The organism is Cupriavidus sp. PB-02, assembly GCF_058252315.1.
In genome coordinates this window covers 1014682-1130024 of record NZ_CM177695.1, presented here as the reverse complement: position 1 = coordinate 1130024, position 115343 = coordinate 1014682, and the positions used below count along the sequence as shown (strand labels likewise).

Here is a 115343-nt window from a genome sequence, read left to right as displayed (position 1 = left end):
CGATACGCTGGACCAGTTGCGGGTAGTACACCCGGACCATCAGATTGATCTGGACGTGGTCGGTGACTGCATGGGTGTCTGGGATGGCCCGCGTCTCCAGCAGTTGTTGGGCAATCTGGTACTAAATGCGATCAAGTACGGAGCTTCAGACGCGCCTGTATGTGTGACAGTGACCGACGAGGGCGCGGACGTCCTACTGGAAGTGAGGAATACCGGCACCGCCATTGAGCGGTCGACCCTCGACCTCATTTTTAATCCACTCCAGCGCGGCCCGAACCATCAAGGCACAAATACCGACAACAGTCTGGGGCTCGGACTGTATATCGCGCGCGAGATTGCCAAGGCACACGGGGGCGAAATCGATGCGCGATCCGACGCAACAGAAACGGTGTTCTCTGTAAATCTGCCTCGTGGCAAATAGCGCGCATTGTGTGGTACGCGCAGATCGCTGCCAGTCTGCGGTACGGCTGTCCGCTTCCGCTGGACGCCGTTGGCCGCTTCGGGTCGGTTTGAGACCGTTACCCGCCCCGCTGATCGGCAAAGCCCTGAGTCAATCACAACTCGAGGTCGCCCACGCCCCGACGCAGGTGGCTAAGCCCTGGCGTGCGGAGACGCTCACGGTCGCGGACACGCGAGTGGCTCGAGGGCGAAAGGTGCCCCGCCGAGCGGCAGGGCAAAGCGCGGCATACTGAAGATGAGCGACGCATTCTCAGCGTAGGTCGAGGGGCCATAGCGTGCCGGGCAAGAAAAGCCCTCGGCTAGGGTGGGCGAGGGCATGAAGGGCTCGAAGACGGTGGGCGAGTCGACGAACCGCCCGTAACGACTTTCGCGCAAGCGCCCGGGTCACGCATCTCTCTAAACAGTGGTGCCGCCAAACCAGACGGAGGTGGATCATCGGAAAAGCCCCGCCGCGGAGCTGCGGCGCCGTTGCGGGACTTCAACAGCGGGGCCCCGCCGGTGGTTGCCAGTAGTCGGTACCCGTCTTGATTTCATAGAGCCACCCTGAATCGAGCGGAATCGTCTCTCGCTCCCAAAGCAGCGTTGGGTGCAACTCGGCCAACGTCGGCGCCGGAGACTGACGGCTCGCCATTGCATCAGCCCCGAATGTCGCGGGGATCATTGCCGTACGAGTTTCGCTCGCGGATCCGGCCGTCGCGGCCATGGATCAGCAGCTCGACCTTCTTCTGCTGGGCCCTCTCCGTGCCGGCGGCGACGGCCTCTTCCTGCGTATCGAAGGTGTCGCGGCCGTGGCTGCCCTCCGCCTCAACGGCCCAGCGGTCGCCAGCGGGAACAACATGGATGTTTTGCCCCTGGCATGGCTGTCTCCTGAAGTTATTGGATCCAGTTTCCCGCGCGCCAGGCGGACGCCGGTATCAGGTGTTGTCCGACAGGCCAGCGCACAGGCCTTCACGTCGTCGTGATATGAAAGAAAGGACCACTCGGTCTGGACAAGCGCTTTGCATTGCCGCTTTGCATTGCTTCGCTCGGCGAATGCAGCGTCGCCCACGAATTCTCCAGGGCGTGTGGTCAACTACGGGCGCGTTCTAATGAAACGGCTCATGCTTTCAACCGTCGGCCACCACCGTGTATGTTGTTGGCGGCATCGCCTCCTTCTTCTTCGATGGAGTCTAGGGCAATGCTGATCAAGTCCTCCGAATCGTGATGAGGTGCGTTATTTGAAGAATCACGAGCGCAAAGAGATGAACATGAAGCAGATGACGTTGGCAGCGGGTGCGGATCAATGTGCAGGTTTCGAGCAACACCGCAAGCCAACGCGGCGTGAGGAATTTCTCGCGACGATGGAGCAGATCGTGCCGTGGTCGGCCTTGTGCGCCGTGATTGATCCGCACTACCCAAAGGCAGGCAATGGCCGACCGCCCATTGGTCTGGAGCGGATGCTGCGCATCCACTTTCTGCAGCACTGGTTCAACCTGGCAGATCTGGCGTGCGAGGAGGCCCTGTATGACAGTGCCAGCCTGCGCCGCTTCGTAGGGATTGACCTGGGCCGTGAGCCGGTGCCGGACGCCACTACGCTGCTGAAGTTTCGTCGGCTGCTCGAGAAACATCAGCTTGCCGAACGCCTGTTCGCTGAGGTTGGCCGGGTCCTGCAAGCCAGTGGCGTGAAGCTGAAGACCGGCACCATTGTGGATGCCACGATCATCAGTGCACCCAGTTCGACGAAGAACCGAGAGAAGGCACGCGACCCCGAGATGCATCAGACTCGCAAAGGTCAGCAGTGGCATTTTGGGCTGAAACTACACATCGGCGTGGACAGCCAAAGCGGGTTAGCGCATTCAGCGGTGGTGACGCCGGCCAACATTCACGACAAGCATGCGCTGCCCCAGCTATTGCACGGGCAAGAGCGGCGTGTCTACGGTGACAGTGCGTACGCTAGTCAGCAGGAGCTGATCGCATCGAAGGCACCGCACGCCAAGGACTTCACCAATCAACGGACCCGCAGGAACGGGCTGATTGATGAAGTGCAACGCGGGAAGAACCGTAACAAATCGAAGATCCGCGCCCGGGTTGAACATGTCTTCGCCGTGGTCAAGCGCCTGTGGGGCTTCACGAAAGTCCGCTACCGTGGCCTGAAGAAGAATGGCGGACGGGCCTTCACGGCGCTGGCGCTGGCCAATCTCTACCTGAGTCGAGGGCATCTGATGGGAGCAGTCCGCCCGTAAAGGGTGAATGCGGGGCGGGCGCCCCACCAACACCCCAAAATTGGGGGCGCACGAGGGTGAATTCTCGTCACCAGGGCCATTTTTCCGGCCAAACAAGCTCCTGATCAGTCTGCGTGACTCAATTTACCCCGCTTATTCAGCATAGCCCTAATGCGCGCGGCCCATGGGGAATGATCAATCGACGAGCTTTGCGTCACAACTGAAGTCGATAGCGCTTGGTTCTTCGCTGACGCCATGGATCATCAGGACTGCATCCTCTGCCACCGCCAAATGAACCCCTGCTGCAACGGCAGCGGCTCGTGATGGGTACGTGACAGGCTCGCGTCCGTCGTCTGCCTCTACTGCCCAACGACCTGCGTTGGAAATCGTCACCTGAACTGTTGAAACTGACATTCAAACACCCCTATGTTCGAGAGCGAGTCATGTCTTCCTTTTAGGATTTACGAGACCGACGTTGTGTCGGACGTTTTCCTACTTTCGTGATTTGCGAAGGGTCAAGGTGTTTGAAGAGCATACCGTTCTAAGGCAGCGTGCCGCACAGGCCACGACATCACTCGTTGATTTCGATGGGGGCAGGCCGGCCGCAGCCGATTCGGCAATATTGGTGGTCAGCTGTGGCGTGGAGCGGGTACGGGCCGGCCCAGGAAGGTTCGGTAGCGTCGTCAGGCACCCCTCATATTTCAATCTCCCGCTGCCAGACCGATCGCAGGACGCCTCGGGCCAGGCGTGCCCTCGCCCGCCACCTCAACCGGGCATGAAGGTCTCGGTAACTTGGGCAGTCTTTGTAGAAAGCGGCGTACCGGGGAAGCTAGCTCAGAGTGCGGTCGGAGATGCATGGACGCTGTTGTCGCCCCTTCGCTGGTTCGGACCAAAATCGCCCGCTTCCGCCCCAGTAGCGTCTCACAGCGCGATAAACACGCCTTTGCGCCCCCGTATGAGGTGCCAGTGGTTGCCCTGGTACGACGCTTGCGCAGTGGGGAGGCGGCAATTCAGCCGCGATAGGAGCGAACATGGCACAGCAACCGCAATCAGGACAGGGCCAGCAGCAACAGCCTCAACAGGGCGGCCAGCAGGGGGGCCAACAGGGTGATCAGAGTAGCCGGCAAGGCGGGCAGTCTGGCGACCAGGATCAGCCCGGCGGCCAACGCGAACAGGGTGGCCAGGGTGGCCAACAGCACGGCGATCAAGACAGCCAGAAGGGTGGCCAGCAAGGGGGCAGCCAGCAAGGTCAACAGGGCGGGCAAGGACGCCCGTGATGCCTTGGCGTTAATGGCTTCTATCTGACTTCAAACTGATTTCAATCACCGCCACCACTATCAGTGGCGCGGCGGTTCATGGTTTCATTGAAACGGCATCTCCAAATCCCATGAAAAATCCTTGGAACAAGAAGAACCCATTCATGAGCATGTGGCTCAGTAATGCCCACCGCATGGCCGGAGCAACGCGCGGTCGAATGACGGCGGAAGGCAAGCGTGCGGCCTCCACTGCGATGACGGAAGGCGCGAGGCAGATCATGGCGGCTTGGAGCGACGGGCTGACAGCCACGAAGCCGGCAAAAAGGCGTAAGCGCCGTTGAGTGCGCTACGTGCGGCAATACCCCACTAACAATCCGCAAATTTCCCTACGGAGATCTTCATGGACAAGTCAAAAATACCCGTTGAGCAACGTACAGCGCTCGGCCTCCTGATGGATGACCATCGAGCCGTGAAGAAACTGTTCAAGCAGTTCGAAGTCGCGAAAGCCTCCACAGAAAAACACGCGATCGCAACGGAGACATGTCAGAAGCTGTCAGTCCATGCGCAGATCGAGGAGGAAATCTTCTACCCCGCCCTGCGCGACGCCTCACAAAAGCTTGACGGCATGCTTGATGAAGCCAAGGTCGAGCACGACGTGGCGAAGACGCTGATCTCCAAGATCGAAGCGGGAGATCCGGACACGCTCGAAGCGAACTACAAGGTCCTAGCTGAGTATGTCGGCCACCATGTCGAGGAAGAGGAAGGCGAACTCTTTCCCGCGGTGATCAAGGCGCGGATCGACCTTAGCGAAGTGGCCGCGCAACTCGAAGCACGGAAATCGGAGCGTCTTGGCGAGCCAGCGTGAGCGACACTTGTGGTCCGGCGCGACTTGCCGTATTTCAAGGGGACGTATGGAGCGCGTGACAGAGTATCGGGGATTCGGTATCCATGTCAATCTCAAGACTTCATCCAAGGACATGTTCGACGTTTGGTTCCAGGTCAAAGGCCCCATACCCGCACCAAGTATCGCCGCCATAGGCAAGCGTATAAGGGTTTTTGGCGGCCCATACTCCCGTCGTTGGGCTCACCTCGTGGCGGAGTTGGCGGGACGGGCGGCCGTAGACGTGATACTTGGAGAGGATTCGTGATTGCATTTTCACCCTTGCTGAGGGGGCTTCGAGATGTCCAGCCGCGACGGTCTTGACATCACCATCTGCCGAAGTGGACATCGTGATCTGACCTTGCCCCTGTTTCACGAATCCCATAGCCGAGCCATCAAGCCGCTTGCCCTTGCTGAGCAGCGGCCCAATTCTTCTCAAACTCCATGGGGCTGACGTAGTTCAATGTCGAATGCAGTCGGCGAGCATTGTAGAAGCCGAGCCAGTCGACGATTTCATCCATCACGGCACGCCGCGTCGCGAAGCGCGGACCGTGCAGTCGTGCGACCTTCAGCGAATCCCACAGGCTTTCGGTCGGCGCATTACCCAGCAATCGCCGCGCCGGCTCATCGACGAACGCATGCCATACGCCTTGAGAGTGTCCTGGAAGAGCCCGCTGCAATACTGGCTGCCACGGTCACTGTGGAAGATCACCCCCTGATCCGGGCGGCGCCGGAACCAGGCAGGCGACGCACCCGCTCCTTGCCCACCCTGACGCCGCGCGCGAGCAGCTCCTTATGCATGCGCGGCCAACCGTATTCCTGCTTGACCTCGGCATGGATGGCGCGCAGGTAGGCCAGCACGGCCTCATCGCTCTGCCGTCCACCAGAGCCGGGGCCAGTTGACTGCCGTTGGCGCCACCCTTTTCCGGCGTCTGCACGTCGACGACCCACGAGGTGCTGGGGCTGCTGGCAGAAGACAACCGTACACGAGCCGTATTGCCATGAGCATACCAAGAATTACGCTAGAGCCGCGGCGCATGGTGCATACCTTCGTCATGCATAAGAAGTCTCCAAGGAGCATATGGCGCGCGACACATCTGCATGCTGACAATGCACGGCAAGCACAACGTTACCGTGCCTTATCGCCGCACCCTGGCAACGCCGGCGTCACGAGCATCCTGACCACGCGCGCAGCAACTCCCCCTTGTTTGCGAGTCCGGCGGAACACAACGGCAGTAGCCGGCCACCTCGCGCCATACGACGCAGCTAGGTCGGATGACCGAGTTGGCCGAGAAGCAGCCTTTCAACCGCGTACAGCGCCTGGCCGCTTCCGGCCCGCGTCCGCCGCCGCCGTCGGAGCCGGCGAACAGGTAGTTATAGCGGTGATGCAATATGTGCATGACCGCAATTATGCGTAGCATCCGACAGCGCATTCCACCGATCATGCGTTCCTCAGCCCATTGGCTGGGTCATCGCGCCTTGAGCATAGTTTCGATGAACTCCCGCACTGCACTTCTCGCCTGACCGGATGCTTTTTCATCATAAGCCTCCGTCAAACCATACTGTACGCATGGGCCATCATAAGTGAATGGCTTGTTAGTTTTGGCGTTGACGATGACACCGCGCTTCTGAGCCGTCCCACCGTTACGCTACTTCGCCGCCTAGGCCTCCGGCTGGCTTTTTTCTTCTTCAATCATGTTTTGCATGAGTGTGCTGCCAAATGACGCTCAGGCGTTCAAGCCGGCGACACCTTCGCATACCATCGGCTGACAGCATCATGCACAAACGAAGCCCCGCCATGACGTCCCCACCCGGCCTTCCGTGCCACACCAACCTGCCTCTCGTCGGAATTGTCTGCGACCGTTTTTTTGTCGGTGAACACGATCAACATGGCGTCAAGGAAAGCTATCGCCGTGCATTGAGCGATGTAGCCGGCGTTGCGCCGGTTTTCATTCCAGCGACCGGCGCGATTTCCGATGTCACACCCTATCTCCGGATCATGTCCGGTCTGCTGTTCCCCGGTGGCGCTTCCAATGTCGCTCCGGCCCTCTACGGAGGCAAAGAGCCAGCGGGGTTCGCGCTCGATCCCGCGCGCGACCATGTCGCCTTGCAACTGATTCGCGGCGCCATGTCGCAGCGCCTTCCGATGCTCGCGATCGGCCGTGGCTTCCGGGAGATGAATGTCGCCTTCGGCGGCACACTGCATGCCGATATCTACGCGGCCGGCCACAACGAGCACCATCGGGAAAACCTGTCGGAGCCGCTCGACATGCGTTACCGCTACAAACACAGGGTTTCCCTTGCTCCGGACGGCCTGCTCCATGACTGGCTGCGCGCCGACGTAGCACTCGTGAATTCGCTACACATGCAGGGTATTCGTACGCTGGGCGAAGGCTTGGCGGCGGAAGCTATGCATGCTGACGGATTGATCGAGGCAATCCGGGGCGTGGATGCCGACTTCGCTATCGGCGTTCAGTGGCATCCGGAAGTCAGCGCGAGCACAGATCGGCTCTCGCAATCGCTATTCATGCGCTTTGGCGATGCATGCCGCCGGTATGTGCCAAGCTGGGGAATCGTGGAAAGGACGTCGCCATGAACGACACCAGCTACCCCGTCACAGACCGCTCGCGGGTGCGACTGTTCGGCAGCAGAGGCTCCAACGACAAGCAGGCTATCCGCGAGATCATGGATTCCGCGCTCTATGGCGTAGTGTCGTATCAGATTGGCGACCAGCCGTTTGCGACGCCGACAATGATCTGGAGACATGGCGACTACCAGGCACTGGTTGCATGCTGATGCCGACAGCGACGCCTGGCGTAATCATCATCTGTCTCCGCATGGTCCACGGCAGCCTGCTTGCATTGAGGCTGACAACAATCGGCATGCGCTTCAGTGATGCTTCGGTCGCGGCACGTCTCTCAGGAATGTCGCAGGGTGTCGGCTACGCCATCGCGGCGCTGGGGCCCGCGGCGGCTGGTTTGCTGCATCCAGGCGGCGGCTGGAAGGGAGTCCTGTGGCTGTTCGCTGGCATTGGCGCGGCGTCGGCCATCTGCGGGCTTGGCGCCGGCAGGCGCGGACGATCGGAGCCCCTTTGGGGCCGGAGCCGGGCCGATGCGATGGCTGATGTTTCGTCACGCGACTCACGAGCGCTCGCGACGGATGCGTGCCGGCGTGTTGCCGGCGATGCGGCGAAAGCACCTGGTCATATGCGACCGGTCGGCGAAGCCGCAGTCGTGTGCGATCTTCATCAGCGGCGTGCTGGTTTCCAACAGCAGTCGCGTGGCACGGGTGACGCGTCGCTGCATGATGAACCGCAGCGGCGCCTCACCGGTGGACGTACGAAAGGCGCGCATGAAATGCGGGAGACTGACTTCGGCCATAGCAGCTAACTCCGTGATGGCGATGTTGTCACCAAGATGGTCTTCGATGTAATCGAGGATACGGCGCAGCCGGAAGGGCGCGATCCCTCCCTTGCAGGCCAGGAGCGGCGCAGTGGTGCCAAGCCTGGCAAGCTCCACGGCGAGCAAGCCGACCAGGCTCTCGCAGTAGAGCCGCTGGCCGATGCGGGGCGTGACGCATGCCAGTGCAAGCCGATCGGCCATGGCCCAGATCGGTTTGTTCTCGAACATGAGGCGCGAATGGAAATGGTCCGCGCCGCTGGCGGTGCCGCAGGCCTCACCCAGCAGCGTATCGTCGAAATGGATCGCCACGCAGCGGAAACCGCGAATGAACGGGGTATAGCCGTACGCTTCGCCGCCGCGTTCGATCAGGCTGAGGTGGTCATTGCCGCGATAGCAATCGGCAAGCGGTTTGGACGGCTTGTAGCGTGCCTCGATACGGCCGCCGATTTCACGCAAGGCCGCCCGCAGGCTGACACTTTGGGATCCGATCGGGCGAGCCACATCCTGCAGTTCGCCGTATTCGATGACTTCCACTTCCGTGTTTGCCCAGATGCCGGTGGTACGGCTCTGATGCGCGTTGGTGACGATACGTACCACTTTCAGTCTCCTACCAGATCATAGTCCGGTCGCTCCGTCTTGACCGGTGCAGTTTGAACCTTCGATGGCACAAATATAAGAACCAAGATTCCCCATTTTTGTGTGTACTAAGAATATGGACTCGGGACTGCAGATTCACCTCGACCGGACAGCGAAGCTACCCCTGTCGGAACAAATTCGTATGAGTATTGCCAGGGCAATAGAGTCTGGCCTGCTCGAACCTGGCACCCGATTGCCCTCGTGGCAGGACCTAGCTGCGCACCTTGGTGTGGCGCGCGGTACAGTTCAAGCGGCGTATGAACGGTTATCCGACTCCCAGATGATCGAAACATGCGGAGCAAGGGGCACCCGCGTGGCGCCGCGGCCCCGCGCGCCGGCGGCTCGACCAGAAGCGCCGCAGCCCGGAGCTTTTATGAGAACCTATCAGGAGATGCACGCCGGGGCCGGGCCAGCGATCTTTCAGCTCGGCATTCCGGCGCTGGAAGGCCTACCGGAAAAGCTTTTCGCACGCGCGCGCTCTTCGAATCTATTGAAGACGGGATCTTTCTCGTCATTGGTCTATCCCGATCCTAGAGGGGAGTTCGCACTGCGCCGAGAGCTTGCAGGCTATCTCTCTATCTCTAGAAACCTTCACTGCTTCCCAGAGCAGGTGTTTATCACTTCGGGATACAGCTCCGGCTTAGGTCTTGCACTACGAGTGTTAGGTTTGGACGGTAAGAAGGTTTGGATGGAAGAGCCCGGTTTCATTGTTACCCGGAAGGCGTTAGAGCTCGCTCGTTTGAGTATCGTTCTGGTACCGGTGGATGCCGAAGGCCTCAACGTAGGCTACGGAATCGAGAACGCCGCGGACGCTGCGTTAGCCGTCGTGACGCCCGGTCAACAAGCTCCCTTGGGCTCGACCCTGTCTTTGAGGCGACGGCTTCAGCTGCTTGATTGGGCGGTCTCGAACGACGCCTGGATCATCGAAGATGACTACCTCAGCGAGCTACAACTAGAAGGCAGGGCAGCACCCGCCTTGGCGTCTTTGGGCGAGGGCAACCGGGTTATCCACATAGGTACTTTCAGCAAGACTATAAGCCCGGGGCTGCGACTCGGATTTGTTGTGGCGCCAGCCGAACTGGCCACCCCGTTCTCCGAAGTAGCCGCAACGCTTGCGCCCGCGCCCTCACCAGTAATTCAACTCGCCACGGCTCAATTTATGCGTGATGGCCACTACATCCGGCGCATCCGTCGGCTCAAGCGTCTATATTCTGCCCAGCGTGACGCGCTTTGCGAGCAGTTGCGAATGCGCGACGCAGAGTGGGTTAAGGCCGGCCTGGCAGTACTTCTCAGGCTCCCCGACGGCGCGCCCGACGTGCAGATCGCTCGGGAAGCGATGAACTTTGGCATGGCACCATCGCCATTATCGGCGTGGTTCGCGACTCCATCCTGGGCCTTACCCGGTCTATTACTCGGGGTTGCGACGGCGCCTGAACCCCACCTCGCTACATCATGCTGTCGTCTGTTCGAGATCATTGACCGATATTGCTAGCGCAGTGCCAAGGGCGTCGCACGTTCTTGTTGCCTTTCACAAACGGCCTGACGTACTGCGGTGCGATTAGCTTGGCATCGTGGCCGAGTGCCTGCAGTTCTCGCGCAAGACAAATGGGCGCCAGCGCAGGCCTCCATGACCAGCGTGTCGCTGGCCTGTCGTGCCGTTCATTAAGCTGGTTCGACGGGGTGCTGCTCGTGCACGTCAGCAAGCACCGCCTTGAAGACGATCTCAATAAGCTGCTCCGGAAAGGCCAGCCTCGATACGCCGATCAGATTGCTGGCGCACTGAGGCCGCGCCTTGGCGTAGGCTTCTTTGCGCACCTTGCCCGCTACTGCAAACGCCTCATCGACATCGAGGACATAGAGCGTCTCTTCCACCACGTGGTCGAGGGTGGCTCCGAACTGTGCCAGGATCGTTGCAGCGTTTGCATAGGTCACCCGCATCTGCTCCGCCATCATCGAGAAGTCGGCTGGCTTGCCGGTTCCATCGAGCGCAGCAGGCGCGATCATGACGCCCTTGTCGTCGTGGCTGAGCTGGCCGGACACATAGATCATGTTTCCGATCTTGATTGCCTGTGCATAGCCGTAGTCGTCTTCCGCCGGCACACCGTGATAGGCAGCCTCTTTGCCATTCGCCGCCGTCGTGTTGGTCATATCTGATCTCCTGTTGAATAAGCCGGCCCGGATGTCCGGGCCATTTGTTCTCCTCATGACTTCTGAGCGTTGGACCATGAGCCCTGGACAGATGCCAGAAGGAGAGAAAGCGATGCAGCCAGCAGAACGAGATCCTTAAGAAGGAACTGGCCAGGCATAGCTGAAATGGCCGGAAGTCCACCCGCCGTCGCTTCTGCTACGCCGGGGGTAGTCAAGATAAAGGTGAGCGTGATCAGATAGGTCGCAGCCGACATCGCCGCTCCCAATGCGGAGAAAATGGGCTGGAAGGCTCCGAGAATCAGAGCCGCTGCGGTCGACAGCTCAAGTACACCTATAACGTAACTTGTCCGTTGAACTCCGAATAGGGTGTGCAACCAGCTCATGATGGGACTGCTGGCGATGAATGGAGCGATGCCGTTGGCTTCGTAAGCGGTGAATTTCATTCCACCGAACCAAAGAAAGATGACGACCAGTGCCCATCTGAGTAGGGCCAGAAGAGAGAGCGATCCAACGCTCTTTTCAGCGATTCGTAGACGAAACTGATTTGCACGAGTGGTCATTGGGGTTTCCCATTCAAGTTGTTCATCGGGTGGTTAGTTTAGGAGCCTCCACTGTAGGCCCACCAGATATCGATTTCGAGACTACCTTTGCTCAATCAAATGCCCACAAGGATCAAAATAGCGGGGCAATCCATCCCAAAAACGGCGGCACAGCACGGCACGCCGCAAATCGTCTCGTCGAGATCGAGGTTCAGCTGCTTGCAGATATAGGCAAGCGCGTCGTGGATTGTCTGCCCGAACGAAACGCAACGACAATGACATTCCAGTCCGCCACGGCTCTGGGATAGTCGCTACCGGGCGTGCATGTCGGACCGCGCGTCATTGCTAGAGCCTGACGCGAACGAGCTCCGCTCGAAGGAATGGCCTAACTTGCGCCGGCGCGTATAGCGCCTCATCGAAGCTGCACACGGAAAGCGAAGCGCATTACTCGGCCTCGCGCGCCAGGCGGCGCCATTGCCCCGGCGTCATCTCCATCTTGTCGGTGAACACACGCCGGAATGCCGCTACGGATCGATACCCGACTAAGTCGGCCACGGCCTCAGTGGTCATCGCCGGCTTCTTCAGCTCGTTGGCGGCCAGGCTCATCCGGATATCGGTCAGCAGTTCGTTGGCCGAGCGCCCCAGATTGGCCTGAAAGTGCCGCATGAAGGTGGCGCGTGACATGCTGCACAAGTCGGCCAGATCAGACAGGTTCCAGGGTCGCGCGGGATCGGCGAACATGGCTGAAATGGCCGGGGCCAGTCGTGGATGGCCGGCAAGCGCCAACAAGCCTGCCGGGGCCTGTTCGGATTCGCTCGCCGCGCGCAGTACCAGTGTGAACAGCGCGAAACTAAGCGCGTTGAGCATGGCGTATCCGCCCGGTTTGTCGCCAGTGGACTCCATGCGCATCAGCCCCACGAGACTGGCCAGGTGGTTCGAAGCGGACACGATGCCCTCTTCACCACGGCCGTCCATGGCCCGTACCACGAGAGTCGTGGGTAGATAATCGCGAATCAGCCGATCATGGGGCGGCCCGATGAAAAATCGCCCGCACAACATGTCCAGATGCTCGCCCTGGCCATCATTCTCGCTGAGCGTCCATCCTGCAGAACCTTGACGATTGTAGGTAAGACCCGGCGCATGTCCGCTGCCATCGTGCAGCACGTGCGCCGACCCGTGAGGCAACAGCACGATATCTCCATCCACTAGCTCCCTGGCTGTCCCCGTCTCCGGATCCTCAATAATGGCCCGGCCCTTGAGCACGACGTGGTAGGGAATCTCGTGCGCCGCGGACTGATCCCAGGCCACACGCCATGGCGCACCATAGACGCAGCGGACCTCCAGCTGGCCAGTGATGTTGATCATTTGCAGGAGATGGCTCAGCCAGTCGACTTGGGACATAGGACCTCGGGAACTTGAAACGCTCAAGCGTCTTATTGCGGTTGCACACCGGTTGTACGCACCGCATGGCCCCAGTGCACGAGTTGATCGGACACGTTGCGCACCGGCCGGGCTGCTCGATTGCAACCATCTATCGCGACCTAGCCAGGATCACGGAGGATAGCGGTACGCCGAACGAGTCCTGAGACAGTACCCGCATCAGCGGGTTAGGCCAATAGCTTCCGGTACTGGATGAAACCCGAGCGATCAGCGATGCGGTCGTAAAGCTGCCTGCCGTTATGGTTGGATTCGTGTGTCAGCCAGTGCACACGGGACGCCCCACGACGTCTCGCTTCCGCATAGACATGCTCGACCAGCGAGCGACCGATGCCGCCGCCACGCGCATTGTCAGCAACAAACAGGTCCTGAAGACAGCAGTAGTCGACCGTCGTCCAGGCAGATCGATGGTAGATCGAATGCACCAGCCCCAATGCTTGTTCGCCCACCATGGCAAGCGCTGCATGCATCGGTTCGCCTGGGTCCAAGAAGCGCCTCCAGGTATTCAGCGTCACGGACTCGGGGATATCCACTTCGTAAAATCGCTGATAGCCTTTCCACAGCGGAAGCCACATATCAAAATCGTAGTTATCAATGGATTTTATCTCGACTGATTGCATAGAATATTCCTGAAATAAAAGATGTGCATTCATGCACTGGCCGTCATCTATGGCGGTCAATAGTCGCTGCGTGAATGTTGCGCCCGTTTTTGGCCCGTGAATATTGGTAAGTATCGTTCGCTGCAACGGCGTCTATGCAGCTCGTGGGGCCCGCAGAAGCCTTCCCTCTCCGGGCTTCTGGCTAGGCCGCCGTCACTTCCAGCCCGCGCTGCACCGCCGGACGCGCAAGGCCACGATCGAGCCACATCTGCACATGAAGAAAGCGGTCGAAGCCAACAATCTCGCGCGCTTCGTAAAAGCCGATCAGGTTACGCACCCAACCAAGCAGCGAAATATCGGCGATGCTATAGTCAGCGCCCATCACCCAGTCGCGGCCCGCGAGCCGTTCGTCGAGGACACCGAGCAGCCGCGCTGATTCGGTTGCGTAGCGGTCGCGCGGGCGCTTGTCCTCATAGGCTTTGCCGGCGAATTTGTTGAAGAAGCCAACTTGGCCGAACATCGGTCCGACACCGCCCATCTGCCACATCAGCCACTGGATCGTTTCGTAGCGCGTGCCGGGATCGGTGGAGAGGAACTGCCCCGTCTTGTCGGCGAGATAGATCAGGATCGCTCCCGATTCGAACAAGGCCAGCGGCCGTCCGCTCGGACCGTCAGGATCGTAGATCGCAGGAATCTTGCCATTGGGGTTGAGCGCGAGGAAGGCCGAATCGTGGTTCTCATTCGCCATGATGTCGATGCGGTGCGGCTCATAGGCGAGGCCTGTCTCCTCCAGCATGATGCCGACCTTCACTCCGTTGCGCGTCGGTAAGGAAAAGAGCTGGAGCCGATCGGGGTACTGCACCGGCCAGCGCGTGAAAATTGGATGATTGAGTGTCACTTTCTCCCTCCAAGACTTGTCGGTACATACGAAGAGCCTGGACACGTTCCCAAAACTCTTTCCTGGGTGCATCCAGGCTCTGGCGTTACGCCTGCATCAGATGACACCTTCTAGGACCCTCGGAGAGGGTCGATGCGGCCGGATAAAGTTCAGATCGAGCCAGCCGGCGTGACGGCAGGAAAGTCCCTCTCGGGGTCGAACACGTTGTTGAAAAAATTCGTCAGGGAGTACATGGCCACGAGTGCGACGATCTCCATGACGTTCGCATCCGTGTAGCCGGCATCGCGGATGGCTTTCAGATCGGCATCGCTGACGTTGCCCCGGGCCTCGATGACTTTGCGTGCAAACTGGAGGGCGGCGTCGCGCTTCGGGTCGCTGGCGTGACCCTTCCGAGCGAGAATGATTTCCTCGGCCGACAGCTTGGCCATATGCTCGGCCGTAAAGCTGTGAACTGTCAGGCAGTAGTTGCAGCCATTCACTTCGGAGACAGCGAGGCCGATGCCGTCACGCGTCTTCACGTCGAGCGCCTTGCTCAAGGAGCCCAGCAGAGTGGCCCATGCGTTGAACGCAATCGGGCTCTGCGCGAAGCTCGCCATCATGTTTGGGGTGAACCCGATGTTCTTGGTGAACGCATCGAGAGTCGGTTTCGAATCGGCCGGCACCTGTTCCGGCTTTAGAGCTACAGTTCTTGCCATCATAATCTCCGTGAGTTATGCGATTTGCTAATTGGGGAAAGTCCATGTGGGAACCATCCCTCGGCTTACTTCGTGCCCAAGTCTTGGGTCGAAGCTGGTCATGCCTTCAAGTAGGAGGTACCTTGCGGCCGCCTCCCACTTGAAGGCCGCTTAGTCGTTCGGCGCGATCACTGCCGCCGCGACGCACCTATACCAAATCCAACACATCGTCCACCGGACGGCGCGGCTTCTGCGCCCAGTTTCCCGAGCGCTCTGCCCCGATGGACAACAGCATGACCGGCACTTCGTTTGCAGCCAGTCCGAACTCGCGGTGTACCGCTTCGGCATCGAAACCGATCATCGGCGTCGAACCCAGGCCCAGCGAGCGGGCCGCATAGATCATCGCCGCCGCGCCGAAAGTTCCAGTGCGTACGGCCTCGTCGCGCTGGCGCTGCGGGTAGTCCATGTACAGATCGCGTGCGGGGATTTCCCATTCAGGCACCATCGTTGCCGGCATAACGCCTGCTTCAACCAACGGAGCCAGGCGCTTAGGTATTACGCTGGAATCGGCCAATTGGCCGCAAACGATGAAGGTAACGGCGGCCTCGGTGATCGCAGGTTGATTCCAGGCGATCGGACTCAGCCGAGCCTTGGCTTCACGTGTGCGTACGGCGATGAAGCGCCAGTTCTGCAAGTGGAAGGATGTCGGCGCGGCGGTGCCGATTCGCACCAGCTCGCGGATTTGGTCGTCACTCAAGGTGGCGGCAGGGTCGTAATACTTGGCGGCGCTGCGGCTCAAGATACATTCGATGACAGCATTGGTCTTGATAGTTTCGTTGGTCATGGTTATTCCTATGGGTGAAGCGATAGGCTGTCCGGCAAGGCGGCTCACTCTACGGCCGGAAAGTCGACGTCGGTACCGTTGATACGGTTGAAGGTACTGGTGAAGATGGCGAGCGCGATGGCAAACGAGATCTCAGCCAACTGGGTGTCGGTGTAGCCGGCCTCACGAATGGCAGTGAACTCGTCTTGGCTGATCGTGCCGCTGGTGGTCTGCAGGTGGGACACGAAGTGCACCAAGGCATTACGCTTGACGTCACCCGTGGCCTGCCCCGCGCGAATGCCGCGCAAGGTATCGACCGGCAGGCCCACCATCTTGCCCACAAAGCTGTGGGCGGCCACACAAACGTCGCAACCCGCCTTCACGCTGACCAACAGCTTGATGGTTTGGAGGTCTTGCTGGCTCAGGCTGCCTGAGGCCAGTGCGCCTTGGGCGTTGAGCAGCGCGGCCAAAGAGGCGGGCGCGAGGTGGCCCAGGGCGGCGTACGTGTTCGGGACACGGCCACCGGCAATCTTCTTGACCTGCGCGTAGATATCAGCGGTGGCGCCGGTGGCGGACTCGATGGCGGGAATAGCGATACGGCTCATGGTGCGACCCTTTCATCTGGTGGTTAGGAGCCTCCACTTTAGGCGTACCGGATACCGATTTCGAGACTACCTTTGCTCAATAAAATGCCCAAAAGGATCAAAACAACGAGGTGACCCATCCTCCACCTTCGGCGCGGAAATGAAGAGCGACGTTTGGGGTACGGTTCCCGGATGGGGTCAAAGACCTGGAGTCTTTCACCGTGCCCAAGCTGGGCATCCATGGTGACGACGACCAGAGTGCGCTGGTGGAAGTCACTGGGCGTGAGTCGGCACGCTTCCTTACGCATAGCGCGTTATGTGGAGTACGAAGGCGGCAGCCACTATTTGCTCTTTAGGCGACAGGTGTGCGAGGACTTGGGTAAGCGATGTCTCCGGTCTGCACAAGCGGAAGGGAGCAGAACCGATCGGTGATCAGGCCGCGAGTTGCAGCGCCGCCGCGCCGAAATGCGGATGCCGCGAAAAGATCTCAGCAGCCCAGTTCACGAACACCCGCACCTTCGCCGACAGGTGCCGGTTCTGCGGATACATCGCTGAGATCGGCAGTTCGTCGGTCTGCCACTCCGTCATGATTTCCACCAGCCGGCCACTATTGATATAGGGTTCGGCCATCGCTCGAGAGATGCGCGCAATGCCGTGGCCTTCCAATGCGCAGCCCAGATAGACGTCGGCATCGTTGGTGGAGATCACCGAAGGCAGCAGCACTTCGCTGCGTTCGCCGCCACGGATCAGCGGCCACGGCGTCGCGCGTCCGGTGCGGTTCGACAGGAAATTCACCGCCTTGTGCTGCGCCAGCTCCCTGAGATCGTGAGGCGTGCCGAAGTGGCGTAGATAGATCGGCGACGCATAGAAGGCCAGCCTCAGCCGGCCGATGCGACGCGCCACCATCGATTCCTCGAGCGCACCCACGCGCAGCACCACGTCCACGCCTTCCTTGAGCAGGTCGATCGGCTTGCCGTTGCTGGTCAGTTCGAGCTTTAGTTCCGGATACGCATTGAAGAAGTCATGCAGTTGCGGCATCAACACCATTTTCGCGAGCCCGCTCGTGGTGTCCACCGTCAGCGTGCCGCGCGGCGAGTTGTTATGGTGCATCAGCAACTGCTCCGCTTCCTCGACGTCTGCCAGGATGCGTACGCAGCGTTCGTAATAGGCCGCGCCATCGGTGGTCACGCTGATGCGCCGCGTGGTCCGGTGCAGCAGCTTGACGGCCAGATGGGTCTCCAGCTTCTGGATCAAGCGGGTGAGCGTGGCCTTTGGCAGGTCGAGCGACTCCGCTGCGCCCGCAAAGCTGCCTACATCCACCACCCGAGTGAATGCCTGCATTGAGACTAGACGATCCATGATGAGAGCTTTAGAAAGGAGTAAGACTTAAGCGAAGCCGCTATCCTTCTTCAAATCAACGAAAACATACGGCGAAGGCGATTTGGTCCATGCCGTGAAGACCGGATCCTCAATAATGGCCCGGCCCCTTGAGCACGACGTGGTAGAGAATCTCGTGCGCCGCAGACTGCTCCCAGGCCACATGCCGTGGCGCACCGTAGACCCAGCGGACCTCCAGCTGGCCAGTGATGTTGATCATTTGCAGGAGATGGCTCAGCCAGTCGACTTGGGACATAGGACATCGGGAACTTGAACGCTCAAGCAGCTGATTGCGGTTGCACACTGGTTGTACGCTGCACATAGCCCCGGTGCGCGAGCTGCTTGGACACGTATCGCGCTAACTCGTCCGGGGAACTGGTCGGCACATACGAAAAGCCCGGACACGTTTCCAAGACTCTTTCTTGGGTGCATCCAGGCTCTGGCGTTACGCCTGCATCAGATGACGCCTTCTAGGACCCTCGGAGAGGGTCGATGCGGCCGGATAAAGTTCAGATCGAGCCAGCCGGCGTGACGGCAGGAAAGTCCTTCTCGGGGTCGAACACGTTGTTGAAAAAATTCGTCAGGGAGTACATGGCCACGAGTGCGACGATCTCCATGACGTTCGCATCCGTGTAGCCGGCATCGCGGACGGCTTTCAGATCGGTGTCGCTGACCTGGCCGCGGGTCTCGATGACTTTGCGCGCAAACTGGAGGGCGGCGTCCCGCTTCGGGTCGCTGGCATGGCCCTTCCGAGCGAGAGTGATTTCATCGGCCGGCAGCTTGGCCATATGCTCGGCCGTAAAGCTGTGAACTGTCAGGCAGTAGTTGCAGCCATTCACTTCGGAGACAGCGAGGCCGATGCCGTCACGCGTCTTTACGTCGAGCGCCTTGGTCAAGGAGCCGAGCAGAGTGGCCCATGCGTTGAACGCGATCGGGCTTTGCGCGAAGGTCGCCATCATATTTGGGGTGAACCCGATGTTCTTGGTGAACGTATCGAGAGTAGGTTTCGAATCGGCCGGCACCTGTTCCGGCTTTAGAGCTGCTGTTCTTGCCATCATAATCTCCTTAGATAAATGATTTGACTAATAATTAAACGAGGTCCAGCACATCTGCCACCGGCAGGCGCGGCTTCTGCGCCCAGTTTCCCGGACGCTCCGCCCCTACGGACAGCAGCATGACCGGCACTTCGTTTGCAGCCAGTCCGAACTCGCGGTGTACCGCTTCGGCATCGAAACCGATCATCGGCGTCGAACCCAGGCCCAGCGAGCGGGCCGCGTAGATCATCGCCGCCGCGCCGAAGGTGCCGGTGCGCACTGCCTCGTCGCGCTGGCGCTGCGGGTACTCCATATACAGATCGCGTGCGGGGTTCTCCCACTCCGGCACCATCGCCGCCGGCATGACGCCCGCTTCCACCAACGGTGCCAGGCGTTCTGGTATTACGCTGGAGTCGGCCAACTGACCGCAGACGATGAAGGTAACGGCTGCTTCGGTGATCGCGGGCTGGTTCCAGGCGATCGGACTCAGCCGGGCCTTGGCTTCAGGCGTGCGTACGGCGATGAAGCGCCAGTTCTGCATGTGGAAGGATGTCGGCGCGGAGGTGCCGATTCGCACCAGCTCGCGGATTTGGTCGTCGCTCAAGGTGGCAGCTGGGTCGTAATACTTGGCGGCGCTGCGGCTCAAGATACATTCGATGACGGCGTTGGTCATAGTGTTTCCGTTGCTCATGCTGATTCCTATGGGTGAAGGGATAAGTTGAGGTTCCGTTCGAGGTGTTGGGCGGCGTTCTCTCCTCCGCTTCTGGTGGTTGCTGCACGGATGAGTCTCTCTCAGTCGGCCAGCAGTACTTCAGCAAGCGTGCATCGGTGCATAAGCAGATCGGCCGCCGGCGCCGCGACGTCCGGCCCCTCATCGGCATTCGATTGCGCTGCCGCGCCCCCGGTAGAAACCAAGGCAGGTCGTGCTCAGATCCGGCGCTCGATCCTGGAATGCCTCGAACTCCGCTGACGGCTCGCGCATATAGGTTGTGACTCCGAAGATGATGGCATCGCGCCTTTCGAGCAGATCCTACGGCGCATCCGGACCGTCTACGGCTACGAGATGCCTCGATGCGCCCGATCGCGACAGCACCGCGGTGAACGGCTTCCGCCTGCTTGGCGATGTGGCCATACTGATTGCTCCTGGTCAGTTTTCTGCGATGCGTAGGATGGGCTTGAGTGTGGTGCTTTTGTACTGTCCTCGGCGGCTTGGTTGATCTGTTCGAATGGGTAGAATTTGACCAATCGGTCGAATGGAAACCGTCCCTATGACTTCCTCCTCGGATGGGGGTAGGCAGGTGCTTCACCCTTGATAGTGAGCCATTGCCACTGAGTGAACTCTTCCCAGGCCGGGCCTCCAATGCTTGGACCGTTGCCGGAGGCCCCGACGCCGCCGAACGGATTAATTACTTCGTCTGGTGGTCTGATCGTTGATATGCAGCAGGCCAGTGCGCAGGCGTTGGCTGAGCTTGAGCGCGCGCCCGACGTTGCTGGAGACGGCGGCCCGTATGCGGCTTTCGCGCTCCAAGATGGCGTTTACCTGACCGGCGCGGTCAGTTCTTTGTCGTTGCCATCAACGACGAATACTGCCAAGAGCTTCGCAGGTTCGGTTTTGCTCGCGTTCCGGCCGACGGGATGGCTCGCGCCGGGTGGTTCGGACCAGCTCTCGCCAGCGCGGTACACGCGCACTTCACCATCGTTCACCTTTGATTTGATTGCGCCTGATACCACGTACGCGTAAATGAAAGCGGACTTAGCGTGGAGGTGAGGCACCGAGGCAGCGCCCGGCGGGTACTCGACTTCTAGAGCGACGAGCGGTTTTCCCGGCAGATTGGGAATCGTTTGTTCAAAATTCCGCTTCACGATTTCGGTGGGGCCGTGCGCCGCAGAGCCAGCACTGGCGAAGATCACAGCCGTCACGCAAAATGCAGTCAGAATCGCACGAATGATCATGGTCGGCTCACTCCGTCTTGATGACCGCATTCTGTACCGTCGATGGCACAAACAGAAGAACCAAGATTTCTCTTTCTCGTGTGTACCAAGAATATGGACTCGCAGCTGCAGATTCACCTCTACCGGACAGCGAAGCTGTCGCTGTCAGAAAAAATTCATATGAGTATTGCCAGGGCAATAGAGTCTGGCCTGTTCGCGCCTGGCACCCGACTGCCCTCAGCTTCAACGGCGCGGCGCGCCTGCTACCAGCCGTGCGGCTGGCCTACTCGGGCTATGTAGCGTGGCGCGGCACGGTGCCTGACGCATCGCTGGACCCTGCCATCGCTGCGGTGTTCGCAGAGGCGATCACCTACAACGTCTGTGCGAACAGCCTTATACTCTTGTACCCCCAACCCAGGGCCGGATGGTTCGGTCGAGCCAGGCGGGCGGCAGCTCAAATTCGTCTGGTACCGCAACTACCTCGAGGGCGGCGACCTCTAAGAACTGCTCACCGACACGACTGGTCATCGGCATGACACCTCCTTCCCGCCTGGCAGCGTGAAGGACACTCACATCGCGGAATTGCGTGCGGCTGCAGTGTCGCGGCTGCCTGAACCAATCGGCCGGGTCGTGTGCAGCGCTGCGCAACCGTTTCTGCAGGTCATATACGACGTTGATGCTCCGCGCATGGCCTTCGGGCGCGTCTGCCTGATCGGTGATGCGGCGTTCGCCGTGAGGCCGCATGCGGCAGCGGGATCCGCCAAGGCCGCCGCCGACGCCTGGGCCCTGACAGAGGCAATAAGGCGCCAGCCGAATGTGGTAGCCGCACGTGCCGATTGGGAGCCGGGACAGCTCACGCTAGTGATCTGCGTCATAAATAATGCAACTTAATGGCGATCAGTGAGTCTGCTTTATATGGAGGGCGAACTCATGAGAATCGCGGCACAGGTTGAAGTAAGTGAAGCACAGCGCAAACAGCTAGAAACGTGGGCTACGAGCCGGACGATCGCGGTGAGGCTTGCGGAGCGCGCCAAGATGATCTTGCTCGCAGCGCAGGGCAAAATGGATAAAGAGATCGGCGTAGAGCTAGGTGTCTGGCGCGGCACAGTAGCACGCTGGCGAGCGCGATTTATAGCCAACGGACTCGCGGGGATCGAGCAAGATGAGGCGCGGCCGGGACGAAAGCCGAAGATTTCCGCGCGCAAGGTCAAGGCCATCGTGGCACTGACAACCCAACAGCGTCCGGATAACGCGACGCATTGGAGTACGCGAAGTATGGCAGCGAAGGCCCGCGTCAGTGCGGCGAGCGTGCGGCGCATCTGGCAGGCGCATGGACTCAAGCCGCATCGGGTGGTGAGTTTCAAGGTGTCGAACGATAAACACTTTACCGAGAAGCTGGAAGACATCGTCGGGCTGTATCTCAATCCACCCGAACACGCATTGGTCTTCTCTTGCGACGAGAAGTGCCAGATTCAGGCGCTTGACCGGACCCAGCCAGGCCTGCCGTTGAAGCCAGGTCGCTGTCAAACGATGACTCACGACTACAAGCGTCATGGCGTGACGACCTTGTTCGCGGCGATGAACACCCTCGATGGAAGTGTCATTGGTCAGTGCATGACAAAGCATCGACACCAAGAGTGGCTGCGCTTCTTGCGGCAGATTGATCGAAGTACGCCCAAGGACCGCGAGCTCCATTTGATCGCTGACAACTATGCAACCCACAAGCACCCCAATGTGCAAGCGTGGCTCGCCAAACACCCACGATTTCACATGCATTTCACCCCCACCAGCGCCTCCTGGCTGAACATGGTCGAACGCTTCTTTCGTGACCTCTCAGAGAACCAATTGCGGCGCTCGGCTTTTCACTCGGTACCCGAATTGGTCAGCACCATCGAGCAATACATGGAGAGGCACAATCGTGATCCGAAACCGTTCATCTGGACCGCCAAAGCTTCTGACATCTTGGCGAAAGTCACGCGTGCCCGGGCAAAGCTGAATAAGATGCAATCCGTTTGACGCACACCACTAGGACGGCAACTGCTCGAACGAACGCGGCGCATCGGCCGCGGGTCGCAGTTCGACGGCACCTAGGTTCCGGGCGATCCCGAACTAATCTTCGGTCTGCACGGACCAGGCCCCTGAACTCCCCGCCCGAAGGCACGGCACCAGTGACTTCTAGGGCAGGCCGTGCGTGCACCTCTCAAACTCACCCGCGGGAGCCCAGAATGCGACGATCCTGCTGCCCGTCCTGTGCCCCAGTTCTGGCGCGTGGAGGTCTCCTTCATCTCATCGGAGAACTCGAGGCGGCAAAACGCCTCAACCGCACGCCGGATCGATGAGGCTAGCACAACTATGGGCTGGTAGGCTTCCGCGCTATCCGCTTATGCGCCAGCTGCTCGGGTTCGGTCGCGACTTGTCGGCGTTTGCTTTTGGTCCGCCGGTCTGATCGTCACGGTGCGACCTTAGTAAGACCGCATAGCCACAGGAAGACTTCCGTCAGGGCCTAACGTCGTTGAGCCGTTGGCGAATCTGCCAGGCTAGCATCTCTAGCGAGCGGCTGGCTGGCGCGAAACGAAAGCGACCAGGGGCGACCCACTGCCCCAGGCGCATCCATCCGTCGGGGAATATACAGACGTGCAGGTCATTGTTAATGACTACCACACCTGCCAAACCAGGATGGGTTGTTACTCCTTGGCAACGAATGCCGAGGCGCTCCAGATGACGTCGCACGGCACTTGCTCGCATGGCGGCTTACCCCGGTTGGACCAACATTTTTGGCCAACTCTAGGAACGCGTCAGTTCGCGTGCGCACCGACAAGGCTTGTGCCACGCGCGAAGCGACAAAGCTCACGTCCGCTGATCAGTCCGTGGGCCGACAAGCGGCGGCTCCTCCGTCAACCCCTATTGTGATCTGCGTCGCAGCAGTGACTTACCTCCGATGACGGTCCCGATGCCGTAAGACGGCCAAGGCGCGAACGGCCGTCGAAACAGAGACAGGAAGCCAAGACGGCGGCGCCGTTCGCCGCCGTCCTGACACTTGAGCGGTCAGCCGACCGAGACTTGGATCCGCCGCGGTTGGGCTTCTTCGCGCCGCGGGATGGTCACCTTCAGCACGCCATCCTGCAGGTTAGCTTCGATGCGGGATGCATCCAGATCAGGACTGAGCGCGAAGGTTCGCGCATAACGCGGCTGCCGGATTTCTGCATGTTGTACGCGCAGTCCGGCCGGCGTCGGCACCACGGCTTCGCCTTCGATGCGCAGGTTGGCGTCGTGGACATTGACCTCCAGCTTCTCGCGCGGCACGCCTGGCAGGTCGGCCCACAGCGTAACGCCGGCAGTGGTCTCGTAGATGTCGACCGCCGGCACCAGCGTCGGTGCCTGCAGGTCTTCGCGGCGCTGGGCGACGGAGCCCTGCCTGCCTTGGGGGTTTTGGTCGCGCGAGGCGACCGGGTTCGATTCGCTCATGGTTTGCTCCTGATCTCAGCTGACGGTAATGGCGCGCGGGCGCGACGCTTCCCGCTTGCCCACGCTGATCGACAGGCAACCGTTAACGTAACGCGCTTCCACCTTGTCCGGGTCGGCCGCCTGTGGCAGCTCGATCACGCGGCGGAATTTTCCCGCGAAGCGCTCCTGCGCGTAGGGCCGCGCCTCGGCGTCGCCCTCGGGCTGTACCGGGGCTCTCTCGCCGCTGATGGTCAGTAGCCCCTTGTCGATCGATACATCGAACTGGTCCGCCTTCAGGCCCGGCGCGAATAGCACGATCTCGATCGAGTCGTCGGTGATGCCTAGGTTGAGAGGGGGATACGCCCCCAATCGCCCGGACCGCAAGCTCGAAGGAAATCCGCCGAACAGGTTCGCCATCTCCCGTTGTAGGCGGTCAAACTCACTGAACGGGTCGGTCGTGAAAAAGAAGTCACTCATGGTCAGATCCTCCTTCTGTGCAGCGGGAAAAGTGAAGGCATACGTGCCTGCCACTACCGCTGGCCGATCAATAGGAACACGCCGCGCGCGTTGTCGCGACGACTGGGTAACCTCTAATTAGTGTTGGGCCAGGAAGATTTCAAGGGTCTTGAGCCGCATGCGCACGACTCGTCATCGCCGCACCCCCGCTATCCGGCACTGCCCTCGCGATGTCGAATTCATGAATGAGGCCGCGCAAGCGCGACAGAAGGAAATTGGGGCTGGAAGCCTGGCGCAGAGCAAGGCTGGTCCGGCCCCACGGCGTCGGTTTGTGAATCAGCTCTTCACGGGGGCGCTTGCAGCTCTGCACTGGCATTGCGGCCCACAGGCGCATCCAGCTTGGCACTGGCATTGCGGCCCGCAGGCGCAGCCAGTTCCGCAGGCGCACGCATTTTGCTCAACGGTTGTCTGGCAACCGCAGACGCAGCCGGCGCCGGGGCAAGCAGCGCACTCGCATGTGGATTGGGTAGTGGTATTCATGGCGATGGTCCTTTCTGTTGGAAACGAGACGCCAGTGTGCGACCACTGATTACGGGCAGATTGAACGAAACGGCTAAATTGTGCCTAGACGCGCTGGACGCTGATGCCGCCGGCCGCACGCCGAACATGCGCTTGAACGTACGGGAGAAATGAGCGGAGTCCGCGAAGCCCCCTGCATGTGAAGCTTCGGTCAGGTTGTTGCCGGCAGCATACGACGCGATGACAAGTTCGAGGCGCAGCCAGAGTTCGTAAGGCCGGAACCGGATGCCGGTTTCCTTTAGGAACAAATGGCGGAAACGCTTGGGAGAGAGATGGACGGGATCAGCGATCTCGGTCAACGTGACCGCCTCGCCGACCCGTTCGCGCAGCACTTCAATGGCGCGCTCGATCCGCTTATCGAGCTGCTTGGACGGCAAGGCCTGGGCCAAGGTGAGCCTTGCGATCACTGCGCGGGCGCTGAGTTCTTCGTCAGTGGCGTTTGCGTCATAGGCGGTGGCGATCGCCGCCGCCTGATCGGCGAAGGTATCAAGGGCCAGCGATGCGATCCCTGTACGGAAGCGTTCCCGCAGCATCGGTCCTTCGCGCGATTCGGGTCCGGTGAAAATCAGGGCAACGAGCTCGCCGCGTGCCTCGAAGGCGTGCGGGTGATGGGCGGAGATGCCGCTGCATAGGCTGCCCAGTCTTCTCCGGGAGTCTGCAAACGCACCGTTCCATTGGATAGCTCGTAACCTGGATGGCGTGTGCGCATAGAAACCGGTTTCCTCTTCCGCATGGCCGATCCAAATACTGCCGCCGCGCCAAAATACGATCCGCCCGGTCCCGAAAAGCCTTGCACCGCCTCCGCGTCGTTTGTTGGTCATCGTTCTTCCTGCCAGCAGCATCGCTATGACCTGATTTTGGCAGGATCCTTACCGGATCGGGTCCCTGGCACTCCGAGCATGCTCCCAGAGTGTCCAAGGTGGCTCACACCGCGCCGCCAGGGTGACGCAAGAGCCGGTAGACGTCCACTTGGTGGGTCACGTCGCCGATCCGACGGGCAAGGTGGGATAGACCATGACCTGCGTCCGCCAATTGCATAGGGGGAGCGGCGTCCGGCGGCCGGGCGGTCTCAGTTAAACAGCAACGCGGTAGTTGCGGGCGCTGTGCAGCACGTCGATGCACGCGGGTGGATCGCCCACCACGCGGTGCAAGATCTGGCTTGCCGAGTATGCGGCGCCCGATGCCGCGGTCCTCGTTGCGGGGCAACAGCGGGCAGGCGAGCGGCATGTCTGCGAGCGACAGGCACTGGCAAATGCTGTACGAAGGAAAGCTCGCGGCGCGGGCTTTCGCTGGCAATGTAGTCGGCGATGGCTTCGAGTTCGGCCTCGACCAGCGGCGTCAGGCGAACGAGGATCATGCGCCGCGATCGGATGTGCGGCCTGCCGCGGCGCGGTAAATAAAAGTGGTGTCGCAAACGCCAGACGACAGGTGCCCCCGCTTATTGGTGGCTCCCGTCCGTGCAGATGCCACCAACGCCGCAGCGGCGGGGAGCCACTGTGGCCAACCTTGCCGATAAGGCAACGTTATCGTGCCCTATTGCCGTGGCCCGGAAACGCCAGCGTTACGCTCCCGCTCAACACAGCTGGCGCCCGTGAAGGGGAAGCGTAACGGCATTAGCCGGCCAGTTTGAGTCAAGCCGGTCTCGGATTGTCGATGACCCGAACGACACCGAGCTTGAGACGGTCGTTTCAGGCAGCGCCTACGGCCGTTCCGCAAATCAGTAACGGCCGTTCCAACTGAACAGGGACGCCTACGATTGCGGTTAAGTGCGCTGCCTGATCGGCAACAAGAGCTTGGCTGCTATCCTCGACTCACCCACGCGGCACTTCTTATGCGCCTCGGTAAACGGAATCTTCCAACGACTTCCACAGGTCTTGCATAGTGGGGTTCGTGTTGGATATTGCACGATAGGACCGAATCTCCAGTTGCGCGCTCCACTCGTCGCCGCCGGCGCGGACAAGCCGGCCTGCGTCGATCTCCTCGCTGACGGCACTGAACGGAAGCCAGGCAACCCCGTATCCCTCGACAACCATTTTCATCAGCAGCATCGCCATGTCTGTTTCGTAGCAGGCGCGGAAATGGTAGGAGGTATCCACGCTATTCAGGATCACGTCGACCACCCGTCCCATAAAGGTAGTCGCCGTGTAAGCGAGGTATGGCAGAGGGGCAGTTGCAGAGCCAGGCAGTGCAAACATTGGTGCGCCACGACCGTTCGGCGCAGAAACGGGGATAAACGCTTCCTGTCCCAAGGTCAGGCTCACAAATTTGTCCTCGTCCAGTTGCATGGGGACGAGCGGATGGTGGTACCCAATCATCAGATCGCAACTGCCCTCGGCAAGGGCGATGACGGCGTCGTGAACATTGGCTGCGACGACGCGGGCATTGAAATCCCCGGAACGCTGGTGAAACTGCTTCAGCCATTTCGGCAGGAAGGTCAGTGACAGCGTGTGCCCGGCGGTGATCTGGATCGAGCGTCCAGGCATCCTGGCCTCCTGCCGCAGCGCTGAGCGAACCTCGGTCAGCGCGCCAACCGACTCCTTGCTTTGTTCGCAAAACCGCCGGCCCGCGGCGGTCAGTTCGACCGGATAGGTTCCACGGTCGACCAGTTCGACCCCGACCCAGTCTTCGAGCGATTTGACCCGGCGAGACAGCGCCGACTGGGTGACGAATCGCAATTCGGCCGCGCGGGAAAAGCTTTTGGTCTGCTCGATCGCCAAGAGGTCTTCTATCCACTTCAGTTGCAATTGTGACGCTCCTCGTGCCGCGCAGCACATCCGGTGTTGCCGCGATGGTAAACCCGACCATTGCATGCATTACGCACAAAAAAGTGCCATTCACTCCGCTTTATGGTGGCTTAATAGTATTTCATGCGACGCTTTATAAAAGTATTCCGGTATGGAATAGTTTGAGTGTACATCCTCATCAACTCGGTTTCCTTGCGCTCCTAGAATCCGGTTGCGCCAATCAGGCGCACTGATGAGGAACGCGATGAGCAAGCAAGAGATTTTCAAGGGGACGCGACGCGAGCACGATTTGCTGGGCTACCGCGAGGTGCCGGCAACCGCGTACTACGGCATCCATACCCTGCGGGCGCTGGAGAATTTCCCGATTTCGGGCGACCCGATTTCGAAGTATCCCGAACTGATTGTCGCCCTGGTCGACATCAAGGAGGCAGCCGCACTCACGAACCGGGACCTCGGCCTGCTGGATGACGCGCGCTGCCAGGCCATCGTGGAGGCCTGCAAGGCGATCCGCACAGGCCAGCACGCTGAACAGTTTGCGGTGGATCTCATCCAGGGTGGCGCCGGGACCTCGACGAACATGAACGCCAACGAGGTCGTCTGCAACAAGGCGCTGGAACTGCTCGGTCACCAGCGTGGCGAGTACGAGGTTCTGCACCCCAACGAACACGTCAACATGAGTCAATCGACCAATGACGTCTACCCGACCGCCCTGAAGGTTGCGACTTATCGCAGTGCGCTCCGCCTCCTGGACCAGATGTCGCTCCTGGAAGCGTCGTTCGAACGCAAGGCGACAGAATTCCGCACCATGCTGAAAGTCGGCCGTACGCAGTTGCAGGATGCCGTGCCGATGACGCTTGGCCAGGAATTCGCCACGTACGCAGTCATGCTCAACGAGGATCGCCAACGACTGGCCGAGGCGCTCCCACTGATCAGCGAGATCAACCTCGGCGCGACCGCGATTGGTACCGGCATCAATGCCCACCCGGAGTATGCAGTCCGCGTTTGTCAGCACCTCTGCTCCATCAGCGGTCTGCCGTTGCATACGGCCCCCTACCTGATCGAGGCGACGCAGGACTGTGGCGCGTTCGTGCAATTGTCGGGCGTTCTCAAGCGCATCGCCGTCAAGCTTTCCAAGGTGTGCAACGACTTGCGCCTGCTGTCGAGCGGCCCCCGCTCGGGATTCGGCGAAATCAACCTGCCTCCCGTCCAGGCCGGATCGAGCATCATGCCGGGCAAGGTCAATCCCGTGATTCCGGAAGTCGTGAACCAGGTGGCCTTCGAAGTCATTGGCAACGACATGACCATCACGATGGCCGCCGAGGCCGGCCAGCTGCAGCTCAACGCCTTCGAGCCGGTCATTGCCTATTCGCTGTTCCGCAGCATCAGCCACCTGACTCAGGCATGCGCCACGCTGGATGAAAAGTGCGTGCGTGGCATTACGGCAAATCCCGAGCATATGCGCGAGATGCTGGACCGCTCGATCGTCCTGGTGACCGCGTTGAATCCCTACATCGGCTACGCCAATTCAACGGAAGTTGCACGGGAAGCCCTGGAAACCGGACGCAAGGTGGCTGACATCGTTCTCGAACGCGGACTTCTCTCGGCAGCAGCGCTGGCGGAGATCCTGCGACCCGAGGTCCTGACTGCGCCACGTGCACCGGTTGCACTCAACCAATAAGGCATCAGGAATCGTCAGAATTCCTGGCAACACCATCAGCAGGTGGAGGAAACAGTGAATACAAAAAAATTGACCACGCAAATCGTGGTCGCAATGGTGGCGGGCATCGCCGTCGGCTGGCTATGCCATCACCTGGCGAAAGACGCCCAGGCGGCCAAGGAGATTGCTGGCTACTTCGGTATCGTGACCGACATCTTCCTGCGCATGATCAAGATGATCATTGCCCCCCTGGTTTTCGCTACCCTCGTTGGCGGCCTGGCCAGCATGGCAGATGGCGGCGCAGTAGGCCGGATCGGCCTGAAGGCCATGATCTGGTTTGTCTCGGCCTCGGCCATCTCGCTGGCGCTCGGCATGCTGTTGGTCAATCTGTTCCAGCCCGGTGCCAACCTGAACCTGGCATTGCCTGACGTGGGTGCGGCCACCAACCTGAAGACGGGGGATTTCAGCCTCAAGGGATTCTTCACCCATGTGTTCCCGAAGAGCATCTTCGAGGCCATGGCCAACAACGAGATTCTGCAGATTCTCGTGTTCTCCCTCTTCTTTGGCTCGGCACTTGCGTTTGTGAAAGGCAGCGGCAAGTCCACCATCGCCAGCGGCATCGAAGAACTGACAAAGGTAATGTTCCGCATTACCGACTACGTGATGCGTTTCGCCCCCGTAGGCGTTTTTGCCGCCATGGCAGCATCCATTACGGTAGAGGGCATCGGCGTACTGGCCAGCTACGGCAAGCTGGTGGGCGAGTTCTATCTCGGCCTCGCCATCCTGTGGGCCATCCTGTTTGGCATTGGGTTCCTGTTCCTGGGCCGCAGCACCGGCAAGCTCGCGAGCCTGATCCGTGAGCCGATCCTGCTGGCATTCTCGACGGCCAGCAGCGAGTCCGCCTATCCGAAGACCATCACGGCGCTCGAGCGGTTTGGCGTATCCAAGCGCGTCTCGAGCTTCGTCCTGCCGCTGGGCTATTCGTTCAACCTGGACGGTTCGATGATGTACCAGGCCTTTGCGGTGATGTTCATTGCGCAGGCATACAACATCGAGCTGACGCTGATGCAGCAGTTGACGATTCTGCTGGTCCTGATGGTGACCAGCAAGGGGATGGCCGGGGTCGCACGCGCGTCACTGGTGGTCGTGGCCGCTACGCTTCCCATGTTCAATCTGCCGGAGGCCGGCCTGCTGCTGATTATCGGCATCGACCAATTCTTCGACATGGGCCGCACGGCTACCAACGTCGTCGGTAACAGCGTTGCTACCGCCGTAGTGGCCAAGCTGGAAAACGAGATTTCGCCCGTACCCGATGAGGCAGTGGTGCCAGGTGAAGCGCACGGTACTTACACCGCGCAACGCACCCCTGGTACGTCAGCCGGCTAAACTTTCACAGGGACGCAGAGGAGGCAGAATCGCCTTCTGCCTCCGGCAACCATCGCTATCTCACAAGCATGCAACAGCTCACGTTCGGAATCATTGGCGGGCTCGGCGCACTGGCCGGCGCTGACCTCTTTCTCAAGCTGGTCAAGAGCCGCGCCGTCATGGCCGACCAGGGCCGGTACCACTTCCTGTTCGAGCAGCATCCGTTTCGCGATGTAGCGACGCCACTGACGCGCGATGCGAGCATGACAAGCCGCAAGCTCTACGTCTTCAAGACTTGCCAGTCCTTCGAAAGCAGGAAGGTCGATGCGGTGCTCATGCCTTGCTTTGCGTCCCACACCTTCCGTGAAGAGCTTCAGGCGGAGCTGTCGGTGCGCCTCGTCAATATGCTCGATGCGTTGGTGCCGACGCTGAATGACGCCATACCCCGCGGTGGAAAAATTGGCGTTCTTGCTTCGGACTTCGTACGTCAGTCGCGCCTATTCGATGATAGCTTCGGCCGTGATTTTGAGATTGTGTATCCTTCCGACGCAGCGCAGGCCAGTTTAATGGACGCCATTTATGGTCCTGGGGGTATCAGGTCCGGCAATACGGAAGGTCTCGCTCTGGAGCGGATTTTCCAAGCCTGCCATGAACTGCTCGAACTTGGCGCGGAGTTGATTGTTCCAGGCATGACCGAGCTCTCCCTCGTGGCTGCGGCCTTGCAGCGGCGCGGCATCGCATTCGTCGACGTGAACCAGGTCTATGCAGACTATGCCACCACCCTGGCGGATGGGCAGGTCAATCTCGCGTTCAAGCTGGGCATCGTCGGTGGCGTTGGGCCCGCTGCCACGGTCGACTTCATGGGAAAAGTCGTGAAGAACACCACTGCGGCGAAGGATCAGGACCATATCAAGATGGTCGTTGAGCAAAACCCTCAAATACCGGACCGTACGGCAAACCTCCTGCACCAGGAGGCCGACCCGACGGTTGCGCTCTACGCAACGTGCAAACGGCTGGAGTCCGAAGGCGCGAACGCGATTGCGATTCCCTGCAATACGGCGCATGCATATGTCGAGCGTATCCAGCCTCACCTTTCCATACCGATCGTCAATATGCTGACGGAGACGGTCCTGCATATCGTCGACAAGTACGGCAAAGGCGCGAAGGTTGGCCTGCTTGCGACATCAGGAACCGTGGAAAGTCGCGTCTATCACGAAGCAGCCGCGGGCCACCTGGAACTCATCACGCCAGCGCCAGAGATCCAGCAGATGGTCATGGATGCCATCTACGGCGCTGAAGGCGTCAAGGCTGGGCATACGCAAGGCCATTGCGCTGAGTTGCTACGCGCTGCGATCGCTCACCTGCACGGCAAAGGCGCCAGGGTGCAGATTCTCGGCTGTACCGAGCTCCCGTTGATATTTGCCCAAACGGATCAATTCGAGATTGGAAGCACGCAAACTGTCTCTCTGGTCGACCCTACGGACGTGCTCGCAAAGCGTTGCGTCCAGCTTGCGCGATCTGGCTGATCGTACCTGCCATCGTCACGATGGCAGGTACGTCCTTATTCGTCCATCCTGCAATTGAAGTCTCCTGATGTCCTTTTCACGATTGCTTCGGCGCATCGGCCTGTCGCTCACATTTTTTGGTGTATTCAGTCAGAACCTTAGCGCGGCTGAACCTCCGCGCATTGCCGCTCGCGCCTACATTCTCCTGGACGGAAAATCCCACCGCGTGCTGTTGGAGAAGAATGCGGATGAACGACTGCAGCCGGCATCTCTGACCAAGCTGATGACTGCCTATATCGTGCTGGATGGGCTGAGTAAGCGGTCAATCAGGTGGGAGCAATTGGTGAGCGTACGTAGCGCTGACATTGCGATCGTGGCCGGCGATGAAGCGACCATGCAAGCTGGAAGTGATACCTTGAAGCCCATGATCGACGATGCAAATGCCTTATGCAGCGAACTCGCAGGGTTGGTGATTGCGATGGCAGGAAGCGATGCGAATAGCGTGTCAGGCGTTGCGGAGCCTGCTTTGGAGCATTGACATGAGGAAAACGTGGCTCGCCGCGACGCCGCGACGCACTGAGCGGGACGAAGCCGAAGCGTGCTGGCGAGGCAGTTTCTAGCAGAATTTGCGCATGGTGCCGCCCAATGGGCAGGCTGGACTGGTGGGACGCGCCAAACTGGAAGCACGGTTCGATACCTCGGCATTGAAATAGACGATGCTCTCGAAATGGCGGAGCAAACTGAAGTGTGACAATCCGATAGCCGGCGAGCGGGCCGCTCGTCGGCTAGGCATCTGCCAAGTACGGCTCGTTAATCCGATGACAGAATCGGCCGACGAGCCGCCATTCGCCAGCCAAGGGCGAAAAGCCGCTATCGACTGAGCGGTCATCCATCGCCTGGGAGCAAGGCTGAGATTCCGTTCGCCGCCCCAGACTCCTTGCCTGGATGAGTCTCATGGCGTAAACCCCGAGCCGATTGGTCACCGCGCTGTCATCATTCGCAGTTAGAGTAACTCCTCTAAAAATGATAGCGACAAAGGAGACGCAGATGTTCCTCACGTCTGACCAAATCGCCGCCGCGCATCGTGCCAGCCTGGAAACCCTATACGGTCTAACGCTTAAGGTGTTCGAGAGTCTTGAGCGGCTTGCCGTGCTGAACCTGCAAACGAGTAAGGCCCATATCGCTGACGGCGCCAATGCTTCGTTGAGGGCGCTATCAGCAACGACTATTCAGGATATCCTGGCGCTCCAGGAGGAGACCCTCAAGCCGGCGCACGAGAAATTCGTGAGCTACATCCGCCAACTTTCCGAGATTTCTGGCGGCGCCCAGCTTGATTTCTCTGCGTTCATCGAAGCGGTCCAGGCTGCCAACGCAGAGAAGTTGCAGGCCTTCTTTGCGAAAGTCTCAGAATCCGCCCCGGTTGCTTCGGAGTCGACAATGGCCATCGTGAAGTCGGCCATCCACGCCGCCCAGACCGCTTACATATCAGTTCAGCAAGTCACGCAGGAAACGGCTGAGCTTGCGAATGTCACCCTCGCTGACGTTGATGTGGAATCAGAATCGGCCACTGCCGAAAATTCCGAGACCTGAGGAGCGAGACTTGCGGCCAAGCACTCGCTGGCTAGGGGCGATGGCCGTTCCCGGCCACTTTGAGACATCCGTCTCGAGATACTCGTTGACCGAATTGGCATCAGGAACGGTCGTTCAACTGCAGGAGCTTTGTGCTAAAGCCTAACTCATTGGGATGACAGCAGCGCTCTAGCAACGTGCGTTGACGCTGGCCTCATCTTGCGCACCAACGTGGCGGATGAACGGGAATGCCATCCGAGCGTTGCTCGGATCAATGTCTGCCGCGCGACGACGATACCCAGGCATCTCCAACCAGGCAAATTCGCAGCGAATGCGCTCAAGCCAATAGTCGATCGCCACGGACTATGGGCTACCGTATGGGCTGGCTTTCGGCACCATCCTGGCGGGCTGGACGCTGGCTGAGCAGGGGTCGACCTCATACGACAGGGCCCAGACGCCTACCGAGCCACGGTGCCGAACTCATGCGCACCCGCTTCCTGACACTGTTGGCCGAAGCCTGCGGAAGTGCCGGACAAGCAGCGACGGGACTTGCGTCGCTAGCCGAGGCGCTCGCCGTGACGGAGCAGAGTGGGGAGCGCTTGTACGAAGCCGAGGTGCACCGCGTCAAGGGAAAGCTGACGCATGGAAGCGAACTGGGACGGCGAGGCCAGCGAAGCCACCACGCGGGCGGAAGACTGCTTCCTCCGAGCCATCGAGATTGCGCGCCGGCAGGCGGCTCGCTCGCTCGCTGGAGTTGCGGGCGGTCTCCGGGGCTGGCCTCAGCGTCCAGATCCCACCCCAAGGGTGCACAAACCTCCCCTATAGTCGTCGATACATTCCTGCAAACGGGGGCGGATGTTACCGCAGAGGTTAAACAGCAACTCGGCGCCGACGCCTCTCGCTTGCACCGGGCTGCGCCTATTGGCTCGCAGCTCCGTGTGGAATCTGGCGCTCGGGCCCGGGCCAAGTTCACCGGAAGGAAGAAGGCGGCTTCAACCAGATTCTTGATGTGACCCGCCTGGTCAACGAGGCCGTCAAGCATGTCGTTGGAGGATGGCCGGCACTTGGGCACACGCGCCCAACAGACGGATGGTCGCTGAAGGAATTTTCGTCTTTAACAGGTGACCCTGCTCGTGGTTGCGGCCCATGCGCATCCCTGTCTTCGACGTCCGCGCGCGCCAGTTCCCTTCACCCTCCGGTACGGATCTGCGCGCTGCGCGGGAGTGGATAGTCTCGCGAGATCGTCTCCTGCAAAAATCTTGTAACTGCCTTGATGCGAGGCAAGTACTGCAGGTCTCGATGGACGGTCATCCATATCGTTCTGCTCACCTTTACCTGTCCATCAAGAATCTTCACCAAGCCAAAGCGCTCCGCCTTGGCGAAGGAAGGGAGCATCACGATGCCGGCTCCGGCGACCGCAGCGAACATTTGGGCAATCATGCTTGACGATTGAAAGCCGACTTTGGGCCTGGTGATGGCCTCGTCCAGCCACCTCACAGTGTCGAGCTGAATCAAGTCATCAACGTACGTAGAGAACTGGTGGTCAGGCAAGTCGGCTGGGTTTTCCGGAGTGCCATGTTTGGACAGGTAGTCCGAAGATGCGTAGAGGTGCAGCGGGAAAGCGCCGATGGGAACGACATCCAAGGACTTGCCATCTGGAGGAAAGAAGCTCAGAAACACATCTGCCTCCCGCTGGTTCACATGCATCTGTTGAGTGGTCGTGACCAGCTCCACTGCGATCTTCTGGAATCGACCCGAGAATTTCACGAACTCGCCGGCCAGGTACAGAGAGGCGATCCCTTCCATGGTGCCAACTCTGACCGTTCCGGACGGCTCCTTATGGGAGCCTCCCAAGAATTCTCCAAGCGCCACCACGTTGGATTCCATGGCTTCGACGTACTCGAGCAACGCTTGACCACGAGCTGTAATGTGCAGCCCCTGGTTGTCTCGCTCGAAGACCGGTGCGTTGATCGCCTCCTCCAAGCGACTAATGTGCCGACTAATCGTCGACTGGTCGCACTTGATGCGGCGCGCGGCGCCCCCAAGGGTCCCGGAACGTGCCACCTCAAGGAAGATTTTCAGGTCATTCCAGTTCGGATTGATTTGAGACATAGCGCGAAAGTCACGACAGGGTTTTTGCAAGGATAACTGCGGTTTTAGGGGAAACCCTATAGGCACTTTCCCTGTGCAACCCGCCCCAGATAAGGGCAAACGGCGCCTTGCATATTTGCAAGGCGCCGCGCAGAAGTTCGGCTTTTCACATCATGCGGCCATCTCTAATCTTCGCTTGCAGCAGCCCCCCCAGCCCCTCTCCGCGCCTTGCATCTGTACCCTTGGACTGCGAGGCGCTCATCCCAACCGTTGAGGTTCGTTATGTCCAAACAAACCGATTGCCACATGCTCTTCAACCATCCGGATTTTGGCGCGCTTGTTCGCCAGCGTCGGCGTGTTGTTGTCCGGCTATTTGTCATCAGCATGGCGTTCTTCTTCTCACTGCCGCTGGTGTCGACGTTTGCACCTCAACTCCTTCTTATCAAGGTCACGCCGTCCACCACGCTAGGCCTTTGGTACAACGTGGCGCAGTACTTCATCGGCGGCGCCATTGCATGGCGCTACGCGATTCAACTTCGGCGTCTTGACGCAATGGCTGCGTCTCTCACGACCGACGCCAAGCCAGGCAAGTCGACGGTCAATGCCTCTGTTGCACAACGCACCATTGCCTGAGAGGCTGCCATGACAAAACGAATCTTCTATGCGGTACCGTTTGCCGTTGCCAGTAGTGCCGCGCTAGCGGACAACCCAACGCTGGTGAGCGCCGACAACCGCGGGCTAACCTTCGGCGTCTTCGCCGTGCTGTTCCTGCTCACACTCGGAATTACGTGGATCGCTGCCCGACGTAATTCCACGGCCAGCGACTTCTACACCGCTGGCGGAGGTATCGGTGCGCGAATGAACGGGCTCGCCATTGCAGGCGACTATCTCTCTGCAGCGGCCTTTCTGGGTGTCTCCGGACTTATTGCGCTCTACGGTCTGGATGGCATCAGCTACGTGGTGGGCTTCTTTGTATCGTTCATTCCGGTACTCATCCTTATTGCTGAGCCCTGCCGAAATCTCGGGAAGTTCACCCTTGGGGACGTACTCGCGTTCCGCAACAACTTCCGAGCAACCAAGCTGGTGGTCGCCGTATCCAGCATCCTCGTCGCGCTCTTCTATATGGTGCCGCAAATTGTTGGGGGCGCCGTAATTGTACGTGCGCTAATTGGTATCCCCTATGAGCTCTCGGTGACGGCGGTCGGTACCCTGATGCTGATGTACGTCCTGTTTGGCGGCATGCGGGCAACCACTTCGGTGCAGGTTCTCAAGGCAGTGCTTCTGATCACCTTCTGCCTAATCCTCGTCATCCTCTCCTGGATGCCCTACGGATTTAACATCGAAGCCTTCTTCAGCGGGGTCATCTCTAATGTCTCTATCCAGCAACACGTTCAAGGGCTTGTTGCAGGAACGTCGCCGCTGAGCGTGGCCGATGCCGGTCAGCGCTTGCTCGCGCCCGGCTTGTATCTGAAGAACCCCCTCGAGCAAGTTTCTCTTGGCCTGGCACTCGTGCTCGGGACAGCCGCAATGCCGCACATTCTGATGCGCTTCTTTACGGTACCCAACGCGAAGGCAGCACGGAAATCCGCGCTGTACGCGATGTTCGCCATTGGCCTGTGCCACCTTCTGATTGTTGTCATCGGATTCTCTGCGGCGCTAAACGTGGGGCCGAAAGCCATCTTGGCGATGGACAAGGGAGGCAATCTTGCCGCCCCGATGCTGGCGCAATTCTTGGGCGGTGGCCCCGACAGTCTGCTCGGCAACTTTATGCTGGCCATCGTTGCAGCCGTGTCATTCGCCACCATTGTGGCGGTGGTCGCAGGCTTGACATTGGCGGCCGCCTCGTCGCTCGCACACGACGTCTATGTTGGAGCCATCAAGAATGGCGTTGCAACCGAACGCGAGCAAGTCACGGCTGCCCGCATAGCCACGCTACTGATGGCGGTCATCTCTGTGGGAGCCGGGATCGCTGCCAAGGGCCAGAACGTCGCACAGCTTGTTGGTTTGGGATACGCGGTCGCTGCGTCCGCCAACCTTCCCGCCCTGATCTGCACGCTGTACTGGCCCCGCTGCAGTACCGCGGGCGTCGTAGCCGGAGTGCTGGGTGGCACGATCCTATCTATCGGCCTGGTGTTGATATCACCCAATATGACCTATCCGCTGCTACAGAAGGAGGCGGCCATGAAGACTGTCGCAACGCTCTCGAAGCAAATTTCAGACGCTCAGGATAGCGATGTCCGACAAAAGCTGGAAGCCCAGCGTGTGATTGCGCAATCCACCGCAGCGAGCATTTCGGACGATGCGCGCAGCATTGTGGGTCTGCACAGGCCACTCATCAAACTGCGCAACCCAGGGATCATCTCCATCCCATTTGGCTTCCTTCTTGTCTTCCTGTTTTCCCTGCTTAGCCGCAGCCATTTGTCTGAATCGCGTTGGGCTGAGCTTTCCGTTCGACGTGAAACTGGCATCGGCGCCGCTGAAGCCGTGGCGCATTAATCTTCTTGGAAAGGATCCACCATGACTCTCCCCATTGTCAAAGTCGCTGCTGTGCATGGAGCGCCCGTCTACATGAATGCCGCTGCAACGGTGTCGAAGGCGATATCGTTTATCGACGAGGCGGCTCGCCGCGGAGCAGAACTTGTTGTGTTTCCTGAGTCCTACATCCCGGGATTCCCCGTGTGGGCGGCACTTTGGGCACCCATCTACAACCACGACTGGTTCCGCCTCATGGTGTCAAACAGCATCCTCGCCGATGGCCCGGAAATCGCGCAGATTCAAGCTGCCGCCCGGCGCAACGGCGTGTTTGTATCCATGGGGTTTAGCGAGAGCACTGAGGTCAGCGTGGGTTGCATCTGGAACTCCAACGTCCTCATTGGGGACGACGGCTCAATCCTCAATCACCATCGCAAGCTTGTACCGACCTTCTATGAAAAGATGGTGTGGGCACCTGGCGACGGCCATGGACTTCGGGTGAGCAACACTCGCATTGGACGCATCGGTGCGCTGATCTGCGGTGAAAACACCAACCCCCTCGCACGATACGCTCTTGCAGCACAGGGCGAGCAGATTCATATCTCCGCATGGCCAGCCATCTGGCCGACCCGGATGCCCGGTTCGGGTCAGAACTTTGACAATCTGGCAGCAAATCGCATCCGAGCCGGCGGCCACTCGTTCGAAGCAAAGGCATTTGGCATCCTCAATGCCGGCTTCATGGACAAGACCATGTACGAGGCCCTCGCCACTAGTGGCGATCTCCAGGCCATTGAAGTACTGGAGAACACGCCTCGCGCGGCAACGCAGTTCCTGGACCCAACTGGCGCAGTTATCGGCGACACGTTGCAAACAGAAGAAGGAATCGCCTACGCGACGTTCGACATCAACGCCTGCGTCGAACCCAAACAGTTCCACGACATAGTAGGTTATTACAATCGCTTCGACGTATTCAACGTCGAAATCGACCGTCGGCGCCTCACACCAGCGAAGTTCTTACCCGAGGCAACGGTCACCGGTCAGGCACAACCGAGCGTTGAGCGAGCCGGCACCGAAGAGGCAGCGTCTGCCGATATAGCCTAACTGATTTTCGAGAATCAGCGACCGGCTAACGCCGGTCGCCGTCTTCTTGCTGAGTTTGGCATGGGCAACCAGCTGAGCCTAGGGCGCAACGCCTCCCTACGCGAGGCACGCGACCAGGCCAGCGTGGCTGCCCTCGAACAACGTCGGCTCTATCAGGGCGGACGCGTGCCTTACCTTTCAAGCCTCGACGCCGACCGCACGCTGGCCGATACCGACGCGGCGCTTGCCAGTTCGGACGCACAGGCGGCGTACTACCAGGTGGACCTCTTCCAGTCACCCGGTGGAGGGTGGCAGCGCAGCGAGCAACCAGCTCGCGATTGAGCATGCCCGCTCGCTTGCAAGCTAGACCGGTGCCTGCAAGTCAGCATCCGCTTTCAAGTAGGGTGCTGCAAAGTGGGGGACATCGCCTATGGCCGAAAAGCACCAAGCTTCGGTCGCTCGCAGTGTGCTATGCGAATCTCCGTGAGGGGTCGGCAAGAGACAACCGGGCACCCTTACCGGCGGCGGCACCTCGCTGCTCAGCCTCACCCTGGCCGGTGAAGCGCGTCGTTGGCAGCGGAGGTGGCCGGTACCGGCGGCTAGGTCGTGCGACATAACCGGCAATTATGTCTAGATTTTCGGCTGTACCTTGTATCGCAGGAGATACAACCGATGGCTTCGGCAATGCGGCGTCAATGGGCGATGGCGCAGCCACCACTCGCTCCACTGGTTGATTGACCGCTTCGGCAGTTGGAGCGGCCAGCCGCCCTCTCCCACGGGAGGGCCAATAGCGGCGCTGGACATTCGGTGTGGAGCGGTCGGATGTCCCTTCCTCGGCCGATCCAGAGTGGTCGGGGTCAGCAAGTCAGCGGCCTTATGAGTTGCGCGTCGGTCGATTGCCCTACCCCCTTCGACCACAAAAGCTTTTCGCTTGATGCATTGGGTCTGTCGCCTCACCTAAGCGCGATATTGCCCGTGCATCGCGTCGGATGCCTGCAAGTCAGAATCGGTGCACGATGCCGGTATAGATGCCCTGCTGACTTGCACCCGCCAGAGGCTTGTTGCTGCCGGCCTCGACTGAGAACACCGCATTCCCGCCGTTCAAGACGGTACCAACCGTCCCGTAAAGCAGGGTGCGCTTCGAGAAATAGTAATTTGCGCCCAGTGCCAGCAAGGTTCCATTGCCGGCAGCATGGTTCCGGATTGCCCTGTATGCACCACCAATCAGCGTCAGCGCTGGCGATGCCTGGTAATTCGCGCCAAACCAGAACTGTTGCTGCTTATTGGCGGCCATCGGATTGTCGGCATCTGCCACTGTTGCGCCGCCGGAGCGTGTGAGACTATAGCCCCCGAACAGCTTCAGGCTGCCCACCACATACGCGGCGCCGGCCTCATACAGGCGTGAAGCAGTGTATAGATTGGTAAATTCCCCATCGGCATCTCGAATTTCTTCGTAGATTCCCTTAATCAAAATGGGGCCGTTCTCGAAACTCACACTGCCAGCCAATTGCCTGCCGGCGTTGAAATTGCCTGCCATACCATTGAGGCCTGCCTGCGCCCGGAACGAGAGTCCTCCCCAGTCTGGTGAAGTGTAGGTAATGGCATTACCACGGGACCCCCAGCTTCTGCCATTTTGAAGTGTGCCAATGCTGGTGGCCTGCATGCCCATCGGATCGAGGGTCCAGCCCTCCGAGTCAGGCAGCCCCATGGCGCGACCGAGCCACAGGGTTCCATATGTGTTGCTGGAAAGCCCGACAACAGCGTAGCGGCTGAAGAGGCCTGTACCCGCTCCCAGCCCGTCACCCGATGAAAATGCGCTCTCCAGATTCATCACCGCGCTCAGGCCTCCACCCAAGTCCTCCCTGGCCCGGAGCCCCCACAGGCTTACCCCCCATTGATTGCTGCCGTAACGCAGCAAGCCGCCGGTTTGCCCGTTTCCGGTGGCGATCTTGTTCATATAGTCGACGCCGCCGGCAACTCGCCCATAAAGGGTGATACTGCCCTGCGCATTCGCGACCGCCGCCACAAGCAGCATGATCGCCGCCACAGCGGCCCTGGCACACTGCCGCTTCTTGCCATACCTCAGAAACATCTGTCCCTCCACCACCAGCTTCAATTGCTGACTTAGCTACGAAAATAGTCCCATGCTGCGCGTCGCAGAATCTCGTCAGGTCGGAGGCAATAGCATCCCTGCCCGTTCGTGAAATTCGAACAGACCTCACACCCTGATTTGCCCTTTTATGACTGGCGACTCCGACAGCGCCTCACAGGCCTGTCTATCGAGGCGACTGATCTTGCCCCCGAAGAGTGGAGTTCTTAGCCCTATGTTCAAATACGAGCAAGGAGCTAAGAGATGTCAGGCAAGCAAACGCGAGCGAAATACACGCAGGAATACAAGTTGGAGGCGGTTCGCCAAGTGAGGGCCGGCCAATCGATTGCGGTCACGGCCAAGGTTCTCGGCATTCCCAAGGGTAGCCTTGGGGCTTGGATGCGTCAGAGTGAAAAGGGAGAACTGGCGGCAGGGACGACTGGCAAGCCGGTGACCGTCACGCCTGAGCAGATGGAGCTGGCTCGGCTGCGGGCGGAGAATGCGCGCCTGAGAATGGAGCGCGATATCGCAAAAAAAGCCGCGGCATACTTTGCGCAGGACGTGTTGCAAGGTATGCCTGGATTTACCAAGTGAGAAAGCACTGGCCAGTGAGTATCTCGTGCGAGGTGCTAGGCGTGAGCGCCAGCGGGTATTTCGCTTGGCGCCAACGGCAATCAACCAACCCCGGCTCCGGTGAACGCCAGAGTGACGAGGCCGTGCTGGCCCACCTGCGCGCCATCCATGCCGAGGTCAAGCAGGAATACGGTTGGCCGCGCATGCATAAAGAGCTGCTCGCGCGCGGTGTCAGGGTGGGCAAGGAGCGGGTGCGTCGCCTGATGCAGCGGCATGGCCTACGCGCGCGCACCAAGCATAAGTTTGTTGTCACCACTGACAGCAAACACAACTTGCCGGTGGCCGCCGACCTGGTGCAGCGCAGGTTCACCCCTGAGGCCCCGAATCAGCTCTGGAGTGGAGACATCACCTATAGTACGCCCAGCCAGCGTAGCCCGCCCGTTTGGGGGTGAAGCTGCTTGAGCATGTTTGGAATGCAGACCCGGTGGAGTTGACATTGCAGTACCGGGGCATGCCCTTCCTCTGCTGCGAGGGGAAGTGAGCCGAAGCGGCGGTGACCTGCTGACACTGGCAGGGTGACGTAGTCCGTGGGAAACGGGGCTTGCGGCGAAGCGGTTACGCCAAGATGAGTCTCTAGGCTGAGCATGGGACGGTTGAGGAACACGAACCTGTTGAAACGCATCTGAGGGTTGAAATGTCACCCCTGCCCACACCGCTTTATGGGCAGGACGCGGGCTGCTGCCGGGCATACATATGGCCCGGGGGCACGAGTACTGACTGGACATGTATGCCGGACAGATGGAACCACGGGGAGCGCGCAGCTAGATCGTGGTGTCCGCGACGACTTGCGGCAAGCAAGGATAAAAGACTGCGACAGGCAACCTCGCCCATGCGTTGAGTCCAGCATGTGAACTGGGGAAGGTTTGCACAGATGCCAAGGGAGTGTGCCCCCGATGATGTGCAAACTGGCGGAGCCTCCGTAGTAGTCCGAGGTCGGGAAAGCCGGCCGCATGGCGAAGGGAGGCAGTTGAAGTGGTTTGTTGAGTTGATTAACTGACCGTAGTGAGGTGAAGACCTTTGATAATCAGTGAAATGCAAAGCAAACTGGCGACATGGTCGACGGAGAACAAAGAGCGCAAGTTCGATCGACTCCTGAGGCTGATTGCCAATAGGGATTGGCTGAGTGAAGCGGCTCGTATTACGCTGGCATCCAGCGGAGCGCGCACGCCGGGTGTAGACGGGGTCGACAAGGACATGATGGAAGCGAATCTCCAGCATGAACTGGCGACAATACGCGACGAACTGTTGGAGGGCTCATATTGTCCGCTGCCTGCAAGACGCGTGTACATACCGAAAGCAAACGGAAAACTCAGACCTCTCGGCATACCGAGCCTGCGGGATCGGATCGTGCAACGGGCAATGTTGATGGCGATGGAGCCGATATGGGAGAGCGATTTCCACCCGGCTTCATATGGCTTTAGGCCTGCCCGTAGCGTACATCACGCGATTCGCGCGGTGAAGCTCCAGCTACAAGACAGCGGTGAACAAAGTACTGCGGGACGTTGGGTTATCGAGGGCGACCTCGCCAGCTACTTTGATACGGTTCATCATCGGCTGCTCATGAAGGGGATTCGCAAGCGGATTGCCGATCAGCGCTTTCTTGCCCTGCTCTGGAAGTTCATCAAGGCGGGTTGTGTTGATCGCGAGCTGTTTCGTGCTGCAAGCGAAGGCGTTCCTCAGGGCGGTGTCATCTCGCCTCTCTTATCCAACATCATGTTGCATGAGTTCGATGCGTGGATGGAACGGAACTACCTGAACAAGAAAGTGCGGAAGGATCGGTGGGCGTGGAACTTCGCAATTCTCAAACAGCGACCCATTGCTGTTCGAGAAAGCCGGCAGTGGAAGCCAGCAGTGTCCTACTGTCGATACGCGGACGACTTTGTGATCGTGGTCAAGGGAACCCGTGAACATGCTGAGGCAGTACGCGAAGCGTGCCGTGGGTTCCTTGAAGGCGACCTGAAGCTCACGCTAAATATGGAGAAAACCCATATCACGCATGTGAACGACGGCTTTGTCTTCCTCGGTCACCGGATTATTCGCAAGCGTGGGCCACGCGGCCGCATGCGGCCTGTGACGACCATACCGTGGGAGAAGTATCGAGGCTTTGCCGGGAGGCTCGTAAAGCAATTGTCGGGCAACTACGGCATGAACAGGATGGACCTGATGGAAAGCCTGAATCGGCAGATCGCTGGCTGGGCTGCCTTCTATCAATACACCGACTATACGGCCACCATGTTCAAGAAAATAGACCGAACGGTCTTCTGGAAACTCGGATACTGGCTCGCGCGCAAGTACCGGCGCGGGTTCAGGTCGCTGATGCGCGACTGCATCCGGGCGCCGGAACCGGGACAGGCTACAACATGGGTGTTACAAGGCCAGAACAGTCGGGGGTGGTATGGGGTGGTGGCGCTTCGACGTCTCGTTACCAGTCGCAAAGGTCGTTTTACTTGGCGGACCCTGACAGAAAATCCGTTTATCCTGCGCGATGAGACACGCCGTACCATCGAGTCGCGCTACCCCGATGTCGCCTTTGCTATGAGCAACACTTGAACGGAGAGCCGGATGCGCTGAGAGGCGCAAGTCCGGTTCGGAGAGGAGAGACAGGGAAATAGTCCGACTACGCCCTGTCTCTTACTCTACTCGCCACCGATGAGGGGTGGTTGTACCTGGCCGCCGTCATTGACTTGTTCAGCCGCCAGGTGGTGGGCTGGAGCATGGCGCCACACATGCAGACCAGCCTGGTCCAGGACGCCTTGCGGATGGCCTGGTTCCGGCGCCGCCCGGGTCAGGGGATGATCTTCCACAGTGACCGTGGCAGCCAGTATTGCAGCCACGAGTTCCAGCGCACCATGCGCGACTGGGGCATGCGCTCGTCCATGAGCCGAAAGGGGAATTGCTGGGATAACGCGCCGACCGAGAGCTTCTGGGGACGGCTCAAGACTGCAAGTTTGCACGGAAGAAAGTTCGCCACCCGGCGGGAGGCCATGGACGCGGTGCTCGACTGGATAGCCTTCTATAATCACCGGCGGCTGCATTCTACGCTGGGTTACCTCAGCCCCATGCAGTACGAGCAACGCTGGCACGCGGCACAGCGTAAAAAGGCCGCATAACTCGGGAGCTAAGAGCTACACCAAACAGGGGCAACATCACAAGTGATTCACAGCGTCGCCGTGTGTGGCGCGATACCGGAGGTAGCTACGCAGCGCGCCGGCCAACGTTCCGGCGCTGGCGACACTCCATCGCTGGAGCATCTCGGTGAAGAACTGGCGCAGATGATCTGCGGTAAGCGGTAGCAGATTGGTTCGATCGGCGCTCACGCGCTGCTCAATGAATGGCCGCAAGGTGCGCAGGCGCAAGGTACGCGTGGTCGGAGCGAGCCCTCTTGCCAGGCGCATATAGTCGTCGTAATGCTGCAACTCCTCGTCAACGATGTCATTGCCTCCCTCGGTGATCGGAATGCCTTGCTCGTGAAGTAGCGCCCTCAGATGCGCTAGTGCTGCATGATGATGACCCCGATCGCGAGACACCTCTGGCGGACAACCGCACTTGGCGAGATGTCCATCAAGGAAGAGCTCGGGATGCTCCACTGACGCGATTGCGCCACCGCGACGTCGCTGCGCCCAATGCGCAAAGTGGGCCAGGCAGTACGTATAGGAGCGCACAACCTTGCTGGCATAGCGACGCTCCACCAGTCGTTCCCGGAACGGTTGAACGAGTTCGGCGATGTTGCTGCGGAGCAGCCATGAAGTTGCTGTTGGACGGATTGAAGCGAGTGCATCCATAAGACCTCCTGTGGTTGGGCCACTCTTACGTAATGCGAAGTCCATAGCTGCATCGCTGCCATCGATCGCGTATTGCGCAGGGCTTCACGGGAGCCCCGACTTCCCGACTTCGCATAAGCGGTCACTTCGCATAATTCCTCGATGCGCGGATGGAGAACTTCCTGCGCGGCCACGTCGGCGCCTTCGCTCACTGGGGCGGGCTCGGCAAGGTCATTCTCTACGATAACTTGAAGAGCGCCGTGCTCGAGCGCCAGGGCGATGCGATCCGCTTCCACCCGACGCTGCTCTCGTTTGCCGGGCATTACCGGTTCGAGCCCCGTCCGGTGGCGGTGGCGCGGGGCAACGAGAAGGGCCGCGTGGAACGGGCGATTCGCCATATACGGGAAGCCTTCTTCGCCGCGCGGCACTTTACCGACCTGGACGATCTGAACGCGCAGGCCGAGCACTGGTGCCGCCACCAGGCGGCCGACCGGCCGTGTCCGGAGGATCGCGCCATGACGGTACGCGAGGCCTTCGTCCAGGAGCAACCATTACTGCTGCCGCTGCCGGACAACCCGTACCCGGTGGAAGAGCAGCTCGCGGTCAGGGTCGGCAAGACACCATATGTGCGCTTCGACCTGAACGACTACTCGATCCCGCACAAGCATGTGCGCCGCACGCTGACGGTGCGTGCCGACCCGGAGCAGGTCCGTGTGCTCGACGGCGTTGAGGTGCTCGCCAGCCATCGCCGCAGCTATGACCGCGAGGCGCAGTCGAGGATCCCGCGCACATCCGCGAACTCGAAGCATACAAGCGACAGGCCCGCCAGCATCGTGGCGTCAACAGCTTGGTGAAGGCCGTGCCGGCCAGCCAGTTGTTGCTCACGCGCGCGGCTGAGCGCGGCGCGAACCTCGGTGCGCTCACTACCGTGTTGCTGCGCCTGCTCGATCGCTATGGCGCGCCCGAGTTACAGGCTGCGGTCGAAGACGCGCTTGCTGCCGGCGCGCCGCACACGAACGCCGTGCGTGCCGCGCTGGAGCGCCGGCGCGCTGCGCGTGGCACGCCGCCGGTCGCGATGGACCTGCCCGAACATGTGCGGCGCAAGGACACGCCGGTGCAGCCGCACCGGCTCGATACCTACGATCAACTGACCAGAGGAAAATGATGATCATGACCCTCGCTGACTCCCTGCGCGCACGCGCGCAAGCCTTGCGCCTGAACGGGCTGGTGGAGCACTGGTCCGAGGTGGGCGATGCCGACTGGGTCGCCCCGCTCATCCAGTGGGAAGAACACGAGCGCGCCCACCGCTCGCTGCAGCGGCGCGTGCGTGCCGCGCGGCTGGGCAGGTTCAAGGCCCTGAGCGACTTCGACTGGAAATGGCCCGAACGCATCGATCGCGCGGCCATCGAGGAGTTGATGTCGCTCGCCTTCCTCAAGGAGGCGACCAACGTGGTGTTCATTGGCCCGAACGGCGTGGGCAAGTCGACGCTCGCACAGAACGTGGCACACCAGGCGCTCATCCATGGCCACACGGTACTGTTCACCTCCGCGGGGCAAATACTCGGCGAGCTGGCGGCGCTCGACAGCGACTCCGCCTTGCGCAAGCGCCTGCACCGCTACGCCGCGCCAGACGTGCTGGTGATCGACGAAGTCGGCTACCTCTCGTACTCGAACCGTCATGCCGACCTGCTGTTCGAGCTGATCAGCCGCCGCTATGAGACCCGCAGTATGATCGTCACGACCAACAAGCCGTTTGGGCAATGGTCGGAGGTGTTCCCGAACGCCGCCTGTGTCGTCTCGCTGGTCGACCGGCTGGTGCATCGCGCCGAGGTCATCGCGATCGAGGGCGAGTCCTATCGCCTGAAGGAAGCGCGCGAGCGCACCGAGTCCCGCTCCCGACAGCGGGCAGCGAAGAAGGTCATCACGGAAAAAGGAGCCTCTGAATGAGCCACACCCCGTTGCCCCCCTCGGGCCGCCGGCGCGGCTTGCCGTTCATCGTGCCTGACGACTGGACCCCCGAGCAGGCACTCGCCGTGTTCGAACTGCTCGACGATCTGCGCGAAGTCGTCAGTTCGTACTACGCGTGCCAGATCCAGGACCTGACCCGGCAAGACCGTCAGACCCATCACCATCCGCCGGACGACGATCCGCACGACCCGTTCTGACGTCCGCCGCGCGCATCACGTCGATTCGAAACCAAAGGGGCCTGCGGCCCCTTTATTGTTGAGCGTTACGCTCAACCTTGCGCCGCCGTTTATGAGCGGTTTTACACCGCCGCTAACAGTCAATCCATACGCTGCCCCGACGCAGGCTCTTTCGTAGCGACATCATCGTGCAGGCAGCGAAGGCCTGATAGCCGCGCTTTGGGTCAGGGTCATGGACGAGGTCATGCCACGCCGTGCCAACGCCGGTCTCCACAAAGTCTTCTGGCAGAGCATTGAGCTTCCTCGTCTGCATGTCGCGCCACGCCTTGAGGTTCGCAAAGCCGGGATCGTCCTCCCTGCCGCCGAATTCCAGGTCTTCCAGGCCCGACAGCAGAGCGTGAACCCGCTGATGGTCACCGGTCTGCGCCGCGGCGCACGTGTGACGCAAAGCTCGATTGCGCCGCGTCGGTGACGATGGCCAGGTGCTTCAGGGCTTCATCCACTCGCTGCTTGGTGGACTTGCTCTTGTCTTGCAGAACGGCCTTGGCCTTGAGCGCCTGCTGCCTGTCTTCCACGGCAGAACGGGTGTGCGTCGACTGCGCCGTGCTGGCCGCGCGTCGGAACAGATCCTGGCTGCGTCGGCTGATCTGGTGCATCGCGATATCGGTGAGTTCCAGCAAACTCATCCGTAGAAAGCACACCAGTTCAAGCGCCTGGGTGCTCTCCTTCAGTGCTTTGGTCTTGGCCGGGCGCCTTGCTTGTACCTTCTGCGCATAGGCACGCAGTTTGGGCAACGCGATGTCATCCAGGTTCCACTCGTGCAAAGCGAGGGACTTCAGGTAGCGGACCTTGTCCAGCGTTTCAGCGAGGTTCTTGGGGCCGTTCCGCCTGGAGGGCGCCTTGATCCACTCGAGGTGTGTTGCAGAGCCGTCAGCCCGTGGACTGCGGACGGATTCCATGCAGTGCTGCAGCGTGGCTGCCGGCACTGCGCGGTTGACCGCTGCCAGCATTTGCGCCTCGTAGGCGGAAAATGCATGCCGTGCCAAGTCGGTGATCTGGCGCTGGCCGGGAATGAGGCGGCAGCGATCGTAGAGCCATCGCTGGGCGGTGGTTACAAGTTCATCCACGTGTGCCGCTGCGGCAGCTTGCACGCGGAGCATCTCCAGCAAAGCGGCCTGGCTGGTGACATCGAGCGCCTTGATGCCAAGGTGCTCCTTGACCCATTGCTGATGCTCGTACAACGTCGGGCGTCGTTGGTACAGCGTCTTCAGGCTGGCAATCGACAGCAGCGGCGCGGAGAAAGCTTCGCACAGGTACCGAAGGAGATTGCGCGGAACGGCAGCAAACCGGTCCAACGGCCGACCGAAGGCCCGGCGGCAAACGAGCTGGAAGCTCTCCCCACAGCATCATGGGCAACTGAGAAGTCTATGCGGGTACATAGGGCGCTGTAAGCGACATGACGCAAACCAGCACCTCGCCTAAATTCCTACGGTGGCTCAACTGATTCTAGATTGGCATAATGCCGCTAAATCTTTTCGTTTGATCGTCCTGAATCGCTTTCAAGCGTCGCTCGGGGCGTGGGCTGCCTGCGGGAGCGTCCGGAAAATAGTGCGGAGATTCTGGGCTGCATGACAATCTCGACCAGATAGGCGACAAGCAACGCGATAGGCGTTGCCACGGCGAACGTCTGCAGCTTGCCCAGATCCAGCGAGCTTACGAAATTCAAGATGGGATAGTGCGTGGCATACAGGCCGTAGGAGATCGGTGCCAGCTTGCTGCACAACAGGAGCGGTCGCCGCGGGAGCGACGCCACGCGTGACAGGGCAATGCCGGCCACCAGGAACAACAGTGCGGCACCGAAGTGGCGAATCTGGCCGAACGGTTCCAGCCCGGGCGATATATAGGCATGCATGACCAGGGCGTGAATCGCAGGGATCAGCCATATCACTGCGCTTGCCGCGACGAGCAGCAGAGGGAACCGCTGCGCGCGAAAGGTGAGCGCGGATTCCTCCCGATACTGCCGCGCCAGTTCCAGTCCAGCCCACCAGATTGCAAAGTAGCTTGCAAACAGTGCAGGCTGGCTCGGATACACGAGATAGCTCGCAGTGCCAAACAGGCTGATACTTGCCACGATCCAGCGTTGCACCGTCACGGACAGGCGCAAAGGCCGCAGAAACAGCCACGCAAATCCGAGATAGAACCACCACTCATACGACAGCGACCACAGCGCGATGTTTGAGCAGAACGGAGCGAACCAGGCACCGTGCTTGATAGTAGGCAGATCCTGCAACATGAGCAGGTTCGCCATCAGCGAAGTCGGCTGGATGCAGTCCGCGCGGTCCGTTAAGGCGGCGACCAGCGCGGCCAGCAGCAGCGCCACAAGGAAGATGGGATAAATGCGGATCGCCCGTGCACGCAGAAATGATGCGACGGTCTGCGGCCGCTTCGCCGACGCACATGAGTGGTAGATGACGAACCCGGACACAAGGAAGAACAAGATAACCGCTTCCTGCCCAAATCGGAATAGCCACTCGAAGATTGTGCCGGGGAAAGGGTGCAGGTGGTGCACGAATACATACGCTGCGGAGAATCCTCGGATGCTTTCCAGTGCTTCGAGCTTTTTCATCACGACCTCTATCACTTAGCCAGAAGGCATTGCCCGATCCGCAGAACGGGAGCAATTCCGTAGGCGCGCCGATATGCTGCAATGCTCTGTCGGACCACGCACGCAAACCGCAGCGGCAAACGGCTGTACCTATCGTGCGAGTCTAGTGATTTTGGGTGTGAGGGAGGCGCTGCCCTGGAAGGGATTCGGTTCGCTATCGCTCACAGGGGCTGAGAACTCAGCGCCCCTCGATCAATTCGCCAAACAACTCCCTGACCCTTGTTCGTGCGTCAGCGAGCGCGGCGCGGCCCTGCTCTGGCCCTGCTCGGAGACCGCGCCAAACCGGGGGCTGACTAAGCGGCAAGGCGGTGGCCCTCGCCTTGAGAAATGGAGGGATACCATCGTTCAACGTAAGACCGAAGCTGGTTATTGAGTACGGCGGTCCGGATTTGCAGCAGGTTGTGCGCGTGCCGAGGCCGCCAGGCCATCTGCTGCCGTTTGACGAATCGCGTGCTGACCACCTGGTTGACGGCCGACTCAACGAACCCCGATGCAATGGGCTCCCCATGCCGATAGCGGTCACCGTAGTTCACGATGAAGTGCCGGTTGTTGTCGAGGTAGACAATGAACTCCTCGAGCTTGCCGAGGAGTTTGGCCTCTTCGGGGCTGGCCTCAGCTTCCAGATCCCAGCCGAGGCTTTCCATGGCGCAACGCCGGATAGGGGCAGCCGTGCCACAGGTGCCACTTGGCGCCATGCAGCGCCTTGATCAATGCTGGGCCAGTGCGGACGGACGCTGGGTGAACTGCGGCTCTAGGCCGGGGATCGCGGCCACAGGCTTGAAGGCCCACCTTGGAGAAAAGGGGGGTAGGCCATTTCATGATCGGGCGGTTCAGTCGAGAGCCAGCTTCTGGATCAGATCGGCTTGTGCAGGAAAAGCCTGTCTCAGGTCGGCAAGCTGATCGGCGGTCGGGTTGAAGCTGTCGCGAGGGTCGTAGCCGGGCGCCAGACTGCAGCTCACCAGCACGTAACCGGGCCCCAGAAGTTCCGCTCCGAACCAGTGGTTATGCGGAGCAACTGCCTGCAAGACCTGTCCCTGATCCAGATCCGCACCGATGTCGATGGTGGAGTAGGTCCCGTCGGGGGAAAAAATGTGCAGCCGCACCGCACTCCCCTGGTGGTAGAACCACTGCTCGTCCTGGTTCAGGGCATGGAGACGGAGCAGTTCTCCCTCTTTCAGCAGGTAGTAGTTAGTGGAGTAGAAGTGGCGATCGCCTGCGAAGCGCTCGGGCAGGGATGCGCTGCGCACCCCTTCCCCGCTGCCTGGCCCCGGCGCAAAGTGCCCGCCTACGCCAGTGGGGGTGAGCTCGAGCTTCTGGATCAGATTATCCGCCTCCTCGTCGGCGGCGGGGAATCGTTTGGAGAAGCAGACGGTGATCCCAATGATCTCTGTCCCTCCCTTCTTTCGCAGCAGGCCCTTTTGCGTCACGATTTCCAGGGCGGTCGTTCCGCCGTCCGCCGTCGGCACATCGATGGTTTCGTGGAAGTTCAGCAGGGGCTGGCCGCTCGCCATCACCGCCTTGTCGTGTGCCACATGGGCTGCGCGGGAATCGGCGCTGCCGATCAAGGCATCCTTGCTCTGTCCCACCAGATCCGCAAAGTTCTGGTTCACCCAAAGGAAGACAGAGTCGTGGTCCTTGATGCAGAAGTAGACGCCGTCGGCTTTGTCGAGCACGTCGCCCACACCCATCGGCGGATCGGTCGGGAGCATCTGGTTGTTTCGATCGACGCTGGGCATGGCTCAAGCCGGCGCGTCGCAGGGCGCTGAAGAGAGTCCGAGCTGCTGGTCGGCGAGATCCTGGGCCAGTGCCACCATGGTCATCGTGGGGTTCCAGGAACCACTGGCGGGCCACAGGGCGCCGCCGGTCACAAAGACGTTTTCGACGCCGTTGGGGCGATAGTCCAGGCCCACCACACCCTCGTCGCCGGCGCCGATCCACAGCGTGGAGCCCTCGTGGACCAGGCCGCCGACCCGCCGCTCCTCAATGGAGGGGCGCTCGGAGGACCAAGTGCCGGTATTCGGATCGCCGTGCCAGTACTCCACATTGCCCTTGGGGGCGAAGACGCGCTCCATCATCTGGAATGTGCCTGTGTCCATGGTGTCCCAGGTCATCCGGTCGTTTTCGTTGGCGAGCACCTGCAGTGTCACGTTGGTGGTGGGATCCGCCTGCCCGTTGAGGTGGAAGTAGTTCTTCGGGTTGCGATAGTCCATTTCGCCCAGCACCGCGCAAACGAAAACGAGGTAGTCCTCGGAGGAGCGCAATTGTGCAATCGAGGCCGTCGCCACGACATCCGGCATGTAGCGGGCTGCTTTCTGGGCATTCTTCTCCGGCTCCCGGTCGGAGAGCACTGAGAGCTGGACGTGGTACTGCATGTTGTTGTCCTTGTTCTTGCCGGCGAGGTAGATCGCCGCCAGCTCCAGTTCGCCAATGCGATGGCCGAAGTCGAAGTCCTTTCGCGGCACACGGGCGACCACCGAGGTGATGAAGTGCGCGGTGAAACGATCCCCGGCCCGCTTCATCTGCGGGAAGGAGTTGAGAAGGAGCGTGGTGGGCGGCAGCGTGCCCATGGCCAGGATCACCTTGGCGTGGCCGACGTTGAGCATCCCGCGTGAAGTATCCAGCGCGGTGGCCACACCGTCCTGTTGGTGGATACGCTCGACGATGCAGTTCGTCACGATGCGAAGGGGGCTGCCGGTGCCGGCCGCTGCCAGATCGGCCTGCTTCGAGGCCAACTCCATGATCACCGCCGGGGTGGAGAACTTGGCGAAGTCCACCCCACTCGCATCGCCCGCCCCCGCCGCGAGGGGCGCTGGCATCCAGCGGGTCGCCGACTCGATCAGGCCGATTTTCTCGTTCAGCATCTCCTGCAGGGCGGTCTGCATGATGCCGTAGGTTGGCCGCTGGCGGGCGATGATGCTCTGCAGTTCAGGTCCGGAGGCGGCGTCGATCTTGTCGGCGGGCACCACGTTGAGCAGGGTTTCGGCCGAAGCGAAGCGGGCTTCGGCGGCGGCGATGGTCTGCTCCGGCCAGAAGGCCATCTCATCGCGCGTGGGGCGGGGGCACCAGGCGCTCCACATGATGCTGCGTCCCCCGAAGAAGGGCACCATGCCATGCTGCCAGTTGATATGCCCGCTGGGCTGGTTGGCCGTCTGGCTGGAGAGCGTCCAGGGGAAGGTTTCCGTCAAGCCGCCGAGGGTGTGCTGGTAGGGAATCGGGAGGTTCTGAAAGTGCTCGGGGAGGAAGAACGGGCCGCGCTCCACCATCAGGATGCGCGTCTTCGGCCTCGCCGCCAGGATGCGCTCGCAGAACGCAAGCGCACAAAAGCCGGTGCCGATGACGATGTAGTCGAACTGCTCTTCCTCCCGAACCTGTTTCCACCCGGTTTCAGACAGGAAGAACACGTAATCCATCACCTTCTGCGGGGTGGAGATCTGGGGGCCGGGAGTGGGATAGCCATGCGCAAAGTTCGGCGAGCTGGAAACGGCGGTCATTGATGCCTCCAATCCATGGTGGGAGGACGGCATGTCGTCCTCGAAAGGCTCTGGACACTCTGTGGGCGTGCGACGGTTTGCTGCGCTGCTCTTTGCTGCTGCGAACGTTATCTAGACAAGCTAGCAGATGGGAACTGGATTACAAGGACGGAGAAAATTGTTGATCCGTTTGCGTTGGGCCGAGGCGCCGAGCGAAACGGGGCCTTGGGCCGAAAAAACGGAAGGTCGCCTTGCATAGGTTCCGTGTAGTGGTCTAATTTCCTTGGACAGGTCGATAGGAGGACAATCCGGAATCGACGAGGAAAGAGCTAGATGACAAGAAGGCGCCGACAATTTGACGCCAGCTTCAAGCTGGAAGTGGTACGGATGGTACGAGACCAGGGATTATCGGTCAGCGAAGTCTGCCGGTCGATGGAACTTGGTGAGACGGCCGTTCGCCGCTGGGTGGCGCAATACGACGCCGAGCGCGCCGGCGGCCCGGGCGAGGGCAAACCGCTGACGGCCGAACAGCAGCGCATTCGGCAGCTCGAAGCGGAGAACCGACAACTGCGCGAGGACAATGCGCTGTTAAAAAAAGCGTCGGCCTTCTTTGCACGAGAACTGAAGTGAGTTATCGCGTGGTAACTCACTTGCAACAGGAGGCCGTATCGGTCAGTAATGCCTGCCGGGTTTTGCAGGTGAGCCGCTCTGGCTACTATGCGCACCGGCGTGCCAAGCCGAGCGCAAAGAGCCTGCAGGAACAGACCCACGTCAAGGCAGCGTTTGCTGCCAGTGGTGCGAACTACGGCAGCCGGCGCGTGATGCATGCGCTGAGGGCACAAGGACTACGTATTGGCCGCTATCGGGTCCGCACGCTAATGCGCGAAACGGGATTGCGCGCGAGATGGAAGCGCAAGTTCGTCTCGACGACCGACAGCAGGCATACGCTACCTGTGGCAGCGAACGTGCTCGACCGGCAGTTTGACGTGGCCGAGCCCAATCGCGCGTGGGTTTCGGACATCACGTATATCCGCACGGCGCAAGGCTGGTTGTATCTGGCGGTCGTGCTGGACCTGTACTCGCGTCGTGTGGTTGGCTGGTCGATGGCTCCCACCATGCCGGCCGGACTGGTCATGTCGGCACTGACCATGGCGTTGCAGCAGCGCCGGCCAGAGCCGGGACTGGTCCTGCATTCCGACCGGGGCAGCCAGTACGCGAGCGATGAATACCAGGCGTTGCTCAAGCAGCATCACGTGGTTTGCAGCATGAGCCGCAAGGGAAATTGCTGGGACAATTCGGTGATGGAACGGTTCTTCCTGAACCTCAAGATGGAACGCGTGTGGCAGCGGCAGTACGCCAACCACGATGAGGCACGGCGCGACATCAACCAGTACATCATCGCTTTCTACAATCCGGTGCGCTTGCACTCCACTTTGGGCTATCTGTCGCCCGCCGCCTACGAGACGGAAACGACAGTGAAAGAACCTATCTGCCTGTCCGAAATAACTTGACCACTACACCGGTCCTGTGTAAAGGAAAGCGCTGGTCCAGGTGGCGGCAAGCAGGATGACGTCACGCGAATTTGGCCTGACAGCAGCACGCCATGGCCGCGCCGATGGCCAGCGCCGCCGCCCAGCCGCCGAAATGGGGCGTGACGACCAGCATGGCCGACAACAGGATGAACAATTGCCCGCTTGTCGTTTGGGCACGCGCGATGAATGGCTCCGACGCGTCGATAGCAGGAATGCGAAAGCGCGGCAGACGGGGGTATCTGGCACTTTGCCGTGAGCCGATGGTGCCTCGTGTTCGGCCTGGGGTGAGATCGGCATCATGCGGCGGAGTCTTCGAGCCATTGATGCAGCGCCCGTCGGTCAACTTTGCCACTCAAATTGAGCGGCATGCTTTCCAGGGGAATGACCCGGCTTGGGAGCATGTACGGCGGAATCCGAGTCCTGAGCGCGTTGATGACCTGCTCGGCATCGATGGTTAAAGCGCCGACAAAGCAGACAATGCCGCGCGCCATGCCGTCCGCCAGCGGCCAGGCAACAGAGCCGACGACATCGGCGCCGGAAACAGCGCGCAGATGGGCGTCGATTTCTTCCAGTTCGACACGATACCCCAGTACTTTGAGCGGCAAGCGGAGCAGGAGCTGTCATGACCGAGTTCATCATCAAACCAAAGTGTCCGACCGGCACGGGTTGGATCATTCTACCTGCCACATTCGGCAGCTTCGCCGAGCGACACATCGACTACCCGTTTAGCGCGAGAAAGCGAGCGACCTACCACAGCTTCGACGGTACCCGCTTCCTTTCCCGTCCAAGACGAGACGGGCAGATGCCCTTCTGCCGCACAAGCAATCTGGACGCTCAGCGAGCAATTCCCGCCCTTCTCAGTTACCGCAATTTGAATCGCATGGCCGCGATACTGGTACGTACTGACTTCGCTCATGGTGGCGCCCCTCTCCGTTGCAAGGATCGTAGCATGAAGCACATGACAACCCAGACCCTCGACGGCGAGGCCGGCTGCGTCCCCTCCGACTGCGAGCAATACCGCTATCGCCTCTGGCGCCACTGGGATGCCAGCCGGCCGACGCTGGGCCTCATCATGCTCAACCCATCGACGGCCGACCACCAAGTCAACGACCCGACGATCACGCGGTGCTGCAGGGGTGGCTTTGATTTTGATCTCGCGGCCCGAGGGGTGTTGACGCTTCGCGCCTGGCACAGAGTCCGTCGGTGGGCGTGCGCACCGACCTGCCGCCGGCGCTGGACCCAGAATATGGGCCCCAACCAAGGTGTCCCATGCGAGCAACTGCCGTGCGACGTCATCTGGAGCGCCTCGGCATTCCCTGCCGCGGGGTCACGACCCATCCAGGGCTGGCTGGCATTGTCGTCATTAACGATGATTTGCACGTCTGCATATTCCCTGACGGATGGATGCGTCTCGGGCAGTCGATCGCGCCAGGTCGCTTTCGTTTCGCCCCGGCCACGCGCTCGGTTGACATGCTGGCTTGGCAGATCCGCCAGCGGCTCAATGCCAGGCCATGACTTTGAGCAGGCACGGTGTTCGGTTGGCGTACCGCTGTAGCCGATCGAATGCAGTAATCCCCGGACGCTACGGCCGCGCTAACTACTCTCAATGCGAACGCAACTCCTGGTCGTCTATTTCGCCCTGGCCCTTACCTTTTTCTTCCTGCCGCGCTAGCCCGTCACGCTCTCACGGGCTCCCTCGCTCCGTTTCAGCGTCCCATGCGCCTTCCCGTAGCTACGGCGCACGGTGCGGGAGCGGCAGGCCGCAAACTGCGTTCGCTCCGAAAAAAAACGGCGCCCTTGCTGGCTGCTGCGATTCTCCTGATGCGACGGAGCGGAAAGACTGGGTCAGCGTTGCCTTTAACATGCCAGGGTCCTAGGCATCCTGCGTCGTGCGCTCGATGATTCGGTCAAACACGAGTTCGCTCCACCCCTCGCCGCGGCCGGCGGACTTGCGCCGGCCGACCCAGGTGAGCGTGCGCCCACCGATCCAGCGCGCACGTTGCCAGGACCGCTCGACATAGATGCCGGCACGCGGGATCTCTTCCTCCTCGATGAAGTACGGCGAGCCGGGTTCGCGCAGCAACCGGCCACGGGGCGGTGCGGCACCCGCCATCCGGGCGCGCTGCAGGCGGACTTCACTCACGCTGTCCTCCAGATGCACGGGGATGAAGGGTATCCAGTTCCTGGGGGCCGTGCTGCCGGCAAGGTAGCGAATCTTCGCTTCCTCGCTTGCCGCGGCGGCCGGGGCGGGCTCACGGACGCGCGACTGGTCATTGCCGCTCATCCCCGTCCCCATCTGCGAAGGCACGATGCTTTCAACGCCCCACGCCATGTTAGCCATTTCATCGCGCATGAAATTGACGCGCTCGATCGGCGGGCTTTCGAGGACGTGGCCGACCGCGGGCACCAGGTAGAAGCGGCTGGCCGCGTCGCGGCGGTCGCGCTCGGTGAGGTGGAACAGCGCGAAGCGCTGCCAGGCGGTTTCCGGTGCCCGGCCTGCCGGACGGATATAGGTGTGCCGCCCGAAGGTATCGTCCACCACGATGCCGCGGATTTCGCAGAGCGTATTGACCGGCATCGGATGCGGCAGCATAAACCAGTCGTTGGAATAGATCAGGCCAAACTCGGCGAGCATCAGATGAAGCAGCCCGGTCGCCGAGGTCTCGATCTTGCCGAAATCGGTCTGCGACTCCTCCATCTCCCAGAAGCGCGGCCGCGGCTGGCCTTTGAAGCGGACCGGGCCGGGCAGGAAGGATTCGACTTCCTCCGGCGGCGCCGCCGGAGCGGGGTCGTCCTCGAGCGGCAGCTTGCGGCCGCCGACCAGGTCGAACGAGTACCAGTCCAGTCGCCCCTCGTGGTACTGCTCGGCCAGCAGCACCGGCTCGGCCGCATCCGGCTCGGGCGGCCCGGCGAGCGCAAAGCGGTATTCGAGATGATTGGGCAGCCAGGCGGCACCGCCCGCCTCTTCCGGCTGCGCGAACATGCGGCCGATGGCGGCGGTGCAGGATTGCGCGAACGCTGCCGCGATGCTCTTGAGCTGGTCCTTGTCGCCGCCGGGTTCGCCGTCGAGCCAGCCGTCATGCGTGCCTGCCTGTACGGCGCGCACGATCGCAACGCCATCCGCGATTTGCCCCGCCAACGCGGTGCGGACCTGCTCGGCGTCGGTGTCCTCGACCTTGCGCGCGGGATCGCCCGGTGGCGGGGCCACCGGCAGCACGCGCAGCGGAAAACGGCCGAGATACAGCGGGTAGTGGCCGTCCAGGCCGGCCGCGCGCAGCCGTTTCAGGAATTGCTTGCCCCATCGCACGGCGAACACCGTATCGCTGTAGACCTCCCCACTGACTAGTTCCCGCAGGACCAGCGGAATCGGCTCGCGCTCGACATAGGTTTCGAGCGCGATGGCTTGCGGATCGAAGGGCGCGGCCCCGCCATCGGCCAGCGCGACCCGGTCGATCGGCTGGTGGCGGTAGGCGATGCGGGAGGTGACGGGCGAGGCGGCATCCTCCCCCTGGAACTCACCGAACTGCCACTGGCGGGTCAGCATCCAGAGCGGATCGCGCACCTCCGCGCGCAGGCTGCGCGTGAAATCGAGGGTGCGCGGCCGCGATTCGAGCCGGTTGAACGCCACTATCCGTGGCAAGCGGAAGCGCTCGGCGCCGGTGAGTTGCGACAGTGTCAGTCTGGTGTTTGGCATAGGTTCCCCTCACCGCGTGCCCGCGGTGTAGAACTCGGTCAGTTGCATATAGTCCAGCATCAGCATCAGGTCGAGTGATACGTCGGCCTCCATCAATGTGCTGAACTCCGACACCAACGCCGGCGCGAACGCATTCCATATCAGGCCCTGCTTCTCCAGCTGCGCCGGCTCCACCGCGCGCCGTTTGGCGCGGCCCAGCGTATCGACTAGCGTGCCGGCCAAGGCGTCCCAGCTCCATGAACCGGTTTCTTCCGGCGTCACCGCGAGCAACAAAGTCTGCGGCGGCGCCGCGTTGGGCTGGTTGAAGCGGAACGAAATGCCGGTGATCTCCTGCTCCGTCGGAATCTCCTCGGTCCATTCGTCGAGCAGGATGGCCCGTTGGCGCATGCCGGGCTTGAACGCGGAGGCGCCGTGCGCGGCGATCGACAAGGTATCGCGAGAAATCCCGAAAGCCCGGGACGGGTCGAGCGGATCCTTCTCCGGGAACTCCACCGCCAGCCAGCTATCCTGGTTGCGATGGGGCACCTGTACCGGCAGCATGTCGAGCGCGACATCGTTCATCGCCTCTGCCAGCACGCGGATGACTTCCCAGCGATGCACCTGGGGGCGCACGCGCGCCAGCGCCTGCAGCCACTCGTCGACGATCTCGCCGGCGCTCGCGCCCGGCACTGCCGCGACCGCGTGCGCCAGAAGCTGCCCGCGCGCCGAGTCCGCCAGCGCAAGGTCGGCATCGTTGTAGCAATGGAAGGCCGGCAGGATCCGCAAGGTTTCCCCGAACACCAGCTTGCCCGCCTCGAGCAAGAGCCGGACCTGCTCGGCGACCGGTGTTGCCGGCGTGGCCTTGCCGATCAGTTCGCCGGCACGGTCCAGCACGCCGTCTTTCTGGACGCTTCGCCGCAGGCGCCGGGCGATGCGGTGCGCGCGCGCCAGAAGTTCCGACCTCGCCGCGGCCGCAGTGAGATCGGCCTGCGGCGGGAACGCGTCGCTGACTCCGAAATCCGCGACGGCGCGCAGGGTCGCGGCAAGCGTCTCGGCGTCGGAAACCAGGAAAGCGACCGTCAGCGCCTTGTCGTCGGTGAACTCCAGTTCGGCTTCCTCCAGCTTGTCGAAAGCGGCGCCAAGCTTGCCGGAAAACGACTCGTCGTCGGCGGGGTCATCCGGATCGTTCAGCAGCACCAGTTGCACGCTGGGCGCAACGGCACCGTCGAGGGCATCGGCCAGGGTCTTGAGCATGTCGAAGGCCCCCTGCACGCGGGCGCGCAGGTCGGCGGTGTCGTAGCCGTCCGGATTGTCCTTGTCCACCGGAATCGCCGTCGCCTTGCCGCCGGCGGCCGGCATGAAATCCCGAGCGTTGGCCGCCCGGCTCTCTGCCACCATCGCGCGTAGCTGGCGCGCCAGTGGGAACAACTGCGCGAACGTGCGCTCGCCTGATGCGACTGGTGGGTTGAACGCCACGCGCACCGCTTCGTCGTCGTCAATGCCATGGGCGCGCCGGTACTGGTAGGCGATCCGGGTTTCCAGCTCGGTCGCGCCGCCGGTGCCTTCCGGCGCAATGGAGGTTATGCAGACGAAGTCCAGGGGCTGGATGCCCAGATCCGCCAGGCTCACGGCATGCCTGTCGGCACCGCCTTCGCGCGCTATTTCGCACAGGACCTTGGCCGGAGACGGCGCCAGGATCGAGCCGAGCCAGTGGTTCAAGCCCGTCTCGGCGCGCGCCCGCGGCGTCATAGGCATCTCGGGCCAGGGATTGGCCTGCACCGTCGCTGGGTCGAGATCATCGAAATGCACGGTCAGCCGGTTGGTAAACGTGAATTCCGTCCCCCGCGGCGTGTCGATGACCTGCAGCGCCGGCGGCACCCGCGCTTCTTTCTGCGCCAGCGAGACCGCCCCGACCCGATCGAAATTGCCTTGCACCAGCTGATAGGCGTTCTCCGCCATCAGCAGGTCCTTGACCGCGTCCAGCGTGTCGCGTAACGCATCGCGCTCGGCCAGGACGGCCGCGCCCTGCTGCGCATCGGGCCGCTGCGCAGCGGGCAGGATGGCGGACAACCCATAGCCGTCGGCGGCCGACATCGCCGCCGTGGCGAGGCGCAAGCCGTTGACCACGCTGTAGGCGGGCAGCGCGTCGCTGGGATCGCCGGTGCCGGCCTGCACCACTTCGCGCGCCTCGAAAGGAAAGGCCTGGCGGTAAGGAAGAATGAACTGGTTGAGTTCGAGCACGGGCACATCTCCGCGCGCCGCGCTGGCGGAAGTGCGGTCATGCAGCCCGCGCTCGAACTGGTAGCCCAGCAGCGCCTCGATCGCTTGCCCGTTGCGCATGCCCTGCAGCACGAAATCCGCGCGCCGCACCCGCTCGGACGAGAGGTTGACCGAGAACATCTCCGCCCTGGCCGGATCGGCGTGGCTCAGATAGGCGTTGCGCAGCACTGCGCCGGCCGCCGCGTGGTTGATCGACGGCGCATGCATGAAGCCGCCGCGCTTTGATCCAGGTGCCGCGCCGGGAACCGCGACGGCATCGTCTTCCTCCAGGATTGGCCGCGCATCGTCAGGACGCAGCGACTCTGGCAACGATTCCGACGCCAGGAAGACCTTGGTTGCCGGCTTGACGCTCTCCACCCAGCCAAAGGCGCCAAGATAGATGCCGGTGCGGCGGTCGTCGGCGCCAAGGCGGCGCTGCTGCGCCAGCCGCTGTGTGAACAGGCCGGTTTCCCACGCATCCAGCCGGTACTGGCAACAGTCGAGATGCTCGACAAAGGCGCGCTCCAGCGCCGCGGTGGTGGCATCGGCAAGCACCGCCAGGGCCTGCTTCTGTTCGGCGACGAAGCCAGCCTCGACGTCGGCCACCTCATAGCCGCGCCAGATCGCATCGGCGACCGAGGCCGCTGCCAGCGCGTGGCCCGGCTGGACCGCCCCCACCCTGGCGGACATGACCTCCAGCTTCGACAGCGTAGGCGACGCCGCGCGCATCCCGGGCAGCGTCGTGGCGCGCACCGCCTGTTCGAGCGCCGGCTCGAAATCGCCGCGCGCGCGCAACCAGTCGTAGGCGCCATGATGAAGTTGCAGCAGGACGGCGTTGCGCAGCATCAGGTAGAGCAGCGACGACGGCCTGGCGCCGTCGAACTGTTCCTTGAGGATGGTGTCGAAGCTGCCCGCCCTGGCCAGCCAGTCGACATAGTTGAGCGCAAGCCGGGCGCTTTCCGATGGCGGCCTGCTGTCGACCAGGTTGGGCGCATCCAGCGCAGTGGTGTAGTGCTGCCACAGCACGTGCAGGCTCTTCATGCGGCTGACATCGCTCATCTGCGGCGGAAAGCCCAGGTTCTCGAGATACAGGCGAGCACTGGCCGGCATCGAGTAGATCAGCGAGGCGAGCTCGTTGGCGTAGCGGCCGCGATCCCTGAAGCTGTCCAGGTTGCGCAGGTACTCGTCGCTATAGCCGATGCGCTGGTAGAACTCGACCGAGGTGGGATGCAGCCCGAGCAGGTGCATCAGCACCTCGGAGGGATCGGTGCCGGGCTTGCCCGCGAACGGGAGCGTGGCCGCGATGCCGTGCCAGGTCTTGTCGAAGCGGGCCAGCAGCGCGTGCAGGTCTTCCAGGAACGGCGTCAGCTCGTCGAACAGCAGCACACCCGCAATGCCGCCCTCGCGAGCCGGGTATTTCCAGCGCGACAGATCGCTGGTGACGAGGATGCCGTAAGGCTGGTCGCCCACGCGTATTGCCGGCACCGGCCCGCGGCCGGTCACGTAGCTGGAAAAGAAGCTGCGCACCAGCCTGGCTGTCGTGGGCTTGATCACCGGCGACATCCAGGTCCGCAGCCAGTATCCCAGCGTGGCCGGAAACAGCGCCGCGTTCATCGCGGTCGCTTCGAGCAGATCGGTGCCGTCGGCGCGGCGCACGGTCTGCAGCGGTCCGTAGGCGATCCCCAGCACGTCGGCGATCTGCCTGCCATCGGTCTGGCGCTTGCGCGGATCGGCGTGCGCCGGGTCGAAGGCCGGCGGGCCGGCCTCGGTAAAAAAGGCCAGATCGTCGTAGGGATCGTTGTCGGAATAGCCGCTGCCGTCGCGCTCGGTGTTGTTGGTCGGCGTGCCTTGCGCTACCAGGCTGAATCCCTTGGGGCTGAACTGGTGGTTGGCGATCAGCTCCTCCAGCATCGCCGCGCCGTCGGCCGCACTGGCCGACAGCATCACGCCCAGCACGCAGATCCGGGCAAAGCCATTGCTCGCCTCCTCCGCCGACAGCGGCACGCGAAACGCCATGCCCTGTTCGACCGCCTTGTCGAAGTCCGACATCCAGTCGAACTCGCCGCCAAACGTCAGCGCACCGTCGGCATCCTTGAACGCTGCCTTGGCGTCAAGCGGATCGGGGCCCAACGTCAGCGTGTCCGGCACCAGCGCGCCGGGAACCTCGCGCGGCGCCCCCGTCTCGCTGCCATAGAGCAGCAAGACGAAGCGGTCCGGCAGCACGCGGGTACGGGGCGCGCGTGTCCAGGCATCGGTCTTGGTCAGGTCGTGTTCGGGGAAGGCGGCAATCTGCGTGCGCACGGCTTCGTTCACCCGCTCGCCCCACTTCTGCGCCTCCACCAGCCTGATGAAGGCATCGCCATCTTCCTCGGCCACGGCCTGCTGCAGTGCCAGGCGCACCGCCCCCGGCAGCGGCAGCGCGAGCAGGCCATCGAAGAAATCCGCCTGCGCGGCCAGCAGGAAGGCGACCAGGTTCTGCGTGGCGCCCCCGGCCGCCAGCGCGGACCAGTCCAGCGGACGCGTCTGCCGGGCCACCCAGGCCGCGCGCGAGCCGCCGAGGAGTTGCACGACATGCCGCCACGCTGCCTGACGGCGCCGGTCGCGTTCGTCGCGCAGGTGCTCGGCAGCGACCAGCTCGACCCAATACAGCTCGCCCGCCGCCACCTCGGTATCGGTCAGCGTGGCCTCGTGCGTGTGCACGACGATGTCGTCCGGATAGATTCGGACCCATAGCTCGGTACCGCGTCCTGTCGGCACGAAGATCGACTCGATGCGCACCGGGAACAGCAGGAACGGCGTCCCGTCATCAAGGCGGGCCAGCGCCTTGCGGGGATGCGGGTCCGTGTACAGGCCGCCGACCAGGCCGCCCAGTTCCGCCTTGCAGCGGCCCAGGCTGCCGCTGGCCTGCGCGATGGCGGATTGCAGCTCGCGCTCTCTCGCCTTCAGGGTCTCCAGGTCCGCAAAGGCGGGCTGCAGCAGTTCGGCAAGCCGGCCCTGCGCTCCAGCCAGGGATTGCCGCTGCGCCTCCATGTCGGCCCTTCCGGCCGTGAGCCTGACCTGGTGCTCGTCCTCCTGCTGGCGCAGGCGGCCCAGTTGGTCGCTCGCTGCGGACAGGCTCGCCCGGAGATTGTCGCCGGTGTGCCCGATCCGCGCGAGTTCCGTTTCCAGCCCGGCGATCTCTTCCTTGTCGGGCGGCGCGCGCCGGTTCGACGCTTCCAGCTGTTCGCGCAGGCTGGCAGACCTGCGGCCAGCCGCGGCGATATGCTGCTCCAGGTGCGCCACCAGCCGTTCCTGCTCGCGCAGGCGCGCGAGCCAGGCTTCGGTCTTGCGCACCGCTTCCCGTGTTGCCGCGAGGCGTGCCTGGGTTTCCGCCACCTGCGCCCGCAGTATCGCCGCATCACCATCCCCATCCGGCTGCGCGCTCGTTTGCCCCTGCTCCGCCCGCCGTATCTGCTTCCTGACGCCGGCGAGGCCGATGCGCGCTGTGTAAAGGTCGTCTTCATGCCGGCGGCAGTTTGTGCGCACCACGGCGATGGCTTCGAGCTGTTCGTTGAACTCAGGCATGCGTCAGCTCCAGCATTTCACCTGCGTGGACGGCTACCATCACCGGATTCTGGAACAGGGCGTAGGCCATCTGCGCCGACGTGACGCCCCACGGATGCTGGCTGAATTCGGCCGTATCCGGGCGGGGAAAAACCGGCGCGGGCGCGCGCGGCACGAAGGCCGGCTCGGCGGCACCAAAGCAGTTCCAGGCCAGATTGGCCCAGGTATCGAGCGGATCGTCGGAGGTCTGCGGGGTGGCGTTGCGCGTGGGCTTGTAGCTGATGTCCATGCCGAAGCGCGGCTCGCCCGGCACCTCCTGAAGCACGAAGAACCAGCCCCGCTTGTCGCCGGGGAAGTCGATGCTGTCGACCTCGCCCTTGGCCTTGTCCGTGGTCAGGTCGAAGCCGAAGAAGCGCAGGTCCGGTTCGATCTCGGCGCGAAACAGCGGGAACTTGAACTCGATATCGAGCTGGTGCGGCGTGGGATCGCTCTCGCGCAGCACGTTGTTGCCCTTGCCGTCATCGATGGCTTTCTGCGCGTAGACCACCGTGTTGGGATAGCGCTTGAGCAACTCGCCGCGCACCACCAGCACCACCTGCTTCTCGCCGGGCTGGACATCGGCACGCGGGCCCGGCGGCGGCTTGTGCGCGCCCAGCCGGCTCGCCACCGGCCATGCGTGGATCTTGGTGATGTCCTTCAGCTGCTCGGCATCCGCCGGCGTGTCGGGATTGCTCACGCCCTTGACCTCCCAGAACTGCCGGAAATAACTGCCGCGCAGGTCGGTCGGATACTCGCGCCACAGCAACTCGCGCCCCATCTCGTGATTGAGGCCGACCATATAGGATTCGATGAACTTCGGGTTGGTCTCCAGCAGCGAGATGGTATTGTGCGGAATCAGCTGCAGGTTCGGGATCAGCAGCTCCTTGCTGATATCGCGCAGGTAGCTGTACATCGGATCCTCGAAGTCCGGATGGGCCATCGCGTCGACGATCTCCTCGGGCTCGTCGAAGGTCCATCGCGGCAGCTTGACGAAGGCCGACAGCCGCCGCGGAAACGACACGCGCGGGTCGATGGCGTGCCGCAGCCTGGCATTGCCGTTGGCCAGGTCGAACGCCGGCAGCGGCGCCTTGGGCGGCGTGCGCACCCCGGCGCGCTGCTGCAGCCGGATGGCGGCCATGCGGAAGTTGCGCGCCTCGATGCTGTCGGCGGCGGGTGTCGGCCCCGGTGTCGCCGCGGGCGCGGCCTGTCCCTCGTCCAGGTCCAGCGCTACGGTGAAGTCCGGACGCGGCGCCACCTGCTGCACGGACGCGAGCGCCTTCTCCGGGTCGGTAAGCGTTGCGGCCGCGTCGATCCGGCGCGCCTGCTGGTCCAGCCAGAAGAACGCCGCGACCGCTGCGACAGCGCCCAGGGCGGCAAGCACCCAGGCCCCGGCCATCAGGCCGAGCAGCAGCACGAGCGCGAGGGCGATCAGCAACGCCACGCTGCGGTTGCGGATCAGCCATCGCAGCCAGCCCGGGAAAGTGCGCGGCTGGATGGCCTTCGCGACGTCCTCCAGCGACGGAATGCCCTCCGGCACGGAACGCGGCGGGGCCGGCGTCACCCGTCCGTCGTTGAGCGCGCCAACCACCGTGGCCAGCGCCAGCCCGACCGGGTTCAGGCTGAAGCGCCGTGCCAGCCGGCCGCCGGGACGGATCATGCGGCGCACGGGCGCACTGAACACTGGCGCGGCCAGGCGGCTCTCCGTCAGCTGCTGGCGAATGGTGGTGGGGCTGCCGAGCACCTTGGCGTGGACCGGCATGGTGACAGCGATAAGATTGGCGGGCTCGAGCCGGGCAAAGAATGCCGACGAGTACAGCGAACTCACCTGCAGCACGAACTGGTACTGCCGCATGGTGTGGTTCGCCTCGTGGACCTTCTGTACCTGCTGCCACGCGCGCTGCATGAAGGCTTCCTGGTTCTTCTGGACCACCGAGGTACCGAACGCGGCCGGCACACGGGTGCGCGGATCCCGGTTCAGGTCGTGCAGCCACCCGTCCTTGCTGGTATCGAGCAGCACCTTGTCCGCCTTGTGCTGCCGGGCATGGTTCTGCCCGTAGAACGGCAGCGTCACGATGGGATCGTTCAGGAAGGACTCGTCCGAACCCGGTGGCGCGTTGGTGGCCTGGATGGTCTCCGGCAGGTTGACCAGGATCTGCAATTCGTCCTGGAATGCGTTCGGCGTGAACACTGGCGGCAGGGATTGCGTGCGGTCCGTCTTCAGCGCGCCTTCGAGCCCCTGGACGAGCGGCGCGGCGGCAGGCAGTCCGACAGGCGGAGGCAGCCGCTCGCGGCCCTGCCCGTCGACCACGACGAAACCCGGCTCGGCGCAGTCGATCGAGCGGATGCCGATCCTGGCATCGAGGATGCGCGGCTGGAGCAGCTCAACCAGCGATTCGAAATCGGTGTTCTCACCCGTGCGGAACGACCAGTCGAAATAGAACGGCAGCTCCACGCTGGTGGTGGTGGCGTCCCATGCCGGCTTCTGGGCAGGGATGCCGGCCGTCTTGCGCCCCAGGCCGGCCAGGCGGCCGACCTCGAAGGCCGGCACCAGGAAAGCCTGGTAAGCCCGGTTCGGCGCGAGGTGCCGCGGCGACAGCAGCCGGCTGTAGATCTTGTCCGGATCGCTGGCGACCGCCTCCTGCAGCGACTTCAGGTATTGCTCAAGCCCCGACAGCTCGCTGGCCCCGATGTCCTGCTCGGTATGGACATGCGCGAACAGCCAGCTTTCGTCCGCGGGCGGCAGCGCCTCCTTGCGCTTGATCGTCACCACCGGCAGCGGCAGGCGGCGGTCGTCGCGCTCGAACTCCCCCTCTTCCAGCACCAGCAACTGGATCCACGGGCGCAGCCGTTCGCCGTCGGGCCGGGCCGGTGTGTAGCGCCAGGGAAAATCCTCGTCATAGAACTCGATAAAGGCCAGGTAGTTGGGCTCGAAGTTGGTGATCCAGTTGCGCGGCTCGGTGCGCACCACCATGTCGCGCTGGATGCCGACGATATCGCCCGAGCCGATCAGCGCGAATGGCTTCGGCGTTTGCGGCGCGCCATTGATGGACACGCCGATCGGTACCGAGGCGCGCTCGCCCGGCGGCAGCGCGGCCGCCGGATTCCCCAGCGTGTCCTGCTCGCTGATCCGGGCGGAGATGCCTTTGCGCGCCCACGACTGGAACTGGTATCTCGCGACTTCGATCGCCATCTCGTGCCTCAGGAGTTCAATTCGAATCGGGATACAACCTGGACCTGTCCCGCCAGCGCCGGATTGCTGCGGATCAGCTCCTGCTGGCGCTGCGCGGCCTCGGCCTGGGTCTTGAAGATCAGTGCGCCGCCCGCGCCCGCCAAGTGCGGCTTCAAGTCCGACACATTGGCGAGGGCAAAGTCCTCTTCCGGCAGGACCACCGCCTCCGGCGCGTTCATCGACGGCCGGGTCTGCTGGAACGCCAGCGCCGACCTGCGCACCGCGCTGCCCTTGACCAGCCGGTCATACGCACGCAGGGCGATCTGCACGAGGCCCCGGAACTCCAGGCGCACGACCTTGCGGTGCAGGTAGTTCAGTTCGTACGACACGTCACGCCGGACCGGCAGCGGTACCACGAGATCGCCCGTTCCCGTCAGCGAAAAGCCGCTGGGCAGCGCCTCGAACGAGCGGCGCGAGAGCTTGTCACTGTCGCTCAGCTTGCTGAACTCGCCGGGCGCGAACTGCTCGCGCGTGTCCTGGAAGTTGGCGGGAATGTCCCCCCCGTTGGCATTGACATTGCTGAGCCGGAACTTGTTGACGTTCAGCGGTGCCTTGTTGCCGAATTTCTCGATCAGGTAGTTCTCGAGCGGAAACGAGCGCTGGCTGAAGGTCAGCACGCCCATGGGGTGGATGACCAGCAGCGAAGCGCTGTCCGCCTCGTCGATCTTGCGCAGGCTGACGTGCAGGTGATGGTTGGCCGGCAGTTCCGCACGCCAGTTGCGCGTGTCGGCGATCTCGCGTTGGAGCCGCTCCAGCAGGTCCTCGGTCTGGTTGCCGATGGCCGGCGCCGGATCGCCCCAGGTGACATGGAAATCGACGCTGATGTCAAAGAACAGGATGGTCAGGCTGGCTTCGCCCCTCGCATCCCACGGCGTAGGCCCCGACAGTTGCGCGGTGATATTGATGCCGGCGATGACGGAGGTATCCTCGCGCAGCGCAATGCCGCCATACAGCCGCGCGATAAAGCGGAACGGCTCGAACTGGAACAGGACGTCGTAGCCGAGGAAGCCGTAGACGTTGAATCCCATCGCCTCCGCATAGAGCTCGACCTTTGCGCCGAACTGCACCGTATTGGCGGTGACGGCGAAGTACGATTCCACCTTCAGGCGCGGATTGTCGTCGGACAGCAGGCTGATGCCGATGCGCGCCATGTTGCGCAGGCCGTCCGGCAGCGCCGGAATGGTCGGGATGTCGCGGAAATCCGGATGGAAGCCGCCGACACTGAGGGCGAAGGTCTTCTGTTCTCCCCAGGACACCAGCAGCGCCATGCTGCCGGTAATGGTGTAGACCAGCAGCCGCGAATCGACCAGGTCGGCGCGGAAGAACAGATAGCCGCGATCGAAGTCGAGCACCCCGATAAAGTTGACCTGGAGCCTGAGGATCGGCGCGTCCTCGGCGGGAAGCACCGCGCGCAGCACGCCAACGATGGCGAACATCGGATTGGGGAGGTCGAGCAGCAGCCCCAGCTCCACCGTGATGATCGAGGGCGTTCCCCAGCCCAGCTTGGCCATCGGCCCGACCACGAAATGATCGTCCAGCGGCGGGAAGAACTGCCGGATATCGCTGATGATGCGATTGATGTTGGCCACCACGTCCTGCGGGAACAGGATGCTCTTGATGGCATTGGTGCGGACCCCTTCCACCAGCGCCGACACCGCGATGGTGCGGTTCAGGCCGATGATCCCGCCCACGCCGTTCAGGGTAAAGCCGAAGCTGAGCTGGATCGGCGTGAATTCCGCCGCGATCACGATCAGCAGCGAGAAGCCCGGCGAGCCGTCCGGCTGTTTGGTATTGATGATGCCGATGGCCTTGACCGAGAACAGGCCCTGGAAATCGAGTTCGAGCGCACCGGCATACTCGCCCTTGTCGACATCGAACATCAGGTAGCCGCCCCCCTTGAAGCCGCCGGCCTCAAGCGACAGGCCTACCCCGTTGGGCGGCTTGAATTCGACCCCGAGGTCGGCCGGGCCGATATTGCCGGGCGCAAAGCGCACCACCGTGCGCAGGCCGATGTTCTCAACCACGGCCTGCAGCGGCCCGAGCTCGAATTTCAGCACCGCGCCGGCCTCGAGCGCGACGTCGCTCGCGCTCGGAGCCAAAGCGAAGCGCAGCGCCTCGATCTTGACCGGCCCCATCTCGAGGTGGGTGCCGAGTTCAAGGCCCAACTTCGCCCCGCCGTGGAAGGTGAACCCGGATTGCAGGCTCATGCCGAAGCCGAAGCCCGCTTCCGCCTGGATGTTTACGCCGGACAGCATCTTCTGGAGAAAGCCATCGCCCTCGCCCGGCGCGATCACCAGCCGCAGGGCCTGGGCCTGGCCCTCGACGCCGACGTCCACTTGCTGCGCGTCGCCCGCGATAAACCACTTGATGCCAAGCCCCTCGATCGACAGCCGCGTGCCCCCGCGCGAGCCGATCAGCACCAGCTCTTCGGCCTGGGCCGGTTTTTCCCGGATGGTAAGCGCGGCGCTGAAGGCGCCGGTCAGGTTCAGCATGCCCTCGGCGTTGAAGGGCGGACGGATGACGACGCCCACGCCACGGATCTCGCCCGAGGCATCGAACACGAGCTCGCCGCGTTCGCAGACGCCGAAATCGAAGCTGGTGGTCCCCATCAGGTAGGGCAGCAGCGCGATGCCTCGCTTCTTGCCCCCGGCGGGCTCGGCGGGAGAGAACGTGATGCCGAACTGGCTGTAAGTCACCGGCGTCAGTCCTTTCTGCAGCAGCGGAACGCGCAGCTCGGCAAGGTCGGCTCCGGTGTTGGCCAGCGCCGTGCGCGTGGCGTCGGCCTGACCGTAGAAGCCGCCGCGCAGGCCGGCCGCGCGCATGATCTGTTCGAGGCGGCCGAGGAACTTGCCGACATTGAAATCGGTGTCCCACTGGTAGACCTCGTTGGCGATGCTGCCCGGCTCGGTGATGAACTTGCCGAACCGGTCCCAGTTGATCAGCCGCGCCGGCGTCCCGCTTGCCGCGCCGGGCTCGTGCTCGATCAGGCCAAGCAGATGAAAGACGCCATGGGCTTCGGGCCGTTGCGCGTGGAGATAGTCCAGCACCAGGAAATCCGTCAGGCGACGCGGCAGGTCCCCGATATCCGGCACGCCGGCGCCGCCGCCGGCCTGCACCTGCACATGCAGCTGCCGGATCGCATCGATGGTGGTGCCGAGCTTGCCGAGCAGGTTGACGATCGCGGCGGCGACGCCGGCTTCGCCGGTGGAATTGGCCAGCGTATCGACGGCCGCCACCAGTCCCGTAGCCTCGGTGCCCAGGGTGGAGAGCGCGCTGCCGAAGGCGCCTGCGGGCAATTCATAACCGAGCTGCCGGAAGAACACGACCGCCTTGTCGGGCGTGTCGATCTCGCGCAGCGGTGCGATCGCCAGGCCGGCGCCGGTGAGGATGTTCTGCAGCGCGTCAGCCATGCCTTTGCCTCATGCCGGTTGCGTGACGATGTGGGACATATAGCTGGGGTGCGGACACACGCCCGCGGGTCCCTGCGTCCGGTCGGACACCACCCATTGCGAATGGCGGGCAAGATTGAAATCGAGGCCGGGCGCGATGGTGGGCGGCGCAACGCCGCGCCAGCCCGCGCGCATCCAGTGCCGGATTGCCTCGTGGTGCGGCCCGCCCCCGGTGCCGTCGTCGAGCAGCACCAGGATCTGCACATTGAAATCGACGCTGGTGGTGTGCGCCAGCTGGAACACCAGGCCGAGCGCCAGGAGGTAACGCATGCGTGCCGGCGCATCCTGGGTATTGGCATCCGCGGCGGCCAGGAACACGCGTACCGGCGCGAAGATGGAATTGGCGTTGGTCTGGATGAAGTTCCTCAGGTTCGTCCGCATCGTCGTGGCCTTTGCCACGGTAAAGCTGGCCGGCTCGGTGGGCGGAACGATGCGCTGCGGGGAATTGTGGAAGGACGCGTTGCTCATGCGCGCCTCCACCGCTTCATAGATGGTCTTGTAGTTGGTGAAGTGCGCGCTCAGCTGCGCTGCCGTGGATGTGGGGTCGATGGCGGCATCGAGCTGCGTCGTCCAGGTATTCAGGTTCCCCAGTTTTGGCGAGATGACACCGAGTTGCGCAGCCGTGGGCCGCTGCGCCACGCGAACCAGGAAAATATCGCCCAGCCGGTTGAACAGGTCCGCGAAGGCGACGCCCGGCAGCGCATCGAGCCGCGAGATGGTGACGCGCCGCGCCGGGATGCCGGCGCGCCATTGCAACTTGCAGAATTCCAGCACGCCGAGCTGGAAGGTCGTGTGCCAGAACGTCAGATGGGCCGCGCCGATGCCGAAGCCATCCGCCCACACGCCGAACTGCGTGCGGACCTGGGCCGCGGTATAGGTCGGCGGAATTCCGGAATTGTGCAGGCCGTTGATCGTCGCGGCCAGGCCTTGCGGCGGCTGGCCATGCATCGTCGTCGCGGAAATCTGGTTGAAGCGCTGGAAGAAATTGGGGGCTGTCACGACCGGACGCACCGAGCCCGTACGGCCGAAGAACGCCTGCACCGCGGCAAGGTAGGCCATGTCCGTGCCCGCCCGGCAGCCGCGGATGTCGATGGTGGTAAAGCGGTCGAAACGGGGTCGCACCGCCAGCATCTTGTTGCGGAAAGCATCGCCAGCGAACGCGGCCAGTCCCGCCGCCACGTTGGCGGCATAGCGCGCCAGGTTCGCGGGGCTTACGACTTGTGCGCCGCCCAGATTGGCAAGGCCCGCGATGGCGGCGGCCAGGGCATCGAGCTGCGGGCCGGGCACGTTGTCGGGGGCGGCTATCAGCCGGGGACGCAGATCGGTGAGCAGCAGGTCGTAGGCGCTCGTCAGATTGGCCCGCAAGGTAGCATCGGCGATGCCGGACATGCCGTGGGCCAGCACCCATCTGGCGGCGTGCAAAATAACGAATTCCTTCTTGTTGTCCGAGGGCGTGCCCGCCGGGGGAAATACCGCGTCGACCGCCGCGCCCTGCCCGGCCGCACGGACCGCCGACAGCACCAGCGTTTCAGGGCTGTTGAAGATGGTGAGCGCGCTCTGGCCGCCGACCAGGTCAAAGACCAGCAGCGCGCGCAGGCCCGCGATGCTGCTTTGCGCGAAGCCCTCGAAGAACCGATTCAGCGCGCCGCGCCCCCCGTTGCGCAGGAAGTTGATCCCCATATTGCTGGGCTGGTCGGGCTCGCCCGGGTCCGGCACGAAAAAGTGCGACACGATGCGGATGCGGTCGAGCACGCCGCTTCCCGTTTCCGCCGGGTTGGCAAGCAGTTCCAGGATTTCCTCGATCGAGCCGACCGTCCTGGGGCGGAGCGACACGTTGTTGTGGAAGTTGAGCGCATTGGCGATAAAGCCGTTGTCGTTCGGCTGCGCCGCCGAGATGAAGGTGTGCTGCGGAATGAATTCGGGCTCGCCGAGCAATGGCGCCGGCCCCGTCGGCGCGGGCGCGGGGCGGTTCACCGCGGTCCCGCCGCCACCGCCGCCCGGCGTGCCGCTTCCCCCCGGTGTGTTCGGCGGGATCCCCTGCAAAGCCGTGGTATTCCCCGTCTGGTTCCGCCTGGTGGTTGGCATGGTCCCTCACCGGAGTGGTTAGCCCTTCTTATTTCACTCGTGATGCAACGGCCCTTCCCGATAGTGGCGAACGATCCAGTGCGCGCGCGTGCCCGACATGCCGGTAAGCACGTCGTTGAACGCAACGCCGCCGAAATAGCGGTCGCGCAAGGTCTCGAGAATGCGACCGCACTGGGTAATATTGCTTTTGGGAAAGCGGGCGCGGTTGAACAGGTCCGTTCGCGTGTCCACGTCCAGCGCGCCGAGCGCCTGGCGAAGCTGCGCTTCGGCCGACGCATGCGGTGCGCCCGACTCCGGCAGCTCGGTCCAGGCCAGGGCGGGCGACGCCCCCGCGCTGGTCGGCGTGGTCATGGCGAGCAGCCCCATCCGGATCGCGCAGACGCCGAATCCTCCCGCGGCGAGCGTGGCGAAATCGCCCTCCTCGTCGTTCAGTGACGCGGCGATGCGGTCCAGCCGTTGCCTGCGGTTGTCGGGATCCTGTTCGAGCGCGCCGTCATGCACCATCGTGAACACGAAGGTCTTGAAGCCATCGCCCGGCTCAGGCGTGCCGAGCGCAACATTCTGGTAGTAGTGGTTGTGCTCGTTGACCAGCTCGCGCGCGACATCGGGATTGACCACCGTCGGGCCTTGCTCGTTACGTGCGCTCTCGATCAGCGCTTCGAGTGCCGCGCTGGTTCCGACCACGTCCTGCGTCATTTCAAGCCGTGCCTGCTCGGCGCTCCCGGCATCGAGGATGCGGACCAGCAGATGCAGGCTGCCGCTTGCGGGCGGACGGCAGCTCAGCTCGCCATGCGGCGTGGTGCGCACGTCAGGCGCGCCGCCATCCAGGGACATCGTCCATTCATACAACGCGGCCGACGCAGCAAGCGCCGGATCGGTCACGAACACGACGTAGACGTTATCGCGATTGACAACGATGGGAGAGGTGACAAAGGAAACCAGCGCGCAATGGCCGTCGCCCGAGACTACGGCCGACCCCAGATCGGAAGCCTGGAGTTGGCTCGGAATGCGACTCTCGGTTCTCCGAACGACCATAACTGTCACCTGTTATGACGGAAGAAGAACTCACTCTAGTCAATGCAACGTCACGCGACAAGCATGGCTGAGTGTATTGTCAGGGATGGATCACATTGCGGGAGAAAGCCATTAAAGCCGGTGCCAGATCGACGACAGCAACATCTGGGACGCCAGCCATGGATAGCCGCCTGCTCCGCTGATGAATGCGGCGGAGATACGCGAATGGGCCCGCCTCGGCAATAAAGCCGGTGCCCTTACGATCGACCATGTACACCTGCCGGCGGTGCCGCTGGCCGAAGCCCGCCGGCAGATCGCAGCTTCCAAGGCGGACCTGGAGGACCTGGTGGCAGGGCCGGTCACGGCCTTCTGCTATCCATATGGCGAACAGCAGGCGGCGCACCGGGAGATGGCGCGCGAGGCGGGCCACGACAATGCCACGCTGACGCAGCGTGGCCTGGCACGCGTCGATGACGACCCCTTTGGCCTGCCACGCGTCCACGTGCACTGCGGGACCAACCTGTTCCGCTTCCTCCAGAAATGCCTGACGCGGCATGAGGACAGGCGGCGCGGCTAGCGGCGGGAGGCGGCCGGCCTCGCGCCACGGGGTCATGTGTGGCAGCGCCGCTTACGTCCAGTGCCCGGGCCACCTGCTGCCGCAGGACGGGCACCACTTCGGTTTCCAGGGGTGGCAGCACAGCCGGACGCCGGTTGCGCAAGACGCACCACGCAAGACGCACCATTTTCGGGCGCGCCGAAGAAAAGCCCAACGCTTACTTACCGCGTCGCCCTGAGAATCGGCTTCAATCGTCTTCGTCATCGTGCCAACGGTGCCACTTGCGATGGCGCTCCCGCCACTCGCGCTCCCTCCACCGCTGCTCACGCCACTGTTGCTCACGCCATGCGCGTGCTTGCCAATCGTCGTAGTAATAACCAGGCGCCACTACCACTGGGCGCGGCGCAACGTAGACAGGGGCCGGCTCGTAGTACACCGGGGGCGGAGGTGCTGCAACTACGACACCTGGAATACCGATGCCAATTCCGACGTCTACTCTTGCTTGCGCAGCGCTTGAGGCAAGCGCGGAGGCGGCTGCGATTACACAAACCGCCAAGATCTTCTGCATGATGCTGTTCCGTCGAATGATGCTCACACCTTAGGGCGTTCTCGCCCGGGTAGGAGCAGAACCTAAAGCCGGTTACCTTGTGTAACGACGGTAGGTTGTCACGGTTGACCACTGCGGCTTGAGCGTCTTGTAAGGCTTTGTATCCACTCCTGTGACGGCAACAGCGCAACAGCTTCACCCTGGCTGTCGCTCCGAACCAACATCACCAATATGAGTGATGTGAATACACCCAAACCCGGTCGGTCCTTCCGTTCGGGTGGTTCTGCGATCTACCCGCTACCACTTCTAGCCCTCGACCACCCCGGCCGAGGGCCTTTTCTATTTGCCTGAGCCGGGCAAGGTTAGTGCGTCGTAGGAGCTCGCGCCTTCCTGGAATCCGGCTTCGAACGCTTTTACGGCGCCACGGCCGCGCCAATCAAACGCGACAGGGTTTCGCGCAAGTTGCCTGCGGCGGGGCATTGGGGCACACCGCGCCGCTGTGCGAGAAACGCCGGATCGTTGTAACTGGCCCCAGTCCGCCCATCAGCGTCCGACCACGAGTTTCAAGGGCAGATCAATGCCGATCGACTGCGCACACTCCATCAGAGGCGCGCCACCGGCCTTCTTGGCCGAAGAGGACGCACGCAGGAGTTACATCATCATGCTGACCGACGTTGTTTTACGTTCGGCCTTTCGTTCAGATTGGCATCACATAGCTGCATTGCTTGAGCGATGCGGCCTCCCCACCTCGAATACATTCAAGATAATCGAGGACTTCCAAGTTGCGCTGTATGAAGGCCGCATTATTGGATGTGCAGCTGCGGAGCATCACGGCTCGAGCGTTCTAATTCGCTCCTGAGAAACGAGATGGGAACGGTGGGTTGTTAGGACGTTGGGGCTGGCGTTGAGGCCATTGGGGTGATTTGGAAGCCGAGCGCGGCGGCGCGGCGCTGGAGAGCCGCGATGCTGCGCTGGCGCTGCTGTTCCTCGTAGCGCTGCTGGCCCTGATCGACGAAGGCCTCACCCCGGGTCAGCATGAAGTACACCATCCGCGCGAGTTTATGGGCGACAGCGGTATTGGCGCGCGGTTTGTCCATGCGGGCGCACAGGCGGCGGTAGAAGGCGCCGAGCGCCGAGTCGTTACGCGCCAGGCTCATGGCGGCGAGCTTGAGCGCCTGGCGCACCCGGTTGGTGGAACGCCGGGTACGCGCGGATAAGACCTTGCCGCCGCTGACCTTGGTGCCGGGACACAGCCCCAGCCACGAGCAGAAGTGCTTGACGTTGGCAAAGCGGCTCAAGTCAGGCCCGATCTCCGAGAGGATCGTCAGCACCGAGGTGACCGCCAGGCCATTGATGCGCGTCAGGTCGACTCCAGCCCAGTTCGCCAGCGCGGTGCGGGCATCAAACGTCGGGGTGTTCTTGCCGCGCCGCTTGCCTGGCCCGCCGAGTTCGACCTCGTGACGGCCCAGCGGCACCAGCAACGCCTCGATCTTGGCGTCACACTCGAGGATGCGCTGGGCCAGACTGTCGAACATCCCCAGGGCCTGCCCGAGCACGAACAGGTGCTCCTCGCGCCAGTTGCCCGTCAGCGCCCGCTCGATGTCGCGCTCGCTGGCCTTGACGCATCCATGGCGATGCCGTGCCAGCGTTTTGGCGTCACGCTCGCCCGCCACAATCGCCCGCACGATGGCCTGCCCGGTCATGCCCATCACGTCGGTGAGCACCTCGGTGAGCTGGAGGTTCATCTGCACCAGCGCCTTCTGCATGCGCAGCACCCAGTCGGCCTGCTCGGTGAGCAGCACTTCGCGCTGGCGGGCCACTGCGCGCACCACACACACCTCGCTGTCGGGGCGCCAGGCCGCGCGCAGCAGCCCCAGGCTCATCAGCTTCTGCAACCACTGGCAGTCGAGCACGTCGCTCTTGCGCCCGGGCACGTACTTCAGCTGCCGCGCGTCGACCAGCCACACCGTCGAGCCGCGCTGCTCCAGCACCTCGTACACCGGGATCCAGTAGACCCCGGTGGATTCCAGCGCTACCGTGTCGACGCCGCACGCCAGCAGCCAATCGGCCAGCGCGTGCAGGTCATCGGTCATCGCGCCGAATTCACGCACCGGCTCGCACGCTGCCTGCTCGGCCAAGTACCGTGGTATCGCCACCCAGTGGCTGGACCCACCCACATCGATCCCCGCCGCCTTCGGAAACACCTCGTCGTCGTCTCGCTTGCGCATCGCCATCGCCTGCTCCAGAATCGTCAGTGAACGGCAGCGCCCTGGGAAGCGTCGAAGTTGACTCGATCTCCTGAACGGGATGCGCATCGCTGCGCTCACCACTGTCGCCGACGAATCCCGGACCATGCTCTCATGCGGGCTCACTCGACGGCGTGCATGCCGCGAGCGCGCACCATTGGTCTGTCGGTCATCGCGGCGCTGCCGTTCACCGGTATAGCCAAATGTCCGTTTCTCCGCCAACGCCGGGCCTGGCACGGGCTTGGGATGCTCTCCTGAGAAACGAGATGGGAACGGTGGGTTGTTAGGACGTTGGGGCTGGCGTTGAGGCCATTGGGGTGATTTGGAAGCCGAGCGCGGCGGCGCGGCGCTGGAGAGCCGCGATGCTGCGCTGGCGCTGCTGTTCCTCGTAGCGCTGCTGGCCCTGATCGACGAAGGCCTCACCCCGGGTCAGCATGAAGTACACCATCCGCGCGAGTTTATGGGCGACAGCGGTATTGGCGCGCGGTTTGTCCATGCGGGCGCACAGGCGGCGGTAGAAGGCGCCGAGCGCCGAGTCGCTGTGCGACAGACTCATGGCGGCCATCTTCAATGCCTGGCGCGCCCGGTTCGCCGAGCGCTTAGTGCCCGAGGCGAGCACCTTGCCGCCGCTGATCTTGGTGCCGGGGCACAGGCCTAGCCACGAACAGAAATGCTTGACATTGGCGAAGCGGCTGAGGTCCGTGCCGATCTCCGAGAGGATCTTCAGCACGGCAGTCGCGCCCAGTCCATTGATGCGCGTGAGGTCCACGCCCGCCCAGTTGGCCATGACCTGGCGGACATCGAATTCGGCACGCAGCTTGCTGCCGGCTCGGGGGACTTTGCCCAAGTCGATTTGGCACTGGCCCAACTTGCCCAGCAACGCCTGCAGCTTCGTCTCGCACTCGGCCAGATGCCGTGCAATGTGGTCGTACATGGCCAGCGCCTGGGCGAGTACAAACAGATGCTCTTCGCGCCAGTTACCCGTCAGCGCCCGGGTGACTTCCTCGGCGCTGGCCTTGACGCGGCTGTGACGGTGGCGCGCCAGTACCTTTGCATCGCGCTCGCCGGCCACGATGGCGCGGATGATGGCCCGTCCGGTCATACCCATCACGTCACTGAGCACCTCGGTGAGCTGGATGTTCATCTGCACCAGTGCCTTTTGTATGCGCTGCACCCAACTGGCCTGCTCGGTGAGCAGCACTTCGCGCTGGCGGGCCACTGCGCGCACCACACAGACCTCGTCGCCGGGCCGCCAGGCCGCCAGGCCGCCCGCAACAGCCCCAGACTCATTAGCTTCTGCAGCCACTGGCAGTCGAGCACGTCGCTCTTGCGCCCGGGCACGTATTTCATCTGCCGTGCATCGACCAGCCAGACCTTCAGCCCGCGCTGCTCCAGCACTTCGTACACCGGGATCCAGTACACCCCGGTGGATTCCAGCGCCACCGTGTCGACGCCACATGCAATCAGCCAATCGGCCAGCGCGTGCAGGTCATCGGTCATCGCGCCGAATTCGCGCACCGGGTCGTCAGTCGCATGGCGGGGCACGGCGACCCAGTGGCTCGATGCTCCGACATCGATCCCCGCCGCGTTGGGAAACACCTCGTCTTCTCGCTTGCGCATGGCCATGGCTTGCTCCAAGATCGTCAGTGAACGGCAGCGCCATGGGAAGCGTCGATTTCGACTCGATCTCTCAAACGGGATGCGCATCGCTGCGCTCACCACTGTCGCCGACGATTCCCGGACCAGGCTCAATAACGGGCTCACCCAGCAGCGAGGCCAATCGCCGCGAGCTCGCACCAATGGGTTATCGGTCATCTCGGCGCTGCCGTTCCCCTTTATAGTCGTTTCTTCGCGAACGCCGGGCACAGGCTTGGGCTTGGGCTTGGGAAGCTCAGTAGCAGTGGAACCTGATTACCGAGACAGAGGCATTGCAGGGTGTCTGGTTGAAACACTATTGATGCGGGCTCGCGGCACAGAAGCACGAGACGCCTATCTCTTCTCCACGGTGGCTCCCGCTTATTTCGCTCGCTGGGGATTCTCGCTTGTTGCGGATGAAAAAGTGCCACTGGAGGTGAAGTCATCGCCCGCAGTCCAGCGCGCGGCCCAAGCATCGGCGCTTGGCATGCGATGTGAGCTGCGATAGCGAGAGTGTCTCGTTGGATGCCAATTCAACGTTACTAGCCTGAGGTCCCGCTGACTACAGCCCCTACAACAGAGGATGGCAAGGCTAACTGGTCTTCGCTGTTTTTACGAGGGAGCTTTATCCCCTTGTTGTTTGTCAATGTCGACTGGCCGTTTCGCAACATCGAGCGGCCAGCCAACTACCAACGCTCAACGTCCGGGAAGGCAACGGCCTGTCGGGAAGGTCTAGCTCCAGCCCCGCATGTCCATACGGTGTACCTTGTCGTGTGCGCGTCCATGGGCTGCATCTTGCCGTTACCGGCCACGGCCGTCTATGAGCCGAACTACGAAGCCGGGGCCAAGTCGACGCGGTAAAAGATCTGGCTGACCGACGAGCCTGCGTTTGGGCTAGCCGGCCTTTGGAGGGATCGGCCGGATGACATTTACTCGTTCACCATGCTGACGGTGAAAGCCGACAAGCGTTCCTGCGGCTGCTGCCGGGCGATCAAATGGTTGCTGAGCCGCAAATTGACCGCAAGCCCAACGCATCGATGGATGTTCTCATAGCCGCAGGAACGTCATGCGACAGAGTTCAGGACGCCTGACGGCCGACCGCGAACGCGCTCGGCCTTCCTGCAGCGACCTCGATGCGCGGCAGGACGCCCGAAGCAATGCCCTGCCTAACCGCCGCCTTTCAGTTCAGCAACATCCCAGCGCCCCTGCTCGATGGCGACCAGAGCATCGCCAGTTACTGCGAATCGCACGCCACAGGCAGCGCAGCGGTAGAAGCGGCTACCACGCAGGCGATCTTGTCGGTCGAGCCAGGCCGACCGCCGAACTCTTGGCCGACCTCTCCCCTTTACTTGAAAGGACCCCTACAAGAAGCAGGAACTTCCCTGAGTCTTCGGCTCGCACTCGAGCACATTTATACGCTGGAGTGCCCTGGCGCCTGCACCTACAATTGCGCGCAATGCCGCCGCTGATTGGTGGTCCACGCAATGCATCGATACATGCTGATGCTGTTCACAGCACCGCACTCCCGCCAGAGCCGCTTTGCGGTGCCGGTTGGTTCGTAGACATGGAAGCCGCGATAGTTTGGCGCATCTCGAAGCGCGGCATTGTTGCCGCTCTCCCTGCCTTAGTAGCTATCTCCGTGGAGTCGATGGTGTCCGTGGTATCGGTAGCCCCGGTACCCGTACGGACCATAGTAGTATCCGCTATCGTACGGGACCACGACGCAAACGCCGAGCAGCGTAGAGGCGGCAATCAGCAATGCGAGAATGGGCCTCATGACGATTCCCCAAACTTGACAAGCGCGGAGAGGCCAGGCCGGTCTTCCAGCCACCCTAAGCTCTCCGCAAAGCTCCTGCACTCAGGCTTCGTTGCAACGGCTGCGCCCTGGCAACGGCCCCTCGGTTCGCCCGATGGGAGCAGCTTACTGCTTCTTCGTCTTGTCCACGCTGGCTGCGGCCTTCGCGGCTTCGGGCTGCGCCTCGGGCTTCGCCACATCCGCCTTGGCCTTGGGCTTGCCGGAATCATTCTTTGCGTCAGCCTTCGCCATACCAGCCTCTGTATGGGTGGCCTTTGTCTTGCTCGCCTTGTGGTGGGGAACCTTGGCGGCGGACTTATTGGCATCAGCCTTTACGTCAGCCTTCGCCTTGTCGGCGCTGGCTTGGGCCTTTACTTCATCGCCCTGTGCGCCGGCAATCTTCTTGTTCTTGTCGGCTTTTGCCTGCGGGGCGCTCTTCTCCTTGACGACCTTTACCTGGTCTTTCGCCGCCTCGCCCTGCGGCGGAGTCGCGGAAGCTGGCACACCAGTCTGCGCGAAAACGGAACCGACGAGGGCGGCGGAGGCGAGAGCAGCGAACAGCTTCTTCATGACGTGAACTCCTGGGAGATATTTAGCAGCTCGGCAATGCGCCGTGCTTACCGGGAAAAAACGGAACGGTCGTCGTCCGAGTTGACCCATAAGTCGTGACAATCCGTAAATTCTGCAACTGGCAAACATGAATCACGAGGTTACCGAACCCGCCTGCTCGTCCTTCTCGAAGTTATCCTCCACGCGGACGCTGTCCGGTGCGTTCATGCCCGCTGGGAAAGGCAGCGCCCTGCATCGCATTACAAAAAGTAACAGGCGTGCGATTTGACTAATGCACCATCGAACCGCGCCGGCCTAGACTGCCCGTAGAGAGAGAAGGAGCAAGCCATGCGAAACGTTTCAGCATTTATGCTTCTGACCGGGGTTATCGGGCTCACTCCCTACGTAGCTGAGGCACGCGTGGACGTGGATATCGGTATCGGGATTCCCGGGCCAGCGGTTGTCGTCCCGCCGCAGCCCTACTACGAGCCCGCCCCGGTATTCGTCCAACCTCCGCCTGTGGTCGTTGCTCCGGGCTATTACTACGACGACTGGCGGCATCGTGCGTGGCGGGAGCGTGCGTGGCGGGAGCAACGCTGGCGCGAACGCGAATGGCGCGAGCGTCGACGCGAGTGGCGACGCCGGCATGGTGACTACGATGACTAAAATGGGCGAGCGCCATGCTGGTGGGAATTTGTCGTAACGCCGAGGCCTTCGTCATTACTCATCAGATTTGCGGGTAACGCTATGAGGCCGCGTCTTGCAACCAAGGCAGACCTTCGTGATGTGGAAGCATTGCTTCGCACGTTTAGTGCAGAGAACGTCAATCACAAGCGCATAGCGGCCCTGGACCTCAAGGTTGCAGAGCTGCGTGCCATCCACCGGAGCCACCGCAGCGCGCAGAGACTGGCTCCATCAACTTCAAGGAGACAGCCATGCCAGGCCAGAACATCCACGTTGTGCCCGCAGATGACCGCTGGGCTGTTTGGACCGAGGGTGGCCTCGGCCGGGAGACCTTCGACACTCAGCAGGCGGCCATCGCTGCCGGCACCGAGCGGGCCAAGCAGAAGAAGGTCGAGTTGCTGATCCATGGCCGCGACGGCCAGATCCGGGAGCGCAATTCCTTCGGCAACGATCCTCGGGACGTCAAGGGGTGAGGCTATGGATCCGTGCATGTCGCAACGCCACACCTCCAAAAGTTCGCTCTCTCACACCTACGCCCCGGCCATACCGAAACGTAAAAAACTAGACTGAATAGCGGGGTTGGAGCGCTATTCCGCCCGACGTTGCTTACCCCTCGGACACCCACCCCGACCTGAGGGGTCTTCCTGCGAATATAAGACTGGAAAGGGCTTGGCAACTGGGCCACTGGGAAACTTACCATGCCACCCGAGGTATTTTTTCCGTGATCTGACGTTATGTCAAATCTGGTGGGCCCCCACCACCGCTGTCCGACTCGCGACAGCGATGACGGAATTGGCTAAACCAGTGCTGAAGGCTATGGGCTAACAATGGAGGAACTGGAGGCGGCCGGGTGCGGACCCAGCGGATCGCTTCCGCCGGCTCATTCTTCGTTGCCATCGTTGCCGTCATTCGGATTGAAATGGGCCAGGGGTGTGCCCGCCTCTTGATTCGTTGTCGGCGCCCGGCCGCGATCTTGCGCCGCCGCCCACCAACACCCTTCGGCTCGCGCGGCACCACGCGCAATTCTGCCGCTTCGGTTTCGCCCCGCTCGGCACGGGGGTGCGCTGCTGCGCCTTTTCGGCGACCGCGAGCCGGCGGTCGGCGAGCGCCGCGGCCTCGGCTTCGAGCCGGGCCCGAACTTCCGCCTGAGCCACCGCGGCATCCGGGGCCTCGTGGCGCGCCGCCGCCAGTTCCGTCCGGATGTCTTCGGTCGCTCGCTCCTTTTGCGCGCGGTCCGCTCCTGCAGCGCTGGAAGAACTCAAATTAGGGGTCATCGTACTTTCCGTGCAATTTCTGGCGCTTTGCACTGGAAAGGACTTATCTATCAATAGGTTAGGAATACCCTGACGGCGTGTGATTCGTTCCACTGAGAAGCCTTACTACGGGCGGGTCTGCGGTCTGCTACCGCCATATTTTTCACGGAAAGTACGATGACCCGTTCATAGGCGGAAGTCGCTTTCCGGGCCATATGCAGCCATACAACCGCTACCTCATGGTTGGCTGAAAATTGGCTGCAATCAGCCACTGCCGCAGCAACTGTCGGCTCACCGTGAACTGGCCCTATAAGTTCTCCATGCGCCCAGCGCGGCCGTAAGTATCGCAATTGGCACACATCAACTGCTGCCAGGGACGGTAACGCGCCCGGAGGGCGCATTGCCCGAAGCATGGATCCGCTCGATTGTCTCCCAATGGGCGACACTTTGACGCCATACCGAATCTTTATCGCCTCGTAGGTGGTTAGTACAGTGACTTCCGTGACGCCGCCCATGCCATCAAGCAGACCGGCGCACCACCAAACTAACCAAGGGATTGTCGCCATGAAACTCTACATCGCTCACGCCACGTGCTCGCTCGCCGTTCAGGTCATCGCCAACGAACTGGGGCTGGAACCCGAACTCATCCACTATGACGTGTTCGGCAAGAGCACATCCGCGAATGACGACTTCAGCAAGATCAATCCGATGGCCTACGTGCCGGTGCTCGCTCTCGATGACGCGGAGCAGACGCTGCTGACGGAAACGACGATCATCACGTCATACCTCGCCGACCAGCACCTGGCCGCCGGACTGATTCCGCCGCACGGCACGCTGGAACGCGTCAAGTTCGATCAGTTGCTGACCTTCCTCGCCACGGAAATTGCGCAGAAGCACATCCCGTTGATGCGCAAGCTGCAAACCGAGTTCGGTACGCAATGGACGCGCGACAAGCTCGTCGCCGCCTACTCGAAGCTCGACGCTCAACTGGCTGACGGTCGAGCGTACCTGACGGGCGACAAATTCACGGTTGCCGATGCCTATGTGTGGGCGACGCTGTGGCACGAGCGCTCGGGCGCACCGATTACCCATCTCAAGAATCTGTTCGACTATATCGCCCGCATCGAGGCGCGTCATTCGGTCAAGAAGGCACTCAAGGATGAGGCAGCAGCAGTAGCCAAGCACGAAGCCATGAAAGCCGCCGCCTGATCCGTCGGACGGCATCGGGGCGGCCAATGGCCGCTCCATCCACTGTTTCACCACGCATATGCCAGCAAGCCTTGCTTCCACTTTGTCGCTCATCACCGGTCCGGCGCTGCTGACAAACGCTTCGACCGTACTTCTGCTTGGTGCCACCAACCGGTTGAGCATGGTGCATGAAGACCAACGCCGGCTCGTCAGGCGCAAGAGACAGTCCGGAGCAAGCTCACCCGCCCCCCGTGCGACAGCGCACATCACGCTACGCCGGCAAGATCTCTTGCGAAAGGCGATGTTGCTCCTGCAGGTTGCGGTAGGCAGTTTCGGATTCGGCACACTCACCGCCATGTTGGCACTCAGCGTTGAGCAGACGCTTCCGATGTGGGCTGACATCATCACCAATCCCGCACTGCTGCTCTCCGCAACGATTGGGGGTATCGCGCTGATACTCGGCGTCCTGACGCTCTTTGTCGAGAGTTGGCTGCTCGGATCGACATTGCCTTGATTGAGGCATTGCCGGTTCGTTCCCCGACCGGCCCGGCAGCTTTGCAGGGCCGTACCTTTGAAACCTTTTCCCGGCCACCCGGATCTCGGATTCACACCCAGGTCCCGGCGCGCCGCACAAGACAAAAGGCCGCCCATGCGAGCGGCCCGGATGCATGTCAACCGACTTCAGGCACGTTGCCTGCTGGCGAACGCCGCCCGAATTTCCGATACAAAGATCTTCGGTTGCTCGAACGCGGCGAAATGACCGCCGTGTTGCGCACGGTTCCAATAGAACATCTTGCTGTAAGTCTGTTCGCACCAGTGCTTCGGCGGCGTGTAGATCTCGCCAGGAAATACCGTAACGGCTACCGGAATTTCCAATGGCACCGAGCCAAACGTGAGGTCAGCATTCTCCGCATACATACGCGCGGACGAGGCGCCACTGTTCGTGACCCAGTAGAACATGACGTTGTCGAGCATCTGATCGTAGGTCAGGACCGACTCGGGATTTTCACCGCTATCTGACCACGCGGAGAGCTTCTCGTAGATCCACGCCGCCTGGCTGGCCGGCGAGTCCGCCAAAGCATAGCCAATGGTTTGCGGCCGGGTGACCTGCAGATGATGGTAATAGGAGCCGTCGGTCGCAAAGCGCATGACCTGGTCGATGGCCACTTTCTCTTCCGCAGTGGGATGGGTCGGCAAGGTATGGGGTACGACAAACGGCAGGTTCACATGCACAGCCATCAAACCCGGCAGCTTTTGTCGCGCCATTTCGGTGGTGATCACGCTGCCCCAGTCACCGCCCTGCGCTAGATACCGCTTGTAGCCAAGGCGATGCATGAGCGTTCCCCAGGCTTTGGCAATGCGCTGGCGGCCCCAGCCTTTTTCCGTGGGCTTGTCGCTGAAGCCATAGCCTGGAATCGACGGCAGGACCACGTGGAATGCATCCGTGGCCTGACCGCCATGCGCTGTCGGATCGACAAGCGGCTCGATGACGTCGAGGAATTCGATGATGGAGCCTGGCCAGCCATGCGTCATGATCAGCGGCATCGCATCGGCATGCTTGGACTTGATGTGGAGAAAATGAATGCCAAGCCCGTCGACATGGGTCTTGAACTGCGGATACCGGTTCAGCCGATCCTCCACGCGACGCCAATCATAGTTGGTACGCCAATACTCGACGAGAGCGCGGACCTTGTCCAGCTTGGCGCCCTGGGACTGATCACGTACCGTCTCGCGCTCTGGGAAACGCGTGGCATCCAGTCGCCGCTGGAGATCATCCAGAACGGTCTGTGGAACAGCGATCCTGAACGGGACAATATTCTCGCTGCTTGCCGTGGCCGGGGCTGCATCATCTGCCGTGGCGAAGCTCGGTGTCGAAGGCAAGACACCGGCCGTGACGGCAGCCGCGGCCTGGATGAGACGACGGCGCGTATCATCCACGTGCTCGGCCGGTTCGATACCGGTGCTACCGGCGTTTTTGGAGTCAGACATGCAATTTTCCTTTCGAGGATTCTGCAGACGGTGAGCCGCAATGACCTCCGTCCCGCGAAAGGCAATGTAGCGATTCGCCATGCACCGATAAATCCTCGCGCCGGCAAATCAGTTGCGCGCCACAAATAACAATCGACGGATCTCGCGCACTGCTTTGGCGTTGCCGGGATCGACCTGTTTTTTGAGATGGGCGCAACGATGGCGCGTCGGCCTCACGTGCCGTCTTCGCGCAAGCTGTCCGCCAGTTGATTGAGAACGGCCCGCGTCTTGGCCGCCATTCTTCGGCCAACGGGGATGATGGCGTGTACCGGTGGGCCGTCGACATCGGCCGCTGGCAGGATATGCGTCAATCGGCCTGCCGCCACATGAGGCTGTGCAACGCGATCGAAAATCTGCGCGATGCCAAAGCCGCTTATCGCGGCGTCGACAAGCGCTTGCCCATCCGCAAGCACCAGAACGGGCTCCATCACGATGTCGCGCACATGCCCATTGTCAAATACTGACCAGGGCCGGTTTCGCCCCGTCGGACCGCGAAAGATCACGGCATCGTGGTTGCTTAAATCGGCCACCGTGTGGATGGCGCCCTTGCGTTTCAGGTACTCCGGCGACGCGTACAAACCGAGCCGCAGATCGCAAAGCTTGCGCACGGTCATGTCGCCTTCGGCCGGAAGTTCTCCAATGCGCACGACAATGTCCCACCCCTCGGCGACGGGGTCCGACATGCGATCGGTCAATGCCATGTCCAGCGTCACTTTCGGATAACGGCGCCTCAATGCGGCAAGAAACGGCAGCAGCAATCTGCCGAAACCCGCCGGCACGTCCAGTCGAACGCGCCCGATGGGTTCCGCTCGCCGTGCTGCCAGTGCTTGCTCGGCTTCACGCAGGCCTTCCAGGGCAGCCTGTGCCGCCAGCATGTAGGTCTCACCGTCTTCGGTCAGGCGTACCGCGCGCGTGGTTCGCTGGAACAGCCGGGTGCCGAGTCGCATCTCGAGTCGTTGTACGGCCTTGCCCACGTTCGACTTGCTTGTGCCCAGGCCTTCCGCTGCGCGCGTAAAGCTTCCCCTTTGAGCCACCGCCAGGAAAGACTCGATGTCCTGAACCTGGGCTTCCACGCGCTCGACCATTGTCTCTCCCCGGGCGACAAAGAAAATCAATTTGCGCAGTTTATCAGCCGAGTTGCAGCAACCACAATGCTTGCAAGCTCCTCGCCTCCGACACTCGCATGCTGACAAGAGAATCCCTCCAGTCCGGCCTTTACCTCGACAACCTGGAACTCCCCGCGGAGTTTCGCTGGACCCAGGACCTGATCGACGCCTCTCTGACCGCGACGCTTGCCGCGCGGCCCGATATCGGCGAGGACATCTGGATCTTTGCCTATGGCTCGCTCATCTGGAATCCACTGCTCGACTTCGATCGGCGTTCGGTGGCGACGATGCATGGATGGCACCGCAGCTTCTGCCTGCGCAGCATCGCCGGGCGCGGCAGTTCGGAACGCCCAGGCCGCATGCTCGGCCTTGAGGTGGGTGGAACCACGCAAGGCGTCGCGCTTCGCCTGACCGCGTCACGGCGTGACGAAGAACTGCGCGTGGTGTGGCGACGCGAAATGGTGGGTGGCGCCTACCGGCCAACCTGGGCCTCCGTCACGCTGGACGACGGGACGGAAACGCATGCCATCGCGTTCGTGGCCGATGCGAGCCGGCCGTTGTTCGAGCGCGATGCCTCAGTTGCGACGATCGCGCCCATCATCTCGCGCGCGGCCGGATCCTTCGGCACCAACGCCGAGTACGTCTTCAAGCTGGAATCCGCGCTGCATGCGCGCGAGTTGCGCGACACCTACGTTGATACCCTGGCTGCCGCGTTGCGGCATTTGCGCGGAGAAGCCTGAAATGGACAAACTCCACGCCATGCACGTGTTCACCCGTGTTGTGGATACAAACAGCTTTTCACGAGCGGCAGACTCGCTCGGCGTGCCACGCGGCTCAGTGACACGCGTCATTCAGGAGCTTGAAGCATTCCTGCGTGTCAGGTTGCTGAATCGCACGACCAGAAGCTTGAGCGTGACGTCGGAAGGCGCCGCGTACTACGAGAAATGCGCCCGCATTCTGGCGGAGGTCGACGCCGCCGAAGCCGAGTTCGCCGACATTACACGCGCACCGCGCGGCAAGCTTCGCGTCGACCTGTCCGGGTCGCTGGGCAAGCTGATCATCGTGCCTGCGCTCAACGATTTTCATGCCCGCTATCCAGACATCGACCTCACGCTTGGATTTGGTGACCGGCTCGTCGATCTGGTTCAGGAGGGCATCGACTGCGTTATCCGGATCGGCGAACTGGAAGACTCGTCCATGATCGCGCGACGGCTTGGCGTCTTCCAGCTCGTCACGGCAGCAAGCCGCACCTACATTGCACAGCATGGCGAGCCGACAACCCTCGATGCATTGCAAGACCATCTGACCGTCAACTACTTCTCGACACGAACCGGGCGGATGGTGAACCTGAACTTCAGCGTGAACGGCAATGCGGTGAACGTGCGCGCCCGCTCGCGGCTCTCGGCAAATGATGGCGATGCCCATCTGCAATGTGGCGTGATGGGGCTTGGCCTGATTCAGGTTCCACGTGTTATCGCGCAGCCGTATCTGGAAAGCGGCGCGCTCGTCGAGGTGTTGCCCGCGTTCCGCCCCGCGCCATTGCCGATCTCGGCCGTCTACCCCCAGAACAGACACCTGTCGCCGCAAGTCAGGGCATTCGTAGACTGGAGCGCAGAGCTGTTCGCGCGTAACCCGTCGGTTCAGGCAGGTGTCCAAGACATTCCACGTTCACCGGGCAAGCGCATCAAGGCTTTGGCATCCATCGCTGCATAAAGGCGCTCGGATGCCCGGGATTTTTCCATTTACATGAATTCTCTTCGTCGCCAAAAGAGGCTTATCTTGAACTCGCCGCGTCGTACAGTGACTGCGTTCGCATCTTCAATTCACCCGCCTTGATGACAGGCAAGGCGCCACCATGAACCCAAAGCTGGAAATCCAGGACGTACCGATCTCAGGACACGCTCAACACATTGTCCTGCGCCACTATCGGCCAACGTTCGACAAGAGCCTGCTTCCTATCGTCCTGTACTTTCATGGCGGCGGATTCACGGAGGGCGACCTGGATGAAGCACACAAGCAGGCATCGCACCTGGCCGAATCGATACCGGCCTGGGTCGTATCCGTTGGCTATTCGCTCGCGCCGCATTACCCGTTTCCCGCCGCGGCAGAGGACGCATATCTTGCCCTGATGTGGGCGGTCGAAAATGCCCGGCACTGCCGTGCCGACGCCACGCGAATTGCACTGGCGGGCCATGAAGCCGGCGGCAACATCGCAAACGGGCTTGCCGCCATGCATCGCGACCGAAGCGGTGGCAGCAAGGATGCCACCGTAAGCGCGCTCGCGCTCATTGCGCCGTTGCTCGACCCCAGCCTGACCCGGATTGCCTCGACCATCAATTCCTGCTCGATCCATCTTGAGGCGCTCGCCGCAGCGCGTCGATATCGACAATGGCTGCCGCGATCGGCGTTGCTGGTGCATCCCTACGCCGCGCCGCTGGAATCGCGCCGCCTTGGTGGAATGCCCACTACCTTGATCGTTGGCGCCGAGCATGACCCTTTCCGGTTCGAGGGTGAAAGCTACGCCGCGAAACTGATCGCCGCCGGGGTTCGCACCGAAGCCTCTCGCTACCAGGGCTTGTGCCATCGGGATCTCATCACGCACCCGCAAGCCCTCGACGAAGTAGCCGCCTTCTTGCGCCGACTTTTCTGATCCTCCCCGGCAAAAGCGACATCACGACCGCTCCGGGCGGCAAGCCGGCGACACCGTCAATTGTCTCCACAGTGGACACAGTGAATCAACAAAACCGTCCTTTATCCGCAATTTAATGACAACCATACTGCTTGCAAAGGCGAGCCACTACGCATTTTCCGCCACTGACTCTGTGAACCCCTGATTGGAGCTTTTGACATGAACGCCAACCGCAAACGGCTTTCCGTAGCACTGGGCACGCTGTTCGTCCTGGGTGCCATCGGTGCCGCCACCCACCATTTCGGCATTGATGCCAACCCGGTCACTAGCGCCCAGGCAGGTGCCAACACGCCTGCGGCCGCCGATGTCGACGTGGCCACGGTCGTGGCGGGGCAGATTACCGAATGGCAGAGCTATTCGGGTCGGCTCGAAGCTATCGACAAGGTCGATATCCGCCCGCTGGTCCCCGGCAAGATCGTTGCCGTCCACTTCAAGGATGGCCAGCTCGTGAAGAAGGGCGCATCGCTCTTCACGATTGATCCCCGCTCCTATCAAGCCGAGGTCGACCGTGCTGCCGCGCAGCTTGCCGCCGCCGAGGCGCGCGCCGCCTATGCATCGAGCGACGCCGCACGAGCAGATCGTCTGATCGGCAGCAATGCGATTGCCAAGCGTGACTATGACGAGAAGCAAAACGCCGCGCGCGAAGCATCTGCCAGCGTCAAGGCCGCACGCGCCGCACTCGACGCAGCGCGCGTGAATCTGTCGTACACCGACGTGGTGGCGCCCGTTGCCGGCCGCGTCTCGCGCGCCGAGCTGACCGTCGGCAACATCGTCTCTACCGGTGCCAGCGCCCCGCTGTTGACTACGGTGGTATCCGTCTCACCGATGTACGCATCGTTCGAAGTCGACGAACAAACCTATCTGCGTTACTTTCGCGATGCTGGCAAGAAAGACGTGCCCGTTGAACTGGGTCTCGCCGATGAAAGCGGCTACTCCCGTACCGGCGCGATCGTCTCGGTCGACAACCGCCTCGACGTCTCGTCCGGCACGATCCGCGTGCGGGCGCGTTTTGACAACGCCGATGGCGCGCTGGTACCGGGACTCTACGCACGCGTGAAGGTTGGCGGCGGCCAGCCGCGCGACGCCGTGATGATCTACGACGCAGCCGTCGGCACCGACCAGGCCAAGAAGTACGTGCTCGTGGTGGGCAAGGACAACGCCATCGAGTACCGCGAAATCAAGATCGGCAACATCCACGACGGCCTGCGCATCGTCGAGAAGGGCTTGCAGTCCGGCGACCAGATCGTGGTCAGCGGCATGCAGCGCGTGCGCCCGAACGACGCCGTGAAGCCCCGCGCCGTGAACATGGTTGACGTTGCTCGCATCACGAAGCCGGCGGCCTGATCAGGTTACGCCCCACGGAGTTCATCATGAACATCTCCAAGTTCTTCATCGACCGCCCGATCTTTGCGGGCGTGCTATCGGTGGTGGTGTTGCTGGCCGGCCTGATCGCGCTGGTGCAGTTGCCTACCGCCGAATATCCGGAAGTGGTTCCGCCTTCCGTCATGGTCCGCGCCCAGTATCCGGGGGCGAATCCGAAAGTCATTGCGGAAACCGTCGCCTCGCCGCTGGAAGAGAAGATCAACGGCGTCGAGGACATGCTGTACATGCAGTCGCAAGCCAACAGCGACGGCAATATGACCACGACGGTGACATTCAAGCTCGGCACCGATCCGGACAAGGCCGCACAGCTCGTGCAGAACCGCGTCAACCAGGCGCTGCCGCGCCTGCCGGAAGACGTGCAGCGTCTTGGCGTGACGACCGTGAAGTCGTCACCGACGCTGACGATGGGGGTCAACCTTGTGTCGCCAAACGGCAAGTACGACCTGACCTACCTGCGCAACTACGCACTCATCAACGTCAAGGATCGTCTGGCACGTGTGCCGGGTGTCGGTGAAGTGGTGCTGTGGGGCGCGGGCGACTATTCGATGCGCGTCTGGCTCGATCCGCAGAAGGTGGCACGTCAGAACATGACCGCCAGCGACGTCGTCAAGTCCATCCGCGAGCAGAACGTCCAGGTGGCGGCCGGTATCGTGGGCGGTGCGCCGATGGCGACCAATGTGCCGATGCAGCTCTCGATTAATGCGCAAGGCCGCCTGAAGACCGAGGAGCAGTTCCGGAACATCATCCTCAAGACGAATCCGGATGGCGGTGTTGTGCATCTCTCGGATGTCGCGCGCATCGAACTGTCGTCCGCCGAATTTGCGCTGCGCGCGATGCTCAGCAACAAGGAGGCCGTCCAGATCATCATCTTCCAGCAGCCGAATGCCAATTCGCTGCAGATTTCCGACGATGTGCGCGCCATCATGGCCGAACTGCAGAAGGAAATGCCAGAGGATGTACGCGCCGACATCGTGTACGACCCGACGCGCTTCGTGAAGGAGAGCATCGACGCCGTGGTCCACACGCTGTTCGAGGCCATCGCGCTGGTGGTGCTGGTGGTGATCGTGTTCCTGCAGACATGGCGTGCTTCGCTGATCCCGCTGCTGGCCGTGCCGGTGTCCATCGTCGGTACGTTCGCACTGTTGCTTGGTTTCGGCTTCACGATCAATGCGCTGTCGCTCTTCGGCCTGGTGCTCGCCATCGGGATCGTGGTGGATGATGCGATCGTGGTGGTGGAGAACGTCGAGCGCAATATCTCCGAGGGCCTGACGCCGCGCGAAGCCACGTACAAGGCCATGCAGGAAGTCAGCGGACCGATTGTGGCCATCGCGCTGACGCTGGTGGCCGTGTTCGTGCCACTGGCCTTCATGAAGGGCCTGACGGGTCAGTTCTATCAGCAGTTCGCGATGACGATCGCCATCTCGACGGTGATCTCCGCATTCAACTCGCTGACGCTGTCTCCGGCGCTGGCTGCCCTGCTGCTGAAGGATCACCACGCACCGAAGGATGCCCTGACGCGTGCGATGGACAAGGTCCTCGGGCCGTTCTTCGTGCGCTTCAACAAGGTGTTCAACCGCGGTTCGGATTCCTACGGCAAGGGCGTGGGCGGCGTCATTCAGCGCAAGGCCGTCATGTTCGTCATCTACGGCATCCTGCTGGCCGGCGCCATTCTGATGGGCAAGGTCGTGCCGGGCGGATTCGTGCCGGGTCAGGACAAGGACTACCTGGTGAGCATCGCGCAGCTTCCGCCGGGATCGTCGCTGGAACGCACGGAAGAAGTGGTACGCAAGATGACCGACATCGCGTTGAAGCAGCCGGGCGTGGTCGGCGTGCCTGCCTTCCCCGGTTTGTCGGTGAACGGCTTCAGCAACTCGTCGAGCAGTGGCCTGGTGTTTCCGGTGCTCAAGCCCTCGAAGGAACGCGGCCCTGGTGAATCGGCCGAGGAAATCGCGGCGGCGCTTAACGCCAAGTACGCGGAAGTGATCAAGGACGCCGTCACCGGTACTTTCCCGCCTCCACCGGTACAGGGCCTGGGCACGCTGGGCGGCTTCAAGCTGCAATTGGAAGATCGTGGATCACTTGGCTACGAAGCGCTCAACGATGCCACGCAGGCGTTCATGAAGGCCGCCGCCAAGGCACCTGAACTGGGCCCGATGTTCACGAGCTTTCAGATCAACGTGCCACAGCTCGATGTCGACCTCGACCGCACCAAGGCCAAGCAGCTTGGCGTAAACGTCACCGACGTATTCGACACGATGCAGATCTACCTCGGCTCGCTGTACGTGAACGACTTCAATCAGTTCGGTCGCGTCTATCAGGTGCGTGCCCAGGCCGATTCGCAGTTCCGCGCCACGGCAGCCGACATTCTCCAGCTCAAGACGCGCAATGCCGTGGGCGAGATGGTGCCACTGTCGTCGCTGGTGACGGTCTCACCGACCTATGGTCCGGAAATGGTGGTGCGCTACAACGGCTTCACCGCCGCCGATATCAACGGTGGCCCCGCACCTGGCTATTCGTCGGGCCAGGCCAAGGCCGCGATCGAACGCATTGCCGCCGAGACGCTGCCGCGCGGCATCAAGATGGAATGGACGGACCTGACGTATCAGGAAGTGCTGGCCGGCAACGCCGCATTCTGGGTGTTCCCAATCAGCGTGCTGCTCGTGTTCCTGGTGCTGGCCGCGCAGTACGAAAGCCTGACGCTGCCGCTGGCCATCCTGCTGATCGTGCCGATGTCGATTCTGTCAGCGCTGCTTGGTGTGTGGGTCACGCGCGGCGACAACAACATCTTCACGCAGATCGGCCTGATGGTACTTGTAGGGCTATCCGCGAAGAACGCGATCCTGATCGTGGAATTCGCACGGGAACTGGAAATGCAAGGCCGCAGCATCGTACAGGCCGCCATCGAGGCCAGCCGCTTGCGTCTGCGTCCGATTCTGATGACGTCCATCGCTTTCATCATGGGTGTGGTGCCGCTGGTGATGTCCACCGGTGCCGGTGCCGAAATGCGCCGCGCCATGGGGATTGCGGTGTTCTTCGGGATGCTTGGCGTGACGTTGTTCGGCCTGCTACTGACGCCTGTGTTCTACGTGGCCCTGCGCAAGCTGACTGGCGGCAAGCCGATCCTGGACAAGCACCACACGCATACGCAACCGCTACATGGCCCCGCGCCGACGGCGCTGTCAGCCGAGTAAGCCCGGACGCAAGGAGAACATGATGAACAAGCTCACTTTCAAGCCCGGCACTCGGTGGCTGGCAAAGGGTTCGATGCTGCTGGCATCCCTCCTCGTCCTGGCTGGCTGCTCGCTCGCGCCCACTTACGAGGTACCGGAAGCCCCCGGCCAATCGACGACGGCGTTCAAAGAAGCCCCCCAGGGATGGTCCCGCGCCGAGTTCAGGAAGGAAGAGTCCGGCACATGGCAAACGGCCAACCCCTCCGAGGCCCTGTCGCGCGGCGAATGGTGGACGATCTTCGGCGACGACAGGCTCAATGAACTGGAGCAGCAGGCGCTGGAAGCCAACCAGAACCTGAAGGCCGCAGCCGCGCGTCTGAAGGAAGCCCGCGCGATGGTGCAGGCTGCCAAGGCCGGATGGTTCCCGACGCTCGACGCAGGCTTCGGCCCAACCCGCATGCAGCAATCGGCCGCCTCGCAAATGCAGCCGGATGGCACGAACGTTCCGCAGCAGACGCTGTGGCGGGCGCAGGCCAGCGCCTCGTACGAAGTCGACCTGTTTGGCCGGGTAGCCTCGACTGTGGATGCCTCGAAGGCCGACGCCCAGCAAAGTGACGCCCTCTTCCGGTCGGTCCAGCTTGCGTTGCAAGCCGATGTTGCGCATAACTACTTTGCGCTGCGGCGGCTCGATGCTGAAGCGGAAGTCTTCATGACCACGGTGAAGTTGCGTGAGGAAGCCTTGCAACTGGTAGAGCGCCGCTTTGCGGAAGGCGACATCAGCGAACTGGATGTCTCCCGGGCGCGGGCCGAACTGGCCACGGCCCGGTCCGATGCCATGACTGTCCAGCGGCTGCGTGCCACGTCCGAGCACAGTCTTGCGGTTCTGCTGGGCAAGGCGCCTGCGGAGTTCTCGATGCCGGCCATGCCGCTTCAGGCTGTCAACGTCCGGGTGCCAGCGGGCTTGCCCTCATCGCTGCTGGAACGTCGCCCCGACGTGGCCGCTGCGGAGCGCGCCATGGCAGCCGCCAACGCCCGTATTGGCCTTGCCGAGGCCGCCTTCTTTCCATCACTGACGCTCACAGGCGTTGGCGGATTCGAATCGGCCACTCTTGGGGATCTGTTCAAGTGGAGCAGTCGTGCATTCCTGCTGGGGCCGCTCGCGGGAACGGCATTGAACATCCCGATCTTCGATGGTGGCCGCCGCAGCGCGAATCTTGAGAACGCCCGCGCCCGTCACGAGGAAGAGGTAGCGAAGTACCGCCAGCAAGTCCTGACCGCGTTCCGCGAAGTGGAGGATAGCCTGTCCGATCTCCGCATCCTGGAGGGCCAGACTCGTACGCAGTCCGATGCTGTGGCTGCAGCCGCACGCGCCGCGGCCATCTCGCGGACGCAATACACGGAGGGCGCGGTGAACTACCTCGACGTCATCGATGCCGAGCGTACGGCCCTGCAGACGCGCAGCGCGGCGGCGCAACTCCAGGGCGTACAGGCCGCGGCCACGGTCAATCTGATTCGCGCCCTCGGCGGGGGCTGGGACGGCGCGGACAAAGCCGCGCCTGCCGTCGCACAACGCTGACTTACGCCCGTCTCGCGTTCATCCCCAGGCGTCATGGTCGACGCCTGGGGTCGGCGCTTGGCGTCTCTTTCCAACGTCATTCAGTACATTCCATGACAAATACCAATCGCCATGCCGAAGGGCGTGGCAAGCCACTCATCCTGGCTTCCGTTTGCCTTGCGGCGATCGTCCTGCCGCTATCCTTCTCGGGTGGGGCCGTTTCCACACCCGCCATCGGGCGTGAACTCGGCGGCAGCGCCACGTCGTTGACGTGGATCACCAACGCTTTCATGCTGAGCTTCGGCAGCCTGCTGATGGCCGCCGGCGCGCTGGCCGATGTATTCGGACGCAAGCGCATGTTCACCACCGGCATTGGGCTGTTCGCGCTGTTCTCGCTGGCGCTGTCCGCCGCGCCTTCCGTGTTCTGGATCGATGTGCTGCGCGCACTGCAGGGCATTGCCGCCGCTGCCGCGCTCTCGGGCGGCTCTGCCGCGCTCGCACAGGAATTTGAGGGCCACGCCCGCACGCGGGCATTCAGCATGCTTGGCACCAGCTTCGGCATCGGCCTGGCATTTGGCCCGCTGCTGGCTGGCTCGCTCATCAGCACATTTGGCTGGCGCGCGGTGTTCCTGTCGACGGCCATCATCGGCCTGATCGCGCTGATTTTCGGCGCGCCCCGTATGCGCGAGACGAGAGACCCGAACGCACAAGGTGTGGACTGGCCCGGCACGATCACGTTCACGGCCACGCTGGTGCTGTTCACGTATGGCGTCATCGCGGCGCCGGAGTCGGGCTGGAGCGATCCGCTGGTGATCACTCTGCTGGCCGCATCCGCCCTGATGCTTCTCGTCTTCGTGGTGGTGGAAACACGCGTCAAGCGTCCGATGCTGGACCTCTCCCTGTTCCGGTATGCGCGCTTCATCGGCGTGCAGATGCTGCCAGTCGGTACCTGCTACTGCTACATCGTCCTGATCATCATGCTGCCGCTGCGATTCATCGGCATTGTCGGCCTGAGCGAAATCGATGCCGGTATCCTGATGATCGCGCTGTCGCTGCCAATGCTGGTGGTGCCGGCGGCCGTCGCCACGCTGACCCGCTGGATCTCGCCCGGCGTGCTGTCCGGCCTTGGTTTTCTGATTGCGGCCATTGGCCTGCACTGGCTCAGCGCCATCGACATTCGCGCCACGGGCATGACGGTTGCGCTGCCGATGCTGCTGATCGGCGTGGGCGCCGGCATGCCGTGGGGCCTCATGGATGGTCTTTCCGTCAGCGTCGTGCCGAAAGAGCGCGCCGGCATGGCAGCGGGCATCTTCAACACCACCCGCGTTGCTGGTGAGGGCATTGCACTCGCCATTGTCAGCGCCATTCTTGCCGCGCTGGCCTCCAGTGGCCTCGCCAGCGTAGCTGGCGACGCGGCGGGCATCAGCGCTGCACGACTGGCCGAAGGTGCACAGCGCCTGGCTACAGGTGACCTGACGCACGCCATAGCCACCCTTCCCGAAATCCAGCCTGAGTTGCTGCTCGCGGGGTACGGACAGGCGTTCGAAAGCCTGCTTCACATCATGACCGTGATCACCGTTCTGTCGGCTGGCGCCGTCTTCGGCTTCATCAGCAAAACGGGCAATAACGACGACACCGCGATCGGTACCGTTGAGCAAACTGGCGTCTGACGCCTTAGATGGTAGATGGAGAACTTCATGTCACTGAATCTCGAAAACAAAGTCATCCTCGTCGCGGGCGGCAGCAGCGGCATCGGCCTCGCACTGGTCAAGCAAGCGGTATCACTGGGAGCGCACGTTCACGTGGTGGGCCGTTCGACCGAAAAGCTTGCGCTTGTGCAGGCAAGCCTGGGGTCAAGCATTACCACGCACTGTGCGGACATCGGCATTGAGTGTGAGGTGGAAGAAATTGCGCGCACTATCCCGGTTGTCGATCACTTGGTCACGACCGCCGCCGCGCTTGTCTTCAAGCCATTCCTGGAGACCTCGCGCGCAGACATCGACAGTATGCTGGGTTCGAAGCTGATCGGCCCCATCAATCTGGTCAAGCATCTGGCTCCGCGCATGCCCCACAGTGGCTCCATCACGTTCTACAGCGGCCTGGCAGCCTACAAGGCGAACGCTGGCGCAAGTATCGTGGCGGCGGTGAACGGCGCGCTCGATGGCCTGGCCAGGACCCTGGCCATCGAGCTCGCACCGATTCGCGTCAACGTTGTGTCTCCCGGTGTTGTCGACTCGCCGACCTGGGATTTCCTGCCCGCAGATACCCGATCTGGCGCCTTGGGAAGCATTGGTGATGCGTTGCCCGTTGGCCGAGTCGGGACGATCACTGAACTGGCCAATGCCGGGCTTTTCCTGATTGCGAATGGCTTCGCCACGGGCACGGTCCTCCAGATCGATGGCGGTGCCAACGCCTGACGATTTGTTGACCGAATCTGAAAACAGATGCTCAAAAGCTGCGCTTCCAGGGGCAGCGAGAGCAGGCGACATTTGATCCGGGATATCGCTTCTCTCCCGGTATCCTGAGCGAGCGCCGAGGCGCTCCTTTTCTCCTCCGGAAAGGCTGCACATTGCGTTGTCTGTCATGTGCTAGCACAACAGGTTAAGCGCAGCGAACGCTGCGCTTTTTTTTTTGCGCCATCGCCAACTCGGGAATGCGATTGCAGCCTGTGGCCAACTGCTACTCGTTTTGCACGAGAGCCGGCACTGGGCGGCCGCTTTCGGCGGAATGGGGTCTCCCTTTGTTTTCGCTGCAGTTTACCGGGGTAGCCGCCCTCGTAGCCACGCGCGTTTCCCGGCGGCCATCAAAAAAACTTCCGATAAATCAATAGGTTGCTGTCTGCCCCGTTCCAGTTTTTTAAGTGCTGTAAGCGACATATTATCGTGCTGAACGTTGCGACCATCTTTCATTGCCGCTACCCTCCGCAGTCCGTCTCACGCGTGGGAGAAGCGCGATGGATCACTGGCGGTTGGCCTACCTCGGGATGCGGCAGATCCCACAGGAACTCAGCGAGTTCGAGCTTGCCACGTTCTTCACCTACTCCCCCAAGGAACGGGCACTGATTGATGCTCGGCGCAGCCCTTTGTATCGCTTGGCCGTCGCCGTACACATCGGCTTTATCCGCATGACGGGACGCACGCTTGATGCCTGCAAGCAAGTGCCCAGATTTCTCTGGGCGCATGTCGGTGCCCAGGTTGGTGTGACGCCGCCGGACATGGGCACGCTCAACGCACTCTACGATGGGCGCACCGATACACTGTCAACTCACCAGATGCTGGCCTACCAAGCCCTCGGCTTCAGTCCGATGGCTGAGCACCAGCGCCGCTATGTCACGCGCTGGCTCAAGGAGCGTTTGACGGGACAGCCGAGCCGCACCGCGCTGTTTCATGAGTTGAAGCGCTGGCTGTATGAACATCGGATACTGATACCCCATGATCGCGCACTAAAAAGACTGATCAGCCAGGCCGTCGCCACGGCCGAGGCGGCGCTTGCCGTCGCTCTGGTGCGCGCCTACGGGGCCTCCTTGGACACATGGGGCATATCACTTGCGCGCCCGCATGGCGACCGCACGAACCTGCAGCAATGGCTTTGGGCCGTCCCGTTGCGAACCTCGACCCACCAGATCGGGGAATTGTTCGACAAGGTCGAACTCCTTTATAAGCTGGGCGTTCACCGAAACTGGCCAGCGGCATGCAATGAAGTGCTGATACGCTACTATGCCCGGCGCTGCGCCAATCGTCCGCCTTCAGTGAGCAAACGAGTCGCGCAGCAACCCCGCCGATTGGAAGCTGCTTGCTTTCTGCGTTACGCTTTATGTGCCGCCACGGATCATCTGGCGACCATGTTGCGACACTGGATTCAGAAGTCCGTCAATGACGTTCGGCGCCTGATTGAGGCAGGCCGACCGGACCCTGCCACCCAGATGCGAGAGTTCGCGACCGCGGTCAAAGCGCTGGCCGCGGATGAGATGCTAACCCGGGAAGCACTCTGCCAGCAGTTGTCGGCGCTGGCCGACGCGGCGCTCAACCGGCGTGCGCCCAGCCGTGCCAGCCTGATTCGCATGCAACTCCTGTCGCGACACCGCCAGGCTCGAGCGTTGCTTGGCAGGTTGGTTCTGCTGCCATTCTCCGCCCTGTCAACTCACCCGGTGATTGAAGCGTTGGCAGTACTCCAGGAAATCTACACGCGGAGGTCCGATCATCTTCCCGACCCAATCACGATTCGACTTGGCCGCGCCTGGCAACCCGCCCTGGACGGAGAGGACCGACAGCGGGCCCTGGCCGCATTCGAGTGGGGCACGCTTTTCGCCCTGCGGGTGGGATTGCGGAATGGCTCAGTCTTCCTTGAGCACAGCTTTGCCTTCCGAAGCCAAGCGACCCTCTTGATCAGCGCCAGCGATTGGAAGGCCAAACGCAACCACTTCTATGGCCATCTTAAGCTGCCACAGGATGCTCAGGCATTTCTGAAGCCTGTGGTCACACATCTGGATGAAAGCCTCGCCAGGCTCCGGGATGCTGTCGTGTGTGGGAAGCTCAAAATTGACGATGCAATCCACATCGACCCCTTGGTGGCAAGCGCTACGCCCGCGAATGTGGAGACATTGCGAGGCGCACTGTTCGAGCGGCACCCAGGCGGTCAGCTGCCTGAGATCCTGCTCGAGATCGACAGCGCCACGCACTTCAGTTGGCTTTTGCTGGGAAGAGAGCCGCATTCCCGCAGCGAATTGCTATTGGTCTACGCAGCGATACTCGCGCACGGCACATCGATGTCGGCTGCGGATCTCGCCCGAATGGTGCCGGAGTTGTCGCCTCCCGCGATCCGGCAGATGATGCATCGGGTTGCGGATGAACGGAAGCTGCGCCACGCGGCTGAAGCCGTGCTGACCTTCATGCATCAGCACCCGATTGCCCAGCATTGGGGGCGCTCCGATCTGGCCTCGTCAGACATGATGTCGTTGGAAACGACACGCTCTGTCTGGAAAGCGCGGGCCGACCCACGCCGGCGGACTGCTTCGATCGGGATGTACACTCACGTTCGCGATCGGTGGGGCATCTTCTATGACCAGCCAATTTTGCTCAACGAGCGCCAGGCCGGCGCAGCGATCGAGGGGGTGATCCGACAAGGCGGTTCGGAAGACGTCGCGCAACTTGCAGTGGATACGCACGGCTTTACAGATTTCGCGATGAGTCAGTCACGGCTGTTGGGCTTCGATCTCTGTCCGCGACTGTCCCACCTGCGCGACAGACGTCTGCATGTTCCCAGGCATCATAATGCGCCCCTGACCAAGATACGCCCAAACCGCTATCATAAGCCATCTGGTTATATAGAAGGCAACGTTGATTACTTGTAGAAATAAGCACGGAACTGTCAGCTGCCCCAGCTAGGCTGGCCGGCCTTTCAGCGATTGTCGAGATCCTGTATGGCCACCGTCGAGCGTACCGCCTACCCGCGTTTCCCAAAGGTCTTTTCCCTCAAGGAATTGCGGGCCTGCTACACACCAAGCGCGGAAGAGCTGGACTGGGCGACCCGGTCCACACGCGGGCAAGAATCGCGACTTGGTCTGCTGGTGCTCCTGAAGGTCTTTCAGCAGCTACACCACTTCCCGAACCTTGACACGATTCCTGCCAGCGTGCCGGAACTGGTGCGCATCAGTGCCGGCCTGAACCCAGGTACGAAGTTTGGCTACGACCGAAAGGTGTCGCCGACCTTGTTCCGGCACTACACGGCCGTGCGAGAGTTCCTTGGCATCCAGGCCTACCTCGGCACCGATGCCAACGAGGTCACTATCCGCGCTGCGCGCGACGCCGCCGAAACGATGGACCAGCCGGTTGATATCATCAACGCGACGATCGATGCCCTGGTCCTGCGTCAGATCGAACTGCCATCCTTCTCCACGTTAGATGCCATCGTCGAGCAGGTCCACGCTCGCACGCAAACGGCCCTGTTTCGCCGCATCAGACGACGCCTGTCCGAAGACGAGCAGCACCGGCTTGACCGGTTGCTGACCCGAGACCTAGCAAGCCGTCAAACCGCTTATCACAACATCAAGCGCCACGCGCTGCGTCCCTCGCGCAAGCACCTGACGCTGCTGATCGAGCATCTAACCTGACTGGACACCATTGGAGACTTTTCCAAGACCGTGGCAGGCGTGCCGGCGTCCAAGCTGCGGTCCTTGGCGAGCCAGGCTATGAGCCTAGACGCGGCCAATCTCAAGGAGATCTTGCCGGAAAAGCGCTATGCGCTGATGGTGGCGCTCCTCAATCAAATGCGGGTACGGGTGCGGGACGATCTCGCCGAAATGTTTATCCGGCGCATGAGCGCCATCCACAAGCGGGCACGGGAGGAGTTGGAGCAAATCCAGTCCCGCCGCCGCGCGCAAATGGAAAAGCTCGTCGCGCTGCTCGACGGCGTGGTCGAGATCGTCGCCGAGGGCGAGGACGATGCTCAGACCGGCGTAGAGGTAAGGCGCCTTCTTGCCCCCTCAGGCGATTTGGAGCCTCTACGCGAGAGCTGCGCCGAGGTCCGCGCCTTCAGCGGGAACAACTACTTGCCCCATTTGTGGCGGCATTTTCGCCCGCACCGTTCGGTAATGTTGCGCCTGGCCGAAGTGCTGACGTGGCAGTCAACCAGCCAGTCGTGCACCCTGCTGGCTGCACTGGCAGTCGTGTTGAAGAATGCGGCCCTGCACCGTGAATGGTTTGCCGCCGACGTCGATCTGAGCTTCGCCTCGGAGCGCTGGCGCAAGCTCGTACATCGCTCTGACAATCTGGGGCCTGGCATCAATCGGCGCTATCTGGAGCTCTGCGTGCTTTCGCATATGGTCGGCGAACTGCGCTCTGGCGACCTCTGCGTCGACGGCTCAGACGCGTTTGCCGACTACCGGCTGCATCTGTTGCCCTGGCGTGAATGCGAGCGCCGCCTCCCTGACTACTGCGCCAAGCTGGAAATGCCGACCAACGCGCAGGATTTCGTTGCACACCTACGTCAGTGGTTGGCCGCGACGGCACAGAACCTGGACGATAGTTTTCCGGATAAGCGTCAGCACGTCACCATTGGCCGCAACGGCGAGCCGGTACTCCGCCGAACCGTCGCCAAGGAAATCCCCGCCAGCGCGCTTGCGCTTCAGCAGACGCTGATCCGCCACATGCCAAACCGCAACCTGCTGGACGTCCTGGCCAACATCGAGCATTGGACCCACTTCACGCGCCACTTCGGCCCGCTTTCAGGCAGCGATCCCAAGATCCGCCACGCCGCCGAGCGCTACTTGCTGACGATCTTCGCGATGGGCTGCAATCTAGGACCCACGCAAGCAGCTCGCCACATGGGCGAACGGGTGACGCCGCACATGATGTCGTTCGTCAATCGGCGGCATATGAGTCTCGAACGGCTTGAAACCGCGCAGCGCGAACTGATCGAGTTGTATCTCCAACTCGACCTGCCCAAGCATTGGGGGGACGGTAAGACCGTGGCGGCTGACGGCACACAATACGACTTCTACGACAATAACCTGCTCACGGGCTACCACTTCCGCTACCGCAAGAAGGGCGCGGTGGCCTACCGGCATGTTGCAGACAACTACATCGCCGTATTCCGACACTTCATCCCGCCCGGCGTGTGGGAGGCTGTCTACGTCATCGAGGGCTTGCTCAAGGCTGGCTTGAGCGTGGAGGCAGACACGGTGCATGCCGACACCCAGGGCCAGTCAGCTGCCGTTTTTGCCTTTACCTACCTGCTTGGCATCAACCTGATGCCGCGGATTCGCAACTGGCAGGATCTGAAACTTTACCGAGCTGATCCCACCTCCAAGTATCGTCATATTGAGCGCCTTTTTTCGGGCGTGGTGGATTGGGACCTGATCGCCCTTCACTGGCAGGATCTGATGCAGGTCGCATTGTCGATCCAGGCCGGAACCATATCCTCTCCCTTACTGCTGCGCCGCTTGGGATCGCATAGTCGCAAGAATCGCCTCCTTCTGGCCGCCCAGGAGTTGGGCAATGTTGTTCGCACCGTGTTTCTGCTGGAATGGATCGGTAGCCGCGAACTGCGCCAGGAAATCACTGCGACGACCAACAAGATCGAGTCCTACAATGGCTTTGCCAAGTGGTTTTCGTTCGGCGGCGATGTGCTGCCTGTGAACGATCCCGACGAGCAGCAAAAGCGATTGCGCTACAACGATCTGATCGCCTCCGCAGTGATCCTTCAGAACACCGCCGACATGATGCAGGCGCTTCGTGCCATGGAGAAGGACGGTATCAAGGTCGACGTAGACGACATCGGCTTCCTCAGCCCATATCTCACCAGCAACATCAAGCGCTTTGGCGACTACAAGCTAAACCTTGAGCGGACTCCGGAGGCTTGGATCCGCGACAGTCTTTTCGCTACCCCTGCATTCTCCGTTCGGAAACCACGCCATGCCTAACACCCAGACCCCTTATGGCCCGGTTGACACCGATGCCTTGCATCGCCTGCAGGACAGTTTCGACACCCGCGAGATCCTGCGCATTGTGGACCTCGTCGATACGATACGGACCCGAGTCAGCGAGCCAGCAGGCATTCGCGACGACTTACTCCAGTTACATGGCATGGCCCATTCGGTTCTCAATGGTGCCAGTCTCGTCTCGGGAGCAACGAATCCAGCCTTGGTCGAGCAGGCCGAGACCATTGTGGAGGAACTGGAAGACTTGATACGGGTGCTCCAACGCGCTGTGCACGCGCTGCGCCCACTAGAACTTCTCCGACCTTCCGGCGACGCGTGACAGGCTTGCTGCATCGATAGGTGCACCGGCCTGCAATAACCGACTGTCCATCTTGTGCTGCCTGCAAGCCATTCCGGCTGAGCACCAGAAAAGCCTTTGGTACGCCTCGAGCGCTCGCCTTATATCGAAGATGCACAGTTAGGCGAATTCATCATAACTGGGAGGCTTATGATAGCGGATTGGGCGTATCTTGGTCGCAGGCCTAATGTGCCTGGCGAACTGGCTGCCGTCACCGATGCAGATGTTCGACTGAGCCTCATTGAGTCCGCCTGGGACGAGCTGGTGCGGATTGCGGCGTCCGTGCAAAGCGGGCAATGCACCGCAGTCCAGGCACTCTCGCGCTTTGGGGTGGCGGCGCGCGGACAGCCAGTCTATGAGGCCGGCATGCATCTCGGACGGTTGTTTCGTACGATCTTCCTGATCGACTATTTCACGAATACCGCATTTCGCCATGAGATGCAGCACGTGTTGAACCGCGGTGAAGCGGTGCACATTCTCCAGCGAGCGATCCATTCCGGCAAGATACCGATCGAGCTGGCGCGCCATGACGCGTCGCTGGCGGCAGTGTCATCGGCCTTGACCTTGCTATCCAATTCAGTAATGGCTTGGAATACGATGCACATGCAACGCAACTGGGACGTCCTCGAGAGAATCAGCAGCGAGGCGACTCGATCTGAGGACCTTCGGCATATCGGTCCGACCCATCTCGAGGGAATCAATCTGCGGGGCACTTTTGAGTTTCCCATTGCGCGCTATGCGCATCGGCTCATGCCCACTGCGGCGTTCCAGTCCGACTCATCTTCGCAGTGGCGTACGGCGTAACCGTTTTTGCTTTGAAAGCGGCTCAGAGGACGGTACCAAAGAACTGATACCTCTGGGTGCGCAATAGTCACACCGGCGACATGCATCCCCTGACCGCCGAGCGCTTGCCGTCATCCGCTCGTCGGCTCCGACTCGGCTTTCGGAGACTGACCGCCCTTCCCTACCGCCACGCCCATGCTACAGATCGGTATCCGTGGATGCGGAAGATGAACCAGTCAGCAAGTGATTGATTTTATGGGGATATCTTCCGGGCATCGGCCGGAAACCCGCATGAATGCTTGGGGTAGCTAACCCGGTAAATTGCATCGAAAACAAAGGGATACCTATTCGCGCTACCGGTCCGCCATGCTGACGCTGATCATCATGGCGAATATCCCGTTTGCGTTGATCGGCAGCGTGATCGCGATGTGGCTGGGCGGGCTCACGCTTTCCGTCGCATCGATGGTCGGCTTCATCACGTTGACGGGTATCGCGACGCGCAACGGGATTCTGAAGGTGAGCCACTACATCAACCTGTGCCGGTTCGAGGGCGAGTCCTTTGGCGTGCCGATGATCGTGCGTGGTTCGCTGGAGCGCCTGACCCCGGTGTTGATGACGGCGCTGGTTGCCGCGTTCGCGCTGACGCCGCTGCTGGTCTCGGCAGACGCGCCAGGCAAGGAAATCCTGCATCCGGTGGCGGTGGTCATCTTTGGGGGGCTGGTTAGCTCGACCCTCCTCGATTCGCTGCTCACACCATTGGCGTTCTGGCTGTTCGGCCGCAAGCCGCTGGAGAACATCCTGGCACAGCAGGGCCGCGAAGCCTATTGATCAAGGGCTACTGCAGCGACGCCCGCAAGTCGCTGCATCTTTGGAGTACATGATGAAGAAGCAGATCGCAACGATGTTGATGGCAGCCAGTCTCGGGTTCTCCAGCCTGGCGATGGCGCACGGCGCTAAGCCAGCCCAGTATGGCGGCGTGGTCCAGACCGCCGGCGACCTGCAGTTCGAGCTGGTCAACAAGGAAGGGACCATCACCATCTACGTGGACGACCACGATGCGAAGAAGCCGGTGGCCGGCGCCAGCGGCAAGCTGACGGTGTTGACCGGCGTACAGAAAACTGAGACGACCCTCGCCGCAGCTACGGGCAATGCGCTGGTCGCGGCCGACAAGGTTCAGGTCGCGCGGGGGTCCAAGGCCGTGGCGGTGCTCAAGTTTGCCGACGGCAAATCGGTGACGGCTCGCTTTTCGGTCAAGTGAGTCAGAGTGAAATGTCGACCCGCATCTCGGCGATGTGGGTCAGGTACCGCTCGCAGGGCCTTGCCTTAGCTTGGCCTGGCATCCGCGGCTACGAGGCTCGCCGGATGAGCAGGCTGACACATTTGTTTGAGCAGGCACCGCTAGCAACGTCCCTGTAGGGGTTACCAACTGTGGAGCCACTAATCTTGATTGTGAAAACGACTGGACTATTCATCGCAACAGCGCTTGCCGAGATCATCGGTTGCTACCTGCCATACCTCTGGCTCAAACAAGGTCGGTCCGCCTGGCTGTTGTTGCCGGCGGCCCTTAGTCTGGCGCTTTTCGCCTGGCTGCTGACTCACCACGAAGCGGCGGCAGGTCGGGTGTACGCCGCATACGGCGGCGTCTACATCGGCGTCGCGATCGCCTGGCTTTGGGCGGTCGATAAGGTGCGACCGACGCAATGGGATGTCGCGGGGGTGCTTGTTGCCTTCTGCGGGATGGCCATCATCATGTTCCAGCCACGCGCCTGACGGGTCTTACCGGAAGCACCTCCTTCCTGCCGCCGCTGGCTGCGTGGCCATGTTTGAGGATGGAACACTGCGCCGCGGGTCGGGCCTATGGGGCCGCTCTTTGCGCTCGTGCTTTACCTGTTGCATGGGTTTCGCTCATCCGCACCGCTGCGACCACGCCCGACAGCAACGTCAGCGCCGCGACCAGCCAGATCGCCGTCGGCACGCCGAACATATCCGCAGTGATACCGGCCAAGAGGGCTCCCACCGCGTAGCCAAGGTCACGCCAGAGCCGGTAGACGCCCACGGCGGAAGCGCGCCAGGAGGGGTGGGCCACGTCTCCGATCGTGGCGAGCAAGGTTGGATAGACCATCGCCGTGCCGATTCCAAGCAAGGCGGCACCCAGACCAAACACGCGGAAATCTGCTGCCACTGCGGTGACGGCAATCCCCCCTGCCTGCAACCACATCCCCCACACGATCAGCCACTTGCGGCCAATCTTGTCCGAAAGAGCGCCCGTGAGAATCTGCGAAGCGCCCCAGATTGCTGGATAGATCGCAGCTAGCACGCCGATTTGCGCCAGTGTCATCCCTGCTGCGGCAAAGACCAGCGGGAACAGGCCCCAGGCCATGCCGTCGTTCAGGTTGTTGACTAGCCCGGCCTGGCTGACGCTGGAGAGATTGCGATCGGTCAGCGATGTGCGGCGGAAAATCTCGGCTTGGCTGAGCTTGTCCGCAACTGCTTGAGGATGGTGCTCACGCAACTCGTGCACGACGTGATCCCGGGTTTCGCGAACCGCAAGCGCGGAAAGCAGCAGCCCGGCAGCAACGTAGACGACGCCCAGGTAGAAGGGTTCGGGCCTGAGACCGAAGTGGGCGGCGGTCCAACCAGTGGCCAGTGCGCTGGCCGCCACCGCGAAGTATCCGGCAAATTCGTTGAGTCCCATGGCCAGGCCGCGCTGCTTCGGGCCGACCAAGTCGATCTTCATGATGACTGTGGTGGACCACGTCAGCCCCTGGCTCACGCCCAACAGGACATTGGCTCCGACCACCCAATTCCAGTTGGGTGCCCACATCAGAATGAATGGGACCGGTATGGCGACCAGCCATCCGACCACCAAGACTCGCTTCCGGCCGAAGCGGTCGGAAAAACGCCCGGCAAAGTAGTTTGTCAGTGCCTTGGTGATGCCAAACACAACGATGAACGAAAGAATCGACGTGCGCGCGGCGATGTGGAATTCCTGCTCAGCAATGGCCGGCAGGATACTGCGCTCTAGGCCCACCATGGCACCAACAAATGCATTGACGAGGACCAGCAGCGAAAACTGGCCGAGGTTCTCACGCAGCCCGAGGCGGATCGGCGCCGTGTTCATGCCTTAGCGCCCCCAACCCAGATTTGCCTGCACCATGGCTTCCATGTCGGCGGGTTGAGGGGGGATTTCCTTGGTCAGGTATTCGACGAAAGCGGATTTCTCCAAGGTGAGCGCTGCGTTCCAGCGCTTCTCGAAACCAATGGTCGACGCAGGCTTGCCAGACAAGCCGACGCCGCACGCGCTGCCAGCCTGGTGCCCTGGGTAGATCTCGAGATCGGCGGGCAGCGTCAGCAATTTCTCATGCAGGCTGTCATAAAGCTGGGCGGCCATCTCGCGTTCCATGCCAGCGAGGTCGGGGCGTCCGACGGCCCCCACAAACAGCGTGTCTCCAGTCATCACAAACCATGGCTCGTCGCCTCGGCGCAGGTCGCGCACCAGCAGACAGACGCTGTCGGCGTGTGTGCCCGGGGGTGTGCAGGACGTCAACCAGCACATTGCCGGCCTCCAGTCGCTGGCCATCGACCAGCGAGGCGAAGTCGAATGCGACCCGTCCCTTGTTGCTTTCGTGCAGATAGTAGGGTGCACCGACCTGACGCGCCAGTGCGGGACCCCCGGAGTAGTGATCGGCATGTACATGGGTGTCGATCACATGCGCAATCACCACGCCCCCCTTCTTGGCCTCGGCAATGAACCAGGCTTCGTCACCGGCGACGACGTCGACGGCAACTGCCTTGCCGACACCGGCGCATCCGAAGAAGTAGGAAAGCGTGGCGCTTTCTGCGGGGCGTTGCCGGAAGAACATAACTGTCTCCTATGGTTGCCCTAAACCTCGATGGGCAACCCGTGGGCCCGCCACTCGGCCACGCCATCGGTCAGATGGAAGGCGTGGTAGCCCTTGCTGCGCAGGAGCTCGACGGCGTCTTTGGCCATCAGGCAGAAGGGTCCCCGGCAGTAGGCAACCACAGGCATGTCCTTGGGGATCTCGGCAAGCCGCTTCTTAAGCTCGCCCAGCGGTAAGGAGCGAGCATGCGGTAGGTGGGCCGCGGTGAACTCATCGGCAGGGCGTACATCGAGCACCAGCACCTCCCCTGCCCTGGCCTTCCTCAGGATGGCGCCCCGGTCAAATCCTTTGAGGTCATCGCCATGCTCGACGATGGTCGCCAGTGCCACCTGCAATTCGACCAGCCGCTCTTCGGCTGCGGAACGCAAGGTCACCCAGAGGTCGGCCACACCGGTGCTGGCCAGCCGGTACACGACATACTTTCCATCCTTGCGAGTCTCGGCGAGGCGGGCCTCGCGGAGTTCCTTGAGATGCGCGCTAGCCAGCTTCACGCTGATTCCCGCTTGGGCAGCCAGTACCTCGACCGTCTTCTCGCCCTGGCACAGGAGCTCGATGAGCTCCAGCCGCTTCGGGCTGGCTACGGCTTTCCCGATCCGGGCGACCTGCTCGTAAAGGTGATTCTTCAACTCTATCATGCAATCATTCTAGTGAATATTAGAATTATGGCAAGATTTTGCAGCGGAGGGCCCTGTGGGCCGTGGCAAGCGCAATCGCCGGGTCGTGGGCAACCGACCTTCGCTCAGCAAGTTGAGCCAAGACAACCTCGTCCAAAGCCAGTCGAGGCAACTCCACTACGGTTTCGGCGTCGCGGGCCTCTGGGCGAATGACCATTCGGGTCGTCGTAGTGCCATTTGGAAGAGTTCCGCGATTGACGCATGAAGCGACTCGGGAGGAGGAAGTCCTCGTCGAACGCCCGAATGGATGAAGTCGGCCATAGAGGTCGCATGTCTCTCTTCGGAATGATTCCGGTGGCGAGAATCGGCGGCCAATGTATCGCCCCCCAGCGTGACCCGCACCTTCAACGTGGCCATGCATGACACGATGCGTTTCACGCCTGACAAGATCTCGGTCAAGGCCGGTGATACCGTGCGCTTCGTTGTCCGGAATACCGGCAAGGCGGAACACGAGATGGTCATCGGGACCAGCAGCGAATTGAGAGAGCATGCGCACCTGATGCGCAACATGCCAATGGCTCGGCATGCCGAGGCCAACCAGGTATCGCTCGCGCCGGGTCAGCAAGGCGTGCTGATCTGGAAGTTCGATCGGCCGGGAACCGTTGGTTTCGCCTGCCTGCTGCCCGGGCATTACGAAGCAGGCATGGTGGGCAAGGTAACGGTCAAATAGCAGCGAAATTCTCACCGGATCCGGCGCGACGCCCTACTTGCGCGCCGCGTACTGTTCCGTGACCTCCCGCTGAGCGGCTGCGAATTTCTTTGGCCAGCGTGACTTGCTCGAATCTTCCATGTTGGCGCCTGAGCTGGTGGCCGATCCTCGCCGACCTTAGTTCTTTGAGAACGGCTAGGTTCTGCTTCATGTTCCGAATGGTCGCTCGCGAGAGTTGCCGGGCACGGGCAATCCCGCGCAAATCCCCTTTGACCAGCGTGACCTGAGCGCTGTTCATCGCGACATCAGTGCCCGTGCCCATGGCAATACCGACGTCCGCCTTCGCCAGCGCCGGCGCATCATTGATGCCGTCGCCCGCCATGGCCACCACCGCGCCTGCCTGTTGCAGGGAACTGACAAGTTCAAGCTTGTCCGCCGGCTTCACCTCGCCGTGGAACTCGTCAATGGCGAGTTTCCCGGCCACCGCCTTTGCCGTTGCAATGCCGTCGCCGGTCGCCATCACGACACGGATACCTTCTTCCCTGAGATGCGCCAGCGCCTCCGGCGTGGTGGCCTTGACCGGATCCGAGACGGCGAGCAGGCCAGCAAGCTTGCCTTCGACGGCGAGATGCATGACGCTGGCGCCTTGCGCACGCAGCGCGTCAGCCTGCGCCACTAGCTGATCGATGGGAACGCCTTCAGCTTCCATGAGCGCCGTGTTTCCGATCGCGACCTTCCTGCCGCCCAGCTTTCCTCTTACCCCGATCCCGGAACTCGACTCGAAGCCCTCCGGCTTTTCCAACTGCAGGCCGCGCTCACGGGCTGCTTCAACAATCGCGGCAGCCAGAGGATGTTCGCTGCCCTGATCCAGGCTGGCAGCTAACCGCAGCACGTCCTCCTCGGCATAGCCATTGGTGCCGATCGCGCGCTCAAAAACCGGCCGACCCTCGGTGAGCGTCCCGGTCTTGTCGACAATCAGGGTATCGACCTTGCGCAGGTTCTCGATTGCAGCGGCGTCGCGGAACAGCACGCCGTTGGAAGCGCCCTTCCCGCTTGCGACCATGATGGACATCGGCGTGGCGAGACCCAGCGCGCACGGACATGCGATGATCAACACCGCGACGGCATTGATCAGGCCGAACACCCAACTCGGCTCGGGGCCGAAGAGTCCCCACGCGACAAAAGTCAGCACCGCAATGCCGATGACACCGAGGACGAAGACGCCGGCAACCTTGTCGGCCATCCGCTGCATCGGTGCCTTCGATCGCTGCGCTTGCGCCACCATCTGGACAATCTGGGACAGCACGGTCTGGGAGCCGACCTTTTCGGATTGGATGACGAGACTGCCCGACGTGTTCATCGTGGCGCCGATGACGCGGTCGCCGACGCGCTTGGTGGTCGGAATGGGCTCGCCAGTTATCATCGATTCGTCGACCGCGCTGGTGCCTTCCGTTACCACGCCATCGACAGGCACCTTCTCGCCGGGCCGCACGCGCAGCAGGTCGCCCACGTGGACATGGGTGAGCGGCACGTCCTCTTCGGCTCCGTCGGGACCGATGCGCCTCGCCGTCTTGGGCGCCAGTCCCAGCAGCGACTTGATGGCGGCGGAAGTCTGGGAGCGGGCCTTGAGTTCAAGCAACTGACCCAGCAGCGTGAGGGAAATGATCACCGCCGCTGCCTCGAAGTAGACACCGATACGGCCATGCTCGGCGAACACCTGCGGAAATGCGCCAGGTATGACGGTCGCAATGACGCTGTAGATATAGGCCGCACTTGTGCCGATTCCGATCAGCGTCCACATGTTCGGACTGCGGTTGACGATCGACTGGAAACACCGCACGACGAATGGCCAGCCCGCCCACAGCACCACAGGCGTCGCCAGCGCAAGCTCGACCCAGCTCTGGGTCGACACCTCCATCCAGCCAAGGCGATGCCCGAACATGGCCATGACGAACACCACACCAGTGAGCGGTAGCGTCCACCAGAAGCGGTGACGAAAACCCACCAGCTCGGGGTTCTCGCCTTCATCCAGTTCCGGCAACAACGGTTCCAGCGCCATGCCGCACTTGGGGCAGTTGCCCGGATGATCCTGGCGGATCTCCGGGTGCATGGGACAGGTATAAATCGTTCCCTCGGCAACTTGCTGCGCCGCTGGCGGCTCCGGCGGGGCCGTGTACTTGCCCGGATCGGCCTCGAATTTCTGCTGGCAGGACGCGCTGCAAAAAAAATAGCGAGCCCCGGCATGCTATGTCCTGGAACCTGGAATCGGCCGAGACGGTCATCCCGCAGACCGGATCCTCGAGGGCCTGCGCCGCCCCGGCGCCAGTGCCAGCCTGTTCATGAATATGGTCACGGTGATGCGCATGCTCGTGATGATGACCAGGATCGGACTGGTCCTGAGCCGAGGTATGTGCACCGGCGCTGTGGCGGCCAGGCTCGGTTGCATCGCGTTCGTTGCTTGTCCTGTTCATCCTGGCTTCCTTCAGTTGTTGGGCCGGGCATCCACTGAGTCATCCGACTTCCCTGTTACTGCGGCCTTGCGGTGGCCGCCGTGCCTGCCATGGAAGAAGTGCATCAGCGGACACAGCAACACTAGCCAAAGGGTAGCCAGGAGGCAACGTGGCCCCAGTGCCGGACGCCAAGCGCAATCGCCGCAACACGGCTACCGCAAAGAACAGAAGCCAGCGAAAGCGCGTGAATCTATGGCTCCCCCTGCCGGAGGCTGACGATTGGGGGCAGTTCTTCATGACAC

At 61.9% G+C, this 115343-nt stretch carries 89 protein-coding genes and 16 pseudogenes (1 of these 105 running past the window's edge); 52 read left to right on the top strand and 53 right to left on the bottom strand.

Annotated elements, in window-relative coordinates:
• A protein-coding gene (locus AC10V3_RS25930; RefSeq protein ID WP_490924206.1) for an ATP-binding protein crosses the window boundary here: on the top strand, positions 1-421 show its final stretch. Its footprint begins 698 nt before the window's first position; only the last 421 of its 1119 coding nucleotides appear in the window; its start codon lies off the left edge, out of view; it ends in the stop codon at positions 419-421.
• Positions 422-1094: 673 nt separating this feature from the next.
• Here AC10V3_RS25930 and AC10V3_RS25925 read toward each other — a convergent pair.
• Positions 1095-1301: a DUF2188 domain-containing protein gene (locus AC10V3_RS25925; protein ID WP_454753540.1), complete on the bottom strand. Its 207-nt coding sequence runs from the start codon at positions 1299-1301 to the stop codon at positions 1095-1097.
• A gap of 405 nt (positions 1302-1706) precedes the next feature.
• Between AC10V3_RS25925 and AC10V3_RS25920 the strand changes: the two genes are divergently transcribed.
• Positions 1707-2681, top strand: a complete 975-nt coding sequence (locus AC10V3_RS25920; protein WP_490924205.1) for an IS5 family transposase — start codon at positions 1707-1709, stop codon at positions 2679-2681.
• 174 nt (positions 2682-2855) lie between these two features.
• Here the strand turns inward: AC10V3_RS25920 and AC10V3_RS25915 are convergent, their stop codons facing one another.
• Both AC10V3_RS25915 and AC10V3_RS25910 read right to left on the bottom strand, forming a co-directional pair.
• Positions 2856-3074, bottom strand: coding sequence for a DUF2188 domain-containing protein (locus AC10V3_RS25915; RefSeq protein ID WP_454752904.1), 219 nt, complete (start codon positions 3072-3074; stop codon positions 2856-2858).
• Between the two features lie 635 nt (positions 3075-3709).
• Positions 3710-3925: a hypothetical protein gene (locus AC10V3_RS25910; protein WP_490924204.1), complete on the bottom strand. Its 216-nt coding sequence runs from the start codon at positions 3923-3925 to the stop codon at positions 3710-3712.
• 155 nt (positions 3926-4080) lie between these two features.
• On the opposite strand from AC10V3_RS25910, the gene AC10V3_RS25905 reads away from it, so the two are divergent.
• Positions 4081-4257, top strand: a complete 177-nt coding sequence (locus AC10V3_RS25905) for a hypothetical protein (RefSeq protein WP_490924203.1) — start codon at positions 4081-4083, stop codon at positions 4255-4257.
• Between the two features lie 59 nt (positions 4258-4316).
• Positions 4317-4781, top strand: coding sequence for a hemerythrin domain-containing protein (locus AC10V3_RS25900; protein WP_454752901.1), 465 nt, complete (start codon positions 4317-4319; stop codon positions 4779-4781).
• Between the two features lie 410 nt (positions 4782-5191).
• Here the strand turns inward: AC10V3_RS25900 and AC10V3_RS25895 are convergent.
• Positions 5192-5711: pseudogene (locus AC10V3_RS25895) on the bottom strand (integrase core domain-containing protein); the annotation flags it as partial.
• An 883-nt stretch (positions 5712-6594) separates the two neighbouring features.
• Here AC10V3_RS25895 and AC10V3_RS25890 point away from each other — a divergent pair.
• Together AC10V3_RS25890 and AC10V3_RS25885 are read left to right on the top strand one after the other, a co-directional pair.
• Positions 6595-7392 (top strand): gamma-glutamyl-gamma-aminobutyrate hydrolase family protein, encoded by a 798-nt coding sequence (locus AC10V3_RS25890; protein WP_490924202.1) that lies wholly within the window; start codon positions 6595-6597, stop codon positions 7390-7392.
• Entirely contained in the window at positions 7389-7592 is a 204-nt protein-coding gene (locus AC10V3_RS25885) for a PNPOx family protein (protein WP_454752899.1), read from the top strand. The genes AC10V3_RS25890 and AC10V3_RS25885 overlap by 4 nt, the downstream gene beginning before the upstream one ends.
• 344 nt (positions 7593-7936) lie before the next feature.
• On the opposite strand, the gene AC10V3_RS25880 is transcribed toward AC10V3_RS25885, so the two are convergent.
• The gene (locus AC10V3_RS25880; RefSeq protein WP_490924201.1) at positions 7937-8794 is read right to left on the bottom strand and encodes a helix-turn-helix domain-containing protein; all 858 of its coding nucleotides are present in this window, start codon (positions 8792-8794) and stop codon (positions 7937-7939) included.
• Between the two features lie 115 nt (positions 8795-8909).
• Between AC10V3_RS25880 and pdxR the strand changes: the two genes are divergently transcribed.
• The gene (gene pdxR, locus AC10V3_RS25875) at positions 8910-10325 is read left to right on the top strand and encodes a MocR-like pyridoxine biosynthesis transcription factor PdxR (protein ID WP_490924200.1); all 1416 of its coding nucleotides are present in this window, start codon (positions 8910-8912) and stop codon (positions 10323-10325) included.
• A 22-nt stretch (positions 10326-10347) separates the two neighbouring features.
• On the opposite strand, the pseudogene AC10V3_RS25870 reads toward pdxR, so the two are convergent.
• The 15 genes and pseudogenes from AC10V3_RS25870 to AC10V3_RS25800 all read right to left on the bottom strand — a co-directional run.
• Positions 10348-10471: pseudogene (locus AC10V3_RS25870) on the bottom strand (IS110 family transposase); the annotation flags it as partial.
• Positions 10472-10495: 24 nt separating this feature from the next.
• A complete protein-coding gene (locus AC10V3_RS25865; RefSeq protein WP_454752896.1) occupies positions 10496-10981 on the bottom strand; it encodes a Rid family hydrolase in 486 nt (161 codons plus the stop codon).
• Between the two features lie 53 nt (positions 10982-11034).
• Positions 11035-11541: a YkgB family protein gene (locus AC10V3_RS25860; RefSeq protein WP_454752895.1), complete on the bottom strand. Its 507-nt coding sequence runs from the start codon at positions 11539-11541 to the stop codon at positions 11035-11037.
• Between the two features lie 423 nt (positions 11542-11964).
• Positions 11965-12921, bottom strand: coding sequence for an AraC family transcriptional regulator (locus AC10V3_RS25855; RefSeq protein ID WP_454752894.1), 957 nt, complete (start codon positions 12919-12921; stop codon positions 11965-11967).
• Between the two features lie 206 nt (positions 12922-13127).
• Positions 13128-13577, bottom strand: a complete 450-nt coding sequence (locus AC10V3_RS25850; RefSeq protein ID WP_490924199.1) for a GNAT family N-acetyltransferase — start codon at positions 13575-13577, stop codon at positions 13128-13130.
• 181 nt (positions 13578-13758) lie between these two features.
• On the bottom strand, positions 13759-14454 hold the full coding sequence (locus tag AC10V3_RS25845; protein WP_454752892.1) for a glutathione S-transferase N-terminal domain-containing protein: 696 nt from the start codon (positions 14452-14454) through the stop codon (positions 13759-13761).
• 149 nt (positions 14455-14603) lie between these two features.
• Complete coding sequence (locus AC10V3_RS25840; RefSeq protein WP_454753539.1) at positions 14604-15149, bottom strand: carboxymuconolactone decarboxylase family protein; 546 nt, start codon at positions 15147-15149, stop codon at positions 14604-14606.
• 187 nt (positions 15150-15336) lie between these two features.
• The gene (locus AC10V3_RS25835; protein ID WP_454752891.1) at positions 15337-15972 is read right to left on the bottom strand and encodes a nitroreductase family protein; all 636 of its coding nucleotides are present in this window, start codon (positions 15970-15972) and stop codon (positions 15337-15339) included.
• 44 nt (positions 15973-16016) lie between these two features.
• Positions 16017-16556 (bottom strand): carboxymuconolactone decarboxylase family protein, encoded by a 540-nt coding sequence (locus tag AC10V3_RS25830; protein WP_454752890.1) that lies wholly within the window; start codon positions 16554-16556, stop codon positions 16017-16019.
• 411 nt (positions 16557-16967) lie between these two features.
• Positions 16968-17894 (bottom strand): LysR family transcriptional regulator, encoded by a 927-nt coding sequence (locus tag AC10V3_RS25825; protein WP_454752889.1) that lies wholly within the window; start codon positions 17892-17894, stop codon positions 16968-16970.
• A gap of 102 nt (positions 17895-17996) precedes the next feature.
• Positions 17997-18168: pseudogene (locus AC10V3_RS25820) on the bottom strand (cupin domain-containing protein); the annotation flags it as partial.
• Positions 18169-18421: 253 nt separating this feature from the next.
• Positions 18422-18967 carry a carboxymuconolactone decarboxylase family protein gene (locus tag AC10V3_RS25815; protein ID WP_454753538.1) on the bottom strand — a complete coding sequence of 182 codons (546 nt, stop codon included), beginning with the start codon at positions 18965-18967 and terminating at the stop codon, positions 18422-18424.
• A 34-nt stretch (positions 18968-19001) separates the two neighbouring features.
• Entirely contained in the window at positions 19002-19637 is a 636-nt protein-coding gene (locus AC10V3_RS25810; RefSeq protein WP_454752888.1) for a nitroreductase family protein, read from the bottom strand.
• Between the two features lie 575 nt (positions 19638-20212).
• Positions 20213-20450, bottom strand: a pseudogene (locus AC10V3_RS25805) (aldehyde dehydrogenase family protein); the annotation flags it as partial.
• 32 nt (positions 20451-20482) lie between these two features.
• Positions 20483-20899: a cupin domain-containing protein gene (locus tag AC10V3_RS25800; protein WP_454752887.1), complete on the bottom strand. Its 417-nt coding sequence runs from the start codon at positions 20897-20899 to the stop codon at positions 20483-20485.
• A 20-nt stretch (positions 20900-20919) separates the two neighbouring features.
• Here AC10V3_RS25800 and AC10V3_RS25795 point away from each other — a divergent pair, with 20 nt between their 5' ends.
• From AC10V3_RS25795 to AC10V3_RS25785, 3 genes are read left to right on the top strand one after another with little or no spacing between them, the layout of a single operon-like run.
• On the top strand, positions 20920-21414 hold the full coding sequence (locus tag AC10V3_RS25795) for an FAD binding domain-containing protein (RefSeq protein ID WP_490924316.1): 495 nt from the start codon (positions 20920-20922) through the stop codon (positions 21412-21414).
• 22 nt (positions 21415-21436) lie between these two features.
• A complete protein-coding gene (locus tag AC10V3_RS25790) occupies positions 21437-21769 on the top strand; it encodes an FAD-dependent monooxygenase (protein WP_490924198.1) in 333 nt (110 codons plus the stop codon).
• A gap of 39 nt (positions 21770-21808) precedes the next feature.
• Positions 21809-22894 (top strand): IS630 family transposase, encoded by a 1086-nt coding sequence (locus AC10V3_RS25785; RefSeq protein WP_022540294.1) that lies wholly within the window; start codon positions 21809-21811, stop codon positions 22892-22894.
• A 1029-nt stretch (positions 22895-23923) separates the two neighbouring features.
• Here the strand turns inward: AC10V3_RS25785 and AC10V3_RS25780 are convergent.
• From AC10V3_RS25780 to AC10V3_RS25770, 3 genes are all read right to left on the bottom strand, one after another.
• Positions 23924-24343, bottom strand: coding sequence for an Hsp20/alpha crystallin family protein (locus AC10V3_RS25780; protein WP_454752886.1), 420 nt, complete (start codon positions 24341-24343; stop codon positions 23924-23926).
• A 15-nt stretch (positions 24344-24358) separates the two neighbouring features.
• Complete coding sequence (locus tag AC10V3_RS25775; protein WP_454752885.1) at positions 24359-24799, bottom strand: Hsp20/alpha crystallin family protein; 441 nt, start codon at positions 24797-24799, stop codon at positions 24359-24361.
• Between the two features lie 515 nt (positions 24800-25314).
• Positions 25315-26178, bottom strand: a complete 864-nt coding sequence (locus AC10V3_RS25770; protein ID WP_454752884.1) for a helix-turn-helix transcriptional regulator — start codon at positions 26176-26178, stop codon at positions 25315-25317.
• A 404-nt stretch (positions 26179-26582) separates the two neighbouring features.
• On the opposite strand from AC10V3_RS25770, the gene AC10V3_RS25765 reads away from it, so the two are divergent.
• Positions 26583-26753 carry a hypothetical protein gene (locus tag AC10V3_RS25765; protein ID WP_454752883.1) on the top strand — a complete coding sequence of 57 codons (171 nt, stop codon included), beginning with the start codon at positions 26583-26585 and terminating at the stop codon, positions 26751-26753.
• 433 nt (positions 26754-27186) lie between these two features.
• Here AC10V3_RS25765 and AC10V3_RS25760 read toward each other — a convergent pair whose 3' ends face one another.
• The gene (locus AC10V3_RS25760) at positions 27187-28101 is read right to left on the bottom strand and encodes a LysR substrate-binding domain-containing protein (RefSeq protein ID WP_490924197.1); all 915 of its coding nucleotides are present in this window, start codon (positions 28099-28101) and stop codon (positions 27187-27189) included.
• Between the two features lie 244 nt (positions 28102-28345).
• On the opposite strand from AC10V3_RS25760, the gene aspA reads away from it, so the two are divergent.
• From aspA to AC10V3_RS25730, 6 genes and pseudogenes are all read left to right on the top strand, one after another.
• Positions 28346-29779 (top strand): aspartate ammonia-lyase, encoded by a 1434-nt coding sequence (gene aspA / locus AC10V3_RS25755; RefSeq protein ID WP_454752881.1) that lies wholly within the window; start codon positions 28346-28348, stop codon positions 29777-29779.
• A gap of 54 nt (positions 29780-29833) precedes the next feature.
• Positions 29834-31144 carry a dicarboxylate/amino acid:cation symporter gene (locus tag AC10V3_RS25750; protein WP_490924196.1) on the top strand — a complete coding sequence of 437 codons (1311 nt, stop codon included), beginning with the start codon at positions 29834-29836 and terminating at the stop codon, positions 31142-31144.
• 68 nt (positions 31145-31212) lie between these two features.
• Positions 31213-32649: a cysteate racemase gene (gene cuyB, locus AC10V3_RS25745; protein ID WP_490924195.1), complete on the top strand. Its 1437-nt coding sequence runs from the start codon at positions 31213-31215 to the stop codon at positions 32647-32649.
• Between the two features lie 67 nt (positions 32650-32716).
• Complete coding sequence (locus AC10V3_RS25740; protein ID WP_490924194.1) at positions 32717-33166, top strand: serine hydrolase; 450 nt, start codon at positions 32717-32719, stop codon at positions 33164-33166.
• A 141-nt stretch (positions 33167-33307) separates the two neighbouring features.
• A pseudogene (locus tag AC10V3_RS25735) lies at positions 33308-33379 on the top strand (integrase); the annotation flags it as partial.
• A gap of 296 nt (positions 33380-33675) precedes the next feature.
• On the top strand, positions 33676-34218 hold the full coding sequence (locus AC10V3_RS25730; protein ID WP_490924193.1) for a phasin family protein: 543 nt from the start codon (positions 33676-33678) through the stop codon (positions 34216-34218).
• Between the two features lie 1167 nt (positions 34219-35385).
• Here AC10V3_RS25730 and AC10V3_RS25725 read toward each other — a convergent pair.
• Entirely contained in the window at positions 35386-36309 is a 924-nt protein-coding gene (locus AC10V3_RS25725) for a LysR family transcriptional regulator (protein WP_349604477.1), read from the bottom strand.
• Positions 36310-36570: 261 nt separating this feature from the next.
• Between AC10V3_RS25725 and AC10V3_RS25720 the strand changes: the two genes are divergently transcribed.
• The 4 genes from AC10V3_RS25720 to AC10V3_RS25705 are packed head-to-tail and all read left to right on the top strand — an operon-like array spanning position 36571 to position 40182.
• On the top strand, positions 36571-36921 hold the full coding sequence (locus AC10V3_RS25720; RefSeq protein WP_349604478.1) for a DUF485 domain-containing protein: 351 nt from the start codon (positions 36571-36573) through the stop codon (positions 36919-36921).
• A gap of 9 nt (positions 36922-36930) precedes the next feature.
• Positions 36931-38784, top strand: a complete 1854-nt coding sequence (locus AC10V3_RS25715) for a solute symporter family protein (RefSeq protein WP_490924192.1) — start codon at positions 36931-36933, stop codon at positions 38782-38784.
• 21 nt (positions 38785-38805) lie between these two features.
• Positions 38806-39861, top strand: a complete 1056-nt coding sequence (locus AC10V3_RS25710; protein ID WP_349604482.1) for a carbon-nitrogen hydrolase family protein — start codon at positions 38806-38808, stop codon at positions 39859-39861.
• Positions 39862-39921: 60 nt separating this feature from the next.
• Entirely contained in the window at positions 39922-40182 is a 261-nt protein-coding gene (locus tag AC10V3_RS25705; protein ID WP_349604484.1) for a hypothetical protein, read from the top strand.
• Positions 40183-40840: 658 nt separating this feature from the next.
• On the opposite strand, the gene AC10V3_RS25700 is transcribed toward AC10V3_RS25705, so the two are convergent.
• On the bottom strand, positions 40841-41932 hold the full coding sequence (locus tag AC10V3_RS25700; RefSeq protein ID WP_041681046.1) for a porin: 1092 nt from the start codon (positions 41930-41932) through the stop codon (positions 40841-40843).
• Positions 41933-42193: 261 nt separating this feature from the next.
• Between AC10V3_RS25700 and AC10V3_RS25695 the strand changes: the two are divergent.
• The 3 genes and pseudogenes from AC10V3_RS25695 to AC10V3_RS25685 form a co-directional block, all read left to right on the top strand.
• Positions 42194-42915, top strand: a pseudogene (locus AC10V3_RS25695) (IS3 family transposase); the annotation flags it as partial.
• Between the two features lie 679 nt (positions 42916-43594).
• The gene (ltrA, locus tag AC10V3_RS25690; RefSeq protein ID WP_490924191.1) at positions 43595-45112 is read left to right on the top strand and encodes a group II intron reverse transcriptase/maturase; all 1518 of its coding nucleotides are present in this window, start codon (positions 43595-43597) and stop codon (positions 45110-45112) included.
• Between the two features lie 80 nt (positions 45113-45192).
• Positions 45193-45672: pseudogene (locus tag AC10V3_RS25685) on the top strand (IS3 family transposase); the annotation flags it as partial.
• 36 nt (positions 45673-45708) lie between these two features.
• Here the strand turns inward: AC10V3_RS25685 and AC10V3_RS25680 are convergent.
• Entirely contained in the window at positions 45709-46344 is a 636-nt protein-coding gene (locus AC10V3_RS25680; RefSeq protein ID WP_490924190.1) for a hypothetical protein, read from the bottom strand.
• A 149-nt stretch (positions 46345-46493) separates the two neighbouring features.
• On the opposite strand from AC10V3_RS25680, the gene AC10V3_RS25675 reads away from it, so the two are divergent.
• Genes AC10V3_RS25675 through AC10V3_RS25660 form a run of 4 tightly spaced genes read left to right on the top strand, consistent with a single transcriptional unit; the run spans position 46494 to position 48488 of the window.
• On the top strand, positions 46494-47177 hold the full coding sequence (locus AC10V3_RS25675; RefSeq protein WP_454752871.1) for a Mu transposase domain-containing protein: 684 nt from the start codon (positions 46494-46496) through the stop codon (positions 47175-47177).
• Positions 47171-47488, top strand: a complete 318-nt coding sequence (locus AC10V3_RS25670) for a hypothetical protein (protein WP_454752870.1) — start codon at positions 47171-47173, stop codon at positions 47486-47488. The genes AC10V3_RS25675 and AC10V3_RS25670 overlap by 7 nt, the downstream gene beginning before the upstream one ends.
• 5 nt (positions 47489-47493) lie before the next feature.
• A complete protein-coding gene (gene istB, locus AC10V3_RS25665) occupies positions 47494-48270 on the top strand; it encodes an IS21-like element helper ATPase IstB (protein ID WP_454752869.1) in 777 nt (258 codons plus the stop codon).
• Positions 48267-48488, top strand: coding sequence for a hypothetical protein (locus AC10V3_RS25660; RefSeq protein WP_022535025.1), 222 nt, complete (start codon positions 48267-48269; stop codon positions 48486-48488). Before istB ends, AC10V3_RS25660 begins: the two co-directional genes overlap by 4 nt.
• Positions 48489-48606: 118 nt before the next feature.
• On the opposite strand, the pseudogene AC10V3_RS25655 reads toward AC10V3_RS25660, so the two are convergent.
• From AC10V3_RS25655 to AC10V3_RS25635, 5 genes and pseudogenes are all read right to left on the bottom strand, one after another.
• Positions 48607-49855, bottom strand: a pseudogene (locus AC10V3_RS25655) (DUF4158 domain-containing protein); the annotation flags it as partial.
• 137 nt (positions 49856-49992) lie between these two features.
• Positions 49993-51093, bottom strand: coding sequence for an acyltransferase family protein (locus tag AC10V3_RS25650; RefSeq protein ID WP_454752868.1), 1101 nt, complete (start codon positions 51091-51093; stop codon positions 49993-49995).
• Between the two features lie 332 nt (positions 51094-51425).
• Positions 51426-51843, bottom strand: a pseudogene (locus AC10V3_RS25645) (ISKra4-like element ISBte1 family transposase); the annotation flags it as partial.
• A 119-nt stretch (positions 51844-51962) separates the two neighbouring features.
• Positions 51963-52868 (bottom strand): cupin domain-containing protein, encoded by a 906-nt coding sequence (locus AC10V3_RS25640; protein WP_490924189.1) that lies wholly within the window; start codon positions 52866-52868, stop codon positions 51963-51965.
• A 3-nt stretch (positions 52869-52871) separates the two neighbouring features.
• Positions 52872-54623 carry a GMC oxidoreductase gene (locus AC10V3_RS25635; RefSeq protein ID WP_454752867.1) on the bottom strand — a complete coding sequence of 584 codons (1752 nt, stop codon included), beginning with the start codon at positions 54621-54623 and terminating at the stop codon, positions 52872-52874.
• A gap of 312 nt (positions 54624-54935) precedes the next feature.
• Between AC10V3_RS25635 and AC10V3_RS25630 the strand changes: the two genes are divergently transcribed.
• A protein-coding gene (locus AC10V3_RS25630) for an IS3 family transposase (protein WP_490924188.1) occupies positions 54936-56113 on the top strand; the annotation gives its coding sequence in 2 pieces (ribosomal slippage) (positions 54936-55203 and positions 55203-56113; 1179 coding nt in all).
• A 317-nt stretch (positions 56114-56430) separates the two neighbouring features.
• Here the strand turns inward: AC10V3_RS25630 and AC10V3_RS25625 are convergent.
• Entirely contained in the window at positions 56431-56739 is a 309-nt protein-coding gene (locus AC10V3_RS25625; RefSeq protein ID WP_022535017.1) for a hypothetical protein, read from the bottom strand.
• 71 nt (positions 56740-56810) lie between these two features.
• Positions 56811-57050: a hypothetical protein gene (locus AC10V3_RS25620; RefSeq protein ID WP_349606118.1), complete on the bottom strand. Its 240-nt coding sequence runs from the start codon at positions 57048-57050 to the stop codon at positions 56811-56813.
• Here AC10V3_RS25620 and AC10V3_RS25615 point away from each other — a divergent pair.
• On the top strand, positions 56937-57689 hold the full coding sequence (locus AC10V3_RS25615; RefSeq protein ID WP_454753535.1) for a DUF1643 domain-containing protein: 753 nt from the start codon (positions 56937-56939) through the stop codon (positions 57687-57689). The genes AC10V3_RS25620 and AC10V3_RS25615 overlap by 114 nt on opposite strands.
• Positions 57690-58007: 318 nt before the next feature.
• Here AC10V3_RS25615 and AC10V3_RS25610 read toward each other — a convergent pair whose 3' ends face one another.
• The 6 genes from AC10V3_RS25610 to AC10V3_RS25585 all read right to left on the bottom strand — a co-directional run bounded on the left by AC10V3_RS25610 (position 58008) and on the right by AC10V3_RS25585 (position 75446).
• Entirely contained in the window at positions 58008-59762 is a 1755-nt protein-coding gene (locus AC10V3_RS25610; protein ID WP_349606114.1) for a hypothetical protein, read from the bottom strand.
• Between the two features lie 75 nt (positions 59763-59837).
• A complete protein-coding gene (locus AC10V3_RS25605) occupies positions 59838-65630 on the bottom strand; it encodes a hypothetical protein (protein WP_490924187.1) in 5793 nt (1930 codons plus the stop codon).
• On the bottom strand, positions 65623-68838 hold the full coding sequence (locus AC10V3_RS25600; RefSeq protein ID WP_490924186.1) for a hypothetical protein: 3216 nt from the start codon (positions 68836-68838) through the stop codon (positions 65623-65625). Before AC10V3_RS25600 ends, AC10V3_RS25605 begins: the two co-directional genes overlap by 8 nt.
• Before the next feature lie 8 nt (positions 68839-68846).
• Positions 68847-72287 carry a DUF6603 domain-containing protein gene (locus tag AC10V3_RS25595; RefSeq protein ID WP_454752864.1) on the bottom strand — a complete coding sequence of 1147 codons (3441 nt, stop codon included), beginning with the start codon at positions 72285-72287 and terminating at the stop codon, positions 68847-68849.
• Positions 72288-72296: 9 nt separating this feature from the next.
• A complete protein-coding gene (locus AC10V3_RS25590; RefSeq protein WP_490924185.1) occupies positions 72297-74411 on the bottom strand; it encodes a hypothetical protein in 2115 nt (704 codons plus the stop codon).
• A gap of 33 nt (positions 74412-74444) precedes the next feature.
• A complete protein-coding gene (locus AC10V3_RS25585) occupies positions 74445-75446 on the bottom strand; it encodes a hypothetical protein (RefSeq protein ID WP_454752862.1) in 1002 nt (333 codons plus the stop codon).
• A gap of 124 nt (positions 75447-75570) precedes the next feature.
• Between AC10V3_RS25585 and AC10V3_RS25580 the strand changes: the two are divergent.
• Positions 75571-76002: pseudogene (locus AC10V3_RS25580) on the top strand (polysaccharide deacetylase family protein); the annotation flags it as partial.
• 226 nt (positions 76003-76228) lie between these two features.
• On the opposite strand, the gene AC10V3_RS25575 reads toward AC10V3_RS25580, so the two are convergent.
• Positions 76229-76549: a hypothetical protein gene (locus tag AC10V3_RS25575; protein ID WP_454752861.1), complete on the bottom strand. Its 321-nt coding sequence runs from the start codon at positions 76547-76549 to the stop codon at positions 76229-76231.
• A 640-nt stretch (positions 76550-77189) separates the two neighbouring features.
• On the opposite strand from AC10V3_RS25575, the gene AC10V3_RS25570 reads away from it, so the two are divergent.
• Positions 77190-77387, top strand: coding sequence for a GNAT family N-acetyltransferase (locus AC10V3_RS25570; RefSeq protein ID WP_490924184.1), 198 nt, complete (start codon positions 77190-77192; stop codon positions 77385-77387).
• A 25-nt stretch (positions 77388-77412) separates the two neighbouring features.
• Here AC10V3_RS25570 and AC10V3_RS25565 read toward each other — a convergent pair whose 3' ends face one another.
• From AC10V3_RS25565 to AC10V3_RS25555, 3 genes and pseudogenes are all read right to left on the bottom strand, one after another.
• Positions 77413-78762 (bottom strand): IS110 family RNA-guided transposase, encoded by a 1350-nt coding sequence (locus AC10V3_RS25565; RefSeq protein ID WP_490924183.1) that lies wholly within the window; start codon positions 78760-78762, stop codon positions 77413-77415.
• Between the two features lie 295 nt (positions 78763-79057).
• Positions 79058-80400 (bottom strand): annotated as a pseudogene (locus AC10V3_RS25560) (IS110 family RNA-guided transposase).
• Between the two features lie 1930 nt (positions 80401-82330).
• Positions 82331-82774, bottom strand: a complete 444-nt coding sequence (locus AC10V3_RS25555) for a hypothetical protein (RefSeq protein ID WP_454752859.1) — start codon at positions 82772-82774, stop codon at positions 82331-82333.
• A gap of 327 nt (positions 82775-83101) precedes the next feature.
• Here AC10V3_RS25555 and AC10V3_RS25550 point away from each other — a divergent pair, with 327 nt between their 5' ends.
• Together AC10V3_RS25550 and AC10V3_RS25545 are read left to right on the top strand one after the other, a co-directional pair.
• Positions 83102-83419: a hypothetical protein gene (locus AC10V3_RS25550; protein ID WP_454752858.1), complete on the top strand. Its 318-nt coding sequence runs from the start codon at positions 83102-83104 to the stop codon at positions 83417-83419.
• Between the two features lie 269 nt (positions 83420-83688).
• Positions 83689-83910, top strand: a complete 222-nt coding sequence (locus tag AC10V3_RS25545) for a DUF2188 domain-containing protein (protein ID WP_490924182.1) — start codon at positions 83689-83691, stop codon at positions 83908-83910.
• 432 nt (positions 83911-84342) lie between these two features.
• On the opposite strand, the gene AC10V3_RS25540 is transcribed toward AC10V3_RS25545, so the two are convergent.
• The gene (locus AC10V3_RS25540) at positions 84343-84711 is read right to left on the bottom strand and encodes a hypothetical protein (protein ID WP_490924181.1); all 369 of its coding nucleotides are present in this window, start codon (positions 84709-84711) and stop codon (positions 84343-84345) included.
• Between the two features lie 543 nt (positions 84712-85254).
• Here AC10V3_RS25540 and AC10V3_RS25535 point away from each other — a divergent pair.
• Both AC10V3_RS25535 and AC10V3_RS25530 read left to right on the top strand, forming a co-directional pair.
• Positions 85255-85899, top strand: coding sequence for a glutathione S-transferase family protein (locus tag AC10V3_RS25535; RefSeq protein WP_490924180.1), 645 nt, complete (start codon positions 85255-85257; stop codon positions 85897-85899).
• 58 nt (positions 85900-85957) lie between these two features.
• On the top strand, positions 85958-86392 hold the full coding sequence (locus tag AC10V3_RS25530; protein WP_490924179.1) for a hypothetical protein: 435 nt from the start codon (positions 85958-85960) through the stop codon (positions 86390-86392).
• A gap of 167 nt (positions 86393-86559) precedes the next feature.
• Here AC10V3_RS25530 and AC10V3_RS25525 read toward each other — a convergent pair whose 3' ends face one another.
• Together AC10V3_RS25525 and AC10V3_RS25520 are read right to left on the bottom strand one after the other, a co-directional pair.
• Entirely contained in the window at positions 86560-87867 is a 1308-nt protein-coding gene (locus AC10V3_RS25525) for an epoxide hydrolase family protein (protein WP_490924178.1), read from the bottom strand.
• A 212-nt stretch (positions 87868-88079) separates the two neighbouring features.
• Complete coding sequence (locus AC10V3_RS25520; RefSeq protein ID WP_490924177.1) at positions 88080-88991, bottom strand: LysR family transcriptional regulator; 912 nt, start codon at positions 88989-88991, stop codon at positions 88080-88082.
• Between the two features lie 98 nt (positions 88992-89089).
• Between AC10V3_RS25520 and AC10V3_RS25515 the strand changes: the two genes are divergently transcribed.
• From AC10V3_RS25515 to AC10V3_RS25445, 15 genes and pseudogenes are all read left to right on the top strand, one after another.
• Positions 89090-89752 carry a gamma-glutamylcyclotransferase gene (locus tag AC10V3_RS25515; protein ID WP_490924176.1) on the top strand — a complete coding sequence of 221 codons (663 nt, stop codon included), beginning with the start codon at positions 89090-89092 and terminating at the stop codon, positions 89750-89752.
• A gap of 1 nt (position 89753) precedes the next feature.
• The gene (locus AC10V3_RS25510) at positions 89754-90725 is read left to right on the top strand and encodes a LysR family transcriptional regulator (RefSeq protein ID WP_490924175.1); all 972 of its coding nucleotides are present in this window, start codon (positions 89754-89756) and stop codon (positions 90723-90725) included.
• A 142-nt stretch (positions 90726-90867) separates the two neighbouring features.
• Positions 90868-91662 (top strand): alpha/beta hydrolase, encoded by a 795-nt coding sequence (locus AC10V3_RS25505; protein WP_490924174.1) that lies wholly within the window; start codon positions 90868-90870, stop codon positions 91660-91662.
• Positions 91663-91860: 198 nt separating this feature from the next.
• A complete protein-coding gene (locus AC10V3_RS25500) occupies positions 91861-93045 on the top strand; it encodes an efflux RND transporter periplasmic adaptor subunit (protein ID WP_490924173.1) in 1185 nt (394 codons plus the stop codon).
• Positions 93046-93071: 26 nt separating this feature from the next.
• On the top strand, positions 93072-96275 hold the full coding sequence (locus AC10V3_RS25495; protein WP_490924172.1) for an efflux RND transporter permease subunit: 3204 nt from the start codon (positions 93072-93074) through the stop codon (positions 96273-96275).
• A 19-nt stretch (positions 96276-96294) separates the two neighbouring features.
• A complete protein-coding gene (locus AC10V3_RS25490; protein WP_490924171.1) occupies positions 96295-97830 on the top strand; it encodes an efflux transporter outer membrane subunit in 1536 nt (511 codons plus the stop codon).
• 92 nt (positions 97831-97922) lie between these two features.
• Positions 97923-99479: an MFS transporter gene (locus AC10V3_RS25485; RefSeq protein WP_490924170.1), complete on the top strand. Its 1557-nt coding sequence runs from the start codon at positions 97923-97925 to the stop codon at positions 99477-99479.
• 27 nt (positions 99480-99506) lie between these two features.
• Positions 99507-100226 (top strand): SDR family oxidoreductase, encoded by a 720-nt coding sequence (locus AC10V3_RS25480; RefSeq protein ID WP_490924169.1) that lies wholly within the window; start codon positions 99507-99509, stop codon positions 100224-100226.
• 536 nt (positions 100227-100762) lie between these two features.
• A pseudogene (locus AC10V3_RS25475) lies at positions 100763-103087 on the top strand (Tn3 family transposase); the annotation flags it as partial.
• 141 nt (positions 103088-103228) lie between these two features.
• Positions 103229-106228: pseudogene (locus AC10V3_RS25470) on the top strand (Tn3 family transposase).
• Positions 106221-106565, top strand: a complete 345-nt coding sequence (gene tnpC, locus AC10V3_RS25465; RefSeq protein ID WP_490924168.1) for a Tn3 family transposase post-transcriptional regulator TnpC — start codon at positions 106221-106223, stop codon at positions 106563-106565. Before AC10V3_RS25470 ends, tnpC begins: the two are co-directional and overlap by 8 nt.
• 186 nt (positions 106566-106751) lie before the next feature.
• Positions 106752-107387: pseudogene (locus tag AC10V3_RS25460) on the top strand (Tn3 family transposase); the annotation flags it as partial.
• 324 nt (positions 107388-107711) lie between these two features.
• Positions 107712-108194 (top strand): annotated as a pseudogene (locus AC10V3_RS25455) (efflux RND transporter permease subunit); the annotation flags it as partial.
• Between the two features lie 49 nt (positions 108195-108243).
• The gene (locus AC10V3_RS25450) at positions 108244-108624 is read left to right on the top strand and encodes a hypothetical protein (RefSeq protein ID WP_490924167.1); all 381 of its coding nucleotides are present in this window, start codon (positions 108244-108246) and stop codon (positions 108622-108624) included.
• A gap of 191 nt (positions 108625-108815) precedes the next feature.
• Positions 108816-109136: a YnfA family protein gene (locus AC10V3_RS25445; RefSeq protein ID WP_490924315.1), complete on the top strand. Its 321-nt coding sequence runs from the start codon at positions 108816-108818 to the stop codon at positions 109134-109136.
• Positions 109137-109221: 85 nt separating this feature from the next.
• On the opposite strand, the gene AC10V3_RS25440 is transcribed toward AC10V3_RS25445, so the two are convergent.
• From AC10V3_RS25440 to AC10V3_RS25425, 4 genes are read right to left on the bottom strand one after another with little or no spacing between them, the layout of a single operon-like run.
• Complete coding sequence (locus AC10V3_RS25440; RefSeq protein WP_490924166.1) at positions 109222-110487, bottom strand: MFS transporter; 1266 nt, start codon at positions 110485-110487, stop codon at positions 109222-109224.
• A 3-nt stretch (positions 110488-110490) separates the two neighbouring features.
• Positions 110491-110757 (bottom strand): hypothetical protein, encoded by a 267-nt coding sequence (locus AC10V3_RS25435; RefSeq protein WP_490924165.1) that lies wholly within the window; start codon positions 110755-110757, stop codon positions 110491-110493.
• Positions 110738-111229: an MBL fold metallo-hydrolase gene (locus AC10V3_RS25430; RefSeq protein ID WP_490924164.1), complete on the bottom strand. Its 492-nt coding sequence runs from the start codon at positions 111227-111229 to the stop codon at positions 110738-110740. The genes AC10V3_RS25435 and AC10V3_RS25430 overlap by 20 nt, the downstream gene beginning before the upstream one ends.
• A 20-nt stretch (positions 111230-111249) precedes the next feature.
• On the bottom strand, positions 111250-111903 hold the full coding sequence (locus AC10V3_RS25425; protein WP_490924163.1) for an ArsR/SmtB family transcription factor: 654 nt from the start codon (positions 111901-111903) through the stop codon (positions 111250-111252).
• A gap of 370 nt (positions 111904-112273) precedes the next feature.
• On the opposite strand from AC10V3_RS25425, the gene AC10V3_RS25420 reads away from it, so the two are divergent.
• The gene (locus AC10V3_RS25420; RefSeq protein ID WP_490924162.1) at positions 112274-112612 is read left to right on the top strand and encodes a cupredoxin family protein; all 339 of its coding nucleotides are present in this window, start codon (positions 112274-112276) and stop codon (positions 112610-112612) included.
• Between the two features lie 175 nt (positions 112613-112787).
• Here the strand turns inward: AC10V3_RS25420 and AC10V3_RS25415 are convergent.
• Together AC10V3_RS25415 and AC10V3_RS25410 are read right to left on the bottom strand one after the other, a co-directional pair.
• Positions 112788-115062, bottom strand: a pseudogene (locus tag AC10V3_RS25415) (heavy metal translocating P-type ATPase); the annotation flags it as partial.
• Between the two features lie 11 nt (positions 115063-115073).
• Positions 115074-115166, bottom strand: coding sequence for a hypothetical protein (locus tag AC10V3_RS25410; protein WP_490924161.1), 93 nt, complete (start codon positions 115164-115166; stop codon positions 115074-115076).
• Between the last annotated feature and the right edge of the window lie 177 nt (positions 115167-115343).

Excerpts from the sequence above, each read along its gene's own strand:
- AC10V3_RS25705 (WP_349604484.1), top strand. The coding sequence starts at position 39,922 with ATGGGCAACCAGCTGAGCCTAGGGCGCAACGCCTCCCTACGCGAGGCA.
- AC10V3_RS25515 (WP_490924176.1), top strand. The coding sequence starts at position 89,090 with ATGCTGACAAGAGAATCCCTCCAGTCCGGCCTTTACCTCGACAACCTG.
- AC10V3_RS25535 (WP_490924180.1), top strand. The coding sequence starts at position 85,255 with ATGAAACTCTACATCGCTCACGCCACGTGCTCGCTCGCCGTTCAGGTC.
- AC10V3_RS25640 (WP_490924189.1), bottom strand. The coding sequence starts at position 52,868 with ATGCCCAGCGTCGATCGAAACAACCAGATGCTCCCGACCGATCCGCCG.
- AC10V3_RS25740 (WP_490924194.1), top strand. The coding sequence starts at position 32,717 with ATGTCCTTTTCACGATTGCTTCGGCGCATCGGCCTGTCGCTCACATTT.
- AC10V3_RS25585 (WP_454752862.1), bottom strand. The coding sequence starts at position 75,446 with ATGGTCGTTCGGAGAACCGAGAGTCGCATTCCGAGCCAACTCCAGGCT.
- AC10V3_RS25555 (WP_454752859.1), bottom strand. The coding sequence starts at position 82,774 with ATGAAGAAGCTGTTCGCTGCTCTCGCCTCCGCCGCCCTCGTCGGTTCC.
- AC10V3_RS25570 (WP_490924184.1), top strand. The coding sequence starts at position 77,190 with ATGCTGACCGACGTTGTTTTACGTTCGGCCTTTCGTTCAGATTGGCAT.
- AC10V3_RS25830 (WP_454752890.1), bottom strand. The coding sequence starts at position 16,556 with ATGAGCCGTATCGCTATTCCCGCCATCGAGTCCGCCACCGGCGCCACC.
- AC10V3_RS25545 (WP_490924182.1), top strand. The coding sequence starts at position 83,689 with ATGCCAGGCCAGAACATCCACGTTGTGCCCGCAGATGACCGCTGGGCT.
- AC10V3_RS25480 (WP_490924169.1), top strand. The coding sequence starts at position 99,507 with ATGTCACTGAATCTCGAAAACAAAGTCATCCTCGTCGCGGGCGGCAGC.
- AC10V3_RS25795 (WP_490924316.1), top strand. The coding sequence starts at position 20,920 with ATGACCGCATTCTGTACCGTCGATGGCACAAACAGAAGAACCAAGATT.
- AC10V3_RS25505 (WP_490924174.1), top strand. The coding sequence starts at position 90,868 with ATGAACCCAAAGCTGGAAATCCAGGACGTACCGATCTCAGGACACGCT.
- AC10V3_RS25770 (WP_454752884.1), bottom strand. The coding sequence starts at position 26,178 with ATGACCAACAAACGACGCGGAGGCGGTGCAAGGCTTTTCGGGACCGGG.
- AC10V3_RS25540 (WP_490924181.1), bottom strand. The coding sequence starts at position 84,711 with ATGACCCCTAATTTGAGTTCTTCCAGCGCTGCAGGAGCGGACCGCGCG.
- ltrA (WP_490924191.1), top strand. The coding sequence starts at position 43,595 with ATGCAAAGCAAACTGGCGACATGGTCGACGGAGAACAAAGAGCGCAAG.
- AC10V3_RS25765 (WP_454752883.1), top strand. The coding sequence starts at position 26,583 with ATGTCTGCGAGCGACAGGCACTGGCAAATGCTGTACGAAGGAAAGCTC.
- AC10V3_RS25700 (WP_041681046.1), bottom strand. The coding sequence starts at position 41,932 with ATGTTTCTGAGGTATGGCAAGAAGCGGCAGTGTGCCAGGGCCGCTGTG.
- AC10V3_RS25675 (WP_454752871.1), top strand. The coding sequence starts at position 46,494 with ATGGAGAACTTCCTGCGCGGCCACGTCGGCGCCTTCGCTCACTGGGGC.
- AC10V3_RS25885 (WP_454752899.1), top strand. The coding sequence starts at position 7,389 with ATGAACGACACCAGCTACCCCGTCACAGACCGCTCGCGGGTGCGACTG.
- AC10V3_RS25850 (WP_490924199.1), bottom strand. The coding sequence starts at position 13,577 with ATGCAATCAGTCGAGATAAAATCCATTGATAACTACGATTTTGATATG.
- AC10V3_RS25860 (WP_454752895.1), bottom strand. The coding sequence starts at position 11,541 with ATGACCACTCGTGCAAATCAGTTTCGTCTACGAATCGCTGAAAAGAGC.
- AC10V3_RS25900 (WP_454752901.1), top strand. The coding sequence starts at position 4,317 with ATGGACAAGTCAAAAATACCCGTTGAGCAACGTACAGCGCTCGGCCTC.
- AC10V3_RS25575 (WP_454752861.1), bottom strand. The coding sequence starts at position 76,549 with ATGCAGAAGATCTTGGCGGTTTGTGTAATCGCAGCCGCCTCCGCGCTT.
- AC10V3_RS25660 (WP_022535025.1), top strand. The coding sequence starts at position 48,267 with ATGAGCCACACCCCGTTGCCCCCCTCGGGCCGCCGGCGCGGCTTGCCG.
- AC10V3_RS25815 (WP_454753538.1), bottom strand. The coding sequence starts at position 18,967 with ATGGCAAGAACAGCAGCTCTAAAGCCGGAACAGGTGCCGGCCGATTCG.
- AC10V3_RS25780 (WP_454752886.1), bottom strand. The coding sequence starts at position 24,343 with ATGAGCGAATCGAACCCGGTCGCCTCGCGCGACCAAAACCCCCAAGGC.
- AC10V3_RS25855 (WP_454752894.1), bottom strand. The coding sequence starts at position 12,921 with ATGTCCCAAGTCGACTGGCTGAGCCATCTCCTGCAAATGATCAACATC.
- AC10V3_RS25425 (WP_490924163.1), bottom strand. The coding sequence starts at position 111,903 with ATGATAGAGTTGAAGAATCACCTTTACGAGCAGGTCGCCCGGATCGGG.
- AC10V3_RS25890 (WP_490924202.1), top strand. The coding sequence starts at position 6,595 with ATGACGTCCCCACCCGGCCTTCCGTGCCACACCAACCTGCCTCTCGTC.
- AC10V3_RS25435 (WP_490924165.1), bottom strand. The coding sequence starts at position 110,757 with ATGGCCGCCCAGCTTTATGACAGCCTGCATGAGAAATTGCTGACGCTG.
- AC10V3_RS25500 (WP_490924173.1), top strand. The coding sequence starts at position 91,861 with ATGAACGCCAACCGCAAACGGCTTTCCGTAGCACTGGGCACGCTGTTC.
- AC10V3_RS25915 (WP_454752904.1), bottom strand. The coding sequence starts at position 3,074 with ATGTCAGTTTCAACAGTTCAGGTGACGATTTCCAACGCAGGTCGTTGG.
- AC10V3_RS25730 (WP_490924193.1), top strand. The coding sequence starts at position 33,676 with ATGTTCCTCACGTCTGACCAAATCGCCGCCGCGCATCGTGCCAGCCTG.
- AC10V3_RS25615 (WP_454753535.1), top strand. The coding sequence starts at position 56,937 with ATGCCCTTCTGCCGCACAAGCAATCTGGACGCTCAGCGAGCAATTCCC.
- AC10V3_RS25440 (WP_490924166.1), bottom strand. The coding sequence starts at position 110,487 with ATGAACACGGCGCCGATCCGCCTCGGGCTGCGTGAGAACCTCGGCCAG.
- AC10V3_RS25920 (WP_490924205.1), top strand. The coding sequence starts at position 1,707 with ATGAAGCAGATGACGTTGGCAGCGGGTGCGGATCAATGTGCAGGTTTC.
- AC10V3_RS25785 (WP_022540294.1), top strand. The coding sequence starts at position 21,809 with ATGAGAATCGCGGCACAGGTTGAAGTAAGTGAAGCACAGCGCAAACAG.
- AC10V3_RS25710 (WP_349604482.1), top strand. The coding sequence starts at position 38,806 with ATGACTCTCCCCATTGTCAAAGTCGCTGCTGTGCATGGAGCGCCCGTC.
- AC10V3_RS25835 (WP_454752891.1), bottom strand. The coding sequence starts at position 15,972 with ATGACCAACGAAACTATCAAGACCAATGCTGTCATCGAATGTATCTTG.
- AC10V3_RS25530 (WP_490924179.1), top strand. The coding sequence starts at position 85,958 with ATGCCAGCAAGCCTTGCTTCCACTTTGTCGCTCATCACCGGTCCGGCG.
- AC10V3_RS25680 (WP_490924190.1), bottom strand. The coding sequence starts at position 46,344 with ATGGATGCACTCGCTTCAATCCGTCCAACAGCAACTTCATGGCTGCTC.
- AC10V3_RS25590 (WP_490924185.1), bottom strand. The coding sequence starts at position 74,411 with ATGCCAACCACCAGGCGGAACCAGACGGGGAATACCACGGCTTTGCAG.
- AC10V3_RS25510 (WP_490924175.1), top strand. The coding sequence starts at position 89,754 with ATGGACAAACTCCACGCCATGCACGTGTTCACCCGTGTTGTGGATACA.
- AC10V3_RS25620 (WP_349606118.1), bottom strand. The coding sequence starts at position 57,050 with ATGAGCGAAGTCAGTACGTACCAGTATCGCGGCCATGCGATTCAAATT.
- AC10V3_RS25715 (WP_490924192.1), top strand. The coding sequence starts at position 36,931 with ATGACAAAACGAATCTTCTATGCGGTACCGTTTGCCGTTGCCAGTAGT.
- AC10V3_RS25605 (WP_490924187.1), bottom strand. The coding sequence starts at position 65,630 with ATGCCTGAGTTCAACGAACAGCTCGAAGCCATCGCCGTGGTGCGCACA.
- AC10V3_RS25450 (WP_490924167.1), top strand. The coding sequence starts at position 108,244 with ATGATGAAGAAGCAGATCGCAACGATGTTGATGGCAGCCAGTCTCGGG.
- AC10V3_RS25520 (WP_490924177.1), bottom strand. The coding sequence starts at position 88,991 with ATGGTCGAGCGCGTGGAAGCCCAGGTTCAGGACATCGAGTCTTTCCTG.
- AC10V3_RS25800 (WP_454752887.1), bottom strand. The coding sequence starts at position 20,899 with ATGATCATTCGTGCGATTCTGACTGCATTTTGCGTGACGGCTGTGATC.
- AC10V3_RS25905 (WP_490924203.1), top strand. The coding sequence starts at position 4,081 with ATGAGCATGTGGCTCAGTAATGCCCACCGCATGGCCGGAGCAACGCGC.
- cuyB (WP_490924195.1), top strand. The coding sequence starts at position 31,213 with ATGCAACAGCTCACGTTCGGAATCATTGGCGGGCTCGGCGCACTGGCC.
- AC10V3_RS25490 (WP_490924171.1), top strand. The coding sequence starts at position 96,295 with ATGATGAACAAGCTCACTTTCAAGCCCGGCACTCGGTGGCTGGCAAAG.
- AC10V3_RS25430 (WP_490924164.1), bottom strand. The coding sequence starts at position 111,229 with ATGTTCTTCCGGCAACGCCCCGCAGAAAGCGCCACGCTTTCCTACTTC.
- AC10V3_RS25825 (WP_454752889.1), bottom strand. The coding sequence starts at position 17,894 with ATGGATCGTCTAGTCTCAATGCAGGCATTCACTCGGGTGGTGGATGTA.
- AC10V3_RS25485 (WP_490924170.1), top strand. The coding sequence starts at position 97,923 with ATGACAAATACCAATCGCCATGCCGAAGGGCGTGGCAAGCCACTCATC.
- AC10V3_RS25720 (WP_349604478.1), top strand. The coding sequence starts at position 36,571 with ATGTCCAAACAAACCGATTGCCACATGCTCTTCAACCATCCGGATTTT.
- AC10V3_RS25550 (WP_454752858.1), top strand. The coding sequence starts at position 83,102 with ATGCGAAACGTTTCAGCATTTATGCTTCTGACCGGGGTTATCGGGCTC.
- istB (WP_454752869.1), top strand. The coding sequence starts at position 47,494 with ATGACCCTCGCTGACTCCCTGCGCGCACGCGCGCAAGCCTTGCGCCTG.
- AC10V3_RS25635 (WP_454752867.1), bottom strand. The coding sequence starts at position 54,623 with ATGACCGCCGTTTCCAGCTCGCCGAACTTTGCGCATGGCTATCCCACT.
- AC10V3_RS25595 (WP_454752864.1), bottom strand. The coding sequence starts at position 72,287 with ATGGCTGACGCGCTGCAGAACATCCTCACCGGCGCCGGCCTGGCGATC.
- pdxR (WP_490924200.1), top strand. The coding sequence starts at position 8,910 with ATGGACTCGGGACTGCAGATTCACCTCGACCGGACAGCGAAGCTACCC.
- AC10V3_RS25410 (WP_490924161.1), bottom strand. The coding sequence starts at position 115,166 with ATGCACTTCTTCCATGGCAGGCACGGCGGCCACCGCAAGGCCGCAGTA.
- AC10V3_RS25865 (WP_454752896.1), bottom strand. The coding sequence starts at position 10,981 with ATGACCAACACGACGGCGGCGAATGGCAAAGAGGCTGCCTATCACGGT.
- AC10V3_RS25810 (WP_454752888.1), bottom strand. The coding sequence starts at position 19,637 with ATGAGCAACGGAAACACTATGACCAACGCCGTCATCGAATGTATCTTG.
- AC10V3_RS25525 (WP_490924178.1), bottom strand. The coding sequence starts at position 87,867 with ATGTCTGACTCCAAAAACGCCGGTAGCACCGGTATCGAACCGGCCGAG.
- AC10V3_RS25600 (WP_490924186.1), bottom strand. The coding sequence starts at position 68,838 with ATGGCGATCGAAGTCGCGAGATACCAGTTCCAGTCGTGGGCGCGCAAA.
- AC10V3_RS25775 (WP_454752885.1), bottom strand. The coding sequence starts at position 24,799 with ATGAGTGACTTCTTTTTCACGACCGACCCGTTCAGTGAGTTTGACCGC.
- AC10V3_RS25840 (WP_454753539.1), bottom strand. The coding sequence starts at position 15,149 with ATGGCAAGAACTGTAGCTCTAAAGCCGGAACAGGTGCCGGCCGATTCG.
- AC10V3_RS25565 (WP_490924183.1), bottom strand. The coding sequence starts at position 78,762 with ATGGCGATGCGCAAGCGAGACGACGACGAGGTGTTTCCGAAGGCGGCG.
- aspA (WP_454752881.1), top strand. The coding sequence starts at position 28,346 with ATGAGCAAGCAAGAGATTTTCAAGGGGACGCGACGCGAGCACGATTTG.
- tnpC (WP_490924168.1), top strand. The coding sequence starts at position 106,221 with ATGCCTAACACCCAGACCCCTTATGGCCCGGTTGACACCGATGCCTTG.
- AC10V3_RS25495 (WP_490924172.1), top strand. The coding sequence starts at position 93,072 with ATGAACATCTCCAAGTTCTTCATCGACCGCCCGATCTTTGCGGGCGTG.
- AC10V3_RS25650 (WP_454752868.1), bottom strand. The coding sequence starts at position 51,093 with ATGAAAAAGCTCGAAGCACTGGAAAGCATCCGAGGATTCTCCGCAGCG.
- AC10V3_RS25725 (WP_349604477.1), bottom strand. The coding sequence starts at position 36,309 with ATGTCTCAAATCAATCCGAACTGGAATGACCTGAAAATCTTCCTTGAG.